103 protein-coding genes, 3 tRNA genes and 1 pseudogene (1 of these 107 only partly in view) are annotated in these 111,828 nt (G+C 66.1%); 64 read left to right on the top strand and 43 right to left on the bottom strand.

Going from position 1 to position 111,828, the window contains the following annotated elements; all coding sequences use genetic code 11:
- The 4 genes and pseudogenes from AC6CH3_RS05935 to AC6CH3_RS05950 form a co-directional block, all read right to left on the bottom strand.
- Positions 1-436 (bottom strand): annotated as a pseudogene (locus AC6CH3_RS05935) (HNH endonuclease signature motif containing protein); the annotation flags it as partial.
- 112 nt (positions 437-548) lie between these two features.
- Positions 549-1,049, bottom strand: a complete 501-nt coding sequence (locus AC6CH3_RS05940) for a hypothetical protein (protein WP_498131544.1) — start codon at positions 1,047-1,049, stop codon at positions 549-551.
- 117 nt (positions 1,050-1,166) lie between these two features.
- Positions 1,167-1,430: a GlsB/YeaQ/YmgE family stress response membrane protein gene (locus AC6CH3_RS05945; RefSeq protein ID WP_498131545.1), complete on the bottom strand. Its 264-nt coding sequence runs from the start codon at positions 1,428-1,430 to the stop codon at positions 1,167-1,169.
- A 145-nt stretch (positions 1,431-1,575) separates the two neighbouring features.
- Complete coding sequence (locus AC6CH3_RS05950; RefSeq protein ID WP_498131546.1) at positions 1,576-2,406, bottom strand: aldo/keto reductase; 831 nt, start codon at positions 2,404-2,406, stop codon at positions 1,576-1,578.
- A gap of 119 nt (positions 2,407-2,525) precedes the next feature.
- Between AC6CH3_RS05950 and AC6CH3_RS05955 the strand changes: the two genes are divergently transcribed.
- Both AC6CH3_RS05955 and AC6CH3_RS05960 read left to right on the top strand, forming a co-directional pair.
- Complete coding sequence (locus AC6CH3_RS05955) at positions 2,526-3,278, top strand: CDP-alcohol phosphatidyltransferase family protein (RefSeq protein ID WP_498131547.1); 753 nt, start codon at positions 2,526-2,528, stop codon at positions 3,276-3,278.
- A 142-nt stretch (positions 3,279-3,420) separates the two neighbouring features.
- The gene (locus AC6CH3_RS05960; RefSeq protein ID WP_498131548.1) at positions 3,421-3,636 is read left to right on the top strand and encodes a hypothetical protein; all 216 of its coding nucleotides are present in this window, start codon (positions 3,421-3,423) and stop codon (positions 3,634-3,636) included.
- A 60-nt stretch (positions 3,637-3,696) separates the two neighbouring features.
- Here the strand turns inward: AC6CH3_RS05960 and AC6CH3_RS05965 are convergent, their stop codons facing one another.
- The 3 genes from AC6CH3_RS05965 to AC6CH3_RS05975 all read right to left on the bottom strand — a co-directional run bounded on the left by AC6CH3_RS05965 (position 3,697) and on the right by AC6CH3_RS05975 (position 6,106).
- Entirely contained in the window at positions 3,697-4,668 is a 972-nt protein-coding gene (locus AC6CH3_RS05965) for an aldo/keto reductase (RefSeq protein ID WP_498131549.1), read from the bottom strand.
- A 435-nt stretch (positions 4,669-5,103) separates the two neighbouring features.
- Complete coding sequence (locus AC6CH3_RS05970; protein ID WP_078029066.1) at positions 5,104-5,313, bottom strand: dodecin; 210 nt, start codon at positions 5,311-5,313, stop codon at positions 5,104-5,106.
- A 91-nt stretch (positions 5,314-5,404) separates the two neighbouring features.
- Complete coding sequence (locus tag AC6CH3_RS05975; protein WP_494033384.1) at positions 5,405-6,106, bottom strand: FCD domain-containing protein; 702 nt, start codon at positions 6,104-6,106, stop codon at positions 5,405-5,407.
- A 149-nt stretch (positions 6,107-6,255) separates the two neighbouring features.
- Here AC6CH3_RS05975 and AC6CH3_RS05980 point away from each other — a divergent pair, with 149 nt between their 5' ends.
- The 6 genes from AC6CH3_RS05980 to AC6CH3_RS06005 all read left to right on the top strand — a co-directional run bounded on the left by AC6CH3_RS05980 (position 6,256) and on the right by AC6CH3_RS06005 (position 11,996).
- Positions 6,256-7,737 carry a four-carbon acid sugar kinase family protein gene (locus tag AC6CH3_RS05980; protein ID WP_498131550.1) on the top strand — a complete coding sequence of 494 codons (1,482 nt, stop codon included), beginning with the start codon at positions 6,256-6,258 and terminating at the stop codon, positions 7,735-7,737.
- Between the two features lie 78 nt (positions 7,738-7,815).
- A complete protein-coding gene (locus tag AC6CH3_RS05985) occupies positions 7,816-8,718 on the top strand; it encodes an NAD(P)-dependent oxidoreductase (protein ID WP_498131551.1) in 903 nt (300 codons plus the stop codon).
- Positions 8,719-8,875: 157 nt separating this feature from the next.
- Positions 8,876-9,751, top strand: coding sequence for a class II fructose-bisphosphate aldolase (locus tag AC6CH3_RS05990; protein ID WP_498131552.1), 876 nt, complete (start codon positions 8,876-8,878; stop codon positions 9,749-9,751).
- A 108-nt stretch (positions 9,752-9,859) separates the two neighbouring features.
- Positions 9,860-11,176, top strand: a complete 1,317-nt coding sequence (locus tag AC6CH3_RS05995; protein ID WP_498131553.1) for an acyltransferase family protein — start codon at positions 9,860-9,862, stop codon at positions 11,174-11,176.
- Positions 11,173-11,526 (top strand): GNAT family N-acetyltransferase, encoded by a 354-nt coding sequence (locus AC6CH3_RS06000; protein WP_400577479.1) that lies wholly within the window; start codon positions 11,173-11,175, stop codon positions 11,524-11,526. The genes AC6CH3_RS05995 and AC6CH3_RS06000 overlap by 4 nt, the downstream gene beginning before the upstream one ends.
- Positions 11,527-11,738: 212 nt before the next feature.
- Positions 11,739-11,996 carry a hypothetical protein gene (locus AC6CH3_RS06005; protein ID WP_498131554.1) on the top strand — a complete coding sequence of 86 codons (258 nt, stop codon included), beginning with the start codon at positions 11,739-11,741 and terminating at the stop codon, positions 11,994-11,996.
- A gap of 58 nt (positions 11,997-12,054) precedes the next feature.
- Here AC6CH3_RS06005 and AC6CH3_RS06010 read toward each other — a convergent pair whose 3' ends face one another.
- Positions 12,055-12,501 (bottom strand): hypothetical protein, encoded by a 447-nt coding sequence (locus AC6CH3_RS06010; RefSeq protein ID WP_498131555.1) that lies wholly within the window; start codon positions 12,499-12,501, stop codon positions 12,055-12,057.
- Between the two features lie 368 nt (positions 12,502-12,869).
- On the opposite strand from AC6CH3_RS06010, the gene AC6CH3_RS06015 reads away from it, so the two are divergent.
- The 6 genes from AC6CH3_RS06015 to AC6CH3_RS06040 all read left to right on the top strand — a co-directional run bounded on the left by AC6CH3_RS06015 (position 12,870) and on the right by AC6CH3_RS06040 (position 20,916).
- Positions 12,870-14,507, top strand: a complete 1,638-nt coding sequence (locus AC6CH3_RS06015; protein ID WP_498131556.1) for a pyridoxal phosphate-dependent decarboxylase family protein — start codon at positions 12,870-12,872, stop codon at positions 14,505-14,507.
- Positions 14,504-15,934 (top strand): lysine N(6)-hydroxylase/L-ornithine N(5)-oxygenase family protein, encoded by a 1,431-nt coding sequence (locus AC6CH3_RS06020; protein WP_498131557.1) that lies wholly within the window; start codon positions 14,504-14,506, stop codon positions 15,932-15,934. Before AC6CH3_RS06015 ends, AC6CH3_RS06020 begins: the two co-directional genes overlap by 4 nt.
- Entirely contained in the window at positions 15,931-17,658 is a 1,728-nt protein-coding gene (locus AC6CH3_RS06025; protein WP_498131558.1) for an IucA/IucC family protein, read from the top strand. Before AC6CH3_RS06020 ends, AC6CH3_RS06025 begins: the two co-directional genes overlap by 4 nt.
- Complete coding sequence (locus AC6CH3_RS06030; protein ID WP_498131559.1) at positions 17,655-18,254, top strand: GNAT family N-acetyltransferase; 600 nt, start codon at positions 17,655-17,657, stop codon at positions 18,252-18,254. The genes AC6CH3_RS06025 and AC6CH3_RS06030 overlap by 4 nt, the downstream gene beginning before the upstream one ends.
- Entirely contained in the window at positions 18,251-20,056 is a 1,806-nt protein-coding gene (locus AC6CH3_RS06035) for an IucA/IucC family protein (RefSeq protein WP_498131560.1), read from the top strand. Before AC6CH3_RS06030 ends, AC6CH3_RS06035 begins: the two co-directional genes overlap by 4 nt.
- Positions 20,057-20,130: 74 nt before the next feature.
- Positions 20,131-20,916 (top strand): SDR family NAD(P)-dependent oxidoreductase, encoded by a 786-nt coding sequence (locus AC6CH3_RS06040; RefSeq protein ID WP_498131561.1) that lies wholly within the window; start codon positions 20,131-20,133, stop codon positions 20,914-20,916.
- Here the strand turns inward: AC6CH3_RS06040 and AC6CH3_RS06045 are convergent.
- The gene (locus AC6CH3_RS06045; protein ID WP_498131562.1) at positions 20,855-21,940 is read right to left on the bottom strand and encodes an FUSC family protein; all 1,086 of its coding nucleotides are present in this window, start codon (positions 21,938-21,940) and stop codon (positions 20,855-20,857) included. The genes AC6CH3_RS06040 and AC6CH3_RS06045 overlap by 62 nt on opposite strands.
- A 163-nt stretch (positions 21,941-22,103) precedes the next feature.
- Positions 22,104-23,732, bottom strand: coding sequence for an MFS transporter (locus AC6CH3_RS06050; RefSeq protein ID WP_498131563.1), 1,629 nt, complete (start codon positions 23,730-23,732; stop codon positions 22,104-22,106).
- 414 nt (positions 23,733-24,146) lie between these two features.
- Between AC6CH3_RS06050 and AC6CH3_RS06055 the strand changes: the two genes are divergently transcribed.
- A complete protein-coding gene (locus AC6CH3_RS06055; protein ID WP_498131564.1) occupies positions 24,147-24,653 on the top strand; it encodes a hypothetical protein in 507 nt (168 codons plus the stop codon).
- 264 nt (positions 24,654-24,917) lie between these two features.
- Entirely contained in the window at positions 24,918-25,178 is a 261-nt protein-coding gene (locus tag AC6CH3_RS06060; protein WP_498131565.1) for a hypothetical protein, read from the top strand.
- Positions 25,179-25,297: 119 nt separating this feature from the next.
- Here AC6CH3_RS06060 and AC6CH3_RS06065 read toward each other — a convergent pair whose 3' ends face one another.
- Positions 25,298-27,847, bottom strand: a complete 2,550-nt coding sequence (locus AC6CH3_RS06065) for an ATP-dependent DNA ligase (protein ID WP_498131566.1) — start codon at positions 27,845-27,847, stop codon at positions 25,298-25,300.
- Between the two features lie 40 nt (positions 27,848-27,887).
- Here AC6CH3_RS06065 and ku point away from each other — a divergent pair, with 40 nt between their 5' ends.
- Positions 27,888-29,096 carry a non-homologous end joining protein Ku gene (gene ku, locus AC6CH3_RS06070; RefSeq protein ID WP_498131567.1) on the top strand — a complete coding sequence of 403 codons (1,209 nt, stop codon included), beginning with the start codon at positions 27,888-27,890 and terminating at the stop codon, positions 29,094-29,096.
- Positions 29,097-29,136: 40 nt separating this feature from the next.
- Here ku and AC6CH3_RS06075 read toward each other — a convergent pair whose 3' ends face one another.
- From AC6CH3_RS06075 to AC6CH3_RS06105, 7 genes are all read right to left on the bottom strand, one after another.
- On the bottom strand, positions 29,137-29,403 hold the full coding sequence (locus AC6CH3_RS06075; protein ID WP_498131568.1) for a DUF7218 family protein: 267 nt from the start codon (positions 29,401-29,403) through the stop codon (positions 29,137-29,139).
- Positions 29,404-29,455: 52 nt separating this feature from the next.
- Positions 29,456-29,926 (bottom strand): SRPBCC family protein, encoded by a 471-nt coding sequence (locus AC6CH3_RS06080; protein ID WP_498131569.1) that lies wholly within the window; start codon positions 29,924-29,926, stop codon positions 29,456-29,458.
- A gap of 263 nt (positions 29,927-30,189) precedes the next feature.
- Positions 30,190-30,468: an HPr family phosphocarrier protein gene (locus AC6CH3_RS06085; RefSeq protein ID WP_076799084.1), complete on the bottom strand. Its 279-nt coding sequence runs from the start codon at positions 30,466-30,468 to the stop codon at positions 30,190-30,192.
- Between the two features lie 50 nt (positions 30,469-30,518).
- Complete coding sequence (locus AC6CH3_RS06090) at positions 30,519-32,576, bottom strand: PTS fructose transporter subunit IIABC (RefSeq protein WP_498131570.1); 2,058 nt, start codon at positions 32,574-32,576, stop codon at positions 30,519-30,521.
- Positions 32,577-32,578: 2 nt separating this feature from the next.
- A complete protein-coding gene (locus tag AC6CH3_RS06095) occupies positions 32,579-33,577 on the bottom strand; it encodes a 1-phosphofructokinase family hexose kinase (RefSeq protein WP_498131571.1) in 999 nt (332 codons plus the stop codon).
- A complete protein-coding gene (locus AC6CH3_RS06100) occupies positions 33,574-34,383 on the bottom strand; it encodes a DeoR/GlpR family DNA-binding transcription regulator (protein WP_498131572.1) in 810 nt (269 codons plus the stop codon). Before AC6CH3_RS06100 ends, AC6CH3_RS06095 begins: the two co-directional genes overlap by 4 nt.
- A gap of 306 nt (positions 34,384-34,689) precedes the next feature.
- Positions 34,690-34,947, bottom strand: coding sequence for a DUF6458 family protein (locus AC6CH3_RS06105; protein WP_498131573.1), 258 nt, complete (start codon positions 34,945-34,947; stop codon positions 34,690-34,692).
- A gap of 189 nt (positions 34,948-35,136) precedes the next feature.
- Between AC6CH3_RS06105 and AC6CH3_RS06110 the strand changes: the two genes are divergently transcribed.
- From AC6CH3_RS06110 to AC6CH3_RS06120, 3 genes are all read left to right on the top strand, one after another.
- Positions 35,137-35,769, top strand: coding sequence for an alpha/beta hydrolase (locus AC6CH3_RS06110; protein ID WP_498131574.1), 633 nt, complete (start codon positions 35,137-35,139; stop codon positions 35,767-35,769).
- Between the two features lie 402 nt (positions 35,770-36,171).
- Entirely contained in the window at positions 36,172-36,918 is a 747-nt protein-coding gene (locus AC6CH3_RS06115) for an HAD family hydrolase (protein ID WP_498131575.1), read from the top strand.
- Positions 36,919-37,003: 85 nt separating this feature from the next.
- Entirely contained in the window at positions 37,004-39,373 is a 2,370-nt protein-coding gene (locus AC6CH3_RS06120; protein ID WP_498131576.1) for a glycoside hydrolase family 65 protein, read from the top strand.
- Positions 39,374-39,482: 109 nt separating this feature from the next.
- On the opposite strand, the gene AC6CH3_RS06125 is transcribed toward AC6CH3_RS06120, so the two are convergent.
- Positions 39,483-40,796, bottom strand: a complete 1,314-nt coding sequence (locus tag AC6CH3_RS06125) for an MFS transporter (protein WP_498131577.1) — start codon at positions 40,794-40,796, stop codon at positions 39,483-39,485.
- 61 nt (positions 40,797-40,857) lie between these two features.
- Here AC6CH3_RS06125 and AC6CH3_RS06130 point away from each other — a divergent pair, with 61 nt between their 5' ends.
- From AC6CH3_RS06130 to AC6CH3_RS06140, 3 genes are all read left to right on the top strand, one after another.
- Entirely contained in the window at positions 40,858-41,448 is a 591-nt protein-coding gene (locus AC6CH3_RS06130) for a hypothetical protein (protein WP_498131578.1), read from the top strand.
- A 71-nt stretch (positions 41,449-41,519) separates the two neighbouring features.
- Positions 41,520-42,344 (top strand): hypothetical protein, encoded by an 825-nt coding sequence (locus tag AC6CH3_RS06135; protein WP_498131579.1) that lies wholly within the window; start codon positions 41,520-41,522, stop codon positions 42,342-42,344.
- Positions 42,328-43,077 carry a LamB/YcsF family protein gene (locus tag AC6CH3_RS06140; protein ID WP_498131580.1) on the top strand — a complete coding sequence of 250 codons (750 nt, stop codon included), beginning with the start codon at positions 42,328-42,330 and terminating at the stop codon, positions 43,075-43,077. The genes AC6CH3_RS06135 and AC6CH3_RS06140 overlap by 17 nt, the downstream gene beginning before the upstream one ends.
- A 37-nt stretch (positions 43,078-43,114) precedes the next feature.
- Here the strand turns inward: AC6CH3_RS06140 and AC6CH3_RS06145 are convergent, their stop codons facing one another.
- Together AC6CH3_RS06145 and AC6CH3_RS06150 are read right to left on the bottom strand one after the other, a co-directional pair.
- Positions 43,115-45,292: a M1 family metallopeptidase gene (locus AC6CH3_RS06145; RefSeq protein ID WP_498131581.1), complete on the bottom strand. Its 2,178-nt coding sequence runs from the start codon at positions 45,290-45,292 to the stop codon at positions 43,115-43,117.
- Between the two features lie 167 nt (positions 45,293-45,459).
- Positions 45,460-46,797, bottom strand: coding sequence for a DUF445 domain-containing protein (locus tag AC6CH3_RS06150; RefSeq protein ID WP_498131582.1), 1,338 nt, complete (start codon positions 46,795-46,797; stop codon positions 45,460-45,462).
- Positions 46,798-46,847: 50 nt separating this feature from the next.
- Here AC6CH3_RS06150 and AC6CH3_RS06155 point away from each other — a divergent pair, with 50 nt between their 5' ends.
- From AC6CH3_RS06155 to AC6CH3_RS06170, 4 genes are all read left to right on the top strand, one after another.
- Positions 46,848-47,732, top strand: coding sequence for a glycerophosphodiester phosphodiesterase (locus AC6CH3_RS06155; protein ID WP_498131583.1), 885 nt, complete (start codon positions 46,848-46,850; stop codon positions 47,730-47,732).
- A 31-nt stretch (positions 47,733-47,763) separates the two neighbouring features.
- Positions 47,764-48,564 carry an AzlC family ABC transporter permease gene (locus tag AC6CH3_RS06160; RefSeq protein WP_498131584.1) on the top strand — a complete coding sequence of 267 codons (801 nt, stop codon included), beginning with the start codon at positions 47,764-47,766 and terminating at the stop codon, positions 48,562-48,564.
- On the top strand, positions 48,561-48,872 hold the full coding sequence (locus tag AC6CH3_RS06165) for an AzlD domain-containing protein (RefSeq protein WP_498131585.1): 312 nt from the start codon (positions 48,561-48,563) through the stop codon (positions 48,870-48,872). The genes AC6CH3_RS06160 and AC6CH3_RS06165 overlap by 4 nt, the downstream gene beginning before the upstream one ends.
- 90 nt (positions 48,873-48,962) lie before the next feature.
- Complete coding sequence (locus AC6CH3_RS06170; protein WP_498131586.1) at positions 48,963-49,298, top strand: hypothetical protein; 336 nt, start codon at positions 48,963-48,965, stop codon at positions 49,296-49,298.
- A gap of 102 nt (positions 49,299-49,400) precedes the next feature.
- Here AC6CH3_RS06170 and AC6CH3_RS06175 read toward each other — a convergent pair whose 3' ends face one another.
- The gene (locus tag AC6CH3_RS06175) at positions 49,401-49,625 is read right to left on the bottom strand and encodes a hypothetical protein (protein ID WP_498131587.1); all 225 of its coding nucleotides are present in this window, start codon (positions 49,623-49,625) and stop codon (positions 49,401-49,403) included.
- A gap of 188 nt (positions 49,626-49,813) precedes the next feature.
- Positions 49,814-50,434: a TetR/AcrR family transcriptional regulator gene (locus AC6CH3_RS06180; protein WP_498131588.1), complete on the bottom strand. Its 621-nt coding sequence runs from the start codon at positions 50,432-50,434 to the stop codon at positions 49,814-49,816.
- Between the two features lie 111 nt (positions 50,435-50,545).
- Between AC6CH3_RS06180 and AC6CH3_RS06185 the strand changes: the two genes are divergently transcribed.
- Positions 50,546-50,878: a thiamine-binding protein gene (locus AC6CH3_RS06185; RefSeq protein WP_498131589.1), complete on the top strand. Its 333-nt coding sequence runs from the start codon at positions 50,546-50,548 to the stop codon at positions 50,876-50,878.
- A gap of 136 nt (positions 50,879-51,014) precedes the next feature.
- Positions 51,015-51,692 carry an O-methyltransferase gene (locus AC6CH3_RS06190; RefSeq protein ID WP_498131590.1) on the top strand — a complete coding sequence of 226 codons (678 nt, stop codon included), beginning with the start codon at positions 51,015-51,017 and terminating at the stop codon, positions 51,690-51,692.
- Between the two features lie 122 nt (positions 51,693-51,814).
- Here the strand turns inward: AC6CH3_RS06190 and AC6CH3_RS06195 are convergent, their stop codons facing one another.
- Positions 51,815-53,893: an FG-GAP-like repeat-containing protein gene (locus AC6CH3_RS06195; RefSeq protein ID WP_498131591.1), complete on the bottom strand. Its 2,079-nt coding sequence runs from the start codon at positions 53,891-53,893 to the stop codon at positions 51,815-51,817.
- 776 nt (positions 53,894-54,669) lie between these two features.
- On the opposite strand from AC6CH3_RS06195, the gene lepB reads away from it, so the two are divergent.
- The 4 genes from lepB to AC6CH3_RS06215 all read left to right on the top strand — a co-directional run bounded on the left by lepB (position 54,670) and on the right by AC6CH3_RS06215 (position 58,652).
- Entirely contained in the window at positions 54,670-55,212 is a 543-nt protein-coding gene (gene lepB, locus AC6CH3_RS06200; RefSeq protein ID WP_498131592.1) for a signal peptidase I, read from the top strand.
- 96 nt (positions 55,213-55,308) lie between these two features.
- Entirely contained in the window at positions 55,309-55,788 is a 480-nt protein-coding gene (locus tag AC6CH3_RS06205; RefSeq protein WP_498131593.1) for a Dps family protein, read from the top strand.
- A 6-nt stretch (positions 55,789-55,794) separates the two neighbouring features.
- Entirely contained in the window at positions 55,795-56,973 is a 1,179-nt protein-coding gene (locus AC6CH3_RS06210) for an acyl-CoA dehydrogenase family protein (protein ID WP_498131594.1), read from the top strand.
- Positions 56,974-58,064: 1,091 nt separating this feature from the next.
- Positions 58,065-58,652 (top strand): hemerythrin domain-containing protein, encoded by a 588-nt coding sequence (locus AC6CH3_RS06215; RefSeq protein ID WP_498131595.1) that lies wholly within the window; start codon positions 58,065-58,067, stop codon positions 58,650-58,652.
- An 81-nt stretch (positions 58,653-58,733) separates the two neighbouring features.
- Here the strand turns inward: AC6CH3_RS06215 and AC6CH3_RS06220 are convergent, their stop codons facing one another.
- The 3 genes from AC6CH3_RS06220 to AC6CH3_RS06230 all read right to left on the bottom strand — a co-directional run bounded on the left by AC6CH3_RS06220 (position 58,734) and on the right by AC6CH3_RS06230 (position 61,556).
- Entirely contained in the window at positions 58,734-59,291 is a 558-nt protein-coding gene (locus AC6CH3_RS06220) for an NADPH-dependent FMN reductase (RefSeq protein WP_498131596.1), read from the bottom strand.
- A 551-nt stretch (positions 59,292-59,842) separates the two neighbouring features.
- On the bottom strand, positions 59,843-60,922 hold the full coding sequence (locus AC6CH3_RS06225; RefSeq protein ID WP_498131597.1) for a YihY/virulence factor BrkB family protein: 1,080 nt from the start codon (positions 60,920-60,922) through the stop codon (positions 59,843-59,845).
- Between the two features lie 151 nt (positions 60,923-61,073).
- Positions 61,074-61,556 (bottom strand): hypothetical protein, encoded by a 483-nt coding sequence (locus tag AC6CH3_RS06230; protein ID WP_498131598.1) that lies wholly within the window; start codon positions 61,554-61,556, stop codon positions 61,074-61,076.
- A gap of 191 nt (positions 61,557-61,747) precedes the next feature.
- Here AC6CH3_RS06230 and AC6CH3_RS06235 point away from each other — a divergent pair, with 191 nt between their 5' ends.
- On the top strand, positions 61,748-62,272 hold the full coding sequence (locus tag AC6CH3_RS06235) for a hypothetical protein (protein WP_498131599.1): 525 nt from the start codon (positions 61,748-61,750) through the stop codon (positions 62,270-62,272).
- An 87-nt stretch (positions 62,273-62,359) separates the two neighbouring features.
- Here AC6CH3_RS06235 and AC6CH3_RS06240 read toward each other — a convergent pair whose 3' ends face one another.
- Complete coding sequence (locus tag AC6CH3_RS06240; RefSeq protein ID WP_498131600.1) at positions 62,360-63,424, bottom strand: NAD-dependent epimerase/dehydratase family protein; 1,065 nt, start codon at positions 63,422-63,424, stop codon at positions 62,360-62,362.
- 184 nt (positions 63,425-63,608) lie between these two features.
- Between AC6CH3_RS06240 and AC6CH3_RS06245 the strand changes: the two genes are divergently transcribed.
- Positions 63,609-64,523: a sigma-70 family RNA polymerase sigma factor gene (locus tag AC6CH3_RS06245; protein ID WP_498131601.1), complete on the top strand. Its 915-nt coding sequence runs from the start codon at positions 63,609-63,611 to the stop codon at positions 64,521-64,523.
- On the opposite strand, the gene AC6CH3_RS06250 is transcribed toward AC6CH3_RS06245, so the two are convergent.
- Positions 64,418-65,362 (bottom strand): glycosyltransferase family 9 protein, encoded by a 945-nt coding sequence (locus AC6CH3_RS06250; protein ID WP_498131602.1) that lies wholly within the window; start codon positions 65,360-65,362, stop codon positions 64,418-64,420. The two genes, AC6CH3_RS06245 and AC6CH3_RS06250, sit on opposite strands and share 106 nt — an antisense overlap.
- A gap of 115 nt (positions 65,363-65,477) precedes the next feature.
- On the opposite strand from AC6CH3_RS06250, the gene AC6CH3_RS06255 reads away from it, so the two are divergent.
- From AC6CH3_RS06255 to AC6CH3_RS06285, 7 genes are read left to right on the top strand one after another with little or no spacing between them, the layout of a single operon-like run.
- Positions 65,478-66,026: a D-glycero-alpha-D-manno-heptose-1,7-bisphosphate 7-phosphatase gene (locus AC6CH3_RS06255; protein WP_498131603.1), complete on the top strand. Its 549-nt coding sequence runs from the start codon at positions 65,478-65,480 to the stop codon at positions 66,024-66,026.
- Positions 66,023-67,099, top strand: a complete 1,077-nt coding sequence (locus AC6CH3_RS06260; protein WP_498131604.1) for a glycosyltransferase family 9 protein — start codon at positions 66,023-66,025, stop codon at positions 67,097-67,099. Before AC6CH3_RS06255 ends, AC6CH3_RS06260 begins: the two co-directional genes overlap by 4 nt.
- Entirely contained in the window at positions 67,096-68,181 is a 1,086-nt protein-coding gene (locus AC6CH3_RS06265) for a glycosyltransferase family 4 protein (protein WP_498131605.1), read from the top strand. Before AC6CH3_RS06260 ends, AC6CH3_RS06265 begins: the two co-directional genes overlap by 4 nt.
- Entirely contained in the window at positions 68,178-69,431 is a 1,254-nt protein-coding gene (locus AC6CH3_RS06270; protein ID WP_498131606.1) for a glycosyltransferase, read from the top strand. Before AC6CH3_RS06265 ends, AC6CH3_RS06270 begins: the two co-directional genes overlap by 4 nt.
- Complete coding sequence (locus tag AC6CH3_RS06275; RefSeq protein WP_498131607.1) at positions 69,428-70,153, top strand: D-sedoheptulose-7-phosphate isomerase; 726 nt, start codon at positions 69,428-69,430, stop codon at positions 70,151-70,153. The genes AC6CH3_RS06270 and AC6CH3_RS06275 overlap by 4 nt, the downstream gene beginning before the upstream one ends.
- Positions 70,150-71,514 (top strand): D-glycero-beta-D-manno-heptose 1-phosphate adenylyltransferase, encoded by a 1,365-nt coding sequence (gene rfaE2, locus AC6CH3_RS06280; protein ID WP_498131608.1) that lies wholly within the window; start codon positions 70,150-70,152, stop codon positions 71,512-71,514. The genes AC6CH3_RS06275 and rfaE2 (AC6CH3_RS06280) overlap by 4 nt, the downstream gene beginning before the upstream one ends.
- Before the next feature lie 25 nt (positions 71,515-71,539).
- Entirely contained in the window at positions 71,540-72,241 is a 702-nt protein-coding gene (locus tag AC6CH3_RS06285; protein WP_498131609.1) for an SDR family oxidoreductase, read from the top strand.
- On the opposite strand, the gene AC6CH3_RS06290 is transcribed toward AC6CH3_RS06285, so the two are convergent.
- On the bottom strand, positions 72,207-73,430 hold the full coding sequence (locus AC6CH3_RS06290; RefSeq protein WP_498131610.1) for a glycosyltransferase family 9 protein: 1,224 nt from the start codon (positions 73,428-73,430) through the stop codon (positions 72,207-72,209). The two genes, AC6CH3_RS06285 and AC6CH3_RS06290, sit on opposite strands and share 35 nt — an antisense overlap.
- Before the next feature lie 209 nt (positions 73,431-73,639).
- On the opposite strand from AC6CH3_RS06290, the gene AC6CH3_RS06295 reads away from it, so the two are divergent.
- The 3 genes from AC6CH3_RS06295 to AC6CH3_RS06305 are packed head-to-tail and all read left to right on the top strand — an operon-like array spanning position 73,640 to position 77,632.
- On the top strand, positions 73,640-75,064 hold the full coding sequence (locus AC6CH3_RS06295; RefSeq protein ID WP_498131611.1) for an aldehyde dehydrogenase family protein: 1,425 nt from the start codon (positions 73,640-73,642) through the stop codon (positions 75,062-75,064).
- Positions 75,061-76,671, top strand: coding sequence for a D-glycero-beta-D-manno-heptose 1-phosphate adenylyltransferase (rfaE2, locus tag AC6CH3_RS06300; RefSeq protein WP_498131612.1), 1,611 nt, complete (start codon positions 75,061-75,063; stop codon positions 76,669-76,671). The genes AC6CH3_RS06295 and rfaE2 (AC6CH3_RS06300) overlap by 4 nt, the downstream gene beginning before the upstream one ends.
- Before the next feature lie 52 nt (positions 76,672-76,723).
- Positions 76,724-77,632, top strand: coding sequence for a spermidine synthase (locus tag AC6CH3_RS06305; protein ID WP_498131613.1), 909 nt, complete (start codon positions 76,724-76,726; stop codon positions 77,630-77,632).
- Between the two features lie 25 nt (positions 77,633-77,657).
- Here AC6CH3_RS06305 and AC6CH3_RS06310 read toward each other — a convergent pair whose 3' ends face one another.
- Complete coding sequence (locus AC6CH3_RS06310; RefSeq protein ID WP_498131614.1) at positions 77,658-78,587, bottom strand: LysR family transcriptional regulator; 930 nt, start codon at positions 78,585-78,587, stop codon at positions 77,658-77,660.
- Between the two features lie 129 nt (positions 78,588-78,716).
- Between AC6CH3_RS06310 and AC6CH3_RS06315 the strand changes: the two genes are divergently transcribed.
- The gene (locus AC6CH3_RS06315) at positions 78,717-79,469 is read left to right on the top strand and encodes a 3-hydroxybutyrate dehydrogenase (RefSeq protein ID WP_494033317.1); all 753 of its coding nucleotides are present in this window, start codon (positions 78,717-78,719) and stop codon (positions 79,467-79,469) included.
- 6 nt (positions 79,470-79,475) lie between these two features.
- Here the strand turns inward: AC6CH3_RS06315 and AC6CH3_RS06320 are convergent, their stop codons facing one another.
- The 3 genes from AC6CH3_RS06320 to AC6CH3_RS06330 all read right to left on the bottom strand — a co-directional run bounded on the left by AC6CH3_RS06320 (position 79,476) and on the right by AC6CH3_RS06330 (position 81,113).
- The gene (locus AC6CH3_RS06320) at positions 79,476-79,670 is read right to left on the bottom strand and encodes an excisionase family DNA-binding protein (protein WP_494033316.1); all 195 of its coding nucleotides are present in this window, start codon (positions 79,668-79,670) and stop codon (positions 79,476-79,478) included.
- Between the two features lie 41 nt (positions 79,671-79,711).
- Positions 79,712-79,957, bottom strand: a complete 246-nt coding sequence (locus AC6CH3_RS06325) for a hypothetical protein (protein WP_498131615.1) — start codon at positions 79,955-79,957, stop codon at positions 79,712-79,714.
- A gap of 238 nt (positions 79,958-80,195) precedes the next feature.
- Positions 80,196-81,113 carry an SDR family oxidoreductase gene (locus AC6CH3_RS06330; RefSeq protein WP_498131616.1) on the bottom strand — a complete coding sequence of 306 codons (918 nt, stop codon included), beginning with the start codon at positions 81,111-81,113 and terminating at the stop codon, positions 80,196-80,198.
- A gap of 177 nt (positions 81,114-81,290) precedes the next feature.
- Between AC6CH3_RS06330 and AC6CH3_RS06335 the strand changes: the two genes are divergently transcribed.
- Positions 81,291-82,124, top strand: a complete 834-nt coding sequence (locus AC6CH3_RS06335) for an IclR family transcriptional regulator (RefSeq protein ID WP_498131617.1) — start codon at positions 81,291-81,293, stop codon at positions 82,122-82,124.
- A 43-nt stretch (positions 82,125-82,167) separates the two neighbouring features.
- On the opposite strand, the gene AC6CH3_RS06340 is transcribed toward AC6CH3_RS06335, so the two are convergent.
- Positions 82,168-83,736 carry an amino acid permease gene (locus AC6CH3_RS06340; protein WP_498131618.1) on the bottom strand — a complete coding sequence of 523 codons (1,569 nt, stop codon included), beginning with the start codon at positions 83,734-83,736 and terminating at the stop codon, positions 82,168-82,170.
- Between the two features lie 223 nt (positions 83,737-83,959).
- Between AC6CH3_RS06340 and AC6CH3_RS06345 the strand changes: the two genes are divergently transcribed.
- From AC6CH3_RS06345 to AC6CH3_RS06360, 4 genes are all read left to right on the top strand, one after another.
- Positions 83,960-85,651 carry an HNH endonuclease signature motif containing protein gene (locus tag AC6CH3_RS06345; RefSeq protein WP_498131619.1) on the top strand — a complete coding sequence of 564 codons (1,692 nt, stop codon included), beginning with the start codon at positions 83,960-83,962 and terminating at the stop codon, positions 85,649-85,651.
- A 235-nt stretch (positions 85,652-85,886) separates the two neighbouring features.
- Positions 85,887-87,605 (top strand): urocanate hydratase, encoded by a 1,719-nt coding sequence (hutU, locus tag AC6CH3_RS06350; RefSeq protein ID WP_498131620.1) that lies wholly within the window; start codon positions 85,887-85,889, stop codon positions 87,603-87,605.
- A 10-nt stretch (positions 87,606-87,615) separates the two neighbouring features.
- A complete protein-coding gene (hutH, locus tag AC6CH3_RS06355) occupies positions 87,616-89,208 on the top strand; it encodes a histidine ammonia-lyase (RefSeq protein WP_498131621.1) in 1,593 nt (530 codons plus the stop codon).
- A 163-nt stretch (positions 89,209-89,371) separates the two neighbouring features.
- Positions 89,372-89,608: a hypothetical protein gene (locus AC6CH3_RS06360; protein WP_400577580.1), complete on the top strand. Its 237-nt coding sequence runs from the start codon at positions 89,372-89,374 to the stop codon at positions 89,606-89,608.
- 105 nt (positions 89,609-89,713) lie between these two features.
- On the opposite strand, the gene AC6CH3_RS06365 is transcribed toward AC6CH3_RS06360, so the two are convergent.
- Complete coding sequence (locus tag AC6CH3_RS06365; protein WP_498131622.1) at positions 89,714-89,974, bottom strand: hypothetical protein; 261 nt, start codon at positions 89,972-89,974, stop codon at positions 89,714-89,716.
- Positions 89,975-90,171: 197 nt separating this feature from the next.
- Here AC6CH3_RS06365 and AC6CH3_RS06370 point away from each other — a divergent pair, with 197 nt between their 5' ends.
- Both AC6CH3_RS06370 and AC6CH3_RS06375 read left to right on the top strand, forming a co-directional pair.
- On the top strand, positions 90,172-91,476 hold the full coding sequence (locus tag AC6CH3_RS06370; protein WP_498131623.1) for a cation:proton antiporter: 1,305 nt from the start codon (positions 90,172-90,174) through the stop codon (positions 91,474-91,476).
- Between the two features lie 113 nt (positions 91,477-91,589).
- Positions 91,590-93,791 (top strand): transglycosylase domain-containing protein, encoded by a 2,202-nt coding sequence (locus tag AC6CH3_RS06375; RefSeq protein WP_498131624.1) that lies wholly within the window; start codon positions 91,590-91,592, stop codon positions 93,789-93,791.
- A gap of 51 nt (positions 93,792-93,842) precedes the next feature.
- Here AC6CH3_RS06375 and hutG read toward each other — a convergent pair whose 3' ends face one another.
- Positions 93,843-94,874: a formimidoylglutamase gene (hutG, locus tag AC6CH3_RS06380; RefSeq protein WP_498131625.1), complete on the bottom strand. Its 1,032-nt coding sequence runs from the start codon at positions 94,872-94,874 to the stop codon at positions 93,843-93,845.
- 155 nt (positions 94,875-95,029) lie between these two features.
- On the bottom strand, positions 95,030-96,472 hold the full coding sequence (locus AC6CH3_RS06385; protein ID WP_498131626.1) for an NCS2 family permease: 1,443 nt from the start codon (positions 96,470-96,472) through the stop codon (positions 95,030-95,032).
- Between the two features lie 109 nt (positions 96,473-96,581).
- Between AC6CH3_RS06385 and AC6CH3_RS06390 the strand changes: the two genes are divergently transcribed.
- The gene (locus AC6CH3_RS06390) at positions 96,582-97,214 is read left to right on the top strand and encodes a copper resistance CopC family protein (RefSeq protein WP_498131627.1); all 633 of its coding nucleotides are present in this window, start codon (positions 96,582-96,584) and stop codon (positions 97,212-97,214) included.
- Positions 97,215-97,225: 11 nt separating this feature from the next.
- On the opposite strand, the gene AC6CH3_RS06395 is transcribed toward AC6CH3_RS06390, so the two are convergent.
- Positions 97,226-97,867 (bottom strand): FAD-binding protein, encoded by a 642-nt coding sequence (locus AC6CH3_RS06395; RefSeq protein WP_498131628.1) that lies wholly within the window; start codon positions 97,865-97,867, stop codon positions 97,226-97,228.
- A gap of 443 nt (positions 97,868-98,310) precedes the next feature.
- On the opposite strand from AC6CH3_RS06395, the gene AC6CH3_RS06400 reads away from it, so the two are divergent.
- Together AC6CH3_RS06400 and AC6CH3_RS06405 are read left to right on the top strand one after the other, a co-directional pair.
- The gene (locus AC6CH3_RS06400; RefSeq protein ID WP_498131629.1) at positions 98,311-99,348 is read left to right on the top strand and encodes a universal stress protein; all 1,038 of its coding nucleotides are present in this window, start codon (positions 98,311-98,313) and stop codon (positions 99,346-99,348) included.
- Positions 99,349-99,351: 3 nt separating this feature from the next.
- A complete protein-coding gene (locus tag AC6CH3_RS06405) occupies positions 99,352-102,048 on the top strand; it encodes a PEP/pyruvate-binding domain-containing protein (RefSeq protein WP_498131630.1) in 2,697 nt (898 codons plus the stop codon).
- A gap of 12 nt (positions 102,049-102,060) precedes the next feature.
- Here AC6CH3_RS06405 and AC6CH3_RS06410 read toward each other — a convergent pair whose 3' ends face one another.
- The gene (locus AC6CH3_RS06410) at positions 102,061-102,726 is read right to left on the bottom strand and encodes a DedA family protein (RefSeq protein ID WP_498131631.1); all 666 of its coding nucleotides are present in this window, start codon (positions 102,724-102,726) and stop codon (positions 102,061-102,063) included.
- Between the two features lie 158 nt (positions 102,727-102,884).
- On the opposite strand from AC6CH3_RS06410, the gene AC6CH3_RS06415 reads away from it, so the two are divergent.
- From AC6CH3_RS06415 to AC6CH3_RS06425, 3 genes are read left to right on the top strand one after another with little or no spacing between them, the layout of a single operon-like run.
- Complete coding sequence (locus AC6CH3_RS06415) at positions 102,885-104,036, top strand: LolA family protein (RefSeq protein WP_498131632.1); 1,152 nt, start codon at positions 102,885-102,887, stop codon at positions 104,034-104,036.
- Positions 104,033-105,025, top strand: a complete 993-nt coding sequence (locus tag AC6CH3_RS06420; RefSeq protein ID WP_498131633.1) for an ABC transporter ATP-binding protein — start codon at positions 104,033-104,035, stop codon at positions 105,023-105,025. Before AC6CH3_RS06415 ends, AC6CH3_RS06420 begins: the two co-directional genes overlap by 4 nt.
- A gap of 25 nt (positions 105,026-105,050) precedes the next feature.
- Positions 105,051-105,896, top strand: coding sequence for an ABC transporter permease (locus tag AC6CH3_RS06425; RefSeq protein ID WP_498131634.1), 846 nt, complete (start codon positions 105,051-105,053; stop codon positions 105,894-105,896).
- 151 nt (positions 105,897-106,047) lie between these two features.
- On the opposite strand, the gene AC6CH3_RS06430 is transcribed toward AC6CH3_RS06425, so the two are convergent.
- From AC6CH3_RS06430 to AC6CH3_RS06440, 3 genes are read right to left on the bottom strand one after another with little or no spacing between them, the layout of a single operon-like run.
- On the bottom strand, positions 106,048-106,968 hold the full coding sequence (locus AC6CH3_RS06430) for a cation diffusion facilitator family transporter (protein ID WP_498131635.1): 921 nt from the start codon (positions 106,966-106,968) through the stop codon (positions 106,048-106,050).
- 25 nt (positions 106,969-106,993) lie between these two features.
- Positions 106,994-107,422 (bottom strand): metallopeptidase family protein, encoded by a 429-nt coding sequence (locus AC6CH3_RS06435; RefSeq protein ID WP_498131636.1) that lies wholly within the window; start codon positions 107,420-107,422, stop codon positions 106,994-106,996.
- Positions 107,423-107,431: 9 nt separating this feature from the next.
- A complete protein-coding gene (locus AC6CH3_RS06440; RefSeq protein WP_498131637.1) occupies positions 107,432-108,457 on the bottom strand; it encodes a DMT family transporter in 1,026 nt (341 codons plus the stop codon).
- A gap of 238 nt (positions 108,458-108,695) precedes the next feature.
- Here AC6CH3_RS06440 and AC6CH3_RS06445 point away from each other — a divergent pair.
- The 5 genes from AC6CH3_RS06445 to AC6CH3_RS06465 form a co-directional block, all read left to right on the top strand.
- A tRNA-Glu gene (locus AC6CH3_RS06445) sits at positions 108,696-108,768 on the top strand.
- A 94-nt stretch (positions 108,769-108,862) separates the two neighbouring features.
- Positions 108,863-108,936: transfer RNA gene (locus AC6CH3_RS06450), tRNA-Asp, on the top strand.
- Positions 108,937-108,984: 48 nt separating this feature from the next.
- Positions 108,985-109,060 (top strand) — tRNA-Phe (locus tag AC6CH3_RS06455).
- A gap of 751 nt (positions 109,061-109,811) precedes the next feature.
- Positions 109,812-111,407, top strand: coding sequence for a glycoside hydrolase family 68 protein (locus tag AC6CH3_RS06460; RefSeq protein ID WP_498131638.1), 1,596 nt, complete (start codon positions 109,812-109,814; stop codon positions 111,405-111,407).
- Between the two features lie 340 nt (positions 111,408-111,747).
- On the top strand, positions 111,748-111,828 hold the start of the coding sequence (locus tag AC6CH3_RS06465) for a hypothetical protein (RefSeq protein WP_498131639.1). It continues 375 nt past the right edge of the window; the window shows 81 of its 456 coding nt (coding positions 1-81); it begins with the start codon at positions 111,748-111,750; its stop codon lies beyond the right edge, outside the window.

The following is a 111,828-nucleotide window of genomic DNA, read 5'->3' on the forward strand; positions in this document are numbered from 1 at the left end:
TAGCCGGATTCACCGCCCCCGGCCGGGCGGCCGGGGCCGGGAGAGCGGAAGCCGCTGTCGTGGGTTCGGTGCCGGGTTCGGTGCGCCAGCCGGTGGTCCAGCCGGTGGTTTTGCTGGCCGGGCCGGCGGTGTTGATGGCTGCGGTGCGGGTCCGCTCGACCGCGGCGGCGGCGAGCAGCTGGAGGTGCTCGACCCGGCGGGACAGCTCCTCCGCCAGGCCGGCGAAATCCGCAGCGTCCCCGAAACCGGCCGCGGCCAGTTCCTCTGGTGCGGACTCCACCGCCGATTCCACCAGCGCGAGGCAGGCGTGCAGATTAGCGGAAGCACCGCCGTCGGACGAAAAAGTGTCCGCAACGGCGGTGCCGGAATATGGATCAGGAGTTGGTGCTCCCGAGTGGGGAACGCTGCGCAGCAGGCCAGCAAGCGGGGCGGGCATTCCTGTCCGCCCCGCTGTGCCTGTGCTGCGACCCCCAATGGCTTCCATAGGAATACTGTCCCAGAGGGGACCGACAATTTATCGGTGCCGACTTCGGGTACCAGCCAGGCGACTAAGGCCTCTTGGCGTCCACGTTGGTCGCGGCACCTGCTTTAGTGGCGCCACCTTCGTCAGACCAGTCCTGGCCGGCGGCATCATTCAGGGCAGGATCGGACTCCACGTCCGACGTGCCGAGATTTACCGTTTCCGGGTGCGTGCTGTGGGCCGGAACATGCGCACTGTCTGCAGTTCCGCCGTCGGACGCTTTACTGCCTGAATCGCTGCCGCTGGCGGCAGTGACGCCCGTTGTGGTGTCGTGTTTCGACGAGTCGCGGTGCATGGCCGAGCTCAGGACCGTCCCCGCGCGGCGTGCAGCTTCGGAGAGCTGATCGCCCACCTCAGGCGCCTTTTCTTTGACCGCCTCCGTGGCAGCAGTGACTTTCTCCTGAACAGGCTTGCTGTCCCAGATGCTGGCCGCACGGGCCTTGAGCGTGTCGTACGCTGCCCGGCCGGACCTCGATCCGAGAACGTAGCCCGCAGCTATTCCGGCGCCGAAGAGAAGTTTGGATTTCATGATGAACTCCTGCTCTTGAGAGGGATATGTACGAAGTGAAAATTCGCGTAGCAAAGGCATCGGCTATGAAGGCGGCCCCGGGTAAAGTCCCGGGGCCGCCTTCCAAGCGCGCTCCGGCTAGCGGACGCTGCGCCTGGTGATCATGCCGTAAACCAGCAGGACGATGACCGCCCCGCCGATGGCCAGCAGCCACGTGGACAGCGAGAAGAATTCGTTGATTCCCACCCCGAAGAGTGCGCTGCCGATCCAGCCACCGAGAATTGCTCCGACAACGCCAAGCAGCAGTGTTATCAGGATGCCGCCGCCCTGTCGGCCCGGGAGGATCGCCTTAGCAATGGCTCCGGCAATGAGGCCCAGAATCAGAAATGCGAAAAAACCCATTTTTATCGTTCCTTCTTCCTCATAAAGGAGGCACCCGGTATGCCGGGTACGCTTCGTCCTTCTCCCCAATACTAAACATGCTTACTATTTTTCTGCCAGTTGGTTCTCGAGGCAACCTCCTTTGGCCCGGGCCGGTCCGCAGTTCTCAGTGGCCCTGTACGTCGGAATTTACGCCCGCCTCTGGCCCTTCATCAAGCGTGTCGATGGCTGCCAGGTCCTCCGCGTCGAGGGCGAACCCAAAGACGTCAATGTTCTCCTTCATCCGTTGCGGATCGGCGGACTTGGGGATGGCAACCAGGCCTTGCTGAACGTGCCAGCGCATCACGACCTGGCTCTCCGTTTTGCCGTGTTTACTGGCAATCCGGTTCAGCACCGGGGCAGACAGCAGGCCCGAATGCGCTCCCAGCGGACTGTATGATTCGGTGACGATGCGGTGGTGCTCATGGTAGGCGCAATCGGCCGATCGGGTGACCGACGGGTTGAGCTGGATCTGGTTGACCGCGGGAATCACGTCCGCGGACCACATGAGCTGTTCCAGGTGGGATGGCTTGAAATTCGACACACCGATCGAGCGGGCCTTGCCGTCCGCCTGCAGCCGTTCGAAGGTCTTCCACGTGGAGATAAATTCCCCGCGCCGTGGGAGGGGCCAATGGATAAGCAGCAGATCCACGTAATCCATCTTCAACCGTTTTAGAGAGCCCTCCAGCCCGGCCACAGCCCGGTCATCGCCCTGGTAGTCACCATCAAGTTTGGTAGTCACGAAGAACTCTTCGCGGTTCAGGCCGCTCCTTCGGATTCCGTCACCAACCCCCGCTTCATTGCCGTATTTCACGGCAGTGTCGATATGGCGGTACCCGGCTTCAACCGCATGGACGACGGCGTCCGCCACCTCGCGATCGTTCAGAGGCCAGGTGCCAAGCCCGATTTGCGGTATCGGGTGGCCGTCGTTCAGCTCGATAAGCGGTGAGAGTGCCATGCCAAGAGTCTTTCCTATCAGCAGCCTTTTGCACAGGGCCGTTGCCCACGTCCGGACGGGGGCCCGCCGCTTGTGTTGCCCTTCGGCCATCGCTTGTTACGATGAGCGCGAGGTGGCAGATGGAGCTCCCAACCAGGCGCCGCGTGCAGAGGGATGCGGCAATAACGATGGCTGCCTTTCTGGTGGCCGGTACGTGGCTTATGGCCGTCGCCTACGGCGAAACAGGACCGCTCGTGTATGCAGAGCTGCTGGCCGGGGCTGCAGTCATGGGAAGCGCGGCCTTCACAATTCTTGGACGCAGGCCACCGCTGATCACGCCCGCGGATCGCGTGACGCTGGTCCGTGCAGTCCTGGTGGCATGCTGCGCAGCCATGGCTGCCGCCATAATCATCGGCGGCAGGACGCCTGGTCTCCTGTTCATCGCCGTCGGCTCCTTGGCGTTCGTGCTTGATGCGGTGGATGGAGCAGTGGCCCGGTATTTTGGCTGCGCGTCCCCTGCAGGCGCAAAGTTGGATGTACAAACCGATGCGGCCCTGGTTCTCGTTCTGTCGTGCGCAGCGGCAGGAAGCCACGGCCCGTGGGTCATTGCCATCGGTCTGATGTGGTACCTGTTCACAGCAGCCGGCTGGTTCCGGCCTGCCCTGAGGGGGAAGCTGGGGGCGAGCAGATTGCGCAAGGTCATTGGCCCCTACCAACCGATTGCCTTCCTGCTGGCGCTGATGCCCGGCATGCCGGAGGAAATCGGCTTTGCCGCCCTGGCCCTGGCGTTCGCTGTGTTGACGGCGTCGTTCGGGCGGGACATCGTGGAGCTTGAGCGGAAGCACCTACGCCACGACAGCCAGTTCGCGTCGCGGTCTCGGTCTCACAACTGAAGGCAGGCGTTTTCGACGCTCTGGACTACGGCGCGCCGCGCTGGTAACCGTTGGATATGACCGGCAGGGGACACCGGCGCCGGGACAGGCGCGCAGCCTACGCTGGCAGACAGGCATTCCCAACAAGAAAAGGATCCTGATCATGAGTGAAACGCCCGACGAATCCAGGCAGGACGCACCGGAGGATCAGCAGCAGAACGCCCCGCAGGGCTTTCCCTTTGATCCGGAACAGGACCCGCCGCCGGAGGAGCCGGCAGTTCCTCCCCAGGTCACCCCGGGACCACCCACGGGGCCGGATGGCCTGCCCGACGAGCCGGCCTTGGAGGACCCGCAGCGCCCGGCTTCGCCGCCCGAGTGAGCTGCGCCCGTCCGAGGGAGTCGGCCGCGCTGAGTCGTGTCGCGGGGCGGGCGGGGCCTGTCACCATGCGTAGTCCTCGGGAGCCGTGAGGTATCCCGGGAAGATGCCGTCAAGGCGCTTGAGGGCGTCCCCGCTGAGAGTTATGCCCAGGGACCGGATGGCGGCGTCCAGCTGGTCCTGCGTGCGGGGGCCAACGATCGGGGCGGTCACGGCCGGCTGGTGCAGGAGCCACGCGAGGGCGACGTCACCGGGCTCGTTACCGAGTTCTTCTGCGAAGTCCTCGTAGTCCCGGACCTGGTCCCGGTGCTTCTTCAGGGTCTCCAGCGCGCGCCCCTCAAGCCGCCTGACGCCGTCTCGTTCCTTCTTGAGCACCCCGCCGAGAAGGCCGCCATGCAGGGGTGACCAGGGAATGATACCCAGCCCGTAATGCCCTGCGGCGGGAATAACTTCCAGCTCCGCGTTGCGTGTCAGCAGGTTGTAGATGGGCTGCTCGCTGACCAGGCCGGTGTAGTTGCGCCGGACCGCGGCCTCCTGTGCCTGGGCAATGTGCCAGCCGGCAAAGTTGCTGCTGCCGGAATAGAGGATCTTGCCCTGCTGCACCGCCACCTCGATGGCTTGCCAGATTTCGTCCCAGGGCGTGCTCCTGTCTACGTGGTGAAACTGGTAAAGGTCGACGTAGTCCGTCTGCAGGCGCTTCAGGCTGGCGTCGAGCGCCTTGCGGATATTGAGTGCCGAGAGCCTGGACTCGTTGGGGCGGTCAGTAATGGTGCCGTAGACCTTGGTGGCCAGAACGGTCCGTTCGCGCCGCTCGCCGCCCTTGGCGAACCAGCGGCCGATGATTTCCTCGGTCCAGCCCCTGTGCCCTGCACCGCCGTAAACGTTGGCAGTGTCGAAGAAGTTGATGCCTTGGTCCTGCGCGGAATCCATGATCGAGTGAGCTGCGGACTCGTCGGTTTGCGGCCCGAAGTTCATGGTGCCCAGGCAAAGCCTGGAGACTTTCAGCCCGGAGCGTCCCAGATGGGTGTACTGCATGGATTTTCCCTAACGTGGACCTCCACCCAAAGTGGCGGCGGAGCGAAACCTGTTTGGAGCAAGGCTGTGCTGCTGCCCAGACGGGGGAGGGGATTCTGGCCATCCGCCCATTGGGCCACGGCCGGTGCCTTCCTAGCCTTGGAGGAGAACTACTTCGACCACCAAGGATGAGATTCAACGATGAAACGCATCGCATTGCTCAGGGCGCGACAGGCGCCGTCAGCTTCAACAGGAACCCACTGCCCGGCCTCCGGCGTATGGTCCCCGGAGGAGTCGCCGCAGGACGTGCACACATTCTTTGAAGGCCAGGTGCTCCCTGTCTACCAGGGAGCACCCACCGTATGGCGTCGCCGGTCCGCGGGCCAGGAATCCTAAGGCCGCAGGCTGCAGCAGCGTCCGCCTGGACCGGCGGATTGAACAACGGCTGGGGCGCCCTTAGCGCTCCAGCCGGAAGCCGAGTTTGATGGTGACCTGCCAGTCTGCAACCTGGCCGTTGTCGAGGTGGCCGCGGATCTCCTTGACCTCAAACCAGTCGAGGTTCCGCAGGGTCTTGGCGGCTTCGGCTATTCCGTTGCGGACGGCAGCGTCCACGCCTTCGGTCGAGGTTCCGACAATTTCAGAAATGCTGTAGGTGTGATTAGACAACTTCGCTCCTCGTGATCGTCTGCGGTTACCCGGCCGCTGGCCGTTCCTGCAGAGTATCGGAAGGAGGGTCCCGGGACTAGGTTATTGGGGGTCAGGCTTCCAGGACGTAGCTTCTGAGATCGTCCAGGGTCTGCTGCATGTGGGCGTCCATCGCAGCCCGCGCCCGCAGGGGATCGCGCGCAGCCAAGGCCTCGAAGATGTTCTGGTGGTGGCCGATGGCGTGCTCCTGAATCTCCGGAACCTTCGAGGTTTCCGTGCGGCGCTTCTCCAGCACGCGGTGCAGCGGTTCGAAGAGAACGGCCACGAAGACGTTCTCCGAAGCCTGCAAAATCTGGTCGTGGAACGCGAGGTCTGCGGCAACGAAGCGGGGCAGGTCATCGGCCTGGTGGGCTTCCCGCATCTCCTCCACGCGGGCGCGGAGGTCCTCGAGCTCGGCATCGGTGATGCGCTGAGCCGCAAGTTCACAGGCGCCCGTTTCCAGCATTCTACGGAGTTCAATGAGCTGGATAGCCGCAGCCGGACCGTTCTGTCCCTCCGACGCTGCGCGAAGCACCGCCTCCAGCGACGACCAGCGGTTCAGGGGGTTCACAAACGTGCCGCGGCCGCGCTCAACGCTAAGGATGCGTTGCGCCTCGAGCGTCTTCATCGCCTCGCGGACCGTCATCCGGCTGACCTCGTGCCGGGCGCTGAGTTCCAGCTCGCCAGGCACGCTGGCACCCGGCGGAAATTCGCCGGCAATTATGCGGTCAAGGAGTTCGTCGGCTACGACGCCCACCAGTGATTTCCGTGCCATTTTCCCCAATCAGCGCTTCTAATTTATATGTCTGACAAGTCTACTTGCGTGCGTGCTGTGCTATATGCCACACTAGCACTCAAACGACAGATGTCTGACATCTGATAAAGCTAATCAGCAACATAGTTTCGAACACAACGGAGTGCACAGTGCCCCTTGAAGCAGACATCCTGGCCGCCTACCCGGCGGAACTCGAGATCCCGGCGCAGCAGGTGGCCAGCGCTGTCGCGGCTTCGGCCGCAACGACGCCCCGTGTCCTGGTGGTCCTCGACGACGACCCCACCGGTACGCAGTCAGTCTCTGACCTGCCCGTGCTCACCCGCTGGGCAATCGAGGACTTCACCTGGGCTCTTCATCAAGGCAAGGCCGCCGTCTACGTGCTGACCAACACGCGGAGCCTGGACCCGGCAGAAGCAGCCGCGCGCAATGAGGAAATCGTCCGGAACGCCCTCGCTGCCGCCCGGAACGGTGAGGGGGAAATCCGCCTCAGCTTCGTCAGCCGCAGCGACTCGACACTTCGCGGGCACTTCCCGCTTGAACCCGATGTTATTGCCGCCACCGTGGCCGGCGAGAGCGGCGACGCGACTGACGGCGTCGTCATTGTCCCGGCCTTCCCCGACGCCGGACGCGTCACCATCGGCGGTGTCCACTACATGCGCGGCACCGGAAACGACGCCGGCGGGCTCACTCCCGTGGCGGAGACGGAATTCGCCAAGGATGCGACCTTCGGCTTCGCCAACTCGGACATGGCCAAGTATGTCGAGGAGAAGTCGCAGGGCCGCTTCGCCGCTGGCTCCGTCATCGTGCTGGACCTGAACATCATCCGGGCAGGTGCCGCCACGGGCGATGCGGACGTTTCCGCGAAGGCCATTGCCGACGCGATCGAACCCGCCACCGCGTCCACTCCCATCGTTGCGGATATCGTCACGGAGAACGACCTGCGCGCCCTCGCGCTCGGCCTGGAGGAAGCGGAACGCCGGGGCAAGAAGCTCCTTTACCGCGTTGGCCCGCCATTCGTCCGTGCCCGCATCGGCCAGGACATCCGGACCGCGCTCACCGGTGACGAGGCCTATGCCGGGAACGTCCCGTCGGAGGCAGGCGGCCTGATCGTCGTCGGCTCGCACGTGGGCGTCACCACGCGCCAGCTGAAGGTGCTGACGGATCAGCACAGCGCGGCCCGCATTGTGGAGATCGACGTCGAGAAGCTGCTGGGTGATGCCGCAGACGTGTACCTGGACCAAACGGTTGACGCCGTCGTCGAGGCCCTCCACAGTGGTGACGTCATCGTCCACACCAGCCGCCTGCTCATCAAGACGGAGGACCCCGCCGAAAGCCTGCGGATCGCGCGCACGGTCTCGGCCGCCGTCGTCGCGGTGGTGAACCGGACGCTGAAGACGTTCCCGCCGCGGTTCGTCATTGCCAAGGGCGGCATCACGTCCTCGGACGTGGCCGCACACGGTCTGGAGATCCGGCACGCGATCGTCCGCGGGCCGATGCTGCCGGGCATTGTCAGCCTGTGGGAGCCGGTGGACGGCCCCGCCAAAGGCATTCCTTACATCGTGTTCGCCGGCAACGTGGGCGACGACGAGTCCCTGGCCCAGGTCACCCGCAAGCTCAGCAGCACCTTCTAACGTCACGTGCCGGCTAAGGCCGTGATTTCGACTGGCTCCAGCAGCCGCACAGCTCTAGACACTTCAATGGAGAACACCATGACCTCGAACTACAAAGTCACCGTCCTTGGCCTCGGCGCGATGGGCCTGCCCATGGCCACGCGCCTCGCCACCCAGCTCACCGTCCACGGCTTCGACATTGCCGAACCGCGCCTCCGGCTCGCTGAAGACGCCGGCGTCCGCACCTTTGCCTCGGCCCGCGCCGCGGCAGAGGAGACGGACGCCCTGCTGCTGGCCGTCCGCAACAGCGAACAGCTCAATGATGTCCTGTTCGGCGAGAACGGTGTGGCAAGTGTCCTGAAGCAGGGTGCCGTCGTCATCCTCACCAGCACCGTAGGAACGGAGGCCATCCCGGCTACCGTCGCGCGGCTGGCCGAATACGGCGTGGCGCTTATTGACGCGCCGCTGTCCGGCGGCCCCAAGCGCGCCGGCGAAGGCGACCTGCTGATCGTGGTTGGCGCCGAGCCGGGGGCGCTCGAGTCCGCCCGGCCGGTCCTGGAACTGCTCGCCTCCACCCTGACTGTTGTGGGCGACAAGCCCGGCGACGGCCAGGCACTGAAGACCGTGAACCAGCTGCTGTGCGGCATCCACATCGCCGCCGCCGCCGAGGCCATGGCTCTTGCTGATGCCCTCGGCCTCGACCAGGCGAAGACGCTCGCCGCCCTCGAGGCCGGTGCCGCCGGATCCTTCATGCTCTCCAACCGCGGCCCGCGCATCCTCGAGGCCTACACCGAGGACGGCGCCGAGGTGCTGAGCCGCCTCGACATCTTCGTCAAGGACATGGGAATCGTGGGCAAGGCCACCCGTTCGGCGGGCCTGGCCACCCCGGTTGCCGCCGCTGCCGAGCAGCTCTACCTGCTCGGCCAGGCGCACGGCCTCGCCGCGGCGGACGACTCCGCCGTGATCAAGGTTGTGGCCCCCACCAAGCGGACTGCCGCTTAACGGAACTCCCGACGACGGCGGTTCCCCCTCCGCCGTCGTCGGCCCGCCGATCACCCAACTGCCCGCGCCGCGGGCCAGCAGCTGTTGCCCTGAAGGAGAAACCCACCGTGAACGCCGCCCCGACCGCACCTGACCCGATGGAACGGGCGGCGCTCTAATGCGCGCGCAGCTCGATGAACTGGTCGGATCCGCCCTCCGACAGAGCTCCGCCGTCCCTGCCTTCACCTGCTACGACTTCACCACGGCCCTCGCTGTGGTCAGTGCCGCCGAAGAGGCCGGTCGCGGCGTCATTCTGCTGGTGGCACCCAAGACGGCCGCCACTGCCAACGGCCTCAGGCTCATCACCGCACTTCGGGGGCTGGCGGATGCCGCCGCCGTGCCCGTGGCCGTCCAGCTGGACCACGCGTCCGACCTTGAGGTCATTACGGCCGCCGTCGCCGCCGGTGCCGACTCCGTGCTGGCCGACGGGTCGTCGCTGCCGTACGAGGACAACATTGCCCTCGTCCGCGACGTGCGGGCCGCGCTCGAGGCCCGGGGGAGCGCCGACGTCGTGATTGAGGCGGAACTTGGCGGGCTCGCCGGAGACGAAGACCGCGCCTTCGGGGCCGGCGCGGATGACAGCGCTGCCGGGAACGATTCGGCCGGACTCACTGATTCGGCCCAAGTGGAGGACTTCGTGGCCAGGACGGGCGCACAGCTGCTTGCCGTTGCAGTGGGCAACGTCCACGGCAAATACAAGGGCAAGCCTGAATTGCGCTGGGACGTGCTGCAGGACATCGCCGTGCGCACGCACATCCCGCTGGTTCTTCACGGAGCATCCGGCATTCCGGCCGGGGAATTGGCGAAGGCCCCGGCCATGAACGTGGGCAAGGTCAACTTCAATACCGAGCTGCGTACCGGTGTTCTGTCCACGTTGGAGGCGCAGACCGCCGCGCACCGGGCGGACGGCGAGAACCTTCAGGGCCTGCTGGTCCGCTGGAACGAGTCCGCCAAGGACTTCGCCACGTCCGCGCTGGCCATGCTGACCCGCTGACGCCGCTGATCTGAAGGCCGCACTGCGGCTGCTGGCACCGTGCCCCGCTCGGACGGACAATGGACGTGACAAACGACGTTCGCCAGTTCCGCATTGGTGAGGGGCGCCATGGAGGGTTCATCGCAGCGGCCAGGGTCCGGCGGCGGCACGGCCGCACCGGAGCGTGACCTGGCCATCGACCTGGCGCGCTTCGTCTGCCTCGCCCTCGTGGTGGTGGGGCACTGCATGATGGCGAGCCCCGTGCTGCACCCGGACGGCACGGTCACCACCGAAAACACCCTGGCCGAACAAGACTGGTTTGAGCTGATCATCTGGATCTTCATGGTGATGCCGCTGTTCTTCGTGACAGGCGGCATCACCGGGCTGCAGTCGTGGCGCCGGATGCAGGCCCGCGGAGGCACGGGCTATGAGTTCGCCCAAACGCGCCTGCTGCGCCTCATCCGGCCTGCATCGGCCCTGCTCGCGGTGATGTTCGCCGCCCTCTGGGCCGCCCTGCTGCTGGGCGTCGATCCCCAGGTGGTGGAGCTGTCGGCCAGCGGGGCCGGGATGCCGCTCTGGTTCCTGGCCGCATACCTCGCCGCGCAGCTGAACCTCCCCCTCCTGGCCACGCTCCACCGGCGGGCGCCCTGGCTGACGCTGGGGGCACTCACAGCGCTCGTCATTGCGATCGATTGTTTCCGCGGTGCCATGCCGCTCCTCGCCTACGTCAACATGCTCTTCCTGTGGTGCGCCGTGCAGCAGCTCGGCTTCTTCATGGCCGACGGATTCCTCGCCCGCCGCAGCGGGTCGTGGCTCGTGGGGCTGATCGCGGCCAGCAATCTCCTGCTGCTGACCCTCACCGGGCTGGGTCTATACCGGGACAACATGCTCGTGAATCTGAACCCACCCAATTTCTGCCTGCTGCTGCTCGGTATTTCCCAGGCCGCCACCCTGCAGCTTTTCCGGCCGGCGCTGCACCGGATCGCCGCTGTCCCCTGGTTCCGGACGATGGTTGCCGCAGTCGGCCGGCATGCCATGACGGTCTATCTCTGGCACCTGCCCCTGCTCGCCGCCATGGCCGGGCTGCTCCTGCTCACCGACTTTCCCAAGCCCGCGTCCGCCACCGCAGCCTGGTGGTGGTCGCGGCCGCTGGTGCTACTTGGCGTTGTCGTGCTGCTGCTGCCCGTCGTCGCCATGTTCGGGCGGCTGGAGGAACGGCCGACGGCGGCGGCCCACTCCCGCGCGCGGCCCCGTGCCGCTGTGGTGACTGCCGCCGTCGTCGTCTTTGTCCCGGTGGCGGACGCAGCGTTCAACGGCGTGACGCTGGCCCTCCTGGGCGGCGGTGCCGCCTGCTTCACGCTTGCTGTCCTGCTTCTGGGCAGGGTGCCGCCGCGTGCGGCAGAAGCATTGCCAGCCCGGTCTTTAAGTGCCAATGTCGAACCATGACGGAGAACACGGTATCCACCGAGGATCAATTCACCCCGGATGTCAGCACCTTCCGGAACGATAAACTCCACCGCTACGAGCTGCACGTTGGGGGAAAGCTCGCGGTGCATATCCGGTTCATGGACAAGCCCGGGCACGTCGACTTCATCCACACGGAAACGGCCGAGGAGTTCCAGGGCCAGGGGCTCGCCAACGTCCTGGTGCACTTCGCGCTGGACGACGTCGTGGCCGCGGGCAAGAGGATCATTCCCCACTGCCCGTTCACCGCGCGGTACCTTCGCCAGCATGAGGTTTATACGCAGTGCATCGACTGGCCGGAGGAGGCAGCGCCCAAACTCCTCGGGACCTGAACCGCGCACAGGCTTGTGACCGCCGCGACATTTCCGTAGGCTCGGGCTGAGCTATGCAGTTGGCTTGCGGACTTTCTCCTGGAGAATTCTTTGAACCACAAACTGCGTGCCCTTGCCCGAGCGGACCTTGATCCAGGACGTGCCACCCCCGACCTCGGTGGCTGCCTGACCCAGGCGAATTTCCCCGTGCCCGCCAAGGCGGGGAGTGCCAGATGAACGCGGAAGAACTTGCCCGCTGCCTCGACGAATCCGTCGACCCGGCAGAGACAGTCGCAGCCATGTCGGAGCCGGCGCTCGCCGAACTGGCGGACGCGCTCTACCGTCATTTGGACACCCCCAGCCCCGCCTTCGGCGCCCACTCGTGGTACGCCCAGGTCAGGGATGAACTGCGGTTGCGGCGGCTGACGGGGGCCTGTCCCGAGCCTGCGGAATCCGACGGGCAGGGCACCCCCCGGGTCAGCGGGCCGTGAGGTCCCGGCCAGCTAGCAATACGGCCCGCCACGCGCCTGCGCTGCAAACCTGTGCGCGCTACAACGGCGGGGGCTCCTCTTCCAGGCCGCGGCGCCACTGGTTTTCCCGGTTCCGGCGCCACTGGCCTGCATGCCAGAACAGCAGGCCCATGATGCCCAGGAGCCCGGCGAACAGCAGGAAGGGTGCGAAAGTCATCCACATGTAGCCCACTGGCGTGGACTCTGTTGACCCTGGTGAGTTAAGCACTTCCTGGGCAACCGTGAATGCCCCGAATGCAGCCATGATCAGACCTATGGCGACTGCCCAGAGGATGACGATGAATGGGTTGACGTTCAGCCTGCTTTGCCCCGCCGCGTCGGTCTCCGCCGCGCCCCATTGGCGCCTTCCCGGGCTGTAGCTGCCGGTGCCGGGTCCGCTGCCCGCATGCTCGCGGCCATAGCGGGAAGGGTTTCCGCGCGCATCAATCTCCCTGAAGTTGATCGGGTCAGAACCGGCGTCGGACATATCCCCTGCTTCCCGCCGTGCACGGGTTGCCCCGGTGCACAGGACTGTTGGCAACCTTGCAACGAACTCTACTCCGGAGGTCTGCCGGCGGCCATGGCAGCGAATGCGGCCCTTGTCCTGTGGCACGGGCCTGGCGCGGAGGCTGGGGCGGAGCCTGAGGGAGCGCCCTTCATCCCGGCCAGCGAAAACCGGCATTATGCTCCCTCCTCCCACCAGGGGAAAAGTCAATGACGCACGCTTTACATGGAAAATCCCCGCCAATCCGCGGGTGTTTGGAATTACATCACGAAAGTTTGACTAAAAGGATCACCTAAGTAAGGCTTGCCTTGCTCTGAGTGTTTTCCAAGCCCGAGAAGAGGACCACCGCCGTGACGTTGCTGCCCCCCGTTCATGAGATGTCAGCGAGCGAGATCTACGCCGACCAAGGAATTGCCGACGACGCCGGCGCGGAGAAGGCGCCTCCGGGCCACGCCTATCCCGACTTTGGGTCCCGCGTAGAGCTCGCGTTGTCCGCCAGCAACCATCTCTTCAACGCCCGCAACGCCCCGCGCTACGTGGCCCAGGTCCTGCAGGGCGTCAACGCCGTGGCCACCAAACTCGAGCGGACCACCCGGCCGTTCACCGGCGTCGGACCCTCGGAAATGAAGCGCCGCGTACGGGAGGTGGACCTGGACCGGCCGCTGCCGGATACGGCAGCGGCACTGGAGGAACTCGAGGAGGTCTACCTCCGCGACGCCGTCTACTTTCACGATCCCAAATACGCCGCCCATCTGAACTGTCCCGTGGTCATCCCGGCGCTCGTGGGCGAGGCTGTCCTTTCGGCCGTGAATTCATCCTTGGACACCTGGGACCAGAGCGCCGGGGGCACCATGATCGAGCGGCGCCTCGTAGAATGGACCGCCGACCGCCTGCACCTCGGCGCCGCTGCGGACGGTGTATTCACGTCCGGGGGAAGCCAGTCCAACTTCCAGGCCCTCCTGATTGCGCGGAACCACGCCGTGGCTGCCCTGCGTCAGAACCCAGAAGCCGCAGGGCTCAGGCTCCCTGCCTTGCTGGACAGGCTGCGAATCTTCACCTCCGAGGACAGCCACTTCAGCATCCGGAAGTCGGCCTCCATGCTGGGGCTGGGCTACGACGCAGTAGTTCCCGTGCGCTGCGAAACTGACCACCGCATGGACCCCGCCGCCCTCGCCGAGGCTCTCGCGGACGCCAAGGACAGCGGGCTGGTGCCGATGGCGGTCGTGGCCACCGCAGGCACCACCGACTTCGGTGCGGTGGACCCGCTTGCCGAAACCGCCGCGCTGGCCCGTGCCTACGGATCCTGGTTCCACGTGGACGCCGCGTACGGCGGGGGGCTCATCGTGTCGGGGCGGTACCGGCATCTCCTGACAGGCATTGGCCTGGCGGATTCCGTCACTGTCGACTTCCACAAGACGTTCTTCCAGCCGGTCAGCTCAAGCGCACTGCTGGTCCGGGATGGCGCCATGCTCCGCCACGTGACCTACTACGCCGACTACCTGAACCCGGAAGCCGCCGCCCTGGCCGACATTCCCAACCAGGTGGATAAGAGCATCCAGACCACCCGGCGCTTCGATGCGCTCAAACTGTGGCTGACCCTGCGGATCATGGGAGCGGACGCCGTTGGAGCGCTGTTCGACGAAGCGATCGACCTCACCGGGAGGGTGGGCGCTGTGTTGGCGGCGGACCCGGATTTCGAACTGGCCGCCCGGCCCCAGCTCAGCACCCTCGTCTTCCGGTACAGGCCGCTGCTCGACGACGGAACACGCCTTTCCGAGGAGGAGGCGGACGTTCTGAACCCCGCCATCAGGGCAGCCGTCTTCGACTCGGGCGAAGCGGTGGTGGCCGGCACCAAGGTGGGCGGCCGGCACTTCCTCAAGTTCACCCTCCTCAACGCCGAGGCCACGCTCGAGGACATCAGTGAAATCGTCAGCCTGCTCCGCGGAACCGGTGCTGCACTGCTGAACCGGACGGAGTCGGCAGCATGAGCACCCCCGCCTTTGACACTTCCAGTGCGGCCCGCATTTACGACATCGCCGGAATCGGCGTCGGGCCCTTCAACCTGGGCCTCGCCGCGCTGAGTGCGCCGGTTGAGGGACTCGACGCGGTGTTCCTGGAGCGCCGCGAATCCTTCGACTGGCACCCCGGCATGATGCTGGAGCCCGCCCACCTGCAGGTGCCGTTCATGGCGGACCTCGTGACCCTCGCGGACCCCACCTCGCCCTATTCGTTCCTGAACTTCCTCAAGCAGACCGGACGGCTCTACCGCTTCTACATCCGGGAGAACTTCTACCCGCTGCGCGCCGAGTACAACCAGTACTGCCAATGGGCGGCAGGCCAGCTCGACTCGGTGCGGTTCGGCACGGACGTCCGGGACATCACGTACGACGACGGCGTGTACACGCTGTCGATGGTCGGTCCGGCCGGCGCTGAGGTGCTCCGCGCGCGGCGGCTGGTGCTCGGTACCGGAACGTCGCCGTATGTTCCGGCCGCCTGCGACGGAATCGTCGATGCGGCAGCCAACGGCGGCGGAGTGGTCCTTCACAACGCCGATTACCTCTCGCGGAAGAGTGAACTGCAGAAGCAGCGCAGCATCACCATCGTGGGCAGCGGCCAGAGCGCGGCCGAAATCTACTATGAGCTGCTGCAGGAGATCGACGTCCACGGGTACCAGCTGAACTGGGTCACCCGCTCGGGCCGGTTCTTCCCGCTGGAGTACACCAAACTCACGCTGGAAATGACGTCCCCGGAGTATGTGGACTACTTCCACGGCCTCCCGCAGGAGCGGCGCGACGGGCTCATCAAGAGCCAGAAGAACCTGTACAAGGGCATCAATTCCGAGCTCATCGACGCCATCTACGACCTCCTGTACACCAAGAGCCTTTCCGGCCTCGTGGATACGCGGCTGTTCACGCACTCGGCGCTGACCGGAGCGTCGTGGGACCCCGCGTCGGGGTCGCACACGCTGCGGCTGCGGCATGAGGAGCAGGGCGCCGACTATTCGCTGGACACCGAGGCCGTGGTCCTTGCCACCGGCTACAGCTACCGCGAGCCGGCGTTCCTGGCCGGAGTGCAGGACCGGATCGCCCGGGACAGCAACGGCAGGTTCGCCGTCGAGCGCAACTACAGCACCGGCGTCGAACCCGGCGAGATCTTCGTCCAGAACGCCGAGCTCCACACCCATGGCTTCGTCACCCCGGACCTCGGCATGGCTGCATACCGGAACTCCTGCATCCTGCGCGAAGTCACAGGCCGGGAAGTCTACGCCGTGGAGCGCAGCATCGCCTTCCAGCAGTTCGGGGCGCCTCAGTCCTTTCCCCAATCCGATCCCCTTCAACACCTACCCCAGCAGATGGAGTTTCCCATGCCACAGTCCCACGTTTCCGCAGCCACCCAGATCGGGGATGCATCATGAGCGCCTCAAAAACCATCGATCTGCAGATCCTGGCTGACTCAGCGCACGTCGACGCGGTACTCCGCTGCTGGGTGCGGGAACGCGGGGTGGCGGTCGACGACGACGGCATCTTCACGGCGGTTCCCGGCACTGCGCTGAACGTGAGCGCCCGCTGCACCCACTTCTCCCGGACAGGCCTGCACAGCTTCACCGACGTGGCGGTGGTGCACGCCGACGGGACGCGGCATGCCGTGGGCGCCGCAGAACTGCTGGCCCTCCTGACAACAGGGGCCGAAGAACAGGAACGTTCGCTCCTGCTGAGCCGCACGCGGGAATCCATCCGGAACGTCAGCACCTTCGCTGCGCGGGAACGGAACGCTTCGCTGGACGGGCCGTTGTTCCTGGACGGTGAGCGGTCCCTGCTCCTTGGCCACCTGCAGCATCCCGCTCCGAAAAGCAGGGACGAACTCAGCGCAGCCGAACTCGAGGCGTACTCGCCCGAGCTCAGCGGCCGCTTCCAGCTGCACTGGTTCGAGGCCCACAGTTCGGTGGTCACCCAGGACCAGGCGGCGGCCGCGCCTTCTCTCGGGGGCAAGGACGTGCACGATCTGCTGTCCGCCATCGCCGGCTACAGCCCTGCGCCCGGTCACGTGCTGATCCCGGCACACCCCTGGCAGGCGGAGGCAGTCCAGCAGCGCCAGGCCGTCCAGGAACTGATGGCCGCCGGGCTGCTCCGGCCGCTGGGCCCCCTGGGTGACGAGTGGTGGGCCACGTCAAGCCTGCGCACGCTCTTCCACCCGGACCACCCGGTGATGCTGAAGGTCTCCACAGGATTGAAGATCACCAACTCCGTCAGGGAGGCGACCGCCACGGAGCTCAAGCGGGGCGTCGAGGTAAACCGGCTCATTGATGCCGGCTATGTCAGCTACAGCGATCCGGGCTTCACGATCGTCAAGGACCCTGCCTGGGCGGCAGTCATCGACCCCTCGGATGCCACCGGCGGAACCCTGACCGGACTCGACGTCTCCCTCCGCGAGGTTCCGGAAGGAGTGGACCGGATGGTGTGCCTGGCCGGCCTGATCGCGCCTTCGGCCCCCTCCGGGCTCTCCACCACCTTCGGCACCTCTACCTCAGGGCCGGGCGCGTGGGGCCCCAGCCTGCTCGCTCGCTGGTGCGGCGATCCCGTGGCCTGGCTTGGCAGTTATGTTGACCGCGTGCTTCTGCCGATGCTGAGCCTGTACGCCAGCACGGGCATCGGGCTGGAAGGCCACCAGCAGAACACCCTCGTCCGGCTGGACGCCGACGGCCGGATCACGGGAGGTGCCTACCGCGACAACCAGGGCTACTACCTGGCCGCCTCCCGCCTCGCCGACGTCCTGGCCCGCACGGGCGAGGAGAGCAGCACCCTTGCCGTTGTCGATGACGGCATCGTCGATGACCGGCTCACCTACTACCTCCTGCACAACCAGGTGCTCTCCCTGGTCGGTTCGATGGCAGCCGAAGGAATGGCGGGTGAGGAAATTCTGCTTGCGGTGGTCCGCGAGCGCCTGCAGGCGGCGCTCCCGTCCCTGGCCGAGGCGGGCCCGGCCGGGGTGCGGCTGGTAAACCGCTGGCTGAACGCCCCGTCCCTGCCCTGCAAGGCGCACCTGGCGACCCGGCTGGCGGGCATCGACGAGGTGGTGGCGCCGCTGGACGCCCAGTCGGTCTACCTTGACGTTCCCAACCCACTGGTGGCCAGCGCATGACGGGCCTGAACTGGAACCGGAACCTGGTGCTGGAGGGGCACGTCCTGCGGCTGGCCGCGCCGGCTGACGCCGAAGGCCTGGCCGCGCTCATGGCGGAGCCCGACGTCGAGCAGTGGTGGCACCAGGCGTGGGAGGCGGACAGATGGGCCGAATACGTTACCGGCCTGCTGCATGACCCCGACAGCCTGGCGCTGACGCTGGCCGAAGGCGACCGCGTGACAGGATACGTCGAGGTCTATCGGGTGGCAGCCGACGTCCTTGGCCGGCATATCGACCACGCGCAGACCGATCTTGGGATGCACCTCGCCCTGGGGGAAGGATCGCGGGGACGGGGCCTGGGTGCACGCCTAATCCGCGCGGTGCTGGACAGCTCCCCGATGATCCTGCCCGGCTGCGGACGTCTGGTGGCGGAGCCGGACTTTTTGAACAAACGGTCCCACCGCGCCTTCGGCGACGCCGGCTTTGCGGCAGTGGATGCCGTGCAGCTGCCTGACAAGACTGCAATGCTCATGGCTGCCGAGCCTCCGCTGCCTTGGCGGGACACAGGATCGCTTGAGCATGCGAATAGAGCCGGCCGCGAAGGAGCCCCGCTGTGACCCATCTGCCATCCGCACGGCTTCTGGCGAAGCTGATCGGAGCCTTGCTGTCCGAGGAACTGCTCAGTGCCGAATCAGTAAGGGCCGAATCAACCAGTGCCGAATCAGTAAAGGCCGAACCAGCAAGTGCCGAACCAGCAAAAACGGAGCACCTGCAGCTCCACCTCGACAGTTCGTCCTATCTGTTCCAGGCCAGGCGGACCGGCTTCGGCTCCTACGTCGTCGATCCGGGAACCATCCGCCGGGTCAGCCGGGGCGTGCTCGGCGACGACGAGAGCGAACCGGCGGACGATCCGGGCCGGTTCGTCGTGGATGCTGCCAGCACGCTGGGGCTGACCGGGACGACCGTCGCCAACTACATCGCCGAGCTTTCCGCAACACTCGCCGCCGATGCGCAGCTGGCAGTGAAGGGCATCCCGGCGAAGGAACTGGTTCGCCTGCCGCATGCCCAGATGGAAGGACAGCTGACCGGCCACCCCCTGCTGGTGGCCAACAAGGGAAGGCTCGGCTTCTCGGCGTCCGACTGCGCACAGTACGCCCCGGAAGCCGGCAAGCCGCTGCGTCCGGTGTGGCTGGCCGTGTCACGCCGGCTGGCCGAGTTCCGGTCCGTTCCATCGATGTCGGAGCAGGACCTGATCGACCGCGAACTGGATCCCGCGACGCAGGAACGCTTCCAGGCCGTCCTGCGCGATGCCGGGGCCGACCCGGCCGGCTACGTGCTGCTCCCTGCGCATCCGTGGCAGGTGGATCACGTGGTCCGGCAGCTGTGGTCCGGAAGCCTGCTGTCCGGTCAGATCGTGGTCCTGGGGGAACAGGAGGACCACTACCTCCCCACACAGTCGATCCGTACCCTCGTGAACGTTGATGAGCCGTCCAAACTCCAGATGAAGCTGCCGCTGAAGATCCTCAACACCTCGGTGTACCGGGGTATCCCCAGGCATTGCTCGCTGGCGGCTCCGATGACCACGCACTGGATGCGCTCCATCTGGGACGCAGACCCCTTCCTTAACCGCCACACCGTACTGCTCGGTGAAGTTGCGTCTGTGACCGTCCGGCACCCCCACCTGGCGGACTACCCGGGCGTGCCCTATCAATGGGACGAGACACTGGGCTGCATCTGGCGGGAGCCCGTGGACCCCGCCCTTGCGGAGGGTGAGACGGTATGGCCGTTGGCGATGGTGCTGCACGAGGACCCGATGGGTGATACGGCGCTCGAAGCGCTGGCCGAACTCTCCGGCCGCGAGCTGGCGGACTGGCTCGCTGCACTGGTGTCCGTTACGGTCCGGCCGTTGCTGCACCTGCTGCACACCTACGGGGTGAGCGTGAACCCGCACGGCGAGAACCTCATGGTCATTTGTGACGCTGAGGGAATGCCGAGCCGGCTGGTGATCAAGGACCTCGTCGACGACGTGTGTGTGAGCACCGACCCGGTTCCGGCGCGTTCCTGGGAACCGGACGGCCACGTCCGTGTCCTGCCCCGCAAACCGTGGCACGTGCTGCGGCAGTACATTGTTGACGCGCTGTTCCTTGGCGTGTGGGCCCCGCTCGGTGAGTTGCTCGATCTTCGTGGCCTGCCGGTGGCATCGGCGGACCTGTGGAACCTCACCCGCGACGTCATCACGGAGTACGCCGACTCCCATCCCGGGCAGGCTGCCCGGCTGGAAGCCACCGGTTTCCTGGGGAAGGAGTTCGGACGCTACCCGCTCAACGGCTATCGCCTGCGGCTGGGCTACACCGATCTCGATACCCGTCCGCCCGTGCCCAAGGCGGGAACCATGCCGAACCCGATGTACAGGCCGTGAACCGGCTGTCCTGCCTGATGGCACGCCTTCCCGGGATCGGCGCGTCCCGGGAAGGGCGGCGCTAAGCTAGCGTCATGACGACAGCCCTCATCACCGGTGCCACCGCGGGGCTCGGCGCGGAATTCGCCCGCCAGCTAGCGGAACAGGGCCACGACGTCGTGCTCGTGGCCCGCGACGGGGAACGCCTGCAGACGACCGCAGCGGAGCTGGAACGGCGGTACGGCACCACAGCTGAGGTGCTGCCCGCGGACCTGACCGACGACGCCGGGGTGGCCGCCGTCGTCGCCCGTCTCTCCGACGCCGCGCGTCCCGTCGAGGTGCTGGTGAACAATGCCGGCATGGGACTGCTCGAGGACTTTGACCGGAACAGCATCGAGGATGAGAGGAATCATCTGAAACTGCATGTCCAGACGGCCATGGAGCTCAGTCATGCCGCCTTGCAGGGGATGCTGGAGCGCGGTTCGGGACGGATCATCAACGTGGCCAGCGTGGCGGCGTTCCTTCCCCGCGGTTCGTATTCGGCGGCGAAGGCGTGGCTGCTTACGTTCAGCCGCTGGGCCAACCTTGCTTACTCGCCGCGGGGAGTAAAGGTCACGGCGGTCTGCCCGGGCTTCGTCCACACCGAGTTCCACGACAGGATGGGAATGGACAAGTCCGTCGCACCCGGCTGGACCTGGCTGCGCGCCGGAAGGGTGGTCCGGGAAGGCCTGGCCGACAACGCCCGGGGCAAGGCGGTGTCCATTCCGACGAAGCGCTACAAAGTGCTGGCCGCCGCCGCGCGGATCCTGCCGGACAGGATCACCGCTGGCCCGCCGAGGAAACCGAAGGCGTCGGGGAAGAATTCCGCCGAGAACGGATAAACACCACCACCAGGATGCCGGTCACGGCCCCCACGGCTGTCTCGACTCCGCGCTCGGCAATGAGCACGTAAGGGTCGTCCGGGGCCGCCAGTTGGGTCATCAGGAGAATGACCGGCGTGAAAGAGACCATCGCCAGCCCGTAATGCCGCGCCATGAACAGCTCGGTGGTGAACTGAAAGATGATGACCAGGACCGCCAGGACGGCTGCTTCGGCTCCCGGGAAGTGGGGGAGCGGGGCCAAGGGGCCCGGCATAAGCACGACGGCGACAATCACCAGCCCCAGCAGCGTTCCGACGATGCGGTGGATGCCGCGGTGGACACTGCTGGGCAGGTCCGCGCCGGCGAGCGGGACAGCCGCGGCCGCCATCGCCCAATGCGGATGGCCGCTGCCGGTCAGGACACCCACAGCACCGGCAGCGCCCACCGCGACTGTGTAGCGCGCGGCGTGCACCACGGCCCGCTGCCGCAGCTGCCCCTGTAACCTGACAGGATTCCGCATTGCACGGGGGACCCACACCCGGCCGTGGATCCAGCCGCCGAAACCCACGAAAAGCGAGAAACCGGCGGATGCCGCCGCGATGAGCAGGGCAACGTACCAGGGAACGGCCGTGGGTACTGATGCGCAGGCACCGAGGGCAAGGATGCCGAAAAAGGGGCCGTTGGGCTTGAGCCTCACCCTGTCTGAGTACAGCGAGCCAACACCTGCCAGCACAGCTTCCACGCCAACCAGCCACCAGGAATGGAGATGGTTGACAGACAGGAAAACGCCGACCGCCACGCCGGACAACAGCACGAGCGCAGCCTGCAGCTGGTGCCTGAACCGGAGCTGGTGTGGCTCATTGCGGCCGTACATTCCGGTCAGGGCGCCAAAGACGGCGTAGGTGATCAGGTCCGGCCGGCCGGCGAGCAACAGGAGAAGCGACGGAACCGCCACGCTGATGGCCACCCGCAACGCGGAAACGTGGTCATTGTTCGCGGGTCCCAGGCTGTGGAGCTGCCGGACATGCCTCAGGACAGGCCGCACGGCAACTCCTCCAACTCATATGGTCCGCCGTACCACGGGGCGGCACCCTGTAAAGGGACATCCCTATAGAAACTAGCACTGCGGATGGCAAAGGCCCGCCCGGTGTGCTTCCCCCAAGGACAGCACGCCGGACAGGCCTTCACCGCGGAGGCGGGGCGGTGCATCAGGCGTTGGCGGGAACCTTGTCCTTGTCCTTGTCCATGTCCATGTCCTTGTCCGCCCGTGCCGCCAGGATGTCCTTCTCGGCGTCCACGGTTTCGAACGGCAGCTCGTCCAGGTCAAGCAGCGGGTTGTCGTCCTGGCCGGCCACCAGTTCGCGGGCCTCCGCCTGGGTATCCACGCTCGGCATGGAACCCGGCAGCGGGCGACGCGCCGATTCCTTCAGGAAGTAGATGGCGATCGCGCCAATAGCCGAGGTGGCCATGAGGTAGTACGCCGGCATCATGTCGTTGTCCGTCGCGGAGATCAGAGCGGCAACGATGAACGGGGTGGTGCCGCCAAAGATCGCTACCGAGAAGTTGTACGCGATCCCCATGGCGCCATAGCGGCTGGCCGTGGGGAACTGGGCGGGCAGCGCCGAGGCCAGGTTGGCCACGTAGAACGTCACCGGGAAGGCCACGAGGGCCAGGCCAGCCAGCGTGGACCAGGTGCTGCCGATGCCGATCAGCATGAACGCCGGGACAGCCAGCACGATGGTGCTCCCCGCGCCGATCCAGAGGACGGGGCGGCGGCCGATGCGGTCGGACAGCTTGCCGGTCAGCGGGATGCACAGGCTCATGATGATGAGGACGGGAATGGTCAGCAGCGTGCCGTGGACCGGATCGTAGCCCTTGGCCTCGGTGAGGTACGTCGGCATGTAGGACGTCAGGGCGTAGCCAGCGGTGTTGGCAGCGGCCACGAGGATCATGGCCACGATGAGTGAGCGCCAGTAGGCCTTGACGATTCCGACCGGGCCCTTGACAGCGGCAGCGTCTTCGGCCGCAGCGTCCTTGGCCTGCTCCTCCTGGGCGTCCAGCGTTGCCTGGAACTGCGGGGATTCCTCGATCTTGTTACGGAAGTACACGGCGATGAGTCCGAGCGGGCCCGCGATGAGGAACGGCAGGCGCCAGCCCCATTCCTCCATGGCGGACTGGCCCATCGTCAGCTGGAGCACGGAAACCAGGGCCGCACCGAGGGCGAATCCGAGGTAGCTTCCCAGATCCAGGAAGCTCGCGAAGAAGCCTCGGCGCTTGTCCGGGGCGTATTCGCTGACGAAGGTGGTGGCACCGGCGTATTCGCCGCCGGTGGAGAATCCTTGGACAATCTTGAGCAGCACCAGCAGGCCGGCTGCCCAGATGCCGATCTGGGCATAACCCGGGAGCAGACCAATGGCGAACGTGCTCGCCGCCATGAGCATCAAGGTGGCAGCGAGGACCTTCTGGCGGCCGATCTTGTCACCAAGCCAGCCAAAGATCACTCCGCCGAGCGGGCGGGCGATGAAGGTCGCTGCGAAGGTGCCCAGCAGAAACAGAGTCTGGACCTTGGCATCGGCTTCGGGCAGGAACACCGGCCCCATCGTGGTGATCAAGTAGCCGAAGACGCCCACGTCGTACCACTCCATGGTGTTGCCGACAATCGTGCCGCCGAGTGCTTTCTTCAGCATGGGCTGGTCTACGACGTTGACGTCGGACTCCTTGAGCCGGCGACGCGCGAGAAGCTTTGGTTTCTTCACACCCTGGGGTGTCACTGGGTTGGTTCCGCCGGCGTTCAGAACGCCTGCTGAAGAGTCGGTCGTGCTTCGGTCTATGGGCATTTGGGCGACTCCTGTGGAGGTCATTTGCTTGCGACTTGTAGCTGCCCCGCTCCGGGCAGACCTTCAATTTTACGCGAAATGCATGGCTGCCCATGGTTTCGTGCCGTATGATCCGGCGTTTCAGGCCGGAATGCGGGTCAGATCCCAGAGATGTTTTGCCCGGTTTCACCCCGTAATTCCGCGGAATCAGGGCCCATGCAGGCATCGTTATCAAAAATTTTTGTTTCAGGACCCGTTTTGGGACCGACATCAGGGGTATCGGCGCTCCGGTGGACCGCAGGGAACACCCGCATCACAGCCCGATATCAATGGACATTGAACCGTTCGACGGCGGTGCTCGTCTGATCGGGTAAACCCGGTAAGGGATCCGGGAGTGTGGAACAGGATTGGCAATTCCAGTCAGGGGTGTTCGGCATGGACTATGTAATCAGCGGCCTGCCACTGCATGTACTCATAGTGCACGGCACCGTGGTCTTCGTGCCGCTGGCCGCCCTGTGCACGGTGCTGAGCATCGTTTGGCCCGCGGCCCGCAGGCGGCTTGGAATCGTGACCCCGCTCCTTGCCCTGGTGGCGCTCATCATGGTCCCCATCACCCAGCAGTCCGGGGAATGGCTGATGCAGCGGGTGGACACGACCCCTGCCATCACAGCCCACTCCAACCTCGGTGGCACACTCCTGCCCTGGGTTATCGGTGTGTTCATCGTGGCCGTGGCGCAGTGGCTGTGGTTCCGGTACGGAACCACTCAGGCCGACGGAATGCGGAGCAGGCTCGGAACCGCCGGCAGCCGCATTGCCGGAGCAATCGCCGTCGTACTGGTTCTTGTCCTGTGCGGTGGGACGGTCATCGCGGTGGTGCAGATCGGAGAAGCCGGATCCCGCGCTGTCTGGGAGGGCTCCTTTAGCAGCGATGCCCAGGACTGAACGCCTTACGGGGGGGTTCCCGCCCGGCAGGTTTCTGCATATCGTGGATCCATGGGAACACTGATCTTTGAGTAGGTGGCCGTCCGGCCGCTGACGGATTGCTCCGTGGCCTGCCGCCCCGCCACCCACACCACAAAAATCCACGCCTGTTGAGGCATTGCCTCCGTGGTGTTCCCGGTATCGCCGGAAATCCAGACTCCGGCCGGCCGGCAGCCCGAAGGCAGTCCTGCAATGGCTTCGTTTCATCGGGGAAAGGAAGAACAAATGGCTGACATGAACAAGGGACGCTCCATCAAACCAGAGGTGGCATCACACCTGGCCGAGTCAATGGACAGGCCGCCGCTGCCCACGCCCGAAACCATCGCCGTCACTTCGGCCATGGGTAGCGGGCAGCAGTGGCCAGACGGCAACGGCAAGCACCGCCATCCCAAGGACCGCGGCTCGAACCGCGGCCGCATGGGCCAGGGGGCCGCTGTGACCGCTGTCCACCGGACCAGCCGTCCGCAGATGCCGCACTCGTCATGAGCTGCTGAGGACCCGCAAATGGTCTGAAGATACGCAAACGGCCTGGCGACGCGCGAATTCGCGTGTCGCCAGGCCGTTTGAGTGTCACGGGAAGCTTTGCGCGTCTCAGGCAGCTTTGGTCACTCGGAGACGACATCCTCCGGTGTTTTGTCCAGGCGCCAGCCGCGCCACACCGGATGCCTGAGCTTTCCGCTGCCGGTCCATTCCCCGAAGGTCACTTCGCCCACCAGGTCGGGATCGATCCACCGGGCGCCGGCGGCGTCGAGGGCCGGTACTTCCTCGAAGGGCGAGGTCTTTCGGGCCAGCCGTTCCATGGTTTGGCGCAGTTCCTTGAGCTCCTGCATGCTGAAGCCGCTGCCAACCCGGCCCACATACCGTAGCTTCTTGCCCTGCGGCAGCCCCAGCAGCAGCGCCCCCACGGTGTCGTACCGCTCTCCCTTGCCCGGCCGCCAGCCCCCAACCACTACTTCCTGGGTCTGCTCGATCTTGAGCTTGATCCACGACCGGCTCCGCTGGCCGCTGACGTACCGGCTGTCGGCGCGTTTGGCCATCACGCCTTCCAGGCTGAGTTCCCGCGCGCTTTCCAGGATGTGCTCCACCCGCTCGTCCAGTGTTTCGGACAGATGCACCGGGCAATCCGACGGGCGGTAAAAGTCTTCGAGCAGTTCCCTGCGCTCCTGGGCCGGGCGCCTGCGAAGGTCTTCACCGCCCTCGGCCAGCAGATCGAACAGCATCAGCCGCACCGGAATGGCAGCGCTGGCCCTCTTCACATCTCCCGGCTTGGTCAGTTTCATCCTTCCCTGAAGGAGCCCGAAATCGGGCCTGCCGCGGGGCCCGACGGCGATGATCTCGCCGTCCGCGATGAAGTCCTGCGGCGGCCAGCAGCCACGGTCAGTCAGTTCGGGGTAGCTGGCCGACATGTCGTTGCCGTTGCGGCTGAGGAGCCGGATCTTCTCCCCGTCAGCCACCACCAGGGCTCGGATCCCGTCCCATTTGAGTTCGAAAAACCATTCGCTGCCGTGGAGATCCGCCGGAGTCCCGGCCGTCGCCAACATCGGCGCCGGATCCTCGATGATGGTGCTCTTGCCTGCGCCTGTGCCTGCGCCGATAGCTGTGGCGGTGGCAGTGCCGGCGCCTCTGGAGGGGGACGCGGCCGGAGCGGCCTTGGCTGGGGCCACTGAGGGCGTGCTGCGCTTGCCCCGGAGGCCGTGTGGCTTCTCCATCAGGTGGATGAGCCACTGTCCCTGTCCGCCTTCGCCCTCCCCGGTATGGATCAGGGCGAATTTCCGGGTGCCACCGAGGCCGCCGCCCTCCTGGCCCGTGAGCGTGGCGATCACTTCTTTGCCGTTGACCCACTTTTCCAGTTCGTAGACGCCTTTGTCCCAGATGCTGACGGTGCCGGCTCCGTACTCGCCCTTGGGGATGGTGCCTTCGAAATCGGCGTAGTCCATGGGATGGTCCTCGGTCTGGACGGCCAGGTGGTTCTTGGCCCCGGACTCCGGTACGCCCTTCGGCAGCGCCCATGAAACCAGCACGCCGTCGTGCTCAAGCCGGAAATCGTAGTGGAGCCTGCTCGCGTGGTGCTCCTGGATCACAAAGATTTCCTTGCCATCCGTGGTCCCGGCCAAGTTTTCGGCCCTGTTTTCTGCGGTGAACGGTTCCGGAGTCTTGTTCTGGTCCCGCAGGGACCGGTACTTGTGCAGCCTGGGGTCCCCATGGCCGCCGCGGCCGGCGCCTGCGCCGGTGCCTGCGCCGGAGGCCGCAGCGTGGGCCTGTCCGCTGATCTCGTCCACGACGGCGAACGGGTCCTTGCCGCTCTTGACCCTGCGCATGACCTCCTCATAGTCCAGCTGTCCGAGGTTGGCGGAAGCCAGTTCCCGCCACGTGCGTGGAGCCGCAACGGTGGGCATCAGCCTGCCGCGCAGCGAGTACGGAACGATCGTGGTTTTGGCGGCATTGTTCTGGCTCCAGTCGACGAGGACCTTGCCCGTCCTCAGTGTCTTCTTCATGTCGCTGACGGCCAGCTCCGGATGATCGGCCTCGAGGGCCCGGGCCAGCTCATGCGCGAACTCGGAAACCTGGTCGGAGGACTGGGTCCCGTCGAGGCCGGCGTACAGATGGATGCCCTTGCTGCCGCTGGTTACCGGCATCGGATCGAGTCCCACGTCCTTCAGGATGGCCCGGGCCAGCCTGGCCACCTCGGCGCATTCCTGCAGCCCCGCTCCTTCGCCGGGGTCCAGGTCAAGCACGATGCGGTCCGGGGGCAGGGCGTTGCCGTGCGAGTCAACCCGCCATTGCGGGACGTGGATCTCCAGCGAGGCGATCTGCGCCAGCCAGGTCAGGGTAGCGGGGTCGTTCACCAGCGGATAGTAGATCGTGTTGGTCTTGTGGGTGATGGCAGCCCGGGGAACCCAGCCGGGGGTGGAGTGGTCAAGGTTCTTCTGGAAGAACATCTGCCCGGGCTCGTCCGCTGTTCCTACGCCGTGGACCCATCTCTTGCGCGTCGCCGGCCTGTCGGCCGCAGCCGGGATGAGGACCGGCGCCACGGCGGCGTAATAGGCCAGGACGTCAGCCTTCGTGGTGCCGGTGGCCGGGTAGAGCACCTTGTCCAGGTTTGTCAGCGTCAGCTCGCGGACACCGACGCGGACCCGTTCCTTACCGCCGGCCAAGGGGCTTCACCTCCGGGGCAGCGTGATGTTCACTTGTCTCATGAGAGCCATCTGGAAAGGTGCCATCGCGTTCGGGCTGGTCAACGTCCCCGTCAAGGTGTACAGCGCCACCGAGGACCACGACATCAGCCTCCATCAGGTGCACAACGCCGACGGCGGCCGGATCCGCTACCAGCGGCGCTGCGAGGTGTGCAGCAAAGTGGTGGACTATGCGGACATCGAGAAGGCCTACGAGAACGACGGCCGGACAGTGATCCTTTCCCGCGAGGAGCTCAAGTCCATTCCGGCGGAAAACAGCCACGAGATCGAAGTGGTCCAGTTCGTGCCGTCCGAGCAGCTCGATCCCATCATGTTCGAGAAAAGCTACTATCTGGAGCCTGACTCCAAGTCGCCCAAGGCCTACATGCTGCTGCGCCGGGCGCTCGAGGACACCGACCGGGTTGCGATCGTGCAGTTTGCGCTGCGCGACAAGACGCGTCTGGGTGCCCTCCGGATCCGCGACGATGTCCTGATGCTGCAGGCCCTGCTGTGGGCGGATGAGGTGCGCGAAGCGGAATTCCCTGCCCTGGACACGTCCATCCGGATCTCCGCCCAGGAGCGCGAGATGTCCGCCGCGTTGGTGGAGTCCATGGCTTCGGACTTCGAGCCGGAGCAGTTCACGGACGACTACCAGGCCCAGTTGCGCCAGCTGATTGAGGCCAAGCTGGAGAAGGGCGATGCCGTGGACACGGAAGAGACCTTCGGTGCCGAGGCCGCGGAAGGCGGCAAGGGTGAGGTCATCGACCTGATGGAGGCCCTCAAGCGCAGCCTGGACCGGAAACGCGGAGGAGGCGGGAGGGCAGCGAGCGGCTCTGACGAGTCCGAGGACGAGACTGAATCCGGGAGCGATGCAGCCGAATCTGACGAGGCAGACTCTGAGGAGGCGGGGACGGCCAAGCGGGCCTCCGGCAGGGCCAGAACGGGGACTGCCGCCAAGAGCGCGGGTACGGGCAGCGCCGGCCGAGGCAAGGGTACGTCGAGCAGGAGCACTTCCAGCAGGAGCACGTCCAGCAGGAGCGCCGCCAAATCGGACAGCTCGACGACGGACGGAACCGCCAAGAGCGGCGGCGCGAAGGCCGAAACCACGAAGCGTGCACCTGCGGCCAAGTCGGCGACCAAGACGGCGGCCGCAACGTCCGGCACTAAGACGGCGGCCACCAAGACTGCTACCAAGACGGCCGCCACCAAGGCAGCGAGGAAGGGCGCCTGAGGTATCGGGCACCCTGCCCGCCATTCCCATGCGCGGCCGCTCAGGAGTTTCTGAGCGCGGAGATGAGTTCGCTCTTCTTCTTGCCTGAGTAGCCCTTGAGGCCAATCTCCTTGGCTTTGGCCTTCAATTGGTCCACCGTCCAGTCGTCGTAGTCCCCGGACTTGCCGCCCTTGCGGCCTACCTCGGACCGGCCCTTCTTTGCGGCTGCGTTCGAGATGCGGGCCGCCTTCTGCTTTGAGGCCCCTTCATCACGAAGCTTTTCGTAGACTTTGGGATCCTTTACGCTGGGGTTCTTTTTCTCAGGCATCGCTACCTCCAGGACTCTGTTTTTAGTGCTGGGTTCCCAGGGCTGGCGTCCCCTACGGGGCGTCTACCTCTCCGCGGTCAACGGAAGCCCGCCAAGCGCCGGTTTCGATGCCGCGTGACTCGATGAACTCCTTGAAGCGCAGCAGGTCGGACTCGACCTGGGTTTCATCGACATGTGCCGCTGCGCCGGTCCTCTCCAGGAGGCCTTCCGGCTCCCACTCGAGCTCCACGTTCACCCGGCAGAGATCCTCGCCGAGGCCTTCGAACGTGACCCTTCCGGCGTTGCGTGGCTTGTCCTTGCTGACCCACGCTATGCACTTGTCCGGCGTCTGCTCCAGGATCTGGGCGTCATACTCCCGCTTGACCCCGGCCACCCTGGTACGGAAATGCAGCGAAGTCTCATCGATTTGCTTGACGGACTCCACGCCTTTCATGAAGCGGGGAAAGGATTCGAACTGCGTCCACTGGTTGTAGGCGGTGCTGACCGGAACTTCGACCTCGATGCTTTCGTGCAGGGTTGCCACTCTGTCATCCTCCTTCAGACCGGTGTCGGTGCTTATGGAACGGTGCTCATGGAACGCGGTGCTCATGGAACGCGGTGCTTGTGGAACAGCGGAACCACATTTCCAAACTAGTGGGGCTGAAGGGCAAAAACAAGAAACTAGTAAGTTTGCTTAGCTATCAGTTTTCGGCAGGTGAAAGAATCCGGAAACGGCAGCGGCCGGCCCCTGCACGCCTCCCGGTCTGTCGGGAAGCTGCAGGGGCCGGCCGCTAAGAGGCCAGCGACTTATTCGGCGTCGTGGTCCGTCTCAAGGATCTGGACCAGGCGGTCGAGGGCGGCGTCCGCGCCGTCGCCCTCTGCCCGCAGCACCACAACGTCGCCGTGCGATGCGCCAAGGCTCATGAGGGACAGGATGCTGGCGGCGTCCATGGCTTCGTCCGCCGGCTCACCTTCGCGGGCGATGGTGATGTCGAGGTCAAACTCGCCTGCTGCCTCGGCGAAGATAGCTGCGGGACGCGCGTGCAGGCCCACTCGGCTGGCGACGGTTGCGGTACGTTCGGACATTTCTGCTCCTTGCAATTGCAGTGGTGATTGGGGTGCTGGAGGCCAGCGGATCAGACAGTTACTGGAACCTGCTCCACGGTATCAACGGACTTGCGGACGGCCCAGCGCTTTAGGGCGAGGACTGCCAGGGCAGTGACCACCATTCCGGCCACGATGGAGAGGACGAACATCAGCACGTTGCCGATGGCGAAGAATACGAAGATTCCGCCGTGCGGCGCCTGCGACGTGACGCCGAAGGCCATGCTGAGTGCGCCGGTGACGGCGCCGCCGGCCATGCTGGCCGGGATGACGCGCAGCGGATCGGCTGCGGCGAACGGGATGGCTCCCTCGGAGATGAAGGAGGCACCGAGCAGCCAGGCGGCCTTGCCGTTCTCGCGCTCGGCCAGGCTGAAGAGCTTCTTGTCCAGGACGGTTGCGAGGGCCATGGCGAGCGGCGGCACCATGCCGGCGGCCATGACGGTTGCCATGATCTGCCATGGCGCCTGGTTGGTGGCGCTTCCGGCGCTCAGGCCGGCAACCGCGAAGGCGTAGGCCACCTTGTTAACCGGTCCGCCAAGGTCGAAGCACATCATGAGGCCGAGGATGATTCCGAGGACAACTGCCGAGGCGCCCGTCATGCCCGAGAGCCAGCCGTTCAGTGCGGCGGTGAGGCCGGCGATCGGGCCACCCAGCACCATGAACATCAGGCCGGAGGCGACGATCGATGCCAGCAGCGGAATGATGACGACGGGCATCAGGCCGCGCAGCCAGCGCGGTACGGCCCAGCTGCCGATCACGTGGGCGATGTAGCCGGCGAGCAGGCCGCCGACGATGCCGCCGAGGAAGCCGGCACCCATGAAGCCGGCCACGGCACCGGAAACGAAGCCCGGTGCAATGCCTGGCCTGTCCGCAATGGCGTAGGCGATGTATCCCGCCAGGGCCGGCACCAGGAAGCCCATGGACAGGGCGCCGATCTTGAACATCACGGCACCCAGGTAGATGGCGAGGCCGCCTTCAGGCAGGTTGCCGAAGTTGTTCTCGAGAACAACGGTGTCAGCGACTTCGGTGATGTCGTACCCACCCAGCAGGAAGCCCAGGGCGATCAGCAGACCGCCGCCGGCCACGAACGGAATCATGTAGCTGACACCGGTGAGCAGTGCCCTCTTCAGCTTCTGGCCGATGTGCTCGCCCTTTTCGGTGGCTTCCTGTTCGGCCTGCTCTTCGGCGCCGAAGTGCGGCACGCGGCGGGCGTTGGGGTTGTCCGCGGCGTCCAGTGCTTCCTGCACCATCTTGGCGGGTTCGTCGATGCCGCGCTTGACCGGGGCGTTAATGACGGGCTTGCCCGCGAAGCGCTCCTTGCCGCGCACATCCACGTCCACGGCGAAGATCACGGCGTCGGCCGCGGCGATAACAGCCGGGTCCAGCGGCTTCGCGCCCGAGGAACCCTGGGTTTCCACCTGAAGGTCAACGCCCACTTCCTGCGCTGCTGCCACGAGGGAGTCGGCAGCCATGTAGGTGTGTGCAATGCCGGTGGGGCAGGCCGTGACGGCCACGAGGCGCTTGGGGCCGCTCTTTGCGGTAGCGCCGCCGGTAGCTCCCGGCATCCCGGCCGCTGACGCTTCTGCACCGCTGGCCACCGGCTCCCCGGAGGGGGCGGCAGCTGCGTGTGCAGCCGGCTTGTCAGCCAGCGCGCCTTCGACGAGTTCTACAACCTCCGCCTCCGTAGACGCGGCGCGCAGGCCTGCGGTGAAGTCCTTCTTGATCAGGGACCGGGCGAGCTTGGACAGCAGCTTGAGGTGCTCCTGGTCAGCGCCGGACGGTGCCGCGATGAAGAAGATGAGGTCTGCGGGGCCGTCCTTCGCTCCGAAGTCAACCTTCTGGGAGAGCCGGGCCATGGCGAGCGTCGGTTCGGTCACCGCCTCCGAGCGGCAGTGCGGGATGGCGATTCCGCCGGGCACGCCGGTGGCGGTTTTCTGCTCGCGGGCGAAGGCGTCCGTGAAGAGGCCTTCGACTTCGCTGGCGCGGCCAACGGCGGCAACCCGGCCTGCCAGATGCCGGATCACGTCCTCGGGCGAATTGCCCAGGTTCTGGTCGAGCTCGACCAGGTCGGTGGTGATGAGCTGAGTCACTGTCAATCCTTCCGGAGAGCCGTGATGGTTACGGCATCGGGGGTGGTTTGGTGGACTGCCGGGACTGTGGAGCCCGGCAGGGATGCGGCTGCGGCGCCATGCGCCACAGCTTGACGGAGTCGGTCAGCCGGGGCGGCGCCCTGGTCTGCGGCGAGCAGATAGCCGGCCAGCGACGAATCGCCCGCGCCGACCGTACTGACCGCGGTGACTGGCGGATGCGTGGCCAGCCACGCGCCGTCGGCCGTCACGAGGACAGCGCCCTTTGAACCGAGCGTTGCCAGCACGGCCCCCACACCGGAACGCACGACGGCGGCGGCGGCTGCCGCGGCAGCCTCCGGATCCGCTTCGAGCTCCTCAGCCGTGCTCACCGAGGCGAAACCTGCTGCGGCAGCGAGTTCCGCTAGCTCCTCGGCGTTGGGTTTGAGCAGATCCGGTTTCCCGGAAACTGCCCCTGCTGCATCGGCGGCGATGGCCGCCGCGAGCGGCGCCCCGGAGGAGTCGACGGCGATCTGCGGAACGCTGTTTCCAGTGTCCGCCGAACGCAGCCTCCGGGTGACGGTGGCGTAAAAATCGGCAGGAACTCCTGGCGGGAGCGACCCCGCGAGGACAACCCAGCTGGCGCCTTGGGCGCGTTCCAGCAGCAGGCCGATGAGGGCTTCCTGCGCCTCCTCATCGAGCACGGGGCCGGGCTCGTTGATCTTGGTGGTGACGCCGCCCGGCTCCGTGAGCGCTACGTTCGTCCGCAGGGGTTCGTGGATGGCCAGGGCGGCAAAGGGAACTTTGGCGTCGCGCAGTCCGGCGATGACGGGGTCCGAATCTGCCCCGGGCAGAACCGCGAGGGTCTCGAGCCCGGAAGCCACGAGGGCGCGGGAGACGTTGACTCCCTTGCCGCCGGACTCCTGGCTCACAGAGACGGCACGCTGCACTTCGCCGCGTTCGAGCGGCCCGGGAAGCGCCACCGTGCGGTCGAGGCTCGGGTTGGCTGTGAGGGTGACAATCATGCGATGACCACCTCCACGCCGGCGTCTGCGAGCGCCGCGGCTAGTTCTCGGCTGGGTTTGCGGTCAGTGATCACTGTGTCCAGATCTTTCAACGAGGCGAACTGGACCAGCGTTTCCGCGTCCAGCTTGGACGAATCGGCCAGCACCACAATGCGGCGGGCCGAATGGACGAAGGCAGCCTTGACGGCCGCCTCCTCGGGGTCGGGGGTGCTCAGTCCAAAGCTTGCGTGGATGCCGTTGGTTCCCACGAAGGCGATGTCCGGGCGGAGTTTGTTCGCCGCATCTACGGTTGCCTGTCCGACGGCCGCCTTTGTCAGTCCCCGGACGCGGCCGCCGAGGATCTGCAGCGCGATGCCGGGCGTGCTGGCAAGTTTGGCGGCGATGGGGACGGCGTGTGTGATGACCACGAGTTCCTGGTCCCTGTCTGCTCCCTTGGAAGAGGCCCTTCCGGTGCTGCGGCGGGAGAGGAGGTCGGCCAGAACCTCGGTGGTGGAGCCTGCGTCGAGGACGATGCTGCTTGAGGGTCCCTGCGGCAGGAAGGCGAGGGCGGCCTCCGCGATGCGGAGCTTCTGCTCCTGGCGCTGAATGGTCCGTTCCAGGATGCTTTCTTCAGTTGTGCTGAAGCGGTCTGCTGAAACGGCACCGCCGTGGACGCGCCTGACGGTGCCGGCGGATTCGAGGGCGGCGAGGTCGCGGCGGACGGTTTCGGTGGTGATCCGGAAGCGTTCTGCGAGGTCGGTCACGCTGGCGCGGCCGCTGGCTGCAACGAGCCCTGCGATCTGCTGCTGACGCTCCTCGGCGAACACATACCCTCCATTGCGTAAGTACTGCCCTGTGTTAGTACTGCGAAAACATCCGGTCATTCCAGATCAGGAAAGCGGCTTCACCAGTGACTGCCATCTCGGCGACTGTCATCCAGTGATTGCCATCACATGATCTGCAATTACTTGACTTTATCTTTGTTCATGTTGCTTTGTCAACGAAAAACCAACATGAAACCAAAACGCCGGGCCGGACCCGGAGGTCTGGCCCGGCTGTCCGGTGCTTGATCTGCAGCTTCACGGAAGACTGTCCGTGGATTGAGGCGCGGGGAATGAGGTGCGCCGGCGGTGTTATACGCCGCCGTCACGGCTCTCGTTGCGGGTAATGCGCTCGCCGGTGTTGGGGTCGACCACCGAGCGCGATTCGCTGACGCGGCGGCTCCTGCCGGGGTTGGCCATCACGAGGGATACGATCAGGCCGATGACGCCGACGACCATCAGGATGTATCCGATCAGGGCCTGGTCAACGTTGGGAATGAGTCCCGGGGTGACGGCCCAGGCGAGGATTGCACCCAGGGCAATAAGGAAAATAGCGGAACCGATTCTCATGACGTGCTCCTTGCGTTAGCGGACTTCTCGGCATTAGCTGACTTCTCGCAACTTGGTAAGTACGGCCTGTCATGCGCCACTTGCTAAGCATGCTGTTAATCGTCAGGCTACATCGCACCAAACGCACTTTCAATCAAACGCGCAGGTCAGGCGCAAGAAGGGTGTACAGGACTGGATAGGCTTGTCCGAATGGAGACGGTGGTGTGGTCGAAGCCGGCGGCTGAGCGTGCCGGGACGCCGCTGCTCGTGATGATGCATGGCTATGGCACGGACGAATCGCGGATGGTGAACCTCTTCGACCACCTCCCGGCTGAATTCACCTGCGCTGCGCTGCGGGCGCCGATGCCGATCGCGGGCGGCTACGGCTGGTTCCTGCTCGATTACTTCCTTACGAACGACTTTGCCGATGTCATCGCGGCCGCCAACTCGGTCCTTTCCTGGATTGACGCCGTCAAAGGCGGGCACAGCAGCGTCAGCCTGCTGGGGTACTCGCAGGGGATGGCGATGGCCAGCACGCTGCTGCGGCTGCGGCCCCGGGACTTTCCTGCCGTCGTCGGGCTTTCCGGTTTTGTCCTGAACAACGATCTCCTGGCCTTGAGTGAATCCTTTGACGCCCCGCCGCCGTTTTTCTGGGGGCGGGACAAGGCGGACATGGTCATCAATGACGAAGCCATCGCCTATACGGCGGAGTGGCTGGACACCCATACCCAGCTGACGGCACGAACCTACCCCGGAATGGGCCATGCTATGTCCAAGAAGGAGATGGTGGACGTCAGCACGTTCCTGCGCCACTACGTCCTGTCACCGGGCCCGCAGCCGTAAAACTTCAGCTGGTTCTAAAACACCGGTCTTAAAAACAGTTGCCGGGCAAATTTGTGAGCGCTTACACTCATGTTCGGCCGCGACCAACGGTCCGCTGCCGGAGTGCTGAAAGGGCTGGATCGAGCGAGGCATGCTCCACGAAGACATGGCAGGTTTGCCCTCACGGGCCACCGCCCTCATCATGGAAGAAGACGTTTCCCAGTGCGCCCGCGCCCGTACGCCACGTGACCCCGTGCCATACGAAGCTCCGCAGCAAGAAGCTCCGCAGCAAGAAGCCCAGCGCCGCGCAACTGACCCGTGCCGAAGAACGCACACCCAATGATCTGCCGCCAACGATGGCACCCCCTCCCTGCATGGTCCCCAACCACTGCTGTCCGCAATCCGAAAGGACACCGCACCGGCATGACTGAAGTTCTGAGCACCAGCCACGGCCACGGCCACACGGGCTGGACTGGCGCGTCTGCCATCCTCTTCGACCTGGACGGCGTCCTCACGCCCACCGCGGTGGTCCACGAGCGCGCGTGGCAGGAGCTCTTCGACGGCTACCTGGCCTCGCTGCCCGGGACAACCGGCTACCGGGAGAGCGACTACTTCGACCACATCGACGGCAAGCCGAGGTTCGACGGCGTGCGGGACTTCCTGACCTCACGCGGCATCGAACTGCCCGAGGGTCCCACCGACGACAACCCTGACAACCAGACGGTCCAGGGGCTGGGCAACCGCAAGAACAAGATCTTTAACGACATCGTCAGCGCCGGCGTTGACCCCTACACAGGGTCAGTGCGCTTCCTGGAAGCGGCACTCGCCCGCGGACTCAAGGTCGCCGTCGTCTCCTCGTCCCGCAACGCTCCTTCTGTGCTGCGCGCGGCAGGGCTGGACGTCCACTTCCCGGTGGTGGTTGACGGCGTCGTTGCAGCCGCGGAAGGCCTGCCCGGCAAGCCCAGCCCGGCGACCTATGACTACGCGGCCAGGCTGCTGGAGCTGCCCAGCGAGGAGTGCGTCGTCGTCGAGGACGCCGTTTCCGGCGTGCAGGCAGGCAGCGCGGGCAACTTCCACTCAGTGATCGGAGTGGACCGCGGCGCAGGGCGCCAGACACTGCTGGATGCGGGTGCCACGCTCGTCGTCAACGATCTCGACGAGCTGCTCTAACCGGCCCGTTTAGCCCCGGCCCGCCGGAATTACCGCCAGGTCCCCAACCCTGGCCGCACCTCCAACCGCCAAAGGAACGCCACTCATGGCACTCATTACTGCTGACCGCGCCCGCTTCCCCAACGACCCCTGGAAGCTCGTGGAGACGAGCCATGCTCCCGGCAACGCCGGCGCCCTGGAAACTCTCTTTGCCCTTGGCAACGGCCATCTGGGCATCAGGGGTGCCCACTGGGCAGCGGCGGACGCTGAGCTTCCTGGCAGCTTCATCAACGGGTTCCATGAGATCTGGGATATCAAGCACGCCGAAAATGCCTACGGTTTCGCCCGCACCGGCCAGCGCATCCTCTACATCCCCGATGCCAACAACTTCACGGTCATCGTCGACGGCGAGACGCTGAGCCTCGCCGAGTCCGTGGTGCTGGATTACCGCCGGTCCGTCGACTTCTCCACAGGAGTCTACGAATGCCGCATCGTGTGGCAGTGCCGCTCGGGCGCCACCGTCACCACCGTGGAGCGCCGTGCCGTGGGCTTCGAGTCCCGGGGCTGCCTCGGCATTTCCCTGGAGCTTTCGGCGGACCGCCAGGTCTCCGCCGATATCACCTCTTGCGTGCTCAACCGGCAGGACCAGCCTGTGGAGGACCACTCCTCCCACGATCCCCGCCGTGCCGGCCGGCACGCCGGCCGCGTCCTGCTGCCGGTGAAGCTCGACGGCGGCGACGGCTCGCTCCGTCTTTCCTGGGAAGCCGCAGAGTCGAAGCAGCGTGTGGGAATCGCCGTCGACCACTGGACCTCCGCAGGCCACCAGCCGTTCGACACCCAGGTGGACCAGGACGAAAGCAGCGTCCGGTATGTTCTGGCTGTCGGAGCCGATGAGCCGTTCCGGCTTGAAAAGAGCGTCAGCTACTCAGTGGCCGGCGGTACCCGCGAGGGCCTGCCGGGCACGGCTGACGCCGCAGCGGGCCAGGAACCGGCCGCCGCCGCCGAGGCAGGCCTGAAGACGGTGGCGGAAGTCTTCGCGGAAAGTGAGACCCATTACCGCGGATACTGGGCGACCACAGACATCAGGGTGGGCGGCCAGCCCGAGCTGCAGCAGGCCATCCGCTGGAACCTGTTCCAGCTTGCCCAGGCCACCGCCCGCGCCGGCGTTGCCGGCATCCCGGCCAAGGGCGTCAGCGGCTCCGGCTACGAGGGGCACTACTTCTGGGACCAGGAGGTTTACCTCCTGCCGTACCTGACCTACTCAAACCCCGACGGCGCCCGGCAGGTCCTGGAGTTCCGCCACGAGATGCTGCCTGAGGCAAAGATCCGGGCCAAAGAGCTCAGCGTGGACGGGGCTCTCTTCCCGTGGCGCACCATCAACGGGCTGGAGGCCAGCGCGTACTACGCCGCCGGCACCGCGCAGTTCCACATTGCCGCGGCCATTGCCTTCGCCGCCAACAGGTACGTATGGGCCAGCGGCGACGCCGAGTTCCGCAGCGGCATGGGCGCGGACCTGCTGATCGAAACCGCGCGCATGTGGGCGTCGCTGGGCTTCTTCGGAAAGGACGGCCAGTTCCATATCCATGGCGTGACCGGCCCGGACGAGTACACGGCCGTGGTGAACGACAACCTCTACACCAACGTTATGGCGCGGTTCAACCTGCGGGCCGCGGCAGCGCTGGACCACGCGGCGGTTGACGACGCCGAGCGGCAGCTTTGGGAAGCGGCGGCGGCCAGGATCCAGCTGCCGTTCGACGAGCATTTTCAGGTGTACTCGCAGGACAACGACTTCATGACCCTGGAGCCCTGGGACTGGACGACGCCCCGCTCCAAGTACCCGCTGCTCCTGCACTTCCACCCCCTCGTGATCTACCGGCACCAGGTCCTGAAGCAGGCCGACACGGTGCTCGCCATGTTCCTGCAGTGGCAGGAGTTCACTCCTGAGGAGAAGCGGCGCGCGTTCGATTTTTACGACCCCATCACCACCGGTGACTCGACGCTGTCCGCATGCGTCCAGGGCATCATGGCCGCCGAGGTCGGCTACCGGAATGCGGCCCTGGAGCACTTCACGAATGCGGCGTTCATCGACCTGGACGACTCCCACGGCAACACGATCGACGGCGTGCACATTGCCTCGACGGGCGGCGTGTGGAGTTCCCTGGTGTCTGGCTTCGCCGGCCTCCGGGACCAGGGCCCTGTCCCGTACTTCGACCCGCGGCTTCCCGCGGAATGGGACAGCCTCTCGTTCCACCTCAAGCTCCAGGGGCGGCTGCTGTCGGTGGACCTCGACCCCGCCGGCATCATCCTGCGTGTGGTGGAGGGCGAGCCGCTGGACATCGATGTACGGGGCGGCATCCATCCAGTGGGCGCCGACGCCGTCCACGTGGCACTCGATCCCGTCGAGGTGCCCGAGCCCACCGTGTTCCCGAGCGGCCCTCCCACGGCAAGCATCCCGGTGGTGCGGGCACGCGACTGATGCCGCCTGCCTGATAAAGCGCGCCTGTACAGCAGATGGCCGGCTACCCCTTGGGGTAGCCGGCCATCTTGTTTCCCACGTTGCGGTATTGCGTGCGGTTCCGTGTTTGTCAGCGTTTGGCGTTGGCGTCAGCGGAGACGTCGTGGTGCCGGTCCAGCGGGTGGGCCGTCTCGTCTGCCGGCATCCGGGCGGCAGCCATGGCAACGACGGCCATCAGGGGGCAGACGCCGCCCGCGAACAGGAAGATGGCCCAGATGGGGAACGCTTCCGCGGCAGGTCCCGCCAGAGCCATGGACACGGGCATCAGGGCGAGCGAGACAAAGAAATCGAGGCTCGAGACGCGGCCGAGCAAATGCGGCGGAACGCGCCGCTGAAGCAGCGTTCCCCAGATCACCATTCCCACGCTGCCGGTGGCGCCGAAGATGAAGAGCGCCAGGGCCAGCAGCCAAAAGCTGTCGATGATTCCCACCGCGGCCAAGGGGAGGGTGCCGGCGCCCCATGAAACCATCATCACCGTCAGGTAGCGCCGGGGCAGCCGGAAGGAGGCGGTCACGAGCGAAGCAACCGCGCTGCCCACGCCCATGACGGCCAGCAGGAAGCCGAACATCCTGGAGTCCCCGTTCAGCTGGTCGCGGACGACGAACGGGATCAGTACTTCGATGGGGCCGATCAGGAAGAGGACAGAGATGCAGGCCCAAAGGAGTGTCCAGAGCAGCCAGGGGGTCTGCAGTGTATAGCTGATCCCCTCCCGGAGCTCCCCGAAGAACGAAGCTTTCTGCGGTTCCCCGTGACCGTGGTGTTCCTGGGCTGTGCCGTTGGCCGGGGCCTCGAGAGCGTGCTGGCCGAGGAAGTTCAGGATGATGAAGGCCAGCAGATGGCATGCGGCCACACCCGTCACGGCATGCGACGGCGACAGTGCGGCAACGACGATACCGGCCACGGCAGGCCCTGCGGCCTGCTGCAGCATGGGGCGCATCGTCCCTTCCATGCCGTTGGCCGCCAGCAGGTCGCCGGGCGGCAGGATGCGCGGCAGAATCGCGGAGTAGGCCGGGAAGAAGAACGCGGCTCCCACGCCCAGGACGAACGCTCCTGCCATCAGATGCCACAGCTGGAGCCAGCCCGCGAGAGCCAGCCCGCTGATGCCGGCAATCACCGCCAGGTTGGCGCCCTCCACGCCGATGATCAGGAGCCGCTGCGGAAAGCGGTCCGCGGCGATCCCGCCGGCAAGGACAAATGCCACCAGCCCGACGCTTCCGGCGGCGGCCACCACCGAAAGTTCCAGCGGGCCGCCGCCGAGATGGATGACCTGATACACCATGGCCACGGCCCACATGCCTGAGCCGAAGATGGACACTGCCAGTGCCGCGATCAGCACGCGGTACTCGCGGTGGGCAAAGGGGCGAAGGGCGCGGGGGAGTGGCACGGTGCAATTTTAGGCCCGGCACCTCCGTTGGGTAACAGGTGCTCCGGGTTAGGCTCGGGGTATGGGGAACATACCCGCCGCACCGCGGCGGCGCAGCGTGGCGCTGATTGGGGCCAACTATGGACTCGCCCTGCACCCCGTGGACCGTCACGGGGTTCATGTTCCCGGTGAACCGGCCAGCTGTTTCGCCTCCTTCTGGGTCGCCGACTGGTCCAAGTGGGGAACCGGGACCGCCTTGCTGGTGGCCACCCTCCAGGGCTGGCGCAGCTACGGCGCTGACGAATTCTTCGCCGCAACCCTGGCCAACGAGTTGAGCCGCTATTTCCCCGAGGCCGCGCGCTTCCCGCTCAACGGCATCAGCCACACGCAGGACGAATTCGAGGTGCAGGTAAACCTTGAGCGCGGATTCAAAGCCACGGGCCGCCGGGCTGCGCTGGAGATCACCGGCGTACTGGACCGGCGGCAGTTCGCCGCACCCGAGTTCCAGCTCGGGCCCGCCAGCGCCTCCCTGAACAACGTCTACCTGCCGTGCAGTACAGGGCGGCTGTCTGAGTTCGGTGTTGAATGGCCCGGCGCACCCACCGTCTATCCGGGGCCGCGCGGCCCTTCCTCGTCCGCGTACCTTGCCGTGGCTGAATCCTGGATGGTCTAGCTGCACTGTGGCCTAGTGTTAAGGCAAGACGGCAGCACCCTGCTGTCGGCTGCTCCGAGGTAGAGGTGAAGATGGCCAAGCGACGCAACCCGGCGATGAAAATCGCCCAGGAAACTGCACACAATGCGGTGTTCGATGCCCAAGGCAATCCCAAGCCCGGCGTCCACAATCTGCTGCTGCGGGCTGTAAACATCCAGCGGCCTTTGGTGGTGGCCAACCTTCGCAGGCTTCAACGGCGGTATCCGCGTGCTTCCGCCGCGCAGCTTGCCGACAGGCTGGAACGCGACTACCTGGCCGCCGTCACAGGCGGAGGTGCCCTCGTAGGAGCGACCGCCGTCGTGCCCGGTGTCGGGACCATTGCTTCGCTGGGTCTTTCGGCGGCAGCCACCGTGGCCTTCCTCGAAGCGACAGCCCTCTATGCGACCTCGCTGGCTGAACTGCATGGCATCAGAATGACCGACCCCGATAAAGCCAGCACCATGGTCATGGCCGTGATGCTGGGCGAAGAAGGGACTGCCCTGCTCGGCTCACTGAGCGGCCAGGCACTCGGCAAGGGCAAGGGGGCCACGCAGGCCTGGGGGAACGTCATCGCCCGCAGGATGCCGTCATCGGGCTTCGGCTCCATCCGCGAGCGCGTCCAGAAAGTATTCCTGCGAAGCCTGCTGAGGCGCCAGGGAACAGCGCTGTTCGGCCGGGCACTCCCGTTCGGAATCGGAGCGGTGGTGGGCGGAGCCGGCAACCTCATGATGGGCCGGGCCGTGGTGGCCAATGCAAAGGAAGCGTTCGGCCCGATGCCGGATACCATTCCAGGTGAGTTGCGCATAGCTGCGGCAACCGAAGCAACGGCCCCTGTGGCCCCTAAGCCCGAAGGTGGCAACGGTGGATCTGAACGCTGACCTGGGAGAGTCCTTCGGTTCCTGGCGCATGGGCGATGACGCCGCCATGTTCCAGCTGGTCACCAGCGCCAATGTGGCCTGCGGCTTTCATGCCGGGGATCCTGTGACCATGCTGGACAGCTGCCGGGCTGCCTTCGAACTGGACGTCACTGTGGGTGCCCATGTCGGCTACCGGGACCTTGCCGGTTTCGGTCGTCGGTCCCTGGACATGTCCTTTGACGAGCTGTTCGGGGATGTCCTGTACCAGCTTGGGGCGCTGGACGGAGTGGCTCACGCCGTGGGCGCGTCGGTGGACTACGTCAAACCCCACGGTGCCCTGTACAACCGGACGTTCCATGATGCGGAGCAGGCGGCCGCCGTCGTCGCCGCCATCCATGCCTACGACGAGGGACTGCCGGTTCTCGGACTGCCTGGCTCTGAACTGCTGAAGCACGCCGGCGAAGCCGGCCACCCCGTCTTCCGCGAGGCTTTTGTTGACCGCGCCTATCTCCCGGACGGCACCCTGGTGCCGCGGTCGCAGGACGGTGCCGTGCTGCACGACGTCGGGCCCATTGTTGAGCGGGCCGTTCGCCTGGCGCTGAAGGGCGAGGTGGTCGCAGTGGACGGCACGGTGGTCCGGGTTGACCCGGATTCGCTGTGTATCCACGGCGACACGCCCGGCGCCGTGGACATGGCCGCCGCTGTCCGCTCCGGCCTCGAGGAGGCCGGAGTGGAGATGCAGCCCTTCGCCTGATCGGCCGTTTCCGGGAGTGCCCTGGCGGGGGAGTGCCCTAGCGGGGCTTGATCCCGGATTCCAGCCGTTCCTCCAGCAGCCGCGCCGTGCCGGGCGCACCGCGCTGCTGCCCGAGGGCCTGGCGGTCAACGAAGTTCAGCATGCCGGGCCTGGCCGGGGTGTACAGCCACATCGTGAAGAACCCGGCCAGGTCCTGTCCGGAGAGCCGCTCGGCCAGCTTGATGAAGTCAGCGGTGGAGACGTTGCCTCCGGTGTTCGACTCCGTCCACTCCTCCAGGATGTCGAAGAAGTCCTCGTCGCCCACCAGCGTGCGAAGGGCGTGCAGCGTCATGGCACCGCGTACGTACACCGCCAGGTCGAACAGTGCCTCAGGCCCGGGGTCGCCGATGGTGACTGCCCAGAACGGGGCCTCGGCCGGGATTGCACGCGCGTAGAAGTCGAAGATCTGCTGCGGGGTTTCCCTGCCCTCGTTCCCGCTCCAGAGCCATTCGGCATATGTGGCGAAGCCTTCGTTCAGCCAGATGTCGCGCCATGTCTCCACGGCGAGATCGTCTCCCACCCACTGATGGGCCAGCTCATGGACCACCACTGAGTCTCCTGCCAGCTGGTCCGCAAAGAAGTACTTGGAGTAGATGGGCCTGGTCTGGTTCTCCAGGGCGAAGCCGAGCTGGTCAAGGTCATCCACGATTCCGCCGGCTGCCTTGAAGGGATAATTGCCGAAGTACTCTGACAGGAAGCGGATGATTTCGGGCTGCCTCTCGAAGGATGCCTGCACGCGGTCACCGAGCGAGGGCGGCGCGTCCCTGCCCGCGGTCCACTTGACCTCGCTGGGCGGGCTCCCCTCGGGCGGCCCTGAAGCGGCCCATCCGTCCATCTTGTTCCCGTCATCCTCGAAGGACGTGGTGCCCTCTCCGGTGGAGACGCCAATGTCGTCAACGAACACGCCGTCGAAGGGCAGGACGCCGTCACTCACGTAGGTGATGGAAACCTCCACCTTCTTTCCGGCGAAGCGGCTGAGGCTGACCCTCCAGGATTCCCAGCCGGAGCCCGGCCCCGTGGCAGCCCACCAGTGTCCGGTAGTGCCGGTCGAGGTGCACTTACCGTCGCCCTTGTCGGTCAGATAGTGCTTCAGGAAGGGGTGCAATGCCAAAAGGTCGGGGCAGGCTATCCCCGGGTTGCCGCTCGTGTGTCCGGTGTCATCTTTCAGCGTGGTCCAGTCGCCGGAGCCTGCCGGGCGGGCTTCCACAAAGGTGAAGTCATATCCTGTTTCGATGCTCCGTTGCAGCCAGAAGGAGAGTGCTGCTCCGGCCTTCGGGACGGTGATGGTTCTCGTGAGGCGTGTGTAGGAGTTCAGTCCGCTGTGGGACCACGCGAAGTTCTTGCCCGTTTTTGCTTCCACAACCGGGCTGAAGAGATCGGGATCGATGGCGTCCACGTAGCTGATGCGGTCTTTGGTGTACTTACTGAGTTCGAACTGGCCCACGCTGGCGGTCGCCAGGTACGTAGCCATGGGTTCGTCCGCCCGCCACGTCCAGGTGGCCTTGCCGTTGTCCGTGGAATAGTCCCGGAGCAGGCCGTTGGCCACCACCTCGCGCCCCTCGGGGACGGTGATCCGGAAGGTGAATGCCGCCTTGTCCAGCGGGTGGTCATTGGCAGGGAACCACGTGGCGGCCACGTGGGGTTGCCCGATCACCAGTGAGCCGTCGTCGGTATGGAAGAATCCGGACGGGCCGAACTGGTCAAGAAGAAGCGTCGGAATCCCGGAGTAGGCGATTTCCGCCTCGAATTTCGTCCCGTTCCGGATGCCGGCTGCAGGCGTCACTGTGAGCTCGCCTTGGCTGCGCGTGTATATCGCGTTCTCTCCACCGACCGTGACGGCGTGTACGTCCAGTCCGTCGAGGTCCAGGTTGAACGACGAGAGGTCCTGCGTGGCGTGGGCGCGGATGGTGGCAGAACCGGCCAACGCGCCAGTAGCCGGGTCGAAGCTGAGGTCAAGTGAGTAACGGGTGACGTCGTAGCCGCCGTTGCCGTCGAGAGGGTAGTACGGATCACCGAGACCCGGATCTCCGGGCTGGAACTTGACGTCGGCCGCCGCCGCCGGAGCTGTCAGGGCTGTGGCAAAAAGCAGGCAGGAAAGCAAGAGGCCAGCCCATCGGGAGGGCTGGCCATAGTGGGCATGCCGGCCCGCCGCCGATGTGAAGGGTAGGGACTTCATCGCTCCTCATTCAAAGCTCCACGGAGGGGACACGGAACCGGTGCCGACTTTCCTCGGTACCGGGAAGCGATCGCCGGCCCAACGGCCGGGGGCGTACTGTAGCCACAAAAATGCGCCTGGCCGACGCCCCTGTCAAGGGAGAAAAGATTGGCGTGCCCGGAAGGGTCTCAGCCGAACGCCAGATGCGCCACCGTGAAGATCGCCAAACCGGCCAGCGACCCCACAACAGTGCCGTTGATCCTGATGAACTGCAGGTCCTTGCCCACTTGCAGTTCGATCTTTGAGGACGTCTCTTCCGCATCCCAGCGGGCCACGGTATCGGTGATCACGCCGGCGATGTCGGAGCGGTAGGTCCGGACGAGGTAGCCGGCGGCGTCGCCGATCCAGGCGTTGACCTTACCGGCCAGTTCGTCGTCGCTGACCAGCCGTGCCCCCAGGTCACGCACGGCGGCCTTGAATTTCACGGTCAGATCACTGTCGGGATCGTCGACGGCGCTGAGCAGCGCGCTCTTGATGGTCGCCCAGGTCCGCGAGGCGAGTTCGCGGACTTCCGGATCTCCGAGAACCTGCGCCTTGATGCTTTCGGCGCGGGCGATCATGGCGGGGTCGTACTGCAGGTCCTGGGCCAGGTCCGTGAGGTATTTGTCGATTGACTTGCGTACCTGGTGTTGCGGGTCCGCTTGTACTGCACGCGTGAACTTCAGGATCTCCAGGTAGACCTTGTCGCCCACAAGGCCGTCAACGAAGCTGGGCACCCATTGCGGAGAACGGTCGGTGACCAGGCGGATGACTGTCTCATGGTTGGCGGCCACCCAGTCAGCTGCCCGGTCCACCAGCAGGTCCACGAGTTGGTGGTGATGTCCGTCGGCGAAAATACGTTCGGCCATCCGCCCCACCGGAGGCCCCCATGGCGGGGTGAGCAGATGCTTGCGGACCATGCCCTCAATGACTGCCTGGACGTCGTCGTCGTTCAGCACTTTGAAGGTGCCGCGGATAACGGCGGCACCCTCCTTGGCCACCCGCTCGGCACCGCCCGGCCCGGCGAGCCACTGCCCCACCTTGCCGGAAACGTTGATGCTGGCGAGTTTGTCCTGCACCACCTGCTCGGAGAGGAAGTTGGTTTCCACAAACTCTCCCAGCGACGCCCCGATCTGGTCTTTGCGCCGGGGAATGATGGCGGTATGCGGGATCTTCAGACCCATGGGGTACTTGAACAGGGCCGTCACCGCGAACCAGTCCGCGAGGGCGCCCACCATGCCGCCCTCTGCCGCGGCCCTGACATATTCCAGCCAGGGGTACTGCTTCTGCAGCGCAAACGCGACCACGAACACCACGGCCAGGGCGATCAGCAGGGCGAGCGCCACGAGCTTCATCTTCCGCAGCGCTGCCGCCTTTTCAGCGTCTCCGGGGCTGAGCTGGTGCGGCACCGCGGCCGGACCCGCCGGGCGGGTAGGGCCGGAGGCCGGGGCGGCTGGCTGCGTGGTTGGCTCAGAATTCACCTGCATGTGCCCAGCCTAGCCCCGCTTCCCCGGCAGCCGTCCGCTAACGTGTCAGCATGACAACCGACGAGTCACTCCGGCCCCGTCCCTTGGTCTACGCGCACCGGGGCGCCAGCGCAGATTTCGCCGAGCACACCCGGGCGGCCTACCTCCAGGCCCTTGCCGACGGGGCCGACGGTGTGGAGTGCGATGTGCAGCTGAGCCGGGACCAGCACGTGGTCCTGCTGCACGACGCCAACCTGGACCGTACATCGGACGGAACCGGACCCGTGGCAGAACGCACCATCAACCAACTGCGCCTGCTGGACTTCTCGTCGTGGAAGGGCGTCCGCATCCCCGAGGCGTACGGTGCCCGCTCGGAACAGTTCCTCACCCTCCCCGACCTGCTGGATCTCCTCCGGGACTCCGGGCGGGAGATCGGGCTGGCCATTGAACTGAAGCACCCCAGCCCGTACCAGCTGAAACTGGAGGACCGGGTGCTGGAAGTCCTCCGGGCGGAGGGGTGGGACCCGCGGACATCCCGGCTGGACAACATTAGAATCACCTTCATGAGTTTCAGCCCGGATGCCGTACGGCATCTGCGCAAAGCGATAGCGCCTCAATTCATCTGCCAACTGGTGGACGACATCAACGTCTCCGCAATCCGCGAGGAACTGGGGCTTGGCCCGCTGACGGGCGGCGCCGTTGCCAACGTCATGAAGGCCGCCCAGCTTGAAGGCGAACAGATCCTCAACGACGGCGAAGTCGTCATTGCCGGCCCCGGCATCGGGTATGTCCGCAGGCACATCCCCACCGTGCAACGCTGGCTGGATTCGGGCCGCAGATTCAGGGTGTGGACGGTGGATGCCGAGAGTGACGTGGCGCTGTGCATCGGACTTGGGATTCACGAGATCACCACCAACAGGCCTGCCCGGGTTCTGGCCCAGCTGCAGCCGGCTTAGTTCCCGTGCACCGCTGTGGTTGAGTGGTGCCATGCCCATCACTTGGCCTGCCCGGCTTCTCGGGTCCCCTGCGGTTCGCGTGGGCCTCTCCATCAGCGTGGCTACGGGACTGTACGGCGTTTCGTTCGGCGCCCTCTCCGTGACATCCGGCCTCGACTTCTGGCAGACCATGGCCCTGAGCCTGCTGCTGTTCAGCGGAGGTTCACAGTTCGCCTTCATCGGGGTGGTCGCCGGCGGAGGATCCGGACTGGCAGCCATGGGGGCCGCGACCCTGCTGGGCATGCGCAACGGAATCTACGGCATGCAGCTCAACGTGCTGCTGCATCCCACCGGATGGCGCAAGTACGCGGCCGCCCAGCTGACCATCGACGAGTCCACCGCCACGAGCACGGGGCAGACGGACCCGGCCGAGCAGCAACGCGGATTCTGGACCGCCGGCATCGGCATCTTTGTGCTGTGGAACGTCTTCACCGCTGTCGGAGCCCTGGCCGGGGGCGCCTTGGGCGACCCCAGGCAGTGGGGGCTCGACGGCGCTGCGGTGGCGGCGTTCCTGGCCCTGCTGTGGCCCCGCCTAAAGGGCCGGGAGCCGGTGGCCATCGCCGTCGTGTGCGCGCTCGCCACGGTGCTGGCGGTGCCGTTTGTTCCTGCCGGGGTGCCGATCCTGGCGGCTGCGGCAGTGGCCGCACTCATCGGATGGTTCAGCCATGGGCCCAAGGATGAAGGGTTGGAGCCTGACATCGATCCGTACACCGCGCGCCATCACGGGCCCCATCACCCGCCCCATCACGAGCGCAATCAAAAACCGGGAACACCGCGGGGTGATGCCCGATGAACCTCTGGGGGTGGTTGTTGCTGTCCTGCCTGTTCGCCTACGCATGGAAGCTCGTGGGGTACCTGGTCCCGGCCACGCTGCTGAAAAATCCGCGGACGTCGCGGATCGCCGGGACAATGACGATCGGCCTGCTGGCCTCGCTGACGATCGTCAACGCCGTGGCGTCGGGCCAGTCGCTGCTCCTGGATGCCAGGATCGGTGCGCTGGCTGCGGCCGCGATCGCCCTCCTGTTCCGGGCACCTTTTTTGGTGGTTGTGATCGCCGGGGCGGGAACTGCAGCCCTGCTGCGGGTTGCGGGCTGGAACTGACGCCCGGGATTGACGGGTGAGGCCGGGTGTGAATGAGTAGATCGTGAGATGAAACCTGGTGTTGTTGAATTCAGAGAGGACTGACTCAGAGTGAATGACAAATCAACCCCGGAGGAATCAGGGTCCCACAGGAACGCCCAGGAGAAATCGGGAGTCCCGTACATCGAGGTCAGCGGCTCCCAAGCCACGAGGGAACTCCGCGACACGTCACGCCGGCGCCGCGAAGCCGAGGAAAAGCTGCAGCAGCATTTGATGGAAGCCAAGGAGCACGCCCACGATGCCGAGGATGCGGCCCGCGGGAAGACACACTCCGCAGAGGGAGCAGAGGGAGCAGAGGGAGCGGGCCACGAAGCGGGTGCCCCCGAAAAAGGTTCCCACGCCAAAAAGGCGCAGGATTCGACGGACATCAAGCGCCAGGATTCGTAGCGCGCGCCAATATTGCCCGGACATTGCCCCGACGGGTGACGCCGAATGCGCCTGTAAGCTGAACGCCGCGTAAGCCGAACGCCGCCGGATTACTGCGTCCGGTCAGGCTGCCCCGTAAGCGTCCGGCGATTCCGGCTCCGACCGCCGGCCCAGCTCCTCAACGGCGAGGTCATACCAGTCCTGGGCTCCCAGCACCGGGTTGGGTGTGTCCAGATTGCGGTAAAGCGCGTCGACGATGATGCCCAGCTCCTCCGTGGAGGCTGCTGACACGGTTGCCTCCGGGTCGCCGGAATTTCTCATGAAATGCGAGAGCTGTGAGCGGTTCATGCTGGCTCCGCCAGCCGGACGTGATTACCCGTTAAGAGTGCCATTGTGTGCTCCGTGCAACGTATTTTTACCCGAGGCTGCCTGCCTAACCACTGGTCTGCCCAGCTTACTGTGCGTGCCCCAGCAAGGGAATATCCGCAGCCGATGAAGCAGGCTGCGGCCGGGTCCGCAACTCTGGCGGCGTCAGGCTAGTCGAACTGTGTTCCCGGCAACGGCACCTGGGGAGGCAACTGGCGGACCGGCCGCTCCCAGCGAATGGCATCTTCCACGAGCGCCGCCGGCCGGCGCCAGGCATCGGAGCCCGGCTCCATGGTGTCAACGACCCCGATCAGCATGGCCAGAAGGCGGACCATATCCGTCAGCGAGATGTCCGTACGGAGCGTGCCCTGCCCTTGGCCGCGGCCCAGGAGTACCCCCACGGATTCAATGAGGCTGCCCGTGATGCCGGTCAGCAGGTCTCGGCGGCCGGCCACAGCACCGAGAAGGTTGGCGTTCTCGCTCGCCGCAGCCATCACGGCGTCGATGACACGGAACAGTCCGTCGGCTGCGTCCTGGCCTGCGAGGGCGACGTCGATGACAGGGTCCACGGTGAGCCGGAGTTGGCGGTTCAGTGCGGCCAGGACCAGTTGTTCCTTGTCCGAAAAGTTGCGGAAGAGCGTCGCGGGTCCCACTCCGGCGGTGGCGGCGATGGTCTGCAGTGGCACATCGGGTCCGTGGTCCCGGAAGCATTCGCGGGCTGCATTAATGATCTTGTCCACATTGCGGGCAGCATCGGCACGAAGGGGCTTGCGCTCTACTGCGAGATTCATAAGTAAAAGGTTAGCAACGCGGTGTCCACGCGACTTCGTTACCGATTGGTAGTTCCAAATATGACGCAGCGCACGCCCGTCTGCCATTTCCCGGCATGCCAAACTGAGGCTATGTTGCTTGCATTTTCAGTTGCCCCGTCCGGAATTCCTGCCGACGCCGCCTACGCCAAAGAGGACGCCGACGGCTCAGTGCATGACGCTGTTGCCGCCGCCGTCAGGGTTGTCCGTGACTCCGGGCTGCCCAATAAGACCGACTCGATGTTCACCACGATTGAGGGCGAATGGGACGAGGTATTCTCCGTGGTTAAACGCGCCGCCGAGGAGGTAGGGAAATACGGCAGCCGGGTTTCGCTCGTGATCAAAGCCGATATCCGGCCCGGATTCTCAGGCGAACTGACGGCAAAAGTGGAGCGGCTGGAGGACGCCCTCGGGGACCGTTCCTGAATCTGAAGGGACCGCCGCAGGCATGACACAGGCGCGCGGCAGGCATGACTCAGGCATGAAACAGGATGCCGCCGGCTCAGTGGCATGGCAGTGCGCGACTCTGGCCCGCCGATTCCAATGCTGGGAGACTGGGGCCATGTTTGAACACAAGGCTCGGCCCGAGTGGGTGGCCGTAGAAGAGTTCCTGTCCGACGTCGTCGTGCATCCCGACAGCGCGCTGCAGCGCGCAGTGCAATCCGCCGCCGACGCCGGGATGCCGCCGATCGAAGTATCACCGAATGCCGGAAAGCTGCTGAAGCTTCTGGTCGGGGCTTCGGGAGCACGACGCGTTTTGGAGATCGGCACACTCGCAGGCTTCAGCACCATTTGGATGGCGCAGGGGCTCCCCGACGACGGGCGGCTGGTGACGTGTGAATACCTCGCGAAGCACGCGGAGGTGGCGCGGGGGAACGTGGACGCGGCCGGGCTCGGCCACAAGGTGGAGATCCGGATCGGCGCGGCGCTCGACACCCTGGCGGCTCTTGAGGCGGAGGGCAGCGGCGCCTTCGATTTCGTCTTCATCGACGCCGATAAGGAAAACAACCCCAGCTACCTGGACTGGGCGGTGCGGCTGGGCCGGCCCGGCACCACCATTGTGATGGACAACGTGGTCTGGGAGGGCGCCGTGCTGGATCCGTCCATGGACGAGGTCAACGCGCCGGGGATCCTCAGCGCGCTGAAGCTGATGGGGGAGGACAGCCGTTTGGATGCCACCGTCATCCAAACCGTGGGGTCCAAAGGCTGGGACGGCTTCGCGCTGGCCGTGGTGCGCTAGCCGGGCCACTGGGAGTTGAGGGCGGCGGGAGCTGAGGACACGGCTTCAAGGAGAACGGACAAAGCACCGCCCGCGTACTGCGTGTACGCGGGCGGTGCTTTTACAGTGCGGGGCAGTTGCCCTTAGCCGAGCACATTCATGATGTTCCAGCCGCCGCCGACCCGGACCCGGTTGGGGAAGGTGCCGGCACCGTCGCCCATGTAGGACCAGAGGACGCCGCTGGTATCGCGGGCCACGAGGTCGTCGCGTCCGTCGCTGTTGAGGTCTGCGGCGCCGCTGATGGCGTTCATGATGTTCCAGCCTGCGCCTGCCCTGACCCGGGTGGGGAATGCGCCGGCGGCGTTGCCCATGTAGGACCACAGAACTCCGCTGGAATCCCGTGCCACGAGATCGGCGTTGCCGTCGCGGTTAAGGTCGCCAGCGGCGCTGATGGCCATGGGGCTCCAGCCTGCGCCGGCCCTGATGCGGGACGGGAAGGCGCCGGAGTTGTTGCCGCTGTAGCTCCACAGGATTCCGCTGGAGTCGATGGCGAGCAGGTCATTCCGTCCGTCGCCGGTGACGTCGCTGGCTGCGCTGATGGTCTTCATGGTGTTCCAGCCGGCACCGACCCTGACACGGGTCGGGAAGGTGCCGGAGCCGTTGCCGCGGTAGGTCCAGAGGACGCCGCTGGAGTCGCGGGCCACGATGTCAGCCCGGCCGTCTCCGGTGAGGTCTCCGGTGGCGCTGATGGAATTCATGGTGTTCCAGCCGGCACCGACCTTGACGCGGGTGGGGAAGCTGCCGGAGCCGTTGCCCATGTAGGTCCACAGCACCCCGCTGGAGTCGCGGGCCACCATATCGGCACGTCCGTCACCGTTGAAGTCCTGCGAGACGCTGGTGACGCCGGTGCCCGTACCGATGCGGACGTTCCGGTTGGCAACGACACCTACGTTTCCTGCCGCGTCCGTGGCACGGACGCTGAAGGTGTAGAAGCCGTTGGTCTGGGCGTCCCAGGTCTTCGGCGACGAGCAGGTCGGATCCCAGGCGCCGTTGGTGGGCAGCAGCCGGCATTCGTACCGTGCCTGCGGGTCAGCGCTGCTGAAGGTCAGGCTGGGCGTGGTGTCCAGGCTGGGCGTGGACGGGAACGGTGCCGTGACGGCAACCGCCGGCGCCGTGGTGTCCACCGTGAACCTGAGCGTGGCGGAGGTCAGACCGCCGGCGCGTGCCTGCACGGTGTGGCTTCCCTGGGCCAGCGATGCCAGCGTCAGCGAGTATGTCGAACCGGTGACCGTGGCGGCCAGCGGAGCGCCGCCGTCGACGATCAGCTCCACGGGACCCTCGGTGCCTGCCGGCAGGGTGCCGGTCAGGGTGGGCGCGGTGATGTTGGTGATGTTGTCGGTGCTGGAGCGGCCGCTGTCGCTGGCGGCTGCCAGGTCAGGGGTGGAAGGTCCGCCATCGGTGCCCTCGGCAATCAGGCCCTGGACGGTGAACAGGTTCGCCGTCACCGTGTCGACGCCGGGACCGCCGGCGTCCGGTCCGACTACCTGGACGAAGTTGCTGCCAGACGGGGCTCCCGTGACCGGCCGGGGGGTGTCGATACTACCGATGGTGCCGGCCTCTGCGCCGACCTGCTGGAGGAAGGTAGCTGTGGAACCGGTGGTGTAAGCACCCAGGAAGGAGGCGCCGACTCCTGCCCAATCGCAGGCAGTTGTCGCGGTCGGTTCGCAGCCCTCGTCCAGGGTTTCGTTGATCACTCCGTCGGCGTCTGCCTCGAACGTGTGGACGCCGTACGGGTGGGTGATGGTGTACGACTCTCCGGCCTGCAGGCTGTCAAACCGGAACCGCAGCCGGCCGAAGCCCATCTGATCGCCGTCGATTACTTCTTCGTTGGCGTGCGCTGCTTCGAGAGCGGCTTCGTAGGAACCGATGCTGCCGACATCGGCCGAGGCAGCAAACCAGAACGCTTCATCAGGGAAGTTATCGGGGTAGGAAACGGGCGCCTCCGGGTTGGGCGGCTCGGAAAGGCAGCCGCTGTTTGCTTCGTAGCAGAGCTGCAGCTTGACGGTCCCGTCTGAATACCAGGCGGGAAAACCGTTCGCATCGTCAATGGGCCCGACGTCGGCGGTTGCGGCGCTGCCCGGCACGGCGGCCAGCGGTGCCAGGGACGCGGCCAGCAGTGCGCCGGCCACGACGGTGGCGAGACGGCGGGAGGTCGTCGTCATCGGCTGTCGGTGAGCCCGGCGTGCGCTGCGCGCTCCATCCGGCATCTCGGGCCGATCTACAGACTTGGAAAACATGGTGACTCCTCAAATGGACACTCGATTAGTGGCCCCCAGTACCTTCAAGGCCAGGCCAGGAAGCGGATTCCCTGCCACCGCCACATTGACCAACAGACCTTGGATTAATCTCGGATAGGAAATGCAGGGAATCCCAGCTTTCCGGGCTTGACCTGCCACTTCGCGCCCGAACTGGCCGCAAATGTCCCCCAAACAGCGGGACGCCGGACCGGACGCCGCTGGGGCTACGGCCCGTACCCGGCGGTCCTTGTCACTCTTCCGGTGGCAACCATCCGCCGGTTGGGACATCACCAGATTGCCTGCCGATACCTATGACATTCCCGGGCGCGGGCGCGGGAAATGCCTTTGCGCCTATGGCGGGGGACCCTGCACGGAAATGGCCTGCAAACCCTGTCCCCCCAGTTAAAGCATCAGTGCCCCCCAGTTAAACCATCGATTTGAGGGGGCTCAATTGGGGGTGAGTCCGGGGACGCCCGTCCAGGTGCCCCGCAACCCCAGTTTTTTCCAAGAACGGCCGAGCATGCTCATGGCAGTCCTTCGAAAGGAAGCACAGCCATGTCCGTTTCCCGACGGCGCCCCGTGCCAGCGGCATCCCAGACGGCACTGTCCCAAACGGTGCTGTCTCAAACGTCACGGTCTCAAACGTCACGGTCTCAAACGTCACTGCCCCAGACGGCGATGTCCGAGGCAGGACCAACCCCGTGGGACGGCTAGCACGTCACCGGGCAGCCCCACCCGAAACCGCTGGCGGAAGGTTCGGGCGGTCCGTCTGGGGCCGAAAAACCACGACGGCGGCGGTTCTGGCGGCCGGCCTGCTCGCCACCCGCTTGTGGGTACTTGAGCCCATGACCGTCAGTTCCGAAAGCATGGAGCCGGCGGTTCCCCGCGGAAGCACGGTCCTGCTGTACAAGCCCGGTCCGCTCTTGGGCGGCCTCAGGGCCGGGGACCTGGTGGTGTTCAGCAGCCCCGAGGACGGACGCCCGACGCTCAAACGCGCCGTCGCATTCCAGGGCCAGTCTGTGGCCATCGAAGACTCCGTCCTGGTTGTGGACGGGACACCGCAGGCCGAGCCGGGCGTCGACCACAGCCGCATCGACGGCACTTACTTTGGGCCCGTCACGGTCCCTGCAGGCCATGTCTTTGTGCTTGGCGACAACCGGTCCGGCTCCATCGATTCCCGGACCTATGGCAGCGTTCCGCTGGACAAGGTACAGGCAACCGTGGCGTGGCCATCGGGGGAATAGTGGAGTCAGGGCGTAGACCGCAGAAGATAAGTATGCTGGGTATCAGCTTGACCGGCCGTACGCGGCCGGGACCCGTCAATGGCAGCGGAGGAAGAAATGAAAGCGTCCCGGAAACTGGCCGGCAACCTTCAAATGGTGCTCACCGATCTGATCGAACTTCATCTGCAGGGGAAGCAGGCGCACTGGAATCTGGTAGGCACCAACTTCCGGGACCTGCATCTCCAGCTGGATGAGATCATCGCCAGCGCCCGGGTGCTTGCGGATCAGACGGCAGAGCGCATGCGCGCGCTCCACAGCCTTCCGGATGGCCGTAGCGCAACGGTGTCAGCCGGCACACGTCTGGAGGAATTCCCCGGCGGGCTCACAACCACCAAGGACACGGTCAAACTCATCACCGCCCGGCTGGAGCAGACCGTGAAGACCATACGGGACGTCCACGACGAAGTGGACGAGGAAGACCCCACGAGCGCTGACTTGCTGCATGCCGCCATCTCGCGCCTGGAGCAGCTGGCGTGGATGGTGAACGCGGAAATCATGGCGGCGTCGGCCTCTGTGACTGCGCCCGCGGAAGACTGAGCCGCCGTGAACCCGCCGCGCCGCCGATGGCAGGCGGTCCAAATCAGCTCCACTCCGGAACAGCTCGCAGACCTTGACCCGACGCTCGAGGCAGTCGCGGCTTCCGTGGAGGACGTCCCCGCGCTGCTCGCTGCCGCCAACGAGGCCGGGAAATCCGCGCCAAAGCCGGGAGGCGGGGGCACCGCACGGCTTTGGGAGCTGCTGGCGTCCGTCGCCTCCATCGACGTGGCCGCCGGACGCATCCTTGAGCCGCACCTTGACGCCGGCGCCATACTTTCGCAGGCCGGAAGGGCAGACTCCTTCACCGGAACCTGGGGGGTCTTCGCTGCTGAGGGACCGGGCACCCGCCTGACAGCGCAACCCGGACCCCGGCCCGGGGGAGTGCAGCTCACCGGGTCCAAGCCATGGTGCTCGCTGGCCCAGTTCGTGGATCACGCGGTGGTCACCGCGCACACCGCAACGGGAGGCCGGGGCGCCTTTGCCATCGATCTCAGGGATGCCGGCGTGACCTGCACCGACCCCGAATGGACCAGCCGGGGCCTGCGGGAAATCCCCAGCGGGACGGTCCATTTCGACCGCGTGGCGGCGGTGCCGCTCGGCGATGACGGCTGGTATTTTCAGCGCCCGGGATTCGCCTGGGGCGGCATGGGTGTGGCAGCATGCTGGCTGGGCGGTGCCGTTGCGCTCGGGCGGTACTTCAAGGCCGCACTCATTCGGGGCACGCATTCCCAGCGGGAGCCAGACCAGGTGGCCCTCGCCGGCCTGGGCGAGGTGGACAGGATCCTCACTTCCACCTCCCAGTACCTTGCCCGCGCGGCTGAACTGATCGACGGCGGCCGGCTGGGAAGCGCTGACGCGCCTGCGGCGCAGCCACAGGTCCCGCCAGCAGGGCTCCCGCACGCAGAGGCAGCACAAGCAGAGGCAGTGCAAGGAGCGCCAGAAAGCGGAGGCGGGCAGGGAGCCGGTGCGTGGAGCGAGGCGCTCCGGGTCCGCGGAACTGTTGCCGCCGCCGTCGACCGCGTTCAGCTGCTGGTGAGCCAGAATCTTGGGCCGGGACCGCTGGCCTTCGACGACCGGTACGGAAAATGCATGGCGGACCTGTCGCTTTACGTCCGTCAGCACCATGCGGCGCGCGACGACGCGGAACTCGGGGCGCTGACCCTCAAGGGCGAACACGCATGGTGACCTTCGGCCGCGGATCGGCGCGGATTTAAGAGCACCGAGAGCAAGGGGAAGTCTGAAAAGATCTCCCGTAATGCGGCAGAAAAACTGCTGGATTCCGAGGGTGCTGATGCTCCGACTCGGCAAGGAATGCTCCAATGATGCCCAGATAACCAACGGGCATTCCAAGGGCGGGGAATCACCTGGGCAGGGGCACGTAGAACGCATGGCCACGAGGTTCCCGGACTGTAGGTCAGGACACTTGAGCCCGAGAGTGGGATACTCACGCACCACGGCCAGGTACCGCTTGCGCACTTCTTCCTGGCTGGCCTCGGAATCTCGGCAGGTTCCGGCAACGTACTCGTCATATCCTCGATGAGGACAGAGGCAGCTATCTCCCGAATAACGAAGATTCCCCGCGCCGCGGCTTCCGTATCGTCAAACTGCTCTGACACGGCCAGTACGTTCCCGCCGTTATCCAAGAGTTTGGCCTGCATCCTCCGCATGAATCAGTGACAAGCTCAAAGTGCCCGGTCATGAGTGGCTATCCCCCCGATTGTCGGGGCGTCTGGATATATGCGCTGAGTCTCGCGAACTGTCCGGAGGCCCCGTGTGGCCGACTGTTTGTCCTCGATGCTGGAGCTCTGCCGTAACAAGGTCCAGCAGAGCCTGAGCGGGTTCCGACAGTTGATTCGCTGATTCGGGACTCCCTGCGTTGGCGCGATGGAGCAGGACTTGGCGGATACGTCTTAATTCGCGGGAAGGCACGAGCGGCCATCGATGAAAGTGCCGACGTGCTGCGTCCAGTTCCGCCGAGAGGGGTGGCGTAGCTGACCTGGGAGAGCGGATGGGCTGGTTTGAGGAGGAAGTCATGCCGGGGCCTTCCGGAGCGGTTCGGAGCCAGCTGCATGACTAAATCCAGCATAGCGATGTGAAATAGATCATGCCGAGGGCGGGTAACAAATGGAGATGACCGAGCTCAGGTGCTGCCTCTGCTGGAGCCTGGGCTCGAATACCGGCTGCAGTGGGGAAATGACCTATGGATCCCGCTGGTGTGTGGTGGTACTTTGACCCTCGTAGTCGCTCAACACGGTATCGAGGAGGAGGGCCATCTCATGACGGACACAGATTCCGCCGGGACGAACTTGGACGTCGTGGACATCCTAACCGCGGACCACCGGGACATGATGGGACTGATCGGGCAGATCGAGAGCACACCCGATGTGAGCCAGCGCAGGGATCTGGCCGATACTCTGATCGCGGAAGTAATGCGTCATGCTGTCGCCGAGGAGATGTACGTCTACCCCGCGATGGAAGATCACGTGCCCAACGGCGCCGACGAAGTCGAACACGACAAGAAGGAGCACGACGAGATCGTCAAGCTGATGAAGCAGTTGGAAAATGTTGAGCCGTCCGACCAAGCCTTCATGGAACTCGTACGCCAGCTCGAGGCAAAACTGAGCCATCACGCCAGCGACGAGGAGTCAGATCAGTTCCCGAAGCTCCGAGTTCACATCCCCGGTGAAAAACTCGTCGACCTGGGCAAAAAAGTCGAGAAGGCGAAAAAACTGGCACCGACAAGGCCGCACCCCAGGGCGCCGCATTCCGAGCTGTTCCATAAGACTGTGGGACCTGGCGTCGGCATGGTCGACCGGCTCCTGGACAAACTCACCGGCCGCAACACAGGCATCAACGACGACTGAGGTTGGCACCCTCCGGTCAAGGACAATGGTCAAGGAGGTACTCGCGGGAGGCCGATTTCCGACGGCGAGCTTCACATCCAATCAGTCGCGTGTGGCTTTCAACGCGGTTGCCCAGGAGATGAGCTGGTCCAGGAGCGGTACCAGCGCCTCTTCCGCGGCTTCGCTGGGTGCGAAGGTGGTGAAGTTCTCGAAGTCCGTTGCAAAGGGCAAAGCCACTTGGGCCCGGACGTCAGCCATCTGCAGTTCGCCGGCAATCAGGCGAAGGGATTCGACGGCGCGGACTCCGCCTGCGCTTCCATAGGAGACGAAAGCAGCCGCTTTGTTGTTCCATTCCGCATAGAGGAAATCCAGGGCGTTCTTCAGCACCCCCGGCACAGAATGGTTGTATTCAGCCGTCACAAAGACAAAACCATCGAAGCGCGAGATCGCCTGAGCCCAGACCTTGGTGTGCTCGTGCTGATAATTCCCGAGGGAGGGAGGCATCGGCTCATCCAACAGCGGCAGGTTGTAGTCGACCAGGTCCACTATCTCGAAGTCGGCACCTCCCCGGATGGTTGCCCTGGCAAACACCCAGTCCGCCACTTGCCTGCTCCGGCGCCCCGGTCGCGTACTGCCAACAACCACAGCAATCTTCACCACGCAAACTCCCTTCGGCTTGCAGACCACGTTACGCCGCAGGCGCCTCTAACTGTTCCCGGTCTCCTGCTTCCGGCCGGCAACGCGTCAGCCCTCACATTCGGTGCGTTATTCCCAGCCAGGAGGACGTTTGGATGGCATCCGGGCGTGGCTGGGGCGCGAACAGAATGACTATTCCCTCGAGCGATACCGGGCTTCCTGCAAATGCTGCTCCAGTTTTGCTTCGGCTTCCCTTCGCCGCTGGCCTATGGCATGGGCCTGGATTGCCGTGGGGTGGCGATGCTCGCGTTCCCAGGAGTGATCATTCGCGCCGGTCCGGACAGTGCGTTCCCGCTGGCGAGACGTATTGTCTTCATCCAACTGACGGGAATCAGAGGTGGCCATGTCAGGCTCTTTCCTCAGAGTGCGTGATGGCCGCCATTTGGCTACAGCGGCGATACCTGAAGGGAGTGCACAAATCCCTGGAGGGGCCTGCTGTGGGCAAGCGCCCGCAAGGTCCTCTCTTGAACCTACCCGTCCTGGCGGTGGATGTATACAGGAGCGCGTCGCGGGCGTTAGTCCCGGTCCTTCTGCTCGCGGCTGTGCTGTTCGCGGAGTTCGCGTCCGTGCCGGATGTCTTCTTCTTCCTTCTCCTGCAGTTTGTCGCTCTTCTTCGTGTCCCGGGGCGGCAGCTGGATGGTCTCTTCCGCCTCAATGCCGGCCTGGAGTTGCCGTCCGCGTTCCATTTCAGCGTCGAACTCCGCGCCGAAAAGCAGGGACATGTTCAGGATCCACAGCCACAGGAGCATGACGATCACGCCGCCGATGGCCCCGTAGGTCTTGTTGTAGTTGCCGAAGTTGGCCACATAGAAGGCAAAGCCCAGCGAGGCCAGCACGAACGCCAGGAGTGCAATGAAGGAGCCAATGCTCATCCACCGGATCTTCGGCTGTTTGATGTTGGGGGTGGCGTAGTACAGGATCGCGATGACCACGACGACCAGCAGGATGATGACCGGCCATTTGGCAATGTTCCACACGGTCAGGAACACGCCGCCGAGACCGAGGACCCCGCCTACCGCTTCCGCCACCGGCCCGCTGACCACCAGCATGGCCGCGAGCAGCGCTACGATCACCACGGACAGCAGGGTCACGCCGAGCATCGTGCCACGGAGCTTGACGAAGCCTCGGCCCTCGTCAATTTCGTAGATCCGGTTCATGCCCCGGCCAAAGGCGTTCACGTAGCCGGAAGCGGACCAGAGGGCAGTTGCCAGGCCGATGACAAGGGTGAACCCTGCTGCCGGCGAAGAAGTCAGTTCCTGGATGGGCTCACGGATTGTGTCAATGGTGGAACCCGGGGCGATGCCCTGGGCGATATCCAAAAGCGCCGCCGTCGTCTTCTGCGCGTCGCCAAAGATTCCCAGCAGCGAAACCAGTGCGAGCAGCGCCGGGAACAGCGAGAGGACGGCATAGTAGGTGAGGCCTGCGGCGACGTCCGGGCACTGGTCCTTCGAAAACTCGCGCAGTGTCTTCTTGACAATGTATATCCAGGAAGGCTTGGTGACGTCCGTGGGGCTGTCGGGCTTGCGTTCGTCGTCCGGGGCGGGCGCCGTGGAAGACTTCGCCGTGCTGGATTCCGGGGCTTCTTTGGTGGCCATGTGACCATCCTTTCGGGCATGTGCAGGCTGGCAAACGACTCACGCTGTTTGCAGCGGAGCTGCCTGCGGTCAACGGGGATCAGGCGGTGCGGAGGTTGCTCCAGGCTGTTGTTCTTGCCCTGCGGCGTGCGGCAACCTGCCCACCGTGTGCCTAACGGGGATTCGATCGATCGCGCGTGAGCGGGTCACTGCCCATCGGATCGTCCGCGACTTCTTTTCCTGCCAGCGGATCGTTCGCAATGTGTGTCGGGGACTCCGTGTTCTCTACGAGTTGGGGCGAGTCCAACGGGCTGGGGGGCGTGGCGGCAGGGGATGCGGCGTCAGGCGAGGAGGTGGCTTCACCGAGCCCGGCTGTTGTGGCGTCGGGGCCGGGGAGGTCCACGGGCGGCGTCGGAACGGCTGCACCCGCCGGTGGGACGTAGCTTCCGGAGGCGGTCTCAGGCCCTGGAAGATCCACGCGGGGCGGCGGCACTGCAGTGCCGGTCGAGTCCGGTGCCTGCCGGGCTGCCTCCTCTTGGGCGGCGTCCTCTTTGGCGGCCTCGCCCTTCGAGGAAGCCGGGTCCGGTGATTTCGAGCGTTGCGAGGCCGCAGCCTGTGGTTCACTCCCGTCCTGCGGCCATTGGTTCTCAGTCATCATCGCTCTCTTTCAAAGAAGGTGGGCTGCTGATCACAACCGGAGTTACTCGCTATAAAATAGTAAGCATGATTACTATTAGATAGTAAGTACCCCGATTGCCGTTAGTTCAATCGGCCGGGCGTTGGGGCTGGGTTTGCTTCCGCGCCTTGGCCGGCCCGCGCTGGAAAATGGAAAGAGGTGGATCCTCGGTGGATACAGCCGCCTGGGTATGGATCGTTGTTGGAATCGTCGTCGTGGCACTGATCGTTGTGCTGCTCATGACAAGCCGCAAGCGCAAGGAAGCGTTTAGGCAAAAGCGCGATGAGGCCAACCGTCAGCACGCTGCGGAAATCCGCAGGGAAGCGGAGAACACGGAACTCGAGGCCCGGGAGAACGAGGCCCGGGCGCTTCGCGCGAAGTCGGACGCGGAGCAGGCGCAGGTCGAGGCTGCACGGCTTCGCCAGGAGGCGGAGCAGCGCCAGTCCGAGGCGGAGGGCCTGCGCAGCGACTCGGAGAAGCATATGACCAAGGCGAACGCGCTGGACCCGGATGTGGAGGACGACCGCAACCGGCGTCCAGGGGCTGCGACCGATCCCGACCAGAGGGTCGACTCCTCACGCAACCCGGCCAGCGACAAACCGGGCAGCGACCGCAATCCGTCCAGCGACACGCGCACCAACTCCGGTGCCGAGGCTGGCCCAACCGATGCGCGACGGAACACTCCGCGGGAGTGACGGCTGCCGGCGCTTCGCGCTGGTGAATCCAGCTGGTGAATCCACTCGCGCTGGTGCACCCATGAGCACCGACGGGGCCGTGCCCGTCTAGTGCTGTCCCCGCAGCCTGCGCCGCGGCTTTAGTGCGTGCCGCGGCTTCAGCGGCGGGGACGGGGGCACGCCGGCCCCTGCCCCCATGCCCTCGATCACTTCCTGAATGGCATCCAAGGATGACGTCCTGGGCTCCCAGCCGAGTTCCGTGCGGGCGCGCGCCGTTTCCATGATCGGCGCGCCGGCGGCCATCTCGACCCAGCCTGAATCCGTCTGCTGCAGCCGGAGACGCCACGTGGCGTCCACGAAAGCGTGCAGGAAGCGCACGGGAATGGGCAGCACCCGCCGCGCATGGAAGAGGCGGGCCAGGTTCTGTGGGGTGACAACCGGCTCGGCTGCGACGTTGAACGCCCCGGCCGCCTTGCGCTGAATGACGCGCCAGTAGGCGTCTGCCACGTCATCAGCATGCACGGCCTGGAAGACAAACTCGTCCGGAATGGGCAGGATGGGCAGCGCCGGGCGGCGCGGCACGAACCGGGGGTGGACCATGCCCAGGAAATACCGCCCGACCTCACTTCCCGCATCGCGCTGAAAAATCAGCCCCGGCCGCAGCCTAGCCACGGTGACGGAGGGATTGTCCCAGGCGAACCGGTCCAGGAGCGCCTCCTGCTCGGCCTTGTCCCGGCTGTAGTGGGAGCCGGCCATGCCTCTGGCGGGCCAGCCCTCGTCCACCCGCCGATCCTTCTCCGCCTTGCTGTAGGCGCCGACAGAGGAGGCGCACACCACGTGCCCGACTCCCGCTTCCTTTGCTGCGGCCAGCACGTTGGCGGTGCCCGTGACATTCGTCCGGTGCAGCACCGCAAGGTCCCGGTTCGGCTGGACCTGCCATGCCAAATGCACCACCGCGTCAACTCCGGCGAACGCCGCGCGGATGCCGGCCTGGTCGCTGTCCAGGCCGACGTCCGCAGCGTGCCATTCGACCCCGGCATAGGGGGCCCGTGAAGTGTCCGGCATCCGGCGGCTGATGCCCACCACTTCCGGTCCGCCGTTCGGCTCCTGCTGCAATCTGCGCAGCAGAGCCGTGCCCGCGTTTCCGCTCGCTCCTGTAATGGCGATTCGCATGTCATATCCTCCGTGGTTGCGTTGGACCGGTTCCGGCGGCAGAGCTATGGTCCGGCCGCCGTGTGCCTGATGCTTTCCTGAGCCTATCGCCTGGGGGCATTGTGTAATAAGCACACTTATGTTTTCCTACCACTAAGTCTTGCCGCAGGCTTTCTTGAGATCCACATCGAAGGAATCCCCGACAATGCCAGAGAATCCGCCCAATGACACCGTGGATAGCGCCCGGAATGGTGAACCCTTGTTCGAGGACACCTGCCATGGGCCTGATGTGCGCCGTTCCAGGCGTCCGGCCCAGCAGGCCGGCCGCCTCCATGAGGCCTTCCAGAATCAACTTGTCCTGAACTACCTCGACCTGGCCGAGTCCCTCGCAGCGCGCTTCGCCACACGCGGCAGGGACCGGGCCGACCTGGTTCAGGTCGCCTACCTTGGGCTGGTCAAGGCGGCCAGGGGGTTCGATGAGAAAAAGGGGGAGAGCTTCCCCGCCTACGCCGCCCCCACGATCAGCGGCGAGCTGAAGCGCTTCCTCAGGGACCGCTGCTGGACAGTCCGGCCGCCGCGCAGGGTGCAGGACGTGCGGACCCAACTGTTGCGCACGGCACCGGACCTGACGCAATCCCTGGGCAGGGTCCCCACCGATCAGGAGCTGGCAGCTGAGATGCGGGTGTCGGCTGATGAACTCAGGGAAGCCATGGCTGCGGGCAGCAGCATGCATCCCGATTCACTCGACAACGCAGATCCCTGGGGCGGACCGCCGATGGCAGACGTGCTGGTTTCCCCCGATGCGGCCATAGAACGCCTGGAAGAACTGGTCTGCCTGAATGAGGCAATCCAGGAGCTGGACCCTGATGACCGGGAAATGCTCTACCGGCGCTACTTCTGCGAAGAGACGCAAACCGAACTGGGCCAGCGGTTCGGGATTTCGCAGATGCAGGTGTCGCGTCGACTGTCCCGCATCCTTGTCCGGCTGCAGCAGCGGCTCCTGGTTGAGGAAGATCAGGACAGCGGGAGCCCGCGGACCGCAGTGAGCACGTCCGCCACGGAAACAGCCAGAAGTGCCGGGTCGGGTGTGGCAGCGAAGGTGTCGCCCCGTCGCGCTTGAGCATCGGTGAGCACAACGTGCGGTCCCGGCGGTGGCCCCCATACTTCCACTGGGGCGGGTCCGAACAGTACGACCGAGGGCCGTGAATACGCCGAGGCAAGATGCGCCGCGCCCGTGTCGGCCGAGACCACCAGTCTCGCCTCTGCCACAGCGGCCACGAATTCCGTCAGCCCCAATATGCCAGCCAGGACGTGGTTCTCGCCGAGGCCGGACAGGCGGGCAACATCAAGCGCCCGCGGCCGCTCCGCAGTGCTTCCCGTGAAGACGACATTGTGCCCGTCGGCAGCCAGCGTTCGGGCCACCTCGGCGAACCTCTCAGCAGGCCACAGACGGCTGCCATAGGCTGCGCCCACGTGAAGCACCGTGGCGCCGGGGCAGGGACTGGGAACCGCAGGAGGGAGCAGCCGGTAGTCAGCAGGTTCGGCCTCGATACCGTGCCACTGCAGCAGGCGGGTCCAGCGCTCCCGTTCATGGATGTCCTTGATCCAGGCAGGGCCAGGCCTGCCGTCGGCATGGTGGCCAACGATGGTACGCGGCCTGATTTCAGCCAGCCGGTCGTCGCTTTCCGGTCCGCTGCCGTGGAGGTTCACCGCCACGTCCACCCGGCCGGGTTCGATAGGAATCGGAACGTCCAGGCCGTGGGTGGGGAGCAGTTCGTACCCGCCCACCAGCTCCAGGGCTTCCGCCAGCCAGCCTTGGGCCGCGTAGAGCAGCCGGTGGTCCGGGTACGCGCGTCGCAGTGCGCGGAGTGCCGGCACCGCGACCAGCAGGTCGCCGAGCTTTAAGGCGCGGAGAACCAGCAGGATCGGCTGTTCCTGATTGCCATTCGATGCTTCCACTGACTGCCCTCCTCGGCTGAAGGACCGCCCGTTCGGGCTGCCTGACGAGGAGTCTAGTCCGAAGAAGTAGGCGGCCGGTTGTTTAGGCCTCCGCCGGAGGGGGAACGAAGCGTGTATGGCAAGCAACGCTTCTCTGCACGCTTCTGTGCTCAAGGCTGTGCTGTTCGACCGGGACGGCACTCTGGTCGTGGATGTGCCCTACAACGGGGATCCCCGGAAGGTCAGGCCGTTCCCCGGTGCGCGAAAAGTCCTGGACGAGCTGCGCAGCCGGGGACTGGCGACGGGCGTCCTTAGCAACCAGTCGGGTATTGCCCGGGGCATCCTGTCCCCTGGCGAGGTCGATAGCGTCAACGCAAGGGTGGAGGAACTGCTCGGCCCCTTTGACGTCTGGGAAGTGTGCCCGCACGGCGACGGGGACGGCTGCCTCTGCCGCAAACCTGCCCCCGGGATGATCCGCAGTGCCTGCAGCCGGTTGGGCATTGATGTAGCTGAAGCGGCGTTCATCGGCGACATCGGCAGCGACATGGAGGCTGCGCGGGCCGCCGGAGCCAGGGGCGTCCTGGTACCCACACCCCTGACGCGGGACGAGGAGGTTGCTGCTGCCGGTGAGGTCGCAACGGACCTGGAGCAGGCAGTCGCGCTGCTCCTCCGGGGACCGGTATGAGCAGGATAATGGTGGCCCGCCTGGACAGCGTGGGCGATGTCCTGCTCGCCGGCCCCGCCGTCAGGGCCGTGGCAAACGGCAAGAGGGCCGACGGCGGCAGCCCCAACGATGTTGTGGTGCTCTGCGGTCCGCAAGGACGGGCCGCGGCCTCGTTGCTGCCGCATGTCTCGGATGTTTTTGCCTGGGACAGCCCGTGGATCGCCAACCCCGCGCCGCCCATGACCGGACCGCACCTTGAAACTCTCGTGAACTTTGTCCGCAACTCCCGGATCACCGAGGCCGTCATCCTCACGTCCTTTCACCAGTCCCCGCTCCCGTTGGCGCTGCTCCTGCGGCTGGCAGGCGTGGGCCGCATTACCGGGGCGTCCACCGACTACGCCGGATCGCTCCTGGACGTCCGGCTGAAGCCGGGCGAGGACTTCCCCGAAGACCAGCCGGAAGCCGTCCGCGCGCTGGGCATCGCCCGGGCAGCAGGCTTCCGGCTCAAGACAGGCGACGACGGAAAACTCATGGTCAAGGACCCGCCCGACGTAAGGCATCTGGTGGGTGAGGGGCCTTACGTGGTGGTGCACCCGGGAGCGACGGTTCCGGCACGGGCCTGGCCTCCGCTGCATCACGCTGCGGCCGTGGAATTGCTGGAGGGCAACGGCCACCGGGTGGTAGTGACCGGGGGACCCGGAGAAACAGAACTCACTGCCACAGTGGCCGGCCCGTCCGGTATTGACCTTGGCGGGCAGACGGACTTGAAGACCCTCTCCGGCGTCTTGGCGAATGCGGAGGTGGTGGTCGCCGGCAATACCGGGCCTGCACACCTGGCTGCCGCCGTCGGGACCCCGGTGGTGAGCCTGTTTTCACCGGTAGTCCCGGCCGTCCGCTGGGCGCCCTACGGCGTCCCGCTGGAACTGCTCGGTGACCAAAATGCACCGTGCCGCCTGACCCGCGCCCGGATTTGCCCCGTTCCCGGGCATCCATGCCTGGGCTCAGTATCGCCCGAGCAGGTGGTGGACGCCGTTGAGCGGCTGATCAGCGGGGTTTCCTCGCTCAATACGCGGAGAAAGGTGCGCAGGCAATGAGAATTCTCCTCTGGCACGTGCATGGATCGTGGACGGACGCGTTCGTCCGGGGCCGCCACGAATACCTCCTGCCGGTTCTGCCCGACGGCGGGCCCTGGGGCCTGGGCCGCGCCGGCAGGAACTGGCCGGCGTCAGTCCGCGAGATCTCCCTGGCGACGCTCGATGCGGACAGCATTGACGCCGTCGTCCTGCAGCGTCCCGGGGAAGCAGCCGAGGTGGCCAGGGTGCTGGGGCGGCGCCCCGGCGTCGAACTGCCTGCCGTGTACGTCGAGCACAACACGCCCAAGGGTGATGTCCCCTTCACTGTGCATCCGCTCGCCGGCCAGCGCGAGATTCCGGTGGTCCACGTGACCCATTTCAACGAGCTTTTCTGGGATAGCGGCGAGGCGCCGACCACCGTGATCGAACACGGCATCCCCGACCCCGGCTACCTTTACACCGGGGATATTCCGGAGCTGGGCGTGGTGGTGAACGAACCGGTCCGCCGGGGGAGAGTGACCGGAACGGACCTGCTGCCCGGCTTCGCAGCGGCCGCCCCGCTCCAGGTCTTCGGGATGGGCGGCGACGACCTTCATGCCAGCACCGGGCTCGGACCGTCGAGACTGAGGATCCGCGGTGACCTGAAAAGCGCAGAGCTCCACCGGGAACTGGCCCGCTGCAGGGTCTACCTTCACCCGCTGCGGTGGACGTCGCTGGGCCTCGCGCTGCTGGAAGCGATGCACCTGGGTATGCCCGTCCTCGCCCTGGCCACTACTGAGGCTGCCCGGGCGGTGCCTGCTGAGGCCGGCGGGATCTCAACGGACGTGGACGAGCTGCGCCGGTGCGCCGAACTCCTCATCAACGACCCCGAAGAGGCGCGCCGCCGGGGCAAGACAGCCCGGGAGGCTGTGCTGGAGCGCTATGGACTCGACCGCTTCCTGGCCGACTGGGACACGCTGTTGGCAGAGCTCAGGGCCAGGCCCCGGAGGGGGAATGCGGTGCAGGGACTTCTGACGGGGCAGGAAACTTCGGAGGGGAATGGAACATCGATGGGGCCCGGAACAGAGGCCTTAACGCCGGCGCGAGAAAGGAATACCCATTGAGAATCTCAATGATTTCAGAACACGCCAGTCCATTGGCAGCGCTTGGCGGAGTGGATGCGGGAGGGCAAAACGTCCATGTGGCCGCACTGTCCATCGCCCTGGCCCGGCGCGGCCACCGAGTCACGGTCTACACCAGGCGCGACTCGCCGGACTTGCCCGCGAAGGTGCGGGTGCAGCCCGGGCTCGAGGTGGTTCACATCGATGCAGGTCCCGCTTCGCACGTGCCGAAGGACGAACTGCTGCCGTTCATGGGCGCGCTCGCCGACGGTGTGGCGCGGGACTGGGGGAACTCCCCGCCCGACGTCGTCCACGGTCACTTTTGGATGTCCGGCATGGCGGCCCTGGACGCCGGACGCCGCCAACCCGCCGGGTGCCGTGTTCCGGTGGTGCAGACATTCCACGCCCTCGGCACGGTCAAACGGCGGCACCAGGGCGCGGACGACACGAGTCCGGCCGAGCGCCGCTTCCTCGAACCGTCCGTGGGACGGTCGGCGGACCGCATCATCGCCACGTGTTCCGACGAGGTTTTCGAGCTGAAGTCGATGGGGATTGACACGGGAAAGGTGTCCATCGCCCCGTGCGGGGTGGACTTGGAACTGTTCTCCGCTGCGGGGCCGGCAGATTCCAGGACCCATTCCCACCGCATCCTGTCAGTGGGCCGTCTGGTTCCGCGCAAGGGTGTGGATCTGGTGATCCGTTCCCTCCCGTACCTGAAGGAGGCGGGCTTCGACGACGTCGAGCTGCTGATCGTTGGCGGTGGCGGAGCGGCAGATGGACACGATCCCGAGGCGCAACGGCTCTTGGATCTGGCACGGGATCTTGGTGTGGCGGACCAGGTGGAGCTCCGCGGCCAGGTGCCGCGCGACGCCATGCCCGGGATTTTCCGCAGCGCCGACGCTGTTGCGTGCACGCCCTGGTATGAGCCTTTCGGGATCGTTCCGCTGGAGGCCATGGCCTGCGGAATCCCTGTGGTCGCCGCAGCGGTCGGCGGCCTGACGGACAGCGTCGTCGATCACGGAACAGGCCTGCATGTGCCGCCCAAGGATCCCGAGGCCATTGCTGACGCCTTGGCAACCCTGCTGGCCAGCCCCGAACTTCGTACCAAGCTTGGCCGGGCGGGCGAGCGGCGGGCGAAGGCCCGCTATTCCTGGAGCCGGGTCGCGGCGGAAACCGAAAAGGCGTACCAGCTGGCCATCGCGGGAGCTGCAGACGCCGCCAGTCTGGAACCGATGGAAGGAGCGGCACTGTGACAACGGAATGGTCCTTGCAGGAAGCTGAGCTTCCGCCCCTGCACCCGCTGGAGGCCGGTCCCGCTGCGTTTGAGCACCGGGCGGACGGGCCCGATCCGGACTTTGCCGTCTCCGCGGCTTCCCGCGAGGCAGTGCGCATCCATCTGGAAAATGTCCTTCCCGCGCTGCGGTCGCTGGAGAACCAGGCAGACCGGCTGGCGGCCTGGGGCGTGGAGCTGGCACACCGGCTGCTCGCCGGCCAGCGGTTGCTGGCAGCCGGGAACGGCGGCTCGGCTGCCGAGGCCCAGCACCTGACTGCCGAACTGGTGGGAAAGTTCGACGGCGAGCGGGTGCCTTTCTCCGCGATCTCGCTGCACGCAGAGAGTTCGGCGGTAACCGCCATCGCCAACGACTACGGTTACGCGGAGCTGTTCGCCCGCCAGGTGCGTGCGCACGGGCGGTCCGGCGACATCCTCCTGCTGCTTTCCACCAGCGGAAAGAGCCCCAATCTGCTCCGCGCCGCCGAGGCAGCCGCCCGGCTCAATGTGACCACCTGGGCACTCACGGGACCTGGTCCGAATCCGCTGGCCTCCTGCTGCGACGACGCCGTGGCCATCGACGCCGTATCAGCCAACGCACAGGAAGGTCACCTCATCGCACTGCATGCCATGTGCCGGTCCTTCGAGGCCGAGATCGCCCGCAGGGACCGGACGGCCGCCGGGTCGGAGGACGATCACGGATGAGGATGACGGTAGTGGGTGACGTGCTGCTGGATGTGGACCTTGCCGGCGAAGCAACGCGGCTGTGCCCGGACGCTCCGGTCCCGGTGGTGGACGTCGCTGAGGTTCGGCGGCGGGCGGGCGGCGCGGGGCTGGTGGCCCGGATGCTGGCCAGGGACGGGCACCGGGTCACCCTGGTGACGGTGCTTTCGGACGACGACGCGTCCCTGGAACTCGAGGGCGCGCTCGGCGGCGTGCGGGTTGTGGCCGGGCCTTCGGGGGCCAGGACGCCGGTGAAGACCCGTGTCCGGGCCGGCAGCCACCCTGTGGTCCGAGTGGATGAGGACTGCAGCCGGCCGGAGGTTCCCGGGGCGACGGCCGGCATGCTCAAAGCCATTGAGCAGTCAGAGGTTATTGTCGTTGCCGACTACGGCCGAGGCCTGGCGGCCAACGCGGAGATCCGGTCCCTGCTCACGACCCTGGCGGACGACGTTCCCATCGTGTGGGACCCGCACCCCGCCGGCGCTGTTCCCGTGCCGGGGGTTGCCGTGGCCACGCCGAATCTGGCCGAGGCCGCCAAAGCCGCGGGCATGGCGGCGGAGACACCTGCGGAAATCGAAGAAGCGGGCAACGTGCTGCTCGACCGCTGGCAGTGCAAGGCCGTGCTGGTGACCATGGGGGAGCGGGGCGGACTGCTGCTTGGGCGGCGGGATCGTCTGCCGCGGACAATACCGGCACCTCCAACGGCCGTCAGCGATCCGTGTGGTGCCGGAGACAGGCTCGCTGCCAGCCTGGCGGTGCACCTGGCCGAAGGCCGCGGCGTCGAGGACGCCGTGGAACTCGCCATCCACGAGGCGGCCGAGTTCCTGGGCGCTGGGGGAGTGTCTTCCCTGCCGGACCGCCATCGGCCAACTTGGCGGCATCGGCGTGACGAGGACGCCCCGGAGATGGCCCGGAGGGTCCGGGCCAACGGCGGAACCGTGGTGGCCACCGGGGGATGCTTCGACCTGCTCCATGCCGGCCACGCCCGGACGCTGGCGGCGGCCCGGGACCTCGGCGACTGCCTGATCGTGTGCCTGAACTCGGACGAGTCCGTGCGCAGGATCAAGGGCGAACAGCGACCCATCGTCAGCCAGCAGGACAGGGCCGAGCTTCTCCTTGCCCTCGAGTGCGTGGACGCCGTGATGATCTTCGAGGAGGACACTCCCGAGGCCTGCCTGGATGAGCTGCGCCCGGACGTCTGGGTGAAGGGCGGAGACTATAAGGCGTCACAGCTTCCCGAAGCAGGCCTCGTGGAAAGCTGGGGCGGCCGGTGCGTGACGGTGCCTTTTCACCAGGCCCGGTCCACGTCGGTCCTGGCAGATGCGCTGGCGAAGGTCAGCTGAAACAGACCCGAACGAAAGGAACACCATGAATGAATCGACCTTCCGGCCCGGCCGGGTGCTGGTCACCGGCGGAGCCTCCGGTCTGGGGGCCGCCGTCGTGGATGCCGTCCTGAAGGCGGGCGGCACTCCTGTGGTGCTGGACCGGGACATCCGGAACGTCGCCGCTGCGAAGGCCTTCGAGGTCGATGTCTCGGACCGCGCCGCAGTCAGTGAAGCCGTCCGGCAGTCCGCCGAAACGCTGGGCGGCCTGGATGCCGTGGTCACCGCTGCCGGAATAGACCGCTGCGGGAAGCTCGAGGATGTGGCCGCGGACGAATGGGAACGCGTCATCGGGGTCAACCTCATGGGGACGGTGTCGGTGGTCCGCGCGGCGCTGCCCTACCTGAAGGAATCCCGCGGCAGGGTGGTGACCATCGCGTCCACGCTGGGCAAACGCGCACTTCCTGAGGCATCGGCCTACTGCGCCTCGAAGTTTGGGGTGGTGGGCTTCAGCCACTCCCTTGCAGCCGAGACGGGAGGCGAGATCGGCGTGACCACGATGATTCCGGGCGGCATGAAGACCCGGTTCTTCGACGACCGGGCCGAGCAGTACAAGCCGCAGGACGACTCCCGCCTCAACGACCCCGCGAACGTTGCCCAGGCCATCCTGTTCGTGCTTTCGCAGCCCACGGGCTGCGAAATCAGGGAAATGCTCATCTGCCACGAGGAGGAAGGTTCATGGCCGTGAGCTGGCGGACGTCCTCGTAGACCGCCTCGGGGGCGACCGCCTCCACCGTGGGCTCATCGTGCTGGCACCGCGGGGCGGTCCAGCCCACCTGCGTGAGATCGACCCCGCAGACTTGGCACTGCGTGACCCAGCCGAGGTGGATCCGGTGCAGGCTGCGTCCCAGCGGTCCGGCGTTGATGGCGTTGCCGGTCCAGAACACGCCCACCGTCGGTGTGCCCAGGGCTTGGGCCAGATGCCGCGGACCGCTGTCGTTCGCCACCATGACGCTGCAGCCCGCAAGAAGTGCCGCGAGCTCGCCCAGACTGAGCTTGCCGGCCAGCGACTCCACCTGCGGTGCGGTGCCGTGCCCGCCGTTGCCGGCTGCCTGACCGGCTACCTGACCAGCTGACTGGAGGCGGCCGACGGCGAGCTCCACCACCGCTTCGGCCAGTTCCTTTTCGCTGTGGTCACCGATCACCAGAACCCGGAAACCGTCGTCGACCGCATTTCGCGCGACCGCCGCGAATCGTTCTGCCGGCCAGCGCCGCCGTGGATCCGTGGCGCCGGGATGGATCACCACGATGCCCTTGGCCCCGGGAACCTGGGACGGCCTGTGCAGCCTCGGTGCGAGCTGCTGGCTGAACTCCGGCAGGGCGCGGAGCCGGGCCTCCAGCTCAAGGGGCGGCGCCCCCGCGAACCCCGCCACCTCAAGAGCCCGCAGCGGTTCGTGTTGGTAGTACAGGTAGGGCACGGTGCGCTCCAGCCGCGCGGCGTCTGGAGTCCTGGTTCCGACGGTATGGCGGGCCCCGAGCCGGAGCAGGAACGGGTTGGAGTAGCGTCCGCCGCCGTGCAGCTGGACGGCGAGGTCGAAATGCCTGGCCTGCATGGCGGCGAAGAATTCCGCCAGCTCCCGCTCGTCCTCGGCGCCCGGCCGGACTCCCTCCGAGAACGGCAGAATCACGGTCTCGTCCACCGGCCCTTCGGTCTCCGACAGCAGCTCGGCATGGATGGGCGTGCCCAACAGCGTGATGGAGGCCTGGGGATAGGCGGCCTTGAGCGCAGCGACGGCGGGCAGCGCGAACATCAGATCGCCCAGGCCGCCGCCGCGCAGTACGGCGATCCGGGAGATTGAGGTGAATTTCTCCAGTACCGGGCCTACGCCGTACCCGGTTGTGCGTGCTCCGCCGAAATCGGCGTTGAAGTGCTCCATGGCTCAGCCCCTTTCGCTTCGGAACGAATCAGGTCGGAGTGACCGGCTTCTGTGCAGCCCACCATAAGGCCCCACACTCACGGGCCGCCAGCACCGAAACTGGTGAAGACGGGGGCGTGTAAAGCACCGGCTGCGGGGTACGGATCAGGTCAGGAGACGGCACGAACCGCGAGCCGCAGGGACCAGCAGCCTGCACAGCGAGGAGCCCCATGCACACCACCACCCAGGATTTCCAGACAACCGCACAAGACGAGCTGACCATCAGGAACCCCCGCACGGGCGAGCTCGTGGGAAGGTATGCTTCCGCACGGCCGGAGGACGTGGCACAGGCTATGGAGGCGGCCCGCGCCGCCCAGCCCGCCTGGTCCGCCATGCCGCCGGCGGAACGGGGCAAGCTCCTGCATGCCGCCGCTGCCGCCCTGGACGGCGCTGCCGCGGAGCTGGCGGAGATCAACGCGCGGGAGACGGGGCGCCCCGTGGAGGAGGCCCGGGCCGGGGTGGCTGCCGGAGTTGCCACGCTGGAACAGTATGCCGAGCTCGGACCGGTGCACCGCGGCCGCAGCCTTCGCGGCACCACGCTGGCGGCCGACTACACGGTAGCGGAGCCGCGGGGCGTTGCCGTCCTGCTGACGCCGTGGAACGACCCCGTGGCCGTAGCCTGCGGACTGATCGGCGCTGCGCTGGTCACGGGCAACACCGCCGTCCACAAGCCGAGCGAGCGCTGCCCCGGCGTCGGCGAACGGCTCGGCGAGGTGCTCGCTTCCGCCTTCCCGGCGGATGTTCTTCAGACCCTGACGGGCGGAGCCGACGTCGGCTCCCTCCTCACGCAGCAAATGAACGTGGATGTTTTTGCGCACGTCGGGTCGAGCGACAGCGGCGGGCGCATTGCGCGGGCTGCCGTGCTGACCGGGGCCCACGTGATCCGGGAAAACGGCGGCAACGATCCGCTGCTGGTCGATCAGGATGTGGACCCCGCATGGGCCGCGGAACAGGCAGCCATCGGTGCGTTCAGCAACAGCGGCCAGATCTGTACCTCGGTGGAGCGCATCTACGTCCACCGGGCCGTCGCGGAGCAGTTCTGCGGTGCGCTCGCGGCGCAGGCGCGTATGCGCAATCGGGACGGGATCGCACCGCTCGTGGATACTCGTCTGCGGGAGACCGTCGACCGGCATGTCTCGGAGGCGCTGGGGCTCGGTGCACGCGCGCTGGAGGGAGGGACAGTTCCTGATGGTCCCGGAGCTTTCTATCCCGCCACGGTCCTGCTCGACTGCACGGACACCATGGAGGTCATGACCGAGGAGACCTTCGGCCCAGTCGCTCCGGTGCGCATCGTGGAGAGCTTTGAGGAAGGACTGCAGCTGGCCGCCGCAGGCCGGTACGGGCTGGCCGCGACGGTCCTGACGGGCAGCATCGCCCATGCCCAGCAGGCCATCGCAACCCTTCCCGTGGGAACCGTCAAGGTCAACAACGTGTTCGGCGGCGCTCCCGGCGGTTCCGCCCAGCCACGCGGCGAAAGCGGGCAGGGCTTTGGCTATGGGCCGGAGCTCCTGGACGAATTCACCCGGGTCAAGGTGGTGCACATGGCGGCGGCCCCTGCCGGGACCGGCGCACCGGCGGAAGGTGCGGCGGAATGACGGCCGGGGAAAACCTGCCTGGCGGAAACCAGCCAGGTGCAGCCGGAGGGAACCTGCCTGGTGGAAACCTGTCTGGCGAAAACCTGCCTGGCGGGGACGGGCTGCCGCTTTCGGAGCAGCGCGGCCTGGCTGCCTGGCTGCCGCGGCGGCTTGCCGAGGAGCACCCGGCCGTCCTGGTGGTCGGCGACCTGATTCTCGACGGGTGGTGGAGTGGCCCCAGCGACAGGATGTGCCGGGAGGCTCCGGCTCCTGTGGTGGACATCAACCGCCGCGAATTCTCCCCGGGCGGCGCGGCGAACACCGCCATGAACCTGGCCTCCCTGGGTGCCCGGGTGGGCATCGCCGGACTCATAGGAACGGACGACGCCGGCATGGAGCTCAAGCGGCAGCTGCAGGCGGCCGGCGTTGACACCACCTTCCTGATGGAAGACCCGGAGCTGGTGACCACCACGAAAATCCGGATCAGCAGCGGCGGACAGGTCCTGCTCCGCTTGGACGAAGCCGCCGCAAAAATTCCGGAAGACGCCCTGGCGGCGCTCGCCGCTTTGGTGCCGGCCGCCGTCGAACGCCCGGACGCCGTGGTCATCTGTGATTATGGGACGGGAGTGCTGGCCGGGCCCGTCCGCGGGAGGCTCATCGGTGCCCTCGCAGGGCGCGCACCGAACCAGCTGGTGGTGGTGGATGCCCACGATCCCCGTCCGTGGGCGGGGGCGAAACCGGATCTCGCCACCCCCAACGCGCAGGAGGCTGCCAGGCTGCTGGACCTCCGCCTGGCCGGCGGTGCCGAGCGCGCCGCCGTGGTGACCGGGCACGGGCAGCAGCTGTTGCAGGCCACGGGTGCCCGGGCGGTGGTGGTCACGCTGGACCGCGACGGCACCGTGCTGGTGACGGCGGACGGCAATTCCCACAGGACCTGGGCACGGCCAACCACCGAGAAGCAGGCCTCTGGCGCGGGCGACACTTTCGTGGCCGCCCTGACCCTGGCCCGAGCCGCCTCCCTCCCGCTTACCGCCAGCCTCGATTTGGCGCAGGCGGCGGCGGACGTCGTGGTCCACCATCCGGGGACATCCGTGTGCGGCACGGAGGAGCTGGGGCGCTACCTGGAAAGCTTCGCTGACACGGCGCTGACGGCGGACGAGCTGGAACGGCATATCCGTGCCCACCGCAGCGACGGCCAGCGGGTTGTCCTGACCAACGGCTGCTTCGACGTGCTGCACCGCGGGCACACCCGCTACCTGAACCAGGCCAAGCAGTTGGGCGACATCCTCGTAGTGGCGCTCAACAGTGATGAGTCGGTGCGCAGGCTCAAGGGGCCGGACCGCCCCATCAACAGCGTGGCGGACCGTGCTGCCGTCATCGCCGCACTGAGCTGCGTGGACTACGTGACCGTCTTCGATACTCCCACCCCCATTCCACTGATCGAACAGCTCCGCCCGGAAATCTACGCCAAAGGCGGCGACTACACGCCGGAGATGCTGGCCGAAACAGGGGCTGTGGAGGCCTACGGCGGGCGGGTCTGCATCCTGGACTATGTAGCCGAGCGCTCCACCACCGCGATGGTGCAGCGTATCCGCAACGGCGAAGGTGCGGCGGTTTCGGAGGCGTAGCCTTTTACAGACTCAACTAGGGTTGAAGCATGACGGAAGCGGCGGAAAACTGATGGCACGGCGTGGCAAGGCCGGCGGCCGGACAGCGGATGCCGGTTCCCGCGGAGTCGTGGAGGCTCCCAGGCGTGCCCGCCCGGATGGACCCGTTGAGGGCGTCTACTACATCGACACCGGGGACTGCGAGCTGATCGCGGACCAGGACAATTCCAACGGCTGGCTGCTGCGCATCAATGGTGTGATGAGTTCGCACATCGACCTCGCCGATCCCCTCTTCCTTGACTTCGAGTACATGCGCTGGATGGCCGCCCTCATCGAGTCGCGCTGGCCCCCTGAATCCCGGCCCAGGCTGCGTGGCCTTCACCTGGGCGGCGGTGCCTGCTCCCTCGCCCGTTACTTTCACGCCGCTTACCCGGAAGCGCGGCAGGTCGTGGTCGAACTGGACGGGAAACTCGCTGAATATGTCCGCGGCTGGTTTGACCTCCCCAAGGCACCCCTGTTGCGCCTTCGTGTAGGGGAAGCCCGGGCCGTGACCGAAACGCTGACGCCGGACACCCGCGACTTCATCATCAGGGACGTCTTCGCGGGTGCATTCACGCCGCGGCCGCTGACAACCGCGGAGTTCACAGCCCACGTGAAACGGGTGTTGGCACCGGGCGGCGTGTATGTCGTGAATTCGGGCGACGGCCCCGACCTCAAGAGTGCCCGGGAGGACGCCGCCGCCATCGCCGCCGCCTTTGAGTACACGGTGATCGTCGCTGACCCGGCCATGCTCAAGGGACGCCGCTACGGCAACATGGTGATGGCCGGCAGCGACCTGCCGTTCGACGACGATCCCCGCCTGGCGCGCCGGCTCCTCGGAGGCGCCGTCCCCGCCCACATCTGGGACGACACCAAGGTCCGCGCCTTCGCCGCAGGGGCCACGGTCCGCCACGACCCTCCAGCGCCATCGGCTGCTGAGTAAGCGCCCTTTTCAGCCCGCAAACCGGCTACTCGGCAGCGGAGTGGCCGGCGGACGGGCTTCCGCCGCGCCCCAGCAGCGACTCCCGGTTTGCCCGCACCTCTTCGCGCACCGCCTGGACCACGGCCGCGACTGCGGGCCGCCGCATGGAGTCCGGCCGCAGCACCATCCAGTAGGGGAGCCGCTCCGCGACGTGCTCTGGCAGGAGGCGCACGAGGTCATCGTGCCGGTCCGCCATAAAGCACGGCAGGAACCCGATGCCGGCGCCGGCCCGGGTAGCCTCCACGTGGACAAACACGTTGGTGGAGCTCACTCCGTCCCGCATCGCCGGCACCAGGCGCCGCGGGGCATCGAGGTCGTCCACCTGCAGCATGGAGTCCACGAAGTACACGAGAGGGTGCGCCGTGAGGGCCTCCACCGTGTCCGGCGATCCGTTCTCCGCCAGATAGGTGCGGGACGCGTACATGCCCAGCATGTACTCGCCCAGGCGGAAAGCCTCGGCCCGGTGCACCTGCGGCTCACCCACCACCACCTCGATGTCGAGCCCGGAGCGCTGCTGCAGCGCCCGCCTCGTGACGGTAACGATTTCCACGCTGAGGCCGGGATGGTCGCGCCGCAGCTTGGCCACCGCCGGCGCGGCGATGTAGGCGCTGAAGCCGTCCGTCGCGGTCATGCGTACGACGCCGGCCACGGGGTCGGGCGGGCGGCCGGACGGACCCAGCGCGCGCACCGCGGTTTCCACCTGTTCGGCAACCATGACCGCCTGCGCGCCGAGTTCGGTCAGCTCCCAGCCGCCCGCTGCCCGGGACAGCACACGCCCTCCGAGGGCCTTCTCCAAGGCCGCGATCCTGCGTGACACGGTGGTGTGATTCAGCCCCAGAACCTGGGCCGCCGTCGTGAATTTCGCCGAGCGGGACACCGCGAGCAGCACGAGCAGGTCATCGGGGTTGGCTTCCATATCTGCAATTTTGCACGAAATACGTGCTGGATTAGCTATTGAGCCGGGAACTCTCTGCAGCAATACTCAGGTGAACCGAAAGTGCCGTGAGGCGGCACGTGTCAGCGCGGACACTTTGAGGAGCAGAACATGAGCGGAAAGACCCTGAACGGCCGCAAAGCCGTGGTGACCGGCGGCGCCAGCGGGATAGGCGCCGCCTGCGCCCGGGAGCTCGCCGCCCGTGGCGCCAAGGTAGTGGTGGCGGACGTGGACGAGGCGGGCGCTGCCGCCCTCGCCGACGAACTGGGCGGCACGGCCTGGGCCGTGGACCTTCTGGACGTGGATGCCTTGGCGGCCCTGAGCCTGGACTGCGACATCCTGGTCAACAATGCCGGCATTCAGCACATCAGCCCCATCGAGGACTTCGAGCCGGCAGCCTTCCGCCGGATCCTCACGCTCATGCTTGAGGCACCCTTCCTGCTGGTGCGGGCGGCCCTTCCGCACATGTACGCCAACGGATTCGGCCGCGTCATCAATCTTTCGTCAGTGCACGGGATCCGGGCCTCGCCGTTCAAGAGCGCCTATGTCTCCGCGAAGCACGGCCTGGAAGGGCTGAGCAAAGTGACCGCGCTGGAGGGCGGGGAGCACGGCGTCACGTCCAACTGCATCAATCCCGGGTACGTCCGCACGCCGCTCGTGGAGAAGCAGATTGCCGACCAGGCCCGCGTCCACGGCATCCCCGAATCGGAAGTCCTCGCCAAGGTCATGCTGACGGAGTCCGCCATAAAAAGGCTCGTGGAGCCTGAGGAAGTCGCCTCCCTTGTGGCGTGGCTGGCTTCGGACGACGCCGGGATGGTCACCGGCGCGAGCTACACGATGGACGGCGGCTGGTCGGCCCGGTAGCCCTGGCTACTCCGCCGGGGTTTCAGCCTGCCTGATGTACTCCTCCACGGCCGACTCCGGAATGCGGTACGACTTGCCGAAACGGACGGAGGCCAGGGCATGGGACTTGACCAGCCGGTAGACGGTCATCTTGGACACCCGAAGGGCCGCCGCTACTTCTGCGATAGTCAGGTATGCGGTAGGCAAATTTGCAATGGACATGGGTTCGCGCTCCTTGGTGGGGACGGGATGCTGGCCACCGGCTAGTCCGGCCGCCTCAGCTGCCGGTGGTCATAGAAATAGACGCGGCCGCCCGACCTGATGCCAACCGACGCTCCGTTGCGGACCTCAACGATGCCTTCCCTTCGGCCATTGAAGGGATCATCGCCCACCACGGCGTCGCCGATCTTGTAGGGGATGGCCGCCGTGCGTGCGCGGCTCAGTGTCTTAGTCAGGAACCCGGACAGCCGTCCGGCTCGGATGGGGGCATCGGCGGTGAACTGGATCATCGTGACCACTCCTTCGCAGTGTGACCTGGCGTCGATTCACTGGCGGTGCCGGGATCCGGTTGCTATTGTCGGAGGGGTCTCCGATCCGGGAGTGCACCGTGCGGACAACAGTAGGCAGTCACACCAAGAGCCACACGAGTAGCAACTACCTCACTTCTCCCGCGGGCGCCTCGCGGAACAAGAGCGTACTACCTGTTTTTGGGAACCGCCCTGCTGGAATGCCGCCGAACAGCGGGCCTCAGCGGTATCCTTTGGGGTCTGCCGGCAGGCCTGCCTCCTGCACCTCCGTAAGGTAGCGCCAGCAGTCCGGCTGTGAGTCGTCGACGTCGGTGAAACCGTACTCCCGGGCCAGGCCGCCGGAGGAGAAAGAGCCCCCTGAACGGCTCATGAGGTCCGGGTCGGCGGCGAGCGCGGCAACGGCGCGGCCGACGAACCGCGGGCTCTCCGAGATCGCGGCGAAGTAGGGGTTTACCGCCGCAGCGTCCCGCCAGTTCGCCTCGGTCACCCCGTAGTGCTCCAGCATCATTTCCGAACGCATCCACCCGGGGGTCAGTGCCACCGCTGTGCACTGGAACGGCCGCAGTTCCTCCGCCTGGCAGAAGGCGAGACGAAGCACCGCCCACTTGGCGAGGTCGTAGAACGCCGAAAGCCGGTAGTGGGTTGTGTTGTAGTCCTGCGTCCCGTCGGTCATCTCAACGACGAGCCCGCCCGGGCGCCGGATCAGCAGGGGCAAGGCGAAATGGCTCGTGACCAGGTGGGTGTCCACGGCGCCGTGCAGCATTTTCAGCCCGGCGTCCAGGCTGTGCTCCCACAGGGGAGTGTCCCACTCAACGAGGTTTTCGCCGCCCCAGACGTCGTTGACGAGGACGTCCAGGCGCCCCTGTTCGTCATCGATGCGGCGCACCAGCGCTTCCACGCCGGCTGCCTGCAGATGGTCGACCTCGACGGCGATCCCGGTGCCGCCTGCCGCGGTCACGAGCTCCGCCGTCTCTTCGATGGTTTCCCGCCGGCCGTACTCCGACGTGCCGTGCCGCGTTGTGCGCCCGGTGCAGTAAACGGTGGCCCCGGCCTCGCCGAGGGCCACCGCCGTTCCACGCCCCGCACCCCGCGTCGCACCCGCGACGAGGGCCACTTTCCCGTCCAGCGGCAAGTCCATGCCTAACGCTAACCCACGGAACTTCGACTGTGGAAGCAGCAGGGGATATCTGGGATTCCAGACACGGCGGCCGCGCCTGCGTATCTTGCAGGCATCGGGGAGGTGCACAGTTAAGTCACGGCTAAGTACGGTATCCCGGACACCAGCGCTTCCTGGGCCGGGGCGACGGAGGAACAGATGGCAGACAGCGCGCTCGCGCGGCGGAAAACAGTGGTCCCCACGGGTGCCGCGAAGGTGGCGTCGAAAGTCCCGGCGGCGGAAAATACCCTCCGCATCCTCAAACTGCTGGCATCCAAGCGGGGGCCGATGGCGGCGTCGAACATTGCCACGGCGCTGGGACTGCCGCGCTCCAGCGTCTACCACCTCCTGGGCGTGATGGAGGCGAACGGTTTCGTCCTGCATCTGCACGAGGAACAGCGCTACGGCCTGGGAATCAGTGCCTTCGAGCTCAGCTCGGCCTATTCGCGGCAGGAGCCCCTGTCGCGCCTCGGACGGCCCGTGCTGGCGTCGCTCGTGGATGCAATCGGCGAAAGCGCGCACCTTGCCGTCCTGCACGGGCGCGACGTGCTCTACATCGTCGAGGAGCGGGCCAAGAACCGGCCGTCCCTGGTCACCGACGTCGGCGTCCGGCTTCCGAGCCACCTCACCGCCAGCGGACGCGCCATCCTTGCCGCGCTGCCCAAGTCCCAGGTCCGCGCGCTGTACCCGAACGCCGCTGCGTTCAGTGCCCGGCACGAGGTGGAGGGGGCGATCATGAAGTACTCGGCGCTTTCCTCGCACCTGGACCAGGTCCGGCAGCGTGGCTACGCCACCGAACACGGAGAGGTGACGCCTGGCTTCGGCTCCATCGCCGCCGCCGTCACGGATCACCTTGGCTGGCCGACGGCGGCAGTCGCCGTCACGTTCCTCGAGGACAAACTGCCGGCGGACGAGTGGCCTGGGCTGGCCGCCCGGGTGCAGAAGGTGGCGAACGAGCTGTCGGTCCGCATCCACGGCCGTCCGGCGCAGTAGGCCTGCACCGGAGCGGCCGCGCCGACGGCCGAGGATGGTGTGCTTACGGCCGGTCGTATGCCATGTCCGCCGGAGCGGCCTGTGCCGCGGGAACCTGTGCCACGGGAAGCTGTGCGGTCTCATCCACGAGTTCCGCCCGGGCGCGGCCATGGCCGCGGACCCACAGCCGGTAGGCAAGCACCAGCACGCCCAGCCAGACTGCGCCCACGTAGAGGGCAACCCTGGAATCTTCAAAAGCGCCCAGGATCACGATCACCATGGCCATGAATGCGATGGTCAGGATGGAGGCCGCCGGCCACCATGGCGAGGGGAACTCCGACGCCGGCAGGCCCTTTCGGGCGATCTCCCGTTTCATGGCCACATTGGAGGCCAGGATCATCACCCACACCCAGACGGTGGCGAAGGTGGCGATCGAGGCGATCAGCAGGAACACGTCCTTGGGCATGACGGCGTTGAGGACCACGCCCACCAACAGGACGCCCGCCATCATCACCACGGTCATCCACGGAACCCCGTGCCGGGACACCTTGCCGAAGCTGGCCGGTGCGTGGCCCTGCCGGGACAGGCCGAACAGGATGCGGCCGGCCCCGAAGATGTCGCTGTTGATGGCGGACAGGGCGGCCGTTATCACCACGGCGTTGAGGATGTGCGGGGCGGCGGGGATGCCCAGGCCGCTGAAGATCTGGACGAACGGGCTGCCGTTGGTGCCCACCTCATTCCAGGGGAAGAGGCTCATCAGGACGCCGAGGGTCAGCACGTAGAACAGCAGCACGCGGACCGGCACGGTGTTCACTGCCTTGGGAATGACCTTTTTGGGGTCGGCCGCTTCGCCGGCCGTGACGCCGATGGTTTCTATCCCGCCGAACGCGAACATCACGACGGCGAATGAGGCCAGCAGCCCTTCGAAGCCGTTGGGGAACATGCCCCCGTGCTCGACGAGATTGCCGATACCCGGGGCGACGGTTGCTCCGCCTGCCTGGAACCCGAAGACGATGATGGCGGCACCGCCGGCGATCATCGCAATGATGGCCACCACTTTGATCAGGGAGAACCAGAACTCCAGTTCGCCGAAGACCTTGACGCTGAGCAGGTTGAGGGCGGCAAGGAAGAAGATGATGGCCAGGACCCAGATCCACCGCTCCACCTGCGGGAACCAGAACCCCATGTAGATGCTGAACGCCGTGACGTCCGCAATGGCCACGATCGCCATCTCGAACACGTAGGTCCAGCCGGTCACGAACCCGGCGAGGGGGCCGAGGTAGCGGCTGGCGTACTGGCCGAAGGAGCCGGACACAGGGTGCCGCACGGCCATCTCACCCAGGGCGCGCATCACCATGAACACGGCAGCTCCGCCGATCATGTACGCGAGGAGGACTGCCGGGCCGGCCTTCTGGATGGCTGAGGCGGAGCCATAAAACAGGCCGGTGCCGATTGCCGATCCTAAGGCCATAAAGCGGATGTGGCGGACATTGAGCCCGCGGTTCAGGACGGTGCCGACGGTCTTCTCCACCGCGGCGCCCACGGTGCTGCCGGCATTTGCGCTGGTTTCGGGCGCGGCCGGTGGGCTGTTTTCGGGCGCGCCTGTTGAGGCTTCTGTTGGGGCTTGCTGCATGCCAATACCTTCTCGTCATTGGGAGGGGGATCGCTATCCAGCAGACCATTGCCGGCTCGCAGGTGATGTGCCTCACGGAGCTTTGGTGTCTTTGATTCCAGACTGTCCGGGCTGTCCAGGCTGCTCCCGGCGGAGCGCGAACGGACACTTGTGATCCCGGGGCAGTGGGGTGAGCCGTGCTTGCGCCATCAATAATGTCAGTGCCCACTGAGATGCTTTGGGCATGGAAAGCAGAGCCGCTGTGGAGGCGTTGAAGGCCGTGGAGGCCTCCCTCGCGGCGCTGGCTGTTGTCGTCCGCCGCGGGGCGGCCACCCTGGGCTCGGCCGCTGCGGACCCTCTTCGTGATCACGCGGATGCGTGCCTGGACAGCCTGGCTGAGGTGGCCAAGGTGGAAGCAGGAATGGCCGCCCTGAAAGTGCACCTGGCCGCTGGATATGCCGGTGCCGCCATGGCCATGGCAGCACCGGGCATGTCCCCGCAGGAACAGGCCGCCCAGGACATGGCGATTACCGCGGAGGTCGCATGCGTCCTGACGGTCAGCGAACGCACGGCCGGGGCCTTCCTGTCCGAAGTCCGCACGCTCACCACCGCCCTGCCGCTGACGTTGTCCGCCCTGCAGGCCGGGAGTATTTCGTGGCAGCACGCCCGGGTCATGATCGACGAAAGCGCCAACCTTGACGGGGGAGGGGCCACGCGCATGGAGGCGCATTTCCTGGACAAGGAGGCGCCCAGCCCGGCACGGGGCTGTCCGGCCGGGGAACTTGTGCCAGCCCGGTTCCGTGCCAAGGCCCGGACCTGGCGCGAACGGCACCACCCGGTCAGCATCGAAAAGCGACATTCCCGCAGCGTCGCCGACCGGCGGGTTGAGTACACACCGGACCGCGACGGCATGGCCTGGCTTTCTGCCTACCTCCCTGCCGGCCAGGCTGCCGGTATCTGGGACCGCATCACTACCGCCGCAAGAGCCTTGCAGGGACCGGAGGAGGCCAGGACCCTTTCGCAGCTTCGTGCGGATGTCGCCGCCGCCTGGCTCCTCACTACTGGCCGGGAACGAACAATGTCCGGCACTGCGGAAGGCATGGAAGACGGCATCCTCGACGACGCCATCCCTGAAGACGGCGTGCGGGCAAGCCAACCGCCATTCGGTGAAGTTCCGTCTCCGGCAGCCCAGGTCCTCATAACCGTTCCGGTGCTCTCGCTGCTGGGTCTGACTGACGAGCCGGCCATGTTGGACGGGTACGGCCCGGTTCCGCCGTCCATGGGTCGCGCCCTTGTGGCGGACGGGGCGTCCTCGTTCCTGAGGGTGCTGATTGACCCGCGTGATGGCGCGCCCTTGGAGATCGGACGGACCAGTTACCGGATCCCCAAAGCGCTGCGCCAATGGCTGCGGCTGAGGGACGGCAAATGTCCGTTCCCCGGCTGTAACAACCATTCCCTCGACAACGACGCAGATCATCTCCTTGCCTGGGCTTCCGGCGGGTCCACCGGGATCAGCAACCTGGGCCAGCCCTGTCCCAAACACCACCGCCTCAGACACACCACCGCATGGACGCCCACCCCCGCCAGTGCCAACGATCCGCCCGGCTGGACTTCACCCACGGGCCGCAACTATGCCAGTGAAGAACCCGACTGGGAACCACCACGATGGCCGAGCGAGATCCTTGCCATGGCCAACAATATTGGCCCCGGAACGCCCGGAACGCCCGGAACGCCCGGGCAGCCTTACAACAACCGTGGCTCCGCGGTGCCCGGAACTCCTGGCATGGACAGTGACCGCGACCTGGTGGCCCCCGAAGACCTGCTGCCCGAGATCGAACTGACGGATCATCCCCTGGCCGAGGACCCATTCCGCGACTGGGCGGACTTTCTGTCCTCGGAGTCATACGCGGCCCTCCAGGAAAACGCAGTCCTCTAGGAAAATGCGGCCCCCGCCGCCATCTCCTGCTCAATATGCGTCGCAACTCATGGCGGCGGCTTGCGTTCCTTGCCGTCCCGATGGCCGCTGGTCCTCCTTCGCAGGACAGGGGAAGGGTGCGTCTGGAATACCGGACAGCACCCGTTCGAAAGCCCTGTCGGGCCTGTCCCCGAGGGGCTTTAGTTGATACAGAAGCACTTCACCGAACCACCCCAGCAACACGAAGGAGCCCCTCATGGCACCCGCCGACTTCACCACCGGTGCCCGCCCGGTCAAAGCAGCCCGAGGCACCGAGCTCACCGCAAAATCCTGGCAGACGGAAGCCCCGCTGCGCATGCTCATGAACAACCTGGACCCAGAGGTGGCCGAACGCCCGGACGATCTGGTGGTCTACGGCGGCACGGGTCGCGCCGTCCGCTCCTGGGCCGCGTTCGACGCCATCACCCGGACCCTGGAAACCATGGAAAAGGACGAGACCTTGCTGGTCCAGTCCGGCAAGCCTGTGGGTGTGTTCCGCACCAACGAGTGGGCGCCGCGCGTGCTGCTGGCCAACTCCAACCTCGTCGGCGACTGGGCCAACTGGCCCGAGTTCCGCCGGCTCGAGGCCGAGGGCCTGATGATGTACGGCCAGATGACCGCGGGCTCATGGATCTACATCGGCACCCAGGGCATTTTGCAGGGCACGTTCGAGACCTTCGCCGCCATCGCCCGCAAGCTCACCGGGGACGAGAACGGCACCCTCGCCGGCACCCTGACCCTCACCGGCGGCTGCGGCGGCATGGGCGGTGCCCAGCCGCTCGCCGTCACACTGAATGACGGTGCCTGCCTGATCGTCGACGTCGACGAGACCCGCCTGCGCCGCCGGGCGGGCAAGCGCTACCTCGACGAGGTGGAAACCGACCTCGACACCGCCATCGCCAAAGTGCTCAAGGCCAAGGAGGAGCGCCGCGGCTGGTCCGTCGGTTATGTCGGCAACGCCGCCGAGGTCTTCCCCGAGATCCTGCGCCGCCACAAGGCCGGCGAACTCACAGTTGACATCGTCACGGATCAGACGTCCGCCCACGATCCGCTGAGCTACCTCCCCGAAGGCATCTCAGTGGAGGAATGGCACCGCGAGGCTGAGGCTGACCCGGAAGGCTTCACGAAGAAGGCCCAGGCGTCCATGGCCAGGCACGTCCAGGCCATGGTCGAATTCCAGGACGCCGGCGCCGAGGTGTTCGACTACGGCAACTCCATCCGCGATGAGGCCCGGAAGGGCGGTTACGCCCGTGCCTTCGAATTCCCCGGCTTCGTCCCCGCCTACATCCGGCCGCTGTTCTGCGAGGGCCTGGGACCGTTCCGTTGGGTCGCGCTCTCCGGAGACCCGGAGGACATCGCCGTCACGGACCGGGCCATCAAGGAACTCTTCCCGGAGAACAAGCACCTGCACCGCTGGATCGATGCCGCCGGTGAGCGCGTGGAGTTCGAAGGGCTGCCGGCGCGCATCTGCTGGCTGGGCTACGGTGAACGGGCCAAGGCCGGGCTGCTGTTCAACCAGCTCGTGAAGGAAGGCAAGGTCAGGGCGCCCATCGTGATCGGCCGCGACCACCTCGACTCCGGCTCTGTTGCCTCGCCTTACCGCGAGACCGAGGCCATGGCCGACGGCTCTGACGCCATCGCCGACTGGCCCCTGCTTAATGCCCTGCTCAACACGGCCTCCGGTGCCACCTGGGTCTCGATCCACCACGGCGGCGGAGTCGGCATCGGCCGTTCCATCCACGCAGGCCAGGTCTCTGTCGCGGACGGCAGCGACCTCGCGGCCGAGAAGCTCGAACGGCTCCTCACCAACGACCCCGGGATGGGCGTCATCCGCCACGCCGACGCCGGCTACGACCGCGCACTCGACGTCGCCAAGGAACGCGGCGTCCGCATCCCCATGCAGGAGTCCGCAGACTCTGCAGAAGCAAAGAAGTAGGAACACCACCATGACAACGATTACCCACGAACCGCTCACCGTCACCCTCGGCTCCAGCGGCGTGACCCCCGAGGACGTCGTCGCCGTCGCGCGCCATGACGCCAAGGTGACCATCTCCCAGGAAGCCTTGGACACAGTGGCCAAGGTCCGCGCGCACATCGATGACCTCGCCTCCAGCGATGTCCCTGCCTACGGAATCTCCACCGGATTCGGCGCGCTCGCCAACCGGCATATCCCCAATGAGCTCCGCACACAGCTGCAGAAATCGCTCATCCGGAGCCATGCTGCCGGCATGGGGCCTGCAGTGGAGCGCGAAGTGGTCCGCGGGATCATGTTCCTGCGCGCCAAGACCCTCGCCTCCGGCCGCACCGGCGTCCGGCCTGTCGTGCTGCAAGCCATGGTTGATGTGCTGAACGCCGGCATCACACCGGTGGTCCGGGAGTTCGGTTCGCTGGGCTGCTCCGGCGACCTCGCGCCCCTCTCGCACTGTGCCCTGGTGCTCATGGGCGAGGGCGAAGCCACGGGGCCTGACGGTGAACAGTATGGCGGCAAGGACGGACGCCCGGTGGCAGAGCTCCTCGCCCGGCACGGAATTGAGCCGGTGGTCCTCGCGGAGAAGGAGGGCCTGGCACTGGTCAACGGCACCGAGGGCATGCTGGGCATGCTCCTGATGGCCATCGCGGACATCCGGCAACTGCTGACGACGGCGGACATCACCGCAGCGCTCAGCGTCGAGGCGCTGCTGGGCACCGACCAGGTGTTCCTGCCGGAACTCCACGCCGCACTGCGCCCGCATCCCGGGCAGGCCGCCAGCGCCGACAACATGCTGCGGGTCCTCTCCAACTCACCGATTGTGGCCTCGCACCGCGTCGGGGACTCCAAGGTCCAGGACGCCTACTCGCTGCGCTGCGCTCCCCAAGTGGCCGGCGCGGTCCGGGACACCGTGGACCATGCGGACCTTGTTGCGTCACGCGAACTGGCTGCGGCAATCGACAACCCCGTGGTCCTCCCCGACGGTCGCGTCTCCTCCAACGGAAACTTCCACGGCGCCCCGGTGGCATACGTGCTGGATTTCCTGGCTATCGCGGTCGCGGACCTCAGCTCCATCGCGGAGCGGCGGACCGACCGCATGCTGGATCCCGCCCGCTCCCACGGGCTGCCGGCGTTCCTCGCGGGCGATCCGGGAGTGGATTCGGGGCTGATGATCGCCCAGTACACGCAGGCGGGGCTCGTGTCGGACAACAAGCGGCTGGCGGTTCCTGCCTCGGTGGACTCCATTCCAAGCTCCGCCATGCAGGAGGACCACGTGTCCATGGGCTGGCACGCCGCACGCAAGCTGCGGAAGGCCGTGGAGAACCTGCGCCGCGTCCTGGCGGTGGAACTGGTGGCGTCAGCACGCGCCATCGACATGCGCACGCAGCTTTCGGGAGGGGTCCTGACTCCGGGGCCAGCGGGTGCCGCGGTCATTGAAGTGCTGCGCAGCGTGGTCCATGGTCCCGGCACGGACCGGTACCTGTCGCCGGAACTGGAAGCGGCGGACAGGCTCGTGGCGTCAGGCGAGGTGCGGGCGGCTGCCGAATCCGCCGTCGGCAATCTCGCCTAAGGCTGAACAATGTGCGGCGCCGGGAAACATTTTCCGGCGCCGCCGAAATACTGTGCAACGCTGCGGGTTCCCGCGGCCCGATTGTAGTAGAACTGAAGATGTAGTGAAAGTCACATCAACGATGCTGTGGCGCAAGAACATCCACAAAGGGGTAGAAGTTCAAATGAAAGCACGCGGGGCAGTCCTGTCCAGACGTATCGCACACGCTGCTACGGTTTCCGACTGGGGATCATTGCAGGCGGGCGAGCGTGTCGAGATCCTCAAGCATGCGCACGTCATTGCGACTGGCGAGGTTGAGGAGATCTCACGGAGCGGCAACGTCCTCTGGCTTGTGGGCAGCGGTCATTCCGACTCGCAGCCCTTCATGAAGTCGGACGGCGTGCAGGTCCGGCGGGCCTAGTCCACCGGCACGTACACAGGGTTAGGCACACAAAAGCCCCCGACCCTGGCATCATCCAGCGCTGTTAGGCGACGGATGAGGTCAGAGGCGGGGGCTTTTTGCGTGTTAGGCTGCGATGTCCTCGTGCGTTTCGCCGAAGGGGACGGACTCGTCGAGGGCGACGGTGTAACGGCCGGGCTCGATCCGGGTGACGCGGATGCCGCAGGTGCCCTCTTGGGCCGCTGTTTCGATGAGGGCTTCAACGGCGCTCTCCAGGCCCTCGTGGACTTGGTCCGCGCTGGTGAAGGCCAGGTGGATGGACCGGGAATCCGAGGAGCCAGACGCGGTTGAAGAAGCGGTTGGGCGCTCCATGGTTGCTGTGCTCATGTACCGAACTTTCTGTATTTCAATGCCGAGGCAGAGACCAGTCTACCCTCTATAGCGGCAAACGTAAGATGACTGGCATTTGACCCGTGTGTTGACAGAGCTTGTCAGGTCAGCCTGCTTCGCCGGAACAACGGACGCCGTGCCCGGTTCGCGGCTAGTGTTGGTCACACCCCGCCCGCGCCGGATTGGAGGCGACCATGTTTGAAGCCGCAAGCATCATCTTCGCCGCGGCCGGTCTGGCCGTTTTTACCGCGGCCGTCCTGCCCAAGCTCCTCCGCAATGCGCCGTTCTCCATGCCCATGGTGTTCCTGGCCGCCGGCTTCGCCGTGTTCTGGCTGCTGGGCGACCTCCCGGACCCGGATCCCGTCCAGCACGCCGACTTCACGGTGCACCTGACGGAAGTCTGCGTCATCATCTCGCTGATGGGCGCCGGCCTGGCACTGGACCGTCCCGTTGGACGCCTCCGCTGGGCCACCACCTGGCGGATGCTGGGGATTGCCATGCCGCTGTGCATGCTCCTCCTGACGCTGCTGGGACTGTGGGTGCTGGGACTGGGCCTTGCCGCTGCCGTGCTGGTCGCGGCCGTCCTTGCGCCCACCGACCCGGTGCTGGCGTCAGAGGTCCAGGTTGGTGAGCCCGCCGACGAGGTCGACGAGGCCGACAAGGAGGACGAGGTCAGGTTCGGGCTCACATCCGAGGCCGGGCTCAACGACGGTCTCGCCTTTCCCTTCGTGTACCTGGCCATTGCCATGAGCGTCGTGGGCACGTCGCCCGCCGACTGGTTCCCGGAATGGTTCGCCGTGGATGTCCTGTGGCGCACGGGCATGGGCGTGCTGCTGGGATTCGGAACAGGCAAGGTGCTGGCCCGGCTTTTCTTCTCTGCACGGCACGACAGCATCCGGCTCTCCAACCACTCCGAGGGGTTCGTTGCCCTTGCCGCCACGTTCCTGGCCTACGGAGTGACCGAGATGATCGAGGGCTACGGCTTCATCGCCGTTTTCGTGTGTGCCGTGACCATCCGGGCGGCAGAGCATACCCACGGCTACCACAAGGTCCTGCACTCGTACGTGGAACAGCTCGAGCGGCTGATGACCGTGGTAATCCTGGTCCTTCTCGGCGGGGCCATCGCCAGGGGACTGCTGGCCGGAGTCGGCTGGGCGGAGGTGGCCGTCGCACTGGCCTTCCTGGTTCTGGTCCGTCCGCTGTCCGGCTGGCTGGCCCTGGCCCGGGGCAAGACCGGTCCGAGGGAACGGATCGCCATTTCCTTCTTCGGCATCCGGGGCATCGGCTCGCTCTATTACTTGGCCTACGCGCTCGGCAAGGGCGAGTTCGGTGGCCAGACGGACGACCTGTGGGGCATCGTGGGGCTGGTGGTGGCAACGTCCGTGGTGCTGCATGGTGCCACCACCGCGCCGGTGATGCAGCGGCTTGACCGGCTCCGGGAACGCCGGGCGGCCGAAAGGTTCGGCGACGAGGGGAAGGCGCCGCACACTCCCGTTTGAGGCGCTCTTGTCCGGTCCCGCCTGCGGGTCCCGGCAGGCTGTGTGGCCTGCATACAGGGCAACGCGTATCCTGAAGTCAATCGGATGCATGGTGAGCTGGAAGCGTGGCAGTAATGAGGTTTTTGTCGCGGACTGGGCGGGCCTTGTCAAGGATGCTCGGATTCCTGCTCGTCAGCGCAATGTGCGGTGTCCTGGTGGCGAGCTTCCTGGTGCCCGCCGCGGCCCTGGCCGGCACGACGGTCAGCAGGTCGATCGACTATTTCAACAGTCTTCCCACGGAACTGACCGTGCAGCCGCCGTCGCAAACCACCAGGATGGTAACGGCGGACGGGAAGCCGATTGCCACGTTCTACGCGGAAAACCGCGTTCGGATCCCGCTTGACAAGATGTCCCCGTTCATCAGGAACGCAGTTGTGGCCATCGAGGACACACGCTTCTACGAGCACAGCGGCGTGGACGCCCAGGGCGTTCTCCGGGCGCTGACCAGCAACCTCACCCGCGGCGAACGGCAGGGCGCGTCCACGCTGACCCAGCAATACGTCACCAACATCGTCAACGAAGCCATGATCTCCGCCGGGCGCGAGGACCAAGTGGTCCTCAGCGGGCAAAAGAGCATGGGTGACAAGCTGCGCGAGATGCGCCTGGCCATTGCGCTGGAAAAGAAATACACCAAGGACCAGATCCTTGAGGGGTATCTCAATATCGTCTTCTTCAACCGCAGTGCATATGGCATCGAGGCGGCCGCCCAGTACTACTTCAGTGTTCCTGCCAGTAAGCTCAGCCTGCCGCAGTCCGCGCTGCTGGCCGGACTGGTCAACAGCCCCAGCTTCTACGATCCCGTGGCCAACCCGAAGAACGCCATCCAGCGGCGCAACCAGGTCCTGGATTCCATGCTGGCCGAAAGCATGATCACCAAGAAGGAGCACGCCGCCGCCAAAGCTGCACCCATCGGGCTCAAGCTCCGGCCGTCAAGGCAGGGCTGCGCAGCCGCCACGATGGCCCCGTATTTCTGCGATTACGTGAGCCACCTGATCCTTAACAACCCCGCGTACGGCGCCGACACTAAGGCCCGGGAGCAAAAGCTGTACCGCGGCGGCCTGACCATCACCACCACACTCGACAGCCGGCTGCAGACGGCTGCCCAGGCGCAGGTGGACGCCACGGCCAAGCCGAACCCGGGCAAATGGGGCGCCTCCCTGGTGTCGGTGCAGCCGGGAACCGGCAAGATCCTCTCCATGGCGCAGAACACGGTATTCCTCCCGCAGCCCGGGAAGTTCGATACGCAGCTCAACTTCAACGTGGACTCCAGGGACCCCAACGGCAACGACCTCAATGGCGCCGGCGGATTCCAGCCCGGGTCGACCATGAAACCGTTCACCTTTGCGGAGTGGCTGAACCAGGGCAGGACCATAACGGAAAGCGTGGATGCGTCCAAGCGTGAATATCCGCTCGGCTTCAAATGGCGGTCCTCCTGCGGCAAGGTGGCCGGCGCGTACAGCACGAAGCAGCGCAGGGCGGGCCTCGAGGCGGCCGATGACCTGCAGAACGCCGACGAGGGCTATTACCGGAAGATGCCGGTCAACTACGGGCTGTACAACTCCATCAACACGGCAACGTTTGCCTCAGCGGCGCAGCTGGATTTCTGCGGCATCCAGAAGATGGTCAACGCAGTGGGCCTCCACAGCGGGTTGGACGGCTCTCCCATTAACATGCACCAGCTGGGCAACGTGCTGGGCGGCACAGGCGTGGCACCCCTTCACATGGCCAACTCCTTCGCCACCTTTGCCGCCGACGGCCAGTACTGCGCCCCGATCGCCATCCTGCGGGTAGCAGACCGGGCCGGGAAACCGCTTCATGCGCAAACCCCCAAGTGCCAGGACGCCATAGACCGGGACGTCGCACGGGGCGTGACCTCCGTGCTCCAGGACGTTCTCAAGGTGGGGTCGGGGATCCACATCAACCCCAAGATCTCCGGGCGGCTGCCGGTGGCGGCCAAGACGGGCACGAACAACAGCAACGGTGCCAGCTGGGTGGTTGGCTACACCTCGGGAATCGCCACGGCATCCTTCTTCGGCGACGCCCTGGAGGGCCAGAAACGTGCGGGCCGGAACCTGACTATCAACGGAAAGTTCTATTCGCGCATCGACGGCTACATGATCGCCGGGCCGCAGTGGGCGAATTACACGAACAAAGTGGCAGGACTGTATCCGGCGGAAGCATTCCCAAAGCCGCCGTCCTCCATGGTCAAGAAGGCCTCCCCGAAGGCGCCCGCCGCTTCGTCCAAGTCCAAGGACCGGGCCGGCTTCTCTGACTAGCTGCGGCCTGGCTGCGATCCTGCTGCAGCGATCCTGCTGCAGCGATGTGGGTCAGTGACGCGTGTCCAGCAGGGTGTTGACGAGCCGCGCTGCCACCCGGGCGGTGCGGCCGTCGATGTCGAAGGCCGGATTCAGTTCCGCCACGTCCGCGTGCAGGAGCTTCCCGCTGGCGGCTGCCTGGCGGCATACAGCTGAGACCAAAGGCAGGGGGACGCCGAATGCCGCCGGCGCGCTCACGCCCGGAGCCACCGCCGCGGGCAGCACGTCGAGGTCGATGGTCAGGTACAGGACGTCAATGTCCGCCAGAAAGTCAGACACGAACGATTGCACCGCGTCCTGGGTGCAGTCCTCGTCCAGGAGATATTTCACTCCGAGACGATCGGCGGTGGAGAACAGCGCCTGCGTGTTGTTCGGTTGGGAAATGCCGACGACGGCGTAGTTCAGTTCGCGGCCCGCGGCGGCCTCCGCCTGGGCCATCTGGAGGAACGGGGTGCCGGAGCTGGGGGCAGGTTCGTCGCGGAGGTCGAAATGGGCGTCCAGGTTGAGGACCCCGAGCCGCTGCCCGCCGCGGACGGCCTCGGAGCCGGCGACACCGAGGTAGCTCGCAAAGGCCGTCTCGTGGCCCCCGCCGAGCAGCACAGTCAGGTTGCCCGTATCAAGGAGGGACGAGACCGCCACGCCGGCCCGCGCCTGGCCGGCTTCGAGGTGGCCGTCCCGGACTGACACGTCGCCGGCGTCGAGGACGGGTCTGTCCAGGTGAAAGGCCAACGGGCCCAGCGCACCGCGGATGGAGGCGGGCGCTTTTGCGGCACCGGTCCGGCCCTTGTTGCGGCGCACGCCCTCGTCGCTGCAGAATCCGAGAATCACGGCAGGGCGCGAGGCTGGTGTCGACGTTCTCCCCGTGGACTCGGCTGGCGAGGCAGCCCGGACGGGCGGGTCGGGGCGCAGCGGACTGCGGTCCTGCCGGGCTTCTGCATACGGGGTCACCGCCTGCCACCACCGGCGGTGGGCTGCACCGTCACCGTCGAAACGGCCCGTCCACGGGTGGGGCTGAACATCGACCGAGAGCGCGGGAAAATCCATGCTCCAAGCTCACCGCACGGAGGGAGCGAAAACCAGCCATGCCGCCGTCGGGATGTCTGAAATCCCGGAACCTCCTCCCGCGAGATGACATTTGGCGGCAGTATTCCGGAGAAACACTGCCGTCAAATTCCTTCTGGATGCCCGGCGGGGCGGCATCAGGCCATGCCGAGCGCCTGTTCGATGGGTCCGATGGCGAAGAACAGGACGAATGCTGCGGCCACTGCCCACATGAGCGGGTGGACCTCCCGGGTGCGGCCCTGGAATGTGCGGATGAGGACGTAGGAGATGAACCCCGCGCCCAGGCCGTTGGCGATCGAGTAGGTGAAGGGCATCAGAGTGAACGTGAGGAAAGCAGGAATGGCGATGCCCCAGTCCTGCCAGTGGATCTTGCCCACCTGGGCCACCATCATGAAGCCGACCACCACGAGGGCGGGGGCCACGGCCTCGAACGGCACCAGGTTGATGAGCGGGGTGAAGAACATGGCCACGAGAAACAGCAGTCCGGTCACGATCGAGGCAAGGCCTGTCCGGGCACCTTCGCCGATGCCCGCGCCGGATTCGACGTAAATCTGGTTGGAGGACACGGACGCACCGCCGCCGACGATGGCGCCGAGGGCGTCCACCTGCAGCACACGGTCAACGTTGGGGATGTTGCCGTCCTTGTCCACCGTTCCTGCCTCGTTAGCCAGGCCCACCATGGTCCCCATCGCGTCGAAAAAGATGCTCAGCAGGATCACGAACGCGAGGAGCGCGGCCGCCACGAAACCGAGGTGCTCGAAGGCGCCGACGGGGTCCGCCTTGCCAATGAGGGAGAGGTCGGGGGCAGCCCATTCGGTGAACGTCGGAGCGACCAGCGACCAGCCCTGCGGGTTGTAGTTCGTGCCGTCGAAGCTCGGTCCGATGCGCAGCGTGACCTCAAGGATCACGGACAGGATGGTGGAGACGATGATGCCGATCAGAATGGCGCCCCTGATGTTGCGCACCAGCAGGGCTATGGTCAGGATCAGGCCGAACACGAACACCAGCGTCGGCCATCCCAGAAGTTTGCCGTCAAATCCGAGGCCCAGGGGGACGGTGGTGCCGGCGGCGTCCGGGATGCGGCGCACAAAGCCGGCGTTGACCAGGCCGATCAGGGCTATGAACAGGCCGATCCCCACCACGATCGCCGTCTTGAGCCCGTCCGGGACAGCCTTGAATACCGCGGTCCGGAAGCCGGTCAGGACCAGGATCAGCATTGTGGTTCCGGAGAGGACAACCAGGCCCATCACGTCCGGCCAGGTCAGTCCAGGGTTGGTGGCTACCGTGACTGCTACGAATGCATTGACGCCCAGTCCGGTAGCGATCGCGAACGGGTGCTTGGCCCACGCACCCATGAGGATCGTCAGGATGCCCGCAGCGAAGGCGGTGACGGCCGCCACGGCGGGGAAGCCGAGGGTGGCACCCGAGGAGTCCGGGCCGGAAAGAATCAGAGGGTTCAGCACCACGATGTAGCTCATGGCGAAGAACGTGGCAAAACCGCCGCGGATCTCGCGGGAAAAGTTTGACCCCCGTTCGGAAATTTTGAAATACCGGTCCAGTGCAGAGCCCTGCTTAAGCATTAGTCCTCCGGGGGTTTGTGGGGATGCTTGCATCCTATTCGGTCAGCGGGATGCTCCCCGGTGAATTCGCCTAGTCTGTAAGGAAGCCAACACGAGGAGAAATCCGCCCATGCATTCCATCCGCCAACTGCTGACCGCCGTCCTGGGCGCCGTCGGCTTCGCTGCCCTGCTTTGTGTCGCCGGTCCGGCCTCCGCCCACGACGCCGCCGTGTCAAGCAGCCCCGCCGACGGCGCCACCGTTGCGGCGCCGCCCGCCAAGGTATCCATCACCTTCAACAACAACCCGATGGGGTTGGGTTCGCAGGTGCGAGTCAATGATGCCGCCGGCGCGGACTGGGCGGACGGCAAGGTGGAGATCGTTGACAACGTGGCCTCGCAAAAACTGCGCGAGGGAGCCCCCGCCGGCAAGTACACAGTGCTGTGGCGCGTGGTCAGTTCGGACTCGCATCCCATCGAGGGGACGTTCACCTTTACGGCAACCGCCGGGGCGGAAGGCTCGACGGCGGCGGCGGCGGTTCCCACGGTCGGCACACCGCAGCCGGGTGTCACCCCGGCCCCCGAGGCTGCGCCGGACGCTTCGGAACCTTTCCCGTGGAGCCTTGTGGTGTTCGTCGCCGTGGCCGTTGGCCTGCTCGTAACCCTTGGCGTCCTGGCACGCCGCAAGCTGGTTGTGGGGAACGATGAAGAGGACCCGCACGCCGGGGACGCGGCCGCAGGCGGCGCGGGCGCTAAGAGTCCTTAGAGCACAGGGCCTTAGACCGGGGCGGGGAGGGCCGCGAAGCTTCCCGTCAGGACAGACGGGACGCTGTCAGGGTTAACCTTGGCCGAAATTGCCCGGCCCACCACCTTGGCCTGCCGCAGTACCTCCTTGGGGGTAGGGGTGATGAGTTCGCCCACCCCCACGAGGTAGATGCCGACGGCGCGCATGGCGGCCACCAGGTTCTGGCCGACGGAGATGCCCAGATCGGTGAGCATCCGGCGCAGTTGGCCGTTGGCACACCGTGTGAGGATGATGTGGTCTGCCAGCAGCACGCCGTCGGGGGTATGGACCGCCCAGCGGTGGCGGGAATCGCCGGCCGGCGCAGAACCCATCTTGTCCAGCAGCACCGCGGAGGTGTCGTTCCGGATGTCCAGCTGGTGGCTCGCGGCGTAATTGCGGAGGTGGCGGATGATCTCGTTGCGCTCCTCCCTCGACGAGCCGCCGGGGTCACCGCAGCGTTGCGGGGGTGCCGGCTGGGAGGCCTGGGACGAACCGGGGAACTGCAGCCCGTTCACGGTTATCGAGTCCACGCCGCAGCGGCGGAGTTCGGTGGCAACGGCAAGGCCGGGAAGGCCGGCACCTATGACCACGGCGGTGGTACGTTCTGCCCTGCTGAGACCAGGCGTGCTTGACACTACAGCGTCCTCCTCGAAAATTTCGAGGTGCAGGGGCATCGGCGCCCTGCACCGTCCGCTGCCCCAGCAAGCAGACATAAACCATTGTCCGAACGTGTTGTGGCACACAGATATCGGATCAACAGCGCCTCGAAGACTACAGACTTTTTCGGCCGCTGGGTAGCCCATCCCGGACATTGAATGGGAAGCTCCCGGGGAGCAGGACCGAGGCTGGGGAGGGCATCCTCTGACGGGGCCCGGACGCGCGCGAAAAAGCGGGTGCAGGAGTTGCCTTCAGGAGCCCTTTGGCCTGCTTGCTAAGTGCTCTTCGACCGAGAATAGTTATGACAAAGAGCAGGTCTTTTACAATTCGGCAAAGAAGACCTGCCGGGTGACGGCGAAGGTGCCTCCTTCTGGCACAATGGCCGCATCACCAGGGCAGTACGCGAGGAGGCGGACCCACAATGGGCGCACACGAGTTGCATCCGGACCCGGCACGGGATGGCGGCGGCAGGTCCGCCAGGCCCGAGGGAATAGTGGTCGGCGTCGACGGCTCGGACCATGGGCAGTGCGCCCTGGTGTGGGCGGCCCGCGAAGCCGAGCGCCGCCGTCGTCCTCTCCACATAGTCACGGCCTACTCGGTTCCCATTTTCGCGGCGTCAGGCCTCGACGGCGGGTACGCCACCGTCGACGACTCCGTGATCCGTGAGGGTGCCGAGGCCATTCTGCAGCATGCCGTGGACAAGGTCGCCGCCTACAACATCGACGTCTCGGCCGCCGTCGAAAATGGGGACGCCTCCGGCGTCCTGCTGGAATTGTCTGAAACCGCTGAGCTCCTGGTCGTTGGAACGCGCGGACGGGGCGGCTTCGTGGGGCGGCTTCTGGGCTCTGTCAGCAGTGCGATGCCGGCACACGCCAAGTGCGCCACGGTCACCGTACCCCTGATCTGCGCAGACCGGCTGGGAGAAACCACGCAGGACAAGCACATCAGGGCGGAGCAGGCCAAGGCCGGCCGCAAGCCCGTGGAAAACGTCGTCGTCGTCGGCGTGGACGGCTCCGAACAGGCCCGCGTGGCGGTCCTCGAAGCCGCGGCCCAGGCCGAACGGCTCGGCGCACCGCTTCGGGTGATCTGCGCGGTGCCGCAGTACAGCGGCTCGCTGGCGTGGGTTCCCGCGCCAATGGACCGGGAAGCCCTGTTCGCCGACATTCAGGTCCAACTGAAGGCCGGTGTCGCCTGGCTGCAGAGCCACTACCCAGGGCTCGCCATCGAAACCCGGCTCCTGGACGGATCTCCGGTGGACGTGCTGGTGGACGCGAGCCGCCACGTTGAGCTGGTGGTCGTGGGTACCCGGGGCCGCGGCGGTTTCACCGGCATGCTCCTCGGGTCCACGTCGGACGGTGTTTTGCACCATGCCAAGAGCCCGGTCATGGTGGTGCCTGACAGGGAGGACCCGAGGCTTGCGGACCGTGCCAGCTTCGGGCCGATGCTTGGCGACTCATAACCCATGAGCGCGCTGGTCCTCGGCCTGGGCGCTGTCAACGCCGGCATGCTGCCCGAGGTGGGCGGCAAGGCCGCGAACCTTGGTGAGTTGCTGGCGGCCGGGTTGCCTGTACCGGAGGGCTTCTGCCTCACCACCGCTGCGTACCGTGAGGCGGCGGCTCCGATCGGACTCGACGAACTGCACCGCTCCCTGAAGGCCACGCCCGCCGACGACCTGGAAGCCCTCTCGGGCCTGGCCGGCAAGGTCCGTAGCCTGATCACGGCGGCTGAACTGCCGCCCGGAATCGCTGCCTCGCTGCGGTCGGCCTACGGCGCACTGGGCACCGCCGGGCAGCCGGACGCGCCGGTGGCAGTCAGGTCCTCGGCCACGGCCGAGGACCTGCCGTTTGCCAGTTTCGCCGGGCAGCAGGACACCTATCTGAACGTGGTCGGCGTGGACTCCCTGCTGGCCGCCGTGCGGAACTGCTGGGCATCCCTCTGGACCGACCGTGCTGTTGCCTACCGCGCCAGCCGCGGCATCGACCCGTCCACGGTGGCGCTCGCCGTCGTCGTCCAGCGCATGGTGGAAGCTGCCGTTGCGGGAGTCATGTTCACCGCGAATCCGGTGACGGGCCGCCGCCGCGAGTCAGTGATCGACGCCAGCCCCGGCCTGGGCGAAGCCGTGGTGTCCGGCGCCGTCAATCCCGACCACTTTGTGGTGGACATTGCTTCCGGGACCATCCTTGAGCGGCGGCTGGGAGATAAACGGCTCCTGATCCGCCCGGTGCCAGGGGGCGGCACCGAACACGTGGACCGGTCCGCCGCAGGAGGAAAGCCCTGCCTCACGGACCCCCAGATCCGCGAACTGGCCGCGCTGGGAAGCCGGGCAGAAGCCCACTATGGCGCTCCGCAGGATACCGAGTGGGCCATCGATGCTGCGGGCAAAGCCTGGCTGACGCAGTCACGCCCCATCACCACCCTCTATCCCGTGCCGGAGCGAATGCCGGAGGCCGGAGACGCGGCCGGCAGGGAGGGCACGCGCATCTTTCTCTGCTTCAGTCTTGCCCAGGGACTGACGCGGCCTCTTACGCCAATGGGGATCGCAGCCCTCCGGATCTTCGGGTCTTCGGTGGCCCGGGCTGCATCCTTCGATGTGCCCGATGCCAGGACAGGCCCTCCGCCTTTCGCCGAAGCGGGCCAGCGCATCTTCATCGACCTGACGGGCGTGGCCCGGAGCACCGTGGGACGCTTTATCGTCCCGAAGGCGTTTGACGTCATGGAGGCGCGCTCGGCAGCCGTGCTGCGCAGCGTCTTCACCGACCCGCGGTTTTCAGTCACCCGGCGTACGCCATGGGGACTGCTCCGGCGGGTGGGACCGGTGGTCCTGCGCGGACGCGTGCCGGAGTCCCTGTTGCGTGCCCTGCTCCAGCCGGAAGCCGCGCTCCGCCGCGTTGACCGTTTCACCAGGAACTTCAGCGACGCCTTGGAGCTTCCGTCCGGAGCGTCTCCGCTGCGGCGGCTGGATCACGCGGAGCGCGTGCTCGCACGGGTCTTTCCCATCGCGCCGGCCATCCTTCCGCTGCCTGCGCTCGGCTTTGCCCTCCTGGCCGTCGCTGGCAAACTGCTGGGCGGACGCGATCGCCGCAGGGATCTGCAGCCCATTCTTCGCGGGCTGCCCAACAACGTCACCACTGAGATGGATCTGGAGCTGTGGCGGCTGGCTACTGAAATCCGTTCGGACCGCGACTCGCGCCTTGCGTTTGAGGACCAGCCTCCCGCCGTGCTCGCCCAGCGCTTCAACGCCGGGAATCTGCCCGCCACGGCACAGCAGGGGCTGGACGCCTTCCTGGAACGGTACGGGCACCGGGCAGTTGCCGAAATCGACGTCGGCATGCCGCGCTGGAGGGACGATCCCACCCATATCCTCGGCGTCCTTGCCAACTATCTCCGGCTCGAGGATTCCGCGCTCGCCCCGGACCGCCAGTTCCGCCGGGCCGAGGCTGAGGCCGAGGCCCAGTTTGCCCGCCTCGTCGCGGAGGCCCGGTCAAGGGGCCACGTCCGCGGCGCCATTGTCCGGGCCGCACTGCGGCGGGCGCGGCTCTTTATCGGCCTGCGCGAACGTCCCAAGTACCAGATAGTTCTGGCGCTCGCGGAGGTCCGCAAGCAAGTGGCAGCCGCGGGGGCCGAACTGGCACGCCAAGGACGGATTGCCCGGGCCGGCGACGTTTTCTTCCTGGACTTCGCCGAGGTGCGGCAGGCCCTGGGCGGCACAGACATGCAGGACCTCGTGGCACGGCGGCAGGGGGCCTACTATCTGGAGCTGGCCCGGCGCCACATTCCGCGGATGCTGCTGTCCGACGGCACCGAACCTGAAACTGTGCTGGCAGCGGGTGCCGCCGTGGACGGCTCGCTGGTCGGTAGCCCGGCGTCCGCGGGAATCGCGACCGCGCCGGCGCGGGTCATCCTGGACCCGGTGGGGGCACACCTGGAACCGGGCGAAATCCTCGTGGCCCCGTCCACGGATCCGGGGTGGACCCCGCTGTTCCTCACCGCCGGCGGCCTCGTCATGGAAATGGGGGGCCCCAATTCGCACGGCGCGGTGGTGGCGAGGGAGTACGGCATACCCGCCGTGGTCGGCGTCCCGGACGCGACGTCCCGCCTCCGGACGGGCCAGGAAATAACGGTCGACGGCGGCGCCGGCACCGTGGTGCCCGGCAGCTAGAAGCCCGCGCAGTCAGATGCTACTGCGGGCGCTCGGCCACTTCCTCCTCCGGACATAGCGGACAATGAGCCAGACAACGAAGAGCCCGAGGCCCGTATACACGGCAAAGTTCAGGTACCGCGAGTACTGCTCGACCATGGAGTATTGGCGCCCGAGGATGGATCCCAGACTGACCAGGGTACCGTTCCAGATGCCGCTTCCCGCGATGGTGAAAAGACTGAAGGTGCCCAGATGCATCCGCTGGGCGCCTGCCGGCAGCGAGATGAAGCTTCGCACACCCGGAAGCAGCCGGCCAAAGAATATGGCGGATTTGCCGTGGCGCCGGAACCAGTCATTTGCCGCTTCGAAGTCCTCACGGTCCACGAGGGGGAGCTTGGAGAGCAAACGTATTGACCGCTCGAGCCCCACCTTGACGCCCAGGAAATACAGCGCCAGGGCGCCCAGATAGGCGCCAAGTGTGCTGGTGACCAGGACCAGGCCCAGGTTCATGGTGCCCTGGCGTGTCAGGAAGCCGGCGAGCGGAAGGACGACCTCGCTGGGGATCGGCGGGAACACTGTTTCGGTCAGGGTAAGCAGCCCGACGCCCCATTCCCCCAGCGCCTCGATGGCCCGCGCCGCAAACCCGACAATTCCGGTCATCTCATCTACCTGACTGGAGGCGGCGGTCGGGGTGCGCATTGTTCAGGGCTCCTGAAGCTGGATCAACGGCGTCCGGTCCAGTCTGTCGCAGTAAATGTACTTAGGAAAGCTGGGGAGCAATCCGGGGCTGTCAGGAGAAAGGCGCCGAGGCGTACCCTGAGGATATATAAAGCTGCGACGTCGGAGCGGAGTTAGAGATGACCTCCAAGTGGCTGCGGTGGATGCCTGCCGCGGCCGTACCTGCTGTAATCGCTGCCGGGGTATTGGCAGGATCCGTACCCGCCAGCGCCCGTGATCCGCTGCCGGACAAGACGCCCGCACAGGTGCTTGCCATGATCGCACAGCACACCACCAAGACCCTGTCGGGGACGGTTGAGCAGACCTCGGAGCTTGGCCTGCCGGATGTTCCGCAGTTTGGCCCTACCTCCGGGGCAGGAACAGGCTCTCTGGCCGAACTGCTGACCGGCCCGCACAGCGCACGGGTTTACGTCGACGGACCTGCCAAGGTGCGGATCCAGGTCATGGATAGACTCGCCGAGCGGGACGCCGTGCGGCAGGGCAACGAGCTGTGGCTGTACAACTCCAAGGACAACACGGCCACCCATGTGACACTCCCGGACAAGGCTGCCGGCAGCAGTCCGCCGGCCACCAGAATGCCGGGATCCGTGCTTACCCCGGAGGAACTGGCTGCCCGGATGCTCGCCAAGATTGACTCCTCGACGGACGTGACCGTCGGCGACGACGTGGAGGTGGCCGGCCGCGCGGCGTACAGCCTGAGGCTGACCCCGCGGTCGGAAGGAACGCTGGTTGAGTCCGTGGCCATTGCCGTGGACGGCGAAAGGGGCCTGCCGCTCAGCGTTGAAATCCGCGCCCGCGGACAGGTCGAGCCAGCGTTCCGGGCCGCATTCTCCAACCTGAAGTTCGAGGCGCCGGACGCCGGACTCTTCAACTTCACGCCGCCGCCGGGTGCCACGATCAAGGAAGTGGTGGTACCGGGATGGCCGCACACAGCAAAGCATCCCGGCAGGCACCACGGGACACACCAGCTTCCGGGCGCCCGGCTGAACTCCCCGTCGGTGACGGGCTCGGGCTGGGAGAGCATCGTCAGCTTCCCGGCACGTGCCGCTTTGCCTGATGCGAGTGCACCGAACACGGGTACACCGAACGCCGGAGTGCCGTCGATTGACGGCCTGCTGGCCGACCCGCTGCTGAGGCAGGCCACGGTCACCGTCCCCGGAGGCCGGGCGATCTCGACATCCCTGCTGAACGTCCTGCTGACTGACGATGGCCGGGTAGTCGCCGGGTCCGTACCCTTGGAGCGGCTTCAGGCAGCCGCCGCCGCGAGGTGACGCCCACTCACCGGGGCCCGGGACTCGCCATCGAGACCCGGGAACTGACCAAGCGCTTTGGCCACCAGGTGGCCGTCGACAGGATTGACTTGGCTGTGCCGGAGGGATCCGTCTTCGGATTCCTGGGCCCCAACGGTTCCGGCAAAACCACCACCATCCGCTTGATGCTCGGCCTCGCCTCGGCCACCGGCGGTTCCGTCAGTGTGCTCGGCCTGGACATGCCGCGCCGGCTCGACGAAGTGCTGCCCAGGGTTGGCGCCCTGGTTGAGGGACCCGCGTTCTATCCGTTCCTCTCGGGGGCGGCAAATCTGCACCGTTTAGACGCCGCGGACCGGCATGCCGTTCCCGGCACCCGGCGTGCCCGGGTCACCGAAGCACTCGAGCGGGTGGGGCTGTCACACGCCGCCCGCAAGAAGGTCCGCGCCTACTCGCTCGGCATGAAGCAGCGGCTGGGAATCGCCAACGCCCTGCTCTCCCGGAGGGAATTGCTGGTCCTTGACGAACCGACCAACGGACTGGATCCGCAGGGCACCAGGGAGGTGCGCAGCCTGGTCCGCTCGCTGGCCGCCGACGGTGCCACTGTGTTTGTTTCCAGCCATCTGCTCGCTGAAGTGGAGCAGATCTGCACACACGCGGCGATCATGAGCGCCGGCCGGCTCGTGGCCCAAGGCACGCTGCCCGAACTCCGCCAGGCCGGCTCCGCGCAGCTGCGGCTTCTCACGCCCGACGCCGGTGCGGCCTCGGGCGTTCTGGCCCGGTTTGGCATGACTCCGGTCATCGGGCATCCGGACGGCCAGGGCGCCGTCATTACCGCCATAGTGCCTGACGCCGTGCCTGACGCCGTGGTGCCGGGAGCCATAGCTCCGGAATCAATCGTGGCGGCACTCGTGGCGGACGGCGTGCGGGTCCGTGGCTTCACTGTGGAGCGCGGCAGCCTGGAGGACCGCTTTGTGGCCCTGACGGGGGAGGGCTTCGATGTCGCGCAGTGATCCGATTTCGGACAGTAAGCAGACAATGAACAGCGCGGGGGAGGCCAGACGCCGGCCGTCCAGTGCATCGTTGTTCGGGTCAGAGCTGGCGCTGCTGTTCCGGCGGCGCAGGACCCAGGCCCTGCTGCTGGCGCTGGCCGCCATACCGGTGATGATCGCCGTCGTCGTCCGGATTTCCTCGTCGGTACCGCCGGGCCGGGGGCCGGCGTTCCTGGACCGCATCACCCAAAACGGGCTGTTCGTCGGCGTGACAGCCATGATCGTTGCTGTGCCGCTGTTCCTGCCGCTGACGATCGGCGTCGTGGCGGGGGACACCATCGCCGGCGAGGCCGGGCATGGCACGCTCCGGTACCTGCTCGTGGCTCCTGCCGGGCGCGTGCGTCTGCTCCTGGTGAAATACGTGGGGGTGGTGGCATTCTGCATCGCGGCACCGCTGGCGGTGGCACTCGCCGGGGCCGGCATCGGTGCCGCGCTTTTCCCCATCGGTCCGGTGACCCTGCTCTCGGGCGACGTGGTGGAGCCGGGCGAAGCATTCAGCAGAATGCTGCTGATCGCCACCTACCAGACGGTCTCGCTGCTGGGACTATCGGCGATCGGACTCTTCCTGTCCACTCTGACGGACGTGCCGGTGGGAGCCATGGCTGCCACGATCGTCCTGTCCGTGGCATCGCAGGTGCTGGACCAGCTGCCGCAGCTGGAGTGGCTGCATCCGTGGCTGTTCAGCCATTACTGGTTCGGATTTGCGGACCTGCTCCGCCAGCCCATCGGATGGGATTCCTTCACCGATAACGCCCTGTTGCAGGCGGGCTATATCGCTCTTTTCGGTGCCTTGGCATACGGCAGGTTTCTCAGCAAGGACGTGCTGTCGTAGGAGTATTCACCCGGCTAGTAGCGCGCCGCCACCGGGTAGAGCTGCATGCCGGCCATCGTGCCCAGATCCGTCACCGTGATCCCGGCGGACGGGTTCAGGGCCTGCACCACCGGGCGCGGACCTTTTGGGCGAGGAGCTTCAGCCCGAAGGCTCAAGCGTGCTGGTGCGATTCGTGCTCGGAATGGCTGGCAGGTTCGAGCTGAAAGGTGCAGTGCTCGGTGTCGAAGTGCGAGCCGAGGCAGGTGGTGAGCTTGTCCAGGACCTGATCAGCCCCGCGGGCGCTCAGCACGTCGTCCTCCACCACCACGTGGGCAGAGAACACCGGCACACCCGACGTGATGGTCCAGATATGGATGTCGTGGACCGCCACCACGCCCGCCACTGAGAGGATATGTTCACGGATCATCTGGACCTCCACCCCTTTCGGGGCGGCCTCCAGCAGCACGTCCACAACGTCCCGCAGCAGGTGCCAGGCCCGCGGCAGGATCATGACGGCAATGACGACAGAGGCGATGGTGTCCGCGGCAAGGAATCCCGTGAGCATGATCACCACGGCCGCGGCGATGACCGCCATTGAGCCCAGCAGGTCACCCAGCACCTCGAGGTAGGCCCCCCGGACATTGAGGCTTTCCTTCTGGGCGCCCCGCAGGATCAGCAGCGAGACAAGGTTTGCCGCGGCGCCGAGGACGGCGGCGTACAGCATGATGTCCGTCTGCACTTCCGGCGCGGCACCGATCCTTCGGACGGCCTCCGTGAAGATCACCACGGCGATCGCCACGAGGATCAGCGCGTTGGCGAGGGCGGCCAGGACCTCGGCGCGCTGGTAGCCATAGGTCCGCAGGTCACTGGCCGGGCGGGACGCGATCCACGCGGCCAAGAGCGCGATGAAGACGCCCGCCGCGTCGGAGAGCATGTGCCCGGCATCCGCGAGCAGTGCCAGGGATCCCGACAGCGCGGCACCTGCCACCTGAACGAGAACAACGGCCACTGTGATGGCCAGGACGGCGATCAGGCGCCGGCGGTGCTTGCCGGTCGCCGTGAGGCCCGGGGCATGGTTGTGATCGTGTCCCATGCCTATAAGGCTAATGCCAACCGAGTTAATCCCAACCGAGTTCGTGGAGCCGGTCGTCGTCGATTCCGAAGTGGTGGGCGATCTCGTGAACCACTGTTACGGCGACTTCCTCCACCACGTCCTCGCGGGACGAACAGATGTCCAGGATGGGCTGGCGGTAGATGGTGATGCGGTCCGGCAGGGAGCCCGCGTCCCACCACGAGTCGCGCTCGGTCAGGGGGACACCCTCATAAAGCCCCAGGAGCACAGTGTCCGGGTCCTCCCCTGGCTGGGGTGTGTAATCGTCCTCAATGAAGACGGCCACATTGTCCATGGCGCGCGCAATGTCTGCCGGGATCATGTCCAGGGCGTCGCTGACGGCTGCCTCGAAATCGGTTTCGGACATGTCGAAGCCGTGGGAATCGCTGGCGCCGTCCGGAACAATGGGAAGTCCTGGCGGCAGGTTTGCGGGCATACCCAAACTTTAGCGGGATCTCCGCCGGGTGAGGCCCACGCCCACCAGGCAGACGGCGCCGCCGACAAGACCCCAGACAGTGGGGATTTCTCCGAGTACAGCCCAGGAGATCAGCACCGTGGTGGCAGGCACCAGGTAGGTGGTGGCGGCAAGCTTGCCTGCGTCGATGAGGGAGAGGGCATATGCCCAGGTGGTGAACGCAATGGCCGTGGGAAAGACGCCGAGATAGACGAGGCCCATGGTGGCCGGCAGCGGCGCCGCCTGCAGCTCGTTGACCAGCTGGCCGGTGAACGGCAGGCAGCACAGGAACCCCACCATGATGCCGAACCATGTGGCCTGCCCCGCCGAGAACTTCCGCAGCACCGGCTTCTGGACAATCACGCTGACGGCGGCGAGTGCGGCCGCCAGCAGGCAGAGCAGCACGCCGGCCACGTCCGCCGTCGACCGCTGCCCGGAGCCGAGCGCGATCACCGCCACGCCGCCAAAAGCCACGACGCTGCCGATGATGAGCCACCGCGGGAACCCCTCCTTGAGGACGATGCCCGCCAGGACAGCAATCAGAATGGGGTTGACGTTGATCAGCAGCGCGGCTGTCCCGGCGTCGAGCAGGTGCTCGGCGGCGTTGAGCGCAACGTTGTAGCCGCCAAACCACATCACCCCGAACGCGAGTATGGGCCACCATTCGCGTCCCCGCGGCAGCATGCGCAGTTTTGGCAGGACCACCACGCCAAGTGCGACGGCGGCAATTGCCAGCCGCCCCAGTGTCAGGGAGCCGGGGGAGAAGCTGGGGCCGACCGCGCGGATGCCCACAAAGGCGGACGCCCAAAGCACCACCGTGATGACGACGGCGGCGACGCCCAGTCTGCTGATCGGTGGCGCTGCCTGTTTGGGTCGTGGGGGAGAGACGGGTGCGGCGTCACCGCCGGCGGAGGCGCCGGCTCTGCCCGCTGGGGCGGCTGCAGGGTTTGCGGGACCGGACGATCCCTTGTGGGGATCTGCCGGCTGACTCGGGCCGGTGCGGGCGGTGGTTGCCATGGTGCCAATCTAGCCCTGTGTCCGTTCCCAGGGCTGGCGGAAATCGGTCACTTCTAGGCGAGAAACTGCCAAGTTTCCGCCGCGCTGCCGGGGCGTTGGGCCCGCATCACCGCCGATTTTGGAAATTCCCGGAGGAGGCTCTATAGTTTTAGAGGTCCAGTTCGGAGCAACTCGAAGGGACAAAAACGAAAGGCTTCGGCCCTTTATTTTTGCCCGGAACAACCCGTACTGAGTTCAGGCCCCCATCGTCTAGCGGCCTAGGACACCGCCCTTTCACGGCGGCGGCACGGGTTCGAATCCCGTTGGGGGTACGCAAGGAAATGGTCAAACCGGACCAAAAAGTCTGGTAGGCTAAAAGCCTTGAAAAACGCAGTAGCGATACTGCAAACAGCAAGAAACAAGCAAGGCCCTGTAGCGCAGTTGGTTAGCGCGCCGCCCTGTCACGGCGGAGGTCGCGGGTTCAAGTCCCGTCAGGGTCGCTCTGATTGCCAGAAGAAATTCCGGCTCTCAAGGTGACACGTCACCAAGGCTCTGTAGCTCAGTTGGTAGAGCGTTCGACTGAAAATCGAAAGGTCACCGGATCGACGCCGGTCGGAGCCACCAGCTAGAACCCCGCAGTTCCCGGTATTTACCAGGGAACGGCGGGGTTTTTTCGTTGCCGGATTCTTCCCGTTGCCAGCCGGATCCTGTGTTTCTCCGGCGTACGCCCGTACGCCCCGGCCGCCCGGGGCAGGCAGATTTTGTCACCCACTGGCCAGCCGTCCAGAGCCGCTCGGACCTGTGGATCTCGAGCGCCCGTGGGTCCGTGGACGCGGATGTCGTTTCAGCAGCTGTCCCCGACGTGGTGCCTACCACGCTGCTCACCGCAAAGGCCACCACAACCAGGTGCCTGCCATTCGGCCTTGGCCATCGGCCGCGCCCAACCGGTATGTGGCGTCTGTCTCAGTTCTGATCATCACTTCACGACCCCCGATATGGCGGATATCACTCTTCTGGGCCAGGGGCGAATGCCAAAGCGGACGTGACGCCATTGTTACGTTCCGGTTGATGTATTTTCCGGGCTGTGGCACGCGCGCGCAAACGTAGATGTAAGCGCTTGCATCACTGCGCGCCGAGGCAGTGGAACCTCCCAAAACCGGGTTGAACTCGGCTGACAACGTTGTCTACCGTGGAGTGCGGGCCCGGAGATGTATGACATCTCCAGGCTTCAATATGGGGGACTACCCAACCCCCGTTCTCCCTCGACACAACGGCGTCCTCGATGACGCACGTCGTGTCAACGGGGCCTCCGGAGTGCGGGGCACAGGGCACCAGCCCGTCTTCCACGAACGTAACTCCGCGAGAAGAGCAAAAAATGCACAAGCACCCCAATACCCCCCGGATGCTGCGGTGGCGCCCCGCCGCCGCAGCGCTGGCGGCGGCTGTTGCAGCCTCGACTTTCCTTGCCACGCCGTCGGCGCAGGCCAACGAACCGGCGGATCCGCCGGCCCAGCAGCAGATGCCGGCTCCCGCCCCGGGCTTCCCCCTTCCCACGAAGCACACGCAGAAGGCCTACGACCCGGAGTCGGACTTCACCTCGAAGTGGACCCGTGCCGACGCGAAGCAGATCATGGCGCAGAGCGACTCCACGGTAAAGCCCGGCGAGAACTCAATGAGCCCGGACGTCACCATGCCGGAAATCCCCGAGGACTTCCCCACCATGAACGACGACGTGTGGGTTTGGGACACCTGGTCCCTGACGGATGAGCACGCCAACCAGATCAGCTACAAGGGCTACGACGTCATCTTCTCCCTCGTTGCTGACCGCCACGCAGGCTATGGCTTCGACCAGCGCCACTGGAACGCCCGCATCGGCTACTTCTTCCGCAAGACCAACGCCGACCCGGCCAAGGACAAGTGGAACTACGGCGGACACCTCTTCCTGGACAACACTTCCATCGGCAACACCGAATGGTCCGGGTCCACCCGCCTCATGAAGGGCAACCAGGTGAACGTGTTCTACACGGCCACCACGTTCTACGACGTCAAGGAGCGCAATGCCGGCGGCGGCGGAATTGCCCCTGACGCTGTTATTGCCAAAGCTCTCGGCAAGATCCACGCCGATGAGAACGGCGTGACTTTCGACGGCTTCAAGCACCACAAACTGCTCGAGCCGGACGGCAAGATGTACCAGACCAAGGAACAGAACCCGGGCTTCGCCTTCCGCGACCCCTACACGTTCGCCGACCCGGCACACCCCGGCAAGACCTTCATGGTCTTCGAAGGCAACACCGGTGCCAAGCGTGGCGACTACCGCTGCAAGAACGAGGACCTGGGTTACCGCAAGGGCGACCCCAACGCTGAAAGCCTCGACGAGGTCAACAACAGCGGTGCCTATTACCAGACCGCAAACGTCGGCCTGGCCGTGGCTGAAAACAAGGACCTCACCAAGTGGAAGTTCCTGCCCCCGATCCTCTCCGGAAACTGCGTCAACGACCAGACCGAGCGTCCGCAGATCTTCATCCAGAATGAGGGCGGCAAGAACAAGTACTACCTGTTCACGATCAGCCACCAGTTCACCTATGCTGCCGGCATGCGCGGACCCGACGGCGTCTACGGCTTCGTGGGCGACGGTATCCGTTCTGACTACCAGCCGATGAACAACAGCGGCCTGGCTCTCGGTTCCCCGACGGACCTGAACCTGCCGTCCGAATCCCCGGAAGCACCGACCCCGCAGCAGAACGGCCGCCAGTTCCAGGCCTACTCGCACTACGTGCAGCCCGGCGGCCTGGTCCAGTCCTTCATCGACAACGTGAACGGCGTCCGCGGCGGCTCCCTCTCGCCCACCGTGAAGATCAACTTCCGCGACGGCGTATCCCAGGTTGACCGCAGCTTCGGCAAGAACGGCCTCGGCCCGTTCGGCTACCTGCCCACCAACGTCCGCGTCGGCGGCGAAGGCCTTTACAAGTAAAGCCGGGCTTTTGCCTGTGACCGGTGATTAGGCCCCACAGCAGTAGAGCGGTACAGCAGTAGAGCAGCACAAGCAGTACATCGGCGGAGGCGCCCGGACCAGGTCCGGGCGCCTCTGCTGCATTCGGCGACACGCCTTCAGATCTTTGTTCCTTATATACGCATGCCTGCGCGACGTACGCGGTATACGCGCGCCCGTTGAACGCAGGGCTGTGGGCTGTCAACTTGGAATGCATGCCGCGTCCGCGGCTAGACTCGCACGCCGGGGGATACGGCCGGCTCTTGCATCCGGCCAGTCAAGGCCGCCTGCCGGCGGTGAATCTATCCAGGAAATGTGAACCGTGAAAAACTTTGCCCGCATGCTGAGCGTCACCTCCCTTTTCGCCGCGGTGGCACTTACCGCCTGTACCGCCCCGGCGGCA

This window comes from Arthrobacter sp. GQ119 (genome assembly GCF_059759125.1).

Bases quoted from the DNA above. Each gene is read 5' to 3' on its own strand.
- AC6CH3_RS05940 (WP_498131544.1), bottom strand. From the start codon at position 1,049: ATGAAATCCAAACTTCTCTTCGGCGCCGGAATAGCTGCGGGCTACGTT.
- AC6CH3_RS05945 (WP_498131545.1), bottom strand. From the start codon at position 1,430: ATGGGTTTTTTCGCATTTCTGATTCTGGGCCTCATTGCCGGAGCCATT.
- AC6CH3_RS05950 (WP_498131546.1), bottom strand. From the start codon at position 2,406: ATGGCACTCTCACCGCTTATCGAGCTGAACGACGGCCACCCGATACCG.
- AC6CH3_RS05955 (WP_498131547.1), top strand. From the start codon at position 2,526: ATGGAGCTCCCAACCAGGCGCCGCGTGCAGAGGGATGCGGCAATAACG.
- AC6CH3_RS05960 (WP_498131548.1), top strand. From the start codon at position 3,421: ATGAGTGAAACGCCCGACGAATCCAGGCAGGACGCACCGGAGGATCAG.
- AC6CH3_RS05965 (WP_498131549.1), bottom strand. From the start codon at position 4,668: ATGCAGTACACCCATCTGGGACGCTCCGGGCTGAAAGTCTCCAGGCTT.
- AC6CH3_RS05975 (WP_494033384.1), bottom strand. From the start codon at position 6,106: ATGGCACGGAAATCACTGGTGGGCGTCGTAGCCGACGAACTCCTTGAC.
- AC6CH3_RS05985 (WP_498131551.1), top strand. From the start codon at position 7,816: ATGACCTCGAACTACAAAGTCACCGTCCTTGGCCTCGGCGCGATGGGC.
- AC6CH3_RS05990 (WP_498131552.1), top strand. From the start codon at position 8,876: ATGCGCGCGCAGCTCGATGAACTGGTCGGATCCGCCCTCCGACAGAGC.
- AC6CH3_RS05995 (WP_498131553.1), top strand. From the start codon at position 9,860: ATGGAGGGTTCATCGCAGCGGCCAGGGTCCGGCGGCGGCACGGCCGCA.
- AC6CH3_RS06000 (WP_400577479.1), top strand. From the start codon at position 11,173: ATGACGGAGAACACGGTATCCACCGAGGATCAATTCACCCCGGATGTC.
- AC6CH3_RS06005 (WP_498131554.1), top strand. From the start codon at position 11,739: ATGAACGCGGAAGAACTTGCCCGCTGCCTCGACGAATCCGTCGACCCG.
- AC6CH3_RS06010 (WP_498131555.1), bottom strand. From the start codon at position 12,501: ATGTCCGACGCCGGTTCTGACCCGATCAACTTCAGGGAGATTGATGCG.
- AC6CH3_RS06020 (WP_498131557.1), top strand. From the start codon at position 14,504: ATGAGCACCCCCGCCTTTGACACTTCCAGTGCGGCCCGCATTTACGAC.
- AC6CH3_RS06025 (WP_498131558.1), top strand. From the start codon at position 15,931: ATGAGCGCCTCAAAAACCATCGATCTGCAGATCCTGGCTGACTCAGCG.
- AC6CH3_RS06030 (WP_498131559.1), top strand. From the start codon at position 17,655: ATGACGGGCCTGAACTGGAACCGGAACCTGGTGCTGGAGGGGCACGTC.
- AC6CH3_RS06040 (WP_498131561.1), top strand. From the start codon at position 20,131: ATGACGACAGCCCTCATCACCGGTGCCACCGCGGGGCTCGGCGCGGAA.
- AC6CH3_RS06050 (WP_498131563.1), bottom strand. From the start codon at position 23,732: ATGCCCATAGACCGAAGCACGACCGACTCTTCAGCAGGCGTTCTGAAC.
- AC6CH3_RS06055 (WP_498131564.1), top strand. From the start codon at position 24,147: ATGGACTATGTAATCAGCGGCCTGCCACTGCATGTACTCATAGTGCAC.
- AC6CH3_RS06060 (WP_498131565.1), top strand. From the start codon at position 24,918: ATGGCTGACATGAACAAGGGACGCTCCATCAAACCAGAGGTGGCATCA.
- ku (WP_498131567.1), top strand. From the start codon at position 27,888: ATGAGAGCCATCTGGAAAGGTGCCATCGCGTTCGGGCTGGTCAACGTC.
- AC6CH3_RS06075 (WP_498131568.1), bottom strand. From the start codon at position 29,403: ATGCCTGAGAAAAAGAACCCCAGCGTAAAGGATCCCAAAGTCTACGAA.
- AC6CH3_RS06085 (WP_076799084.1), bottom strand. From the start codon at position 30,468: ATGTCCGAACGTACCGCAACCGTCGCCAGCCGAGTGGGCCTGCACGCG.
- AC6CH3_RS06095 (WP_498131571.1), bottom strand. From the start codon at position 33,577: ATGATTGTCACCCTCACAGCCAACCCGAGCCTCGACCGCACGGTGGCG.
- AC6CH3_RS06105 (WP_498131573.1), bottom strand. From the start codon at position 34,947: ATGAGAATCGGTTCCGCTATTTTCCTTATTGCCCTGGGTGCAATCCTC.
- AC6CH3_RS06110 (WP_498131574.1), top strand. From the start codon at position 35,137: ATGGAGACGGTGGTGTGGTCGAAGCCGGCGGCTGAGCGTGCCGGGACG.
- AC6CH3_RS06115 (WP_498131575.1), top strand. From the start codon at position 36,172: ATGACTGAAGTTCTGAGCACCAGCCACGGCCACGGCCACACGGGCTGG.
- AC6CH3_RS06120 (WP_498131576.1), top strand. From the start codon at position 37,004: ATGGCACTCATTACTGCTGACCGCGCCCGCTTCCCCAACGACCCCTGG.
- AC6CH3_RS06130 (WP_498131578.1), top strand. From the start codon at position 40,858: ATGGGGAACATACCCGCCGCACCGCGGCGGCGCAGCGTGGCGCTGATT.
- AC6CH3_RS06135 (WP_498131579.1), top strand. From the start codon at position 41,520: ATGGCCAAGCGACGCAACCCGGCGATGAAAATCGCCCAGGAAACTGCA.
- AC6CH3_RS06145 (WP_498131581.1), bottom strand. From the start codon at position 45,292: ATGAAGTCCCTACCCTTCACATCGGCGGCGGGCCGGCATGCCCACTAT.
- AC6CH3_RS06150 (WP_498131582.1), bottom strand. From the start codon at position 46,797: ATGCAGGTGAATTCTGAGCCAACCACGCAGCCAGCCGCCCCGGCCTCC.
- AC6CH3_RS06155 (WP_498131583.1), top strand. From the start codon at position 46,848: ATGACAACCGACGAGTCACTCCGGCCCCGTCCCTTGGTCTACGCGCAC.
- AC6CH3_RS06160 (WP_498131584.1), top strand. From the start codon at position 47,764: ATGCCCATCACTTGGCCTGCCCGGCTTCTCGGGTCCCCTGCGGTTCGC.
- AC6CH3_RS06165 (WP_498131585.1), top strand. From the start codon at position 48,561: ATGAACCTCTGGGGGTGGTTGTTGCTGTCCTGCCTGTTCGCCTACGCA.
- AC6CH3_RS06175 (WP_498131587.1), bottom strand. From the start codon at position 49,625: ATGAACCGCTCACAGCTCTCGCATTTCATGAGAAATTCCGGCGACCCG.
- AC6CH3_RS06180 (WP_498131588.1), bottom strand. From the start codon at position 50,434: ATGAATCTCGCAGTAGAGCGCAAGCCCCTTCGTGCCGATGCTGCCCGC.
- AC6CH3_RS06185 (WP_498131589.1), top strand. From the start codon at position 50,546: ATGTTGCTTGCATTTTCAGTTGCCCCGTCCGGAATTCCTGCCGACGCC.
- AC6CH3_RS06190 (WP_498131590.1), top strand. From the start codon at position 51,015: ATGTTTGAACACAAGGCTCGGCCCGAGTGGGTGGCCGTAGAAGAGTTC.
- AC6CH3_RS06195 (WP_498131591.1), bottom strand. From the start codon at position 53,893: ATGACGACGACCTCCCGCCGTCTCGCCACCGTCGTGGCCGGCGCACTG.
- AC6CH3_RS06205 (WP_498131593.1), top strand. From the start codon at position 55,309: ATGAAAGCGTCCCGGAAACTGGCCGGCAACCTTCAAATGGTGCTCACC.
- AC6CH3_RS06215 (WP_498131595.1), top strand. From the start codon at position 58,065: ATGACGGACACAGATTCCGCCGGGACGAACTTGGACGTCGTGGACATC.
- AC6CH3_RS06225 (WP_498131597.1), bottom strand. From the start codon at position 60,922: ATGGCCACCAAAGAAGCCCCGGAATCCAGCACGGCGAAGTCTTCCACG.
- AC6CH3_RS06230 (WP_498131598.1), bottom strand. From the start codon at position 61,556: ATGACTGAGAACCAATGGCCGCAGGACGGGAGTGAACCACAGGCTGCG.
- AC6CH3_RS06240 (WP_498131600.1), bottom strand. From the start codon at position 63,424: ATGCGAATCGCCATTACAGGAGCGAGCGGAAACGCGGGCACGGCTCTG.
- AC6CH3_RS06245 (WP_498131601.1), top strand. From the start codon at position 63,609: ATGCCAGAGAATCCGCCCAATGACACCGTGGATAGCGCCCGGAATGGT.
- AC6CH3_RS06255 (WP_498131603.1), top strand. From the start codon at position 65,478: ATGGCAAGCAACGCTTCTCTGCACGCTTCTGTGCTCAAGGCTGTGCTG.
- AC6CH3_RS06260 (WP_498131604.1), top strand. From the start codon at position 66,023: ATGAGCAGGATAATGGTGGCCCGCCTGGACAGCGTGGGCGATGTCCTG.
- AC6CH3_RS06265 (WP_498131605.1), top strand. From the start codon at position 67,096: ATGAGAATTCTCCTCTGGCACGTGCATGGATCGTGGACGGACGCGTTC.
- rfaE2 (WP_498131608.1), top strand. From the start codon at position 70,150: ATGAGGATGACGGTAGTGGGTGACGTGCTGCTGGATGTGGACCTTGCC.
- AC6CH3_RS06285 (WP_498131609.1), top strand. From the start codon at position 71,540: ATGAATGAATCGACCTTCCGGCCCGGCCGGGTGCTGGTCACCGGCGGA.
- AC6CH3_RS06290 (WP_498131610.1), bottom strand. From the start codon at position 73,430: ATGGAGCACTTCAACGCCGATTTCGGCGGAGCACGCACAACCGGGTAC.
- AC6CH3_RS06295 (WP_498131611.1), top strand. From the start codon at position 73,640: ATGCACACCACCACCCAGGATTTCCAGACAACCGCACAAGACGAGCTG.
- rfaE2 (WP_498131612.1), top strand. From the start codon at position 75,061: ATGACGGCCGGGGAAAACCTGCCTGGCGGAAACCAGCCAGGTGCAGCC.
- AC6CH3_RS06305 (WP_498131613.1), top strand. From the start codon at position 76,724: ATGGCACGGCGTGGCAAGGCCGGCGGCCGGACAGCGGATGCCGGTTCC.
- AC6CH3_RS06310 (WP_498131614.1), bottom strand. From the start codon at position 78,587: ATGGAAGCCAACCCCGATGACCTGCTCGTGCTGCTCGCGGTGTCCCGC.
- AC6CH3_RS06315 (WP_494033317.1), top strand. From the start codon at position 78,717: ATGAGCGGAAAGACCCTGAACGGCCGCAAAGCCGTGGTGACCGGCGGC.
- AC6CH3_RS06320 (WP_494033316.1), bottom strand. From the start codon at position 79,670: ATGTCCATTGCAAATTTGCCTACCGCATACCTGACTATCGCAGAAGTA.
- AC6CH3_RS06325 (WP_498131615.1), bottom strand. From the start codon at position 79,957: ATGATCCAGTTCACCGCCGATGCCCCCATCCGAGCCGGACGGCTGTCC.
- AC6CH3_RS06330 (WP_498131616.1), bottom strand. From the start codon at position 81,113: ATGGACTTGCCGCTGGACGGGAAAGTGGCCCTCGTCGCGGGTGCGACG.
- AC6CH3_RS06335 (WP_498131617.1), top strand. From the start codon at position 81,291: ATGGCAGACAGCGCGCTCGCGCGGCGGAAAACAGTGGTCCCCACGGGT.
- AC6CH3_RS06340 (WP_498131618.1), bottom strand. From the start codon at position 83,736: ATGCAGCAAGCCCCAACAGAAGCCTCAACAGGCGCGCCCGAAAACAGC.
- AC6CH3_RS06345 (WP_498131619.1), top strand. From the start codon at position 83,960: ATGGAAAGCAGAGCCGCTGTGGAGGCGTTGAAGGCCGTGGAGGCCTCC.
- hutU (WP_498131620.1), top strand. From the start codon at position 85,887: ATGGCACCCGCCGACTTCACCACCGGTGCCCGCCCGGTCAAAGCAGCC.
- hutH (WP_498131621.1), top strand. From the start codon at position 87,616: ATGACAACGATTACCCACGAACCGCTCACCGTCACCCTCGGCTCCAGC.
- AC6CH3_RS06360 (WP_400577580.1), top strand. From the start codon at position 89,372: ATGAAAGCACGCGGGGCAGTCCTGTCCAGACGTATCGCACACGCTGCT.
- AC6CH3_RS06365 (WP_498131622.1), bottom strand. From the start codon at position 89,974: ATGAGCACAGCAACCATGGAGCGCCCAACCGCTTCTTCAACCGCGTCT.
- AC6CH3_RS06370 (WP_498131623.1), top strand. From the start codon at position 90,172: ATGTTTGAAGCCGCAAGCATCATCTTCGCCGCGGCCGGTCTGGCCGTT.
- AC6CH3_RS06375 (WP_498131624.1), top strand. From the start codon at position 91,590: ATGAGGTTTTTGTCGCGGACTGGGCGGGCCTTGTCAAGGATGCTCGGA.
- hutG (WP_498131625.1), bottom strand. From the start codon at position 94,874: ATGGATTTTCCCGCGCTCTCGGTCGATGTTCAGCCCCACCCGTGGACG.
- AC6CH3_RS06385 (WP_498131626.1), bottom strand. From the start codon at position 96,472: ATGCTTAAGCAGGGCTCTGCACTGGACCGGTATTTCAAAATTTCCGAA.
- AC6CH3_RS06390 (WP_498131627.1), top strand. From the start codon at position 96,582: ATGCATTCCATCCGCCAACTGCTGACCGCCGTCCTGGGCGCCGTCGGC.
- AC6CH3_RS06400 (WP_498131629.1), top strand. From the start codon at position 98,311: ATGGGCGCACACGAGTTGCATCCGGACCCGGCACGGGATGGCGGCGGC.
- AC6CH3_RS06405 (WP_498131630.1), top strand. From the start codon at position 99,352: ATGAGCGCGCTGGTCCTCGGCCTGGGCGCTGTCAACGCCGGCATGCTG.
- AC6CH3_RS06410 (WP_498131631.1), bottom strand. From the start codon at position 102,726: ATGCGCACCCCGACCGCCGCCTCCAGTCAGGTAGATGAGATGACCGGA.
- AC6CH3_RS06415 (WP_498131632.1), top strand. From the start codon at position 102,885: ATGACCTCCAAGTGGCTGCGGTGGATGCCTGCCGCGGCCGTACCTGCT.
- AC6CH3_RS06425 (WP_498131634.1), top strand. From the start codon at position 105,051: ATGAACAGCGCGGGGGAGGCCAGACGCCGGCCGTCCAGTGCATCGTTG.
- AC6CH3_RS06430 (WP_498131635.1), bottom strand. From the start codon at position 106,968: ATGGGACACGATCACAACCATGCCCCGGGCCTCACGGCGACCGGCAAG.
- AC6CH3_RS06435 (WP_498131636.1), bottom strand. From the start codon at position 107,422: ATGCCCGCAAACCTGCCGCCAGGACTTCCCATTGTTCCGGACGGCGCC.
- AC6CH3_RS06440 (WP_498131637.1), bottom strand. From the start codon at position 108,457: ATGGCAACCACCGCCCGCACCGGCCCGAGTCAGCCGGCAGATCCCCAC.
- AC6CH3_RS06460 (WP_498131638.1), top strand. From the start codon at position 109,812: ATGCACAAGCACCCCAATACCCCCCGGATGCTGCGGTGGCGCCCCGCC.